General features: G+C 63.0%; 72 protein-coding genes. 43 read left to right on the top strand and 29 right to left on the bottom strand.

Going from position 1 to position 115,343, the window contains the following annotated elements:
• Positions 1–215 precede the first annotated feature (215 nt).
• The 3 genes from EYS42_RS12920 to EYS42_RS17330 all read right to left on the bottom strand — a co-directional run bounded on the left by EYS42_RS12920 (position 216) and on the right by EYS42_RS17330 (position 4,752).
• On the bottom strand, positions 216–2,219 hold the full coding sequence (locus tag EYS42_RS12920; RefSeq protein WP_130968603.1) for a UvrD-helicase domain-containing protein: 2,004 nt from the start codon (positions 2,217–2,219) through the stop codon (positions 216–218).
• 5 nt (positions 2,220–2,224) lie between these two features.
• A complete protein-coding gene (locus EYS42_RS12915) occupies positions 2,225–4,246 on the bottom strand; it encodes an ATP-dependent nuclease (RefSeq protein WP_130968602.1) in 2,022 nt (673 codons plus the stop codon).
• A gap of 302 nt (positions 4,247–4,548) precedes the next feature.
• Positions 4,549–4,752: a hypothetical protein gene (locus tag EYS42_RS17330; RefSeq protein WP_245503648.1), complete on the bottom strand. Its 204-nt coding sequence runs from the start codon at positions 4,750–4,752 to the stop codon at positions 4,549–4,551.
• Positions 4,753–5,323: 571 nt separating this feature from the next.
• On the opposite strand from EYS42_RS17330, the gene yaaA reads away from it, so the two are divergent.
• Positions 5,324–7,054 carry a peroxide stress protein YaaA gene (yaaA, locus tag EYS42_RS12905; RefSeq protein ID WP_165456770.1) on the top strand — a complete coding sequence of 577 codons (1,731 nt, stop codon included), beginning with the start codon at positions 5,324–5,326 and terminating at the stop codon, positions 7,052–7,054.
• On the opposite strand, the gene EYS42_RS12900 is transcribed toward yaaA, so the two are convergent.
• Complete coding sequence (locus EYS42_RS12900) at positions 7,022–8,290, bottom strand: TnsD family Tn7-like transposition protein (RefSeq protein WP_130968600.1); 1,269 nt, start codon at positions 8,288–8,290, stop codon at positions 7,022–7,024. The two genes, yaaA and EYS42_RS12900, sit on opposite strands and share 33 nt — an antisense overlap.
• A gap of 154 nt (positions 8,291–8,444) precedes the next feature.
• The gene (locus tag EYS42_RS12895; protein ID WP_130968599.1) at positions 8,445–8,747 is read right to left on the bottom strand and encodes a helix-turn-helix domain-containing protein; all 303 of its coding nucleotides are present in this window, start codon (positions 8,745–8,747) and stop codon (positions 8,445–8,447) included.
• 1,027 nt (positions 8,748–9,774) lie between these two features.
• Between EYS42_RS12895 and EYS42_RS12890 the strand changes: the two genes are divergently transcribed.
• The 21 genes from EYS42_RS12890 to EYS42_RS12790 all read left to right on the top strand — a co-directional run bounded on the left by EYS42_RS12890 (position 9,775) and on the right by EYS42_RS12790 (position 43,732).
• Positions 9,775–10,197: a hypothetical protein gene (locus tag EYS42_RS12890; RefSeq protein WP_130968598.1), complete on the top strand. Its 423-nt coding sequence runs from the start codon at positions 9,775–9,777 to the stop codon at positions 10,195–10,197.
• A 1,427-nt stretch (positions 10,198–11,624) separates the two neighbouring features.
• Complete coding sequence (locus tag EYS42_RS12885; protein WP_130968597.1) at positions 11,625–12,086, top strand: helix-turn-helix domain-containing protein; 462 nt, start codon at positions 11,625–11,627, stop codon at positions 12,084–12,086.
• Between the two features lie 298 nt (positions 12,087–12,384).
• Positions 12,385–13,410: a PDDEXK family nuclease gene (locus EYS42_RS12880; RefSeq protein ID WP_130968596.1), complete on the top strand. Its 1,026-nt coding sequence runs from the start codon at positions 12,385–12,387 to the stop codon at positions 13,408–13,410.
• On the top strand, positions 13,407–15,692 hold the full coding sequence (locus EYS42_RS12875; RefSeq protein ID WP_130968595.1) for a TnsB C-terminal domain-containing protein: 2,286 nt from the start codon (positions 13,407–13,409) through the stop codon (positions 15,690–15,692). Before EYS42_RS12880 ends, EYS42_RS12875 begins: the two co-directional genes overlap by 4 nt.
• Positions 15,689–17,119 (top strand): ATP-binding protein, encoded by a 1,431-nt coding sequence (locus tag EYS42_RS12870; protein WP_130968594.1) that lies wholly within the window; start codon positions 15,689–15,691, stop codon positions 17,117–17,119. The genes EYS42_RS12875 and EYS42_RS12870 overlap by 4 nt, the downstream gene beginning before the upstream one ends.
• Positions 17,120–17,123: 4 nt before the next feature.
• Positions 17,124–18,449, top strand: coding sequence for a TniQ family protein (locus EYS42_RS17485; protein WP_130968593.1), 1,326 nt, complete (start codon positions 17,124–17,126; stop codon positions 18,447–18,449).
• Positions 18,450–18,760: 311 nt separating this feature from the next.
• A complete protein-coding gene (locus EYS42_RS12860) occupies positions 18,761–19,684 on the top strand; it encodes a hypothetical protein (RefSeq protein ID WP_130968592.1) in 924 nt (307 codons plus the stop codon).
• Positions 19,681–20,808 (top strand): DGQHR domain-containing protein DpdB, encoded by a 1,128-nt coding sequence (dbpB, locus tag EYS42_RS12855; RefSeq protein ID WP_130968591.1) that lies wholly within the window; start codon positions 19,681–19,683, stop codon positions 20,806–20,808. Before EYS42_RS12860 ends, dbpB (EYS42_RS12855) begins: the two co-directional genes overlap by 4 nt.
• Complete coding sequence (gene dpdA, locus EYS42_RS12850; RefSeq protein WP_130968590.1) at positions 20,805–22,103, top strand: tRNA-guanine transglycosylase DpdA; 1,299 nt, start codon at positions 20,805–20,807, stop codon at positions 22,101–22,103. Before dbpB (EYS42_RS12855) ends, dpdA begins: the two co-directional genes overlap by 4 nt.
• Positions 22,100–23,176: a DGQHR domain-containing protein DpdB gene (dbpB, locus tag EYS42_RS12845; RefSeq protein WP_130968589.1), complete on the top strand. Its 1,077-nt coding sequence runs from the start codon at positions 22,100–22,102 to the stop codon at positions 23,174–23,176. Before dpdA ends, dbpB (EYS42_RS12845) begins: the two co-directional genes overlap by 4 nt.
• Positions 23,177–23,188: 12 nt before the next feature.
• Positions 23,189–23,899, top strand: a complete 711-nt coding sequence (queC, locus tag EYS42_RS12840; RefSeq protein ID WP_130968588.1) for a 7-cyano-7-deazaguanine synthase QueC — start codon at positions 23,189–23,191, stop codon at positions 23,897–23,899.
• The gene (locus EYS42_RS12835; protein ID WP_130968587.1) at positions 23,896–24,996 is read left to right on the top strand and encodes a 6-carboxytetrahydropterin synthase; all 1,101 of its coding nucleotides are present in this window, start codon (positions 23,896–23,898) and stop codon (positions 24,994–24,996) included. Before queC ends, EYS42_RS12835 begins: the two co-directional genes overlap by 4 nt.
• A gap of 340 nt (positions 24,997–25,336) precedes the next feature.
• Positions 25,337–28,495 carry a protein DpdE gene (gene dpdE / locus EYS42_RS12830; RefSeq protein WP_280960186.1) on the top strand — a complete coding sequence of 1,053 codons (3,159 nt, stop codon included), beginning with the start codon at positions 25,337–25,339 and terminating at the stop codon, positions 28,493–28,495.
• Positions 28,488–30,980: a protein DpdF gene (dpdF, locus tag EYS42_RS12825; protein WP_130968585.1), complete on the top strand. Its 2,493-nt coding sequence runs from the start codon at positions 28,488–28,490 to the stop codon at positions 30,978–30,980. Before dpdE ends, dpdF begins: the two co-directional genes overlap by 8 nt.
• Entirely contained in the window at positions 30,977–31,876 is a 900-nt protein-coding gene (gene dpdG / locus EYS42_RS12820; RefSeq protein WP_280960183.1) for a protein DpdG, read from the top strand. The genes dpdF and dpdG overlap by 4 nt, the downstream gene beginning before the upstream one ends.
• On the top strand, positions 31,873–34,914 hold the full coding sequence (gene dpdH, locus EYS42_RS12815; RefSeq protein ID WP_342635524.1) for a protein DpdH: 3,042 nt from the start codon (positions 31,873–31,875) through the stop codon (positions 34,912–34,914). The genes dpdG and dpdH overlap by 4 nt, the downstream gene beginning before the upstream one ends.
• A complete protein-coding gene (locus EYS42_RS12810) occupies positions 34,904–35,617 on the top strand; it encodes a hypothetical protein (protein WP_130968582.1) in 714 nt (237 codons plus the stop codon). The genes dpdH and EYS42_RS12810 overlap by 11 nt, the downstream gene beginning before the upstream one ends.
• 4 nt (positions 35,618–35,621) lie before the next feature.
• Positions 35,622–40,154, top strand: coding sequence for a protein DpdJ (dpdJ, locus tag EYS42_RS12805; protein WP_130968581.1), 4,533 nt, complete (start codon positions 35,622–35,624; stop codon positions 40,152–40,154).
• A complete protein-coding gene (gene dpdK / locus EYS42_RS12800) occupies positions 40,154–40,687 on the top strand; it encodes a phospholipase D-like domain-containing protein DpdK (RefSeq protein ID WP_130968580.1) in 534 nt (177 codons plus the stop codon). The genes dpdJ and dpdK overlap by 1 nt, the downstream gene beginning before the upstream one ends.
• The gene (gene dpdD / locus EYS42_RS12795; protein ID WP_130968579.1) at positions 40,684–42,807 is read left to right on the top strand and encodes a protein DpdD; all 2,124 of its coding nucleotides are present in this window, start codon (positions 40,684–40,686) and stop codon (positions 42,805–42,807) included. Before dpdK ends, dpdD begins: the two co-directional genes overlap by 4 nt.
• 292 nt (positions 42,808–43,099) lie before the next feature.
• On the top strand, positions 43,100–43,732 hold the full coding sequence (locus EYS42_RS12790; protein WP_130968578.1) for an MBL fold metallo-hydrolase: 633 nt from the start codon (positions 43,100–43,102) through the stop codon (positions 43,730–43,732).
• 6 nt (positions 43,733–43,738) lie between these two features.
• Here EYS42_RS12790 and EYS42_RS12785 read toward each other — a convergent pair whose 3' ends face one another.
• From EYS42_RS12785 to EYS42_RS12760, 6 genes are all read right to left on the bottom strand, one after another.
• Complete coding sequence (locus EYS42_RS12785) at positions 43,739–44,935, bottom strand: hypothetical protein (protein ID WP_130968577.1); 1,197 nt, start codon at positions 44,933–44,935, stop codon at positions 43,739–43,741.
• A 134-nt stretch (positions 44,936–45,069) separates the two neighbouring features.
• Complete coding sequence (locus tag EYS42_RS12780) at positions 45,070–64,323, bottom strand: leukotoxin LktA family filamentous adhesin (RefSeq protein ID WP_165456768.1); 19,254 nt, start codon at positions 64,321–64,323, stop codon at positions 45,070–45,072.
• Between the two features lie 19 nt (positions 64,324–64,342).
• On the bottom strand, positions 64,343–65,152 hold the full coding sequence (locus EYS42_RS12775; protein ID WP_130968575.1) for a SapC family protein: 810 nt from the start codon (positions 65,150–65,152) through the stop codon (positions 64,343–64,345).
• Between the two features lie 5 nt (positions 65,153–65,157).
• Positions 65,158–66,753, bottom strand: a complete 1,596-nt coding sequence (locus EYS42_RS12770) for a ShlB/FhaC/HecB family hemolysin secretion/activation protein (protein WP_165456767.1) — start codon at positions 66,751–66,753, stop codon at positions 65,158–65,160.
• A gap of 272 nt (positions 66,754–67,025) precedes the next feature.
• Positions 67,026–67,994 (bottom strand): M48 family metallopeptidase, encoded by a 969-nt coding sequence (locus tag EYS42_RS12765; RefSeq protein ID WP_130968573.1) that lies wholly within the window; start codon positions 67,992–67,994, stop codon positions 67,026–67,028.
• Positions 67,995–68,029: 35 nt separating this feature from the next.
• On the bottom strand, positions 68,030–69,592 hold the full coding sequence (locus tag EYS42_RS12760) for an MFS transporter (RefSeq protein WP_130968572.1): 1,563 nt from the start codon (positions 69,590–69,592) through the stop codon (positions 68,030–68,032).
• Between the two features lie 130 nt (positions 69,593–69,722).
• Between EYS42_RS12760 and EYS42_RS12755 the strand changes: the two genes are divergently transcribed.
• The 4 genes from EYS42_RS12755 (at position 69,723) to EYS42_RS12740 (ending at position 73,654) form a co-directional block, all read left to right on the top strand.
• On the top strand, positions 69,723–71,171 hold the full coding sequence (locus EYS42_RS12755; protein WP_130968571.1) for a methyl-accepting chemotaxis protein: 1,449 nt from the start codon (positions 69,723–69,725) through the stop codon (positions 71,169–71,171).
• 38 nt (positions 71,172–71,209) lie between these two features.
• A complete protein-coding gene (gene otnI, locus EYS42_RS12750; RefSeq protein WP_425358904.1) occupies positions 71,210–72,088 on the top strand; it encodes a 2-oxo-tetronate isomerase in 879 nt (292 codons plus the stop codon).
• Positions 72,078–72,971 (top strand): alpha/beta hydrolase, encoded by an 894-nt coding sequence (locus EYS42_RS12745; RefSeq protein WP_245503635.1) that lies wholly within the window; start codon positions 72,078–72,080, stop codon positions 72,969–72,971. The genes otnI and EYS42_RS12745 overlap by 11 nt, the downstream gene beginning before the upstream one ends.
• Positions 72,972–73,096: 125 nt before the next feature.
• On the top strand, positions 73,097–73,654 hold the full coding sequence (locus EYS42_RS12740) for a YaeQ family protein (RefSeq protein WP_130968570.1): 558 nt from the start codon (positions 73,097–73,099) through the stop codon (positions 73,652–73,654).
• A gap of 12 nt (positions 73,655–73,666) precedes the next feature.
• On the opposite strand, the gene EYS42_RS12735 is transcribed toward EYS42_RS12740, so the two are convergent.
• Positions 73,667–75,364 carry a long-chain-fatty-acid--CoA ligase gene (locus tag EYS42_RS12735; protein ID WP_130968569.1) on the bottom strand — a complete coding sequence of 566 codons (1,698 nt, stop codon included), beginning with the start codon at positions 75,362–75,364 and terminating at the stop codon, positions 73,667–73,669.
• A gap of 287 nt (positions 75,365–75,651) precedes the next feature.
• Here EYS42_RS12735 and EYS42_RS12730 point away from each other — a divergent pair, with 287 nt between their 5' ends.
• A complete protein-coding gene (locus tag EYS42_RS12730; RefSeq protein ID WP_165456766.1) occupies positions 75,652–77,226 on the top strand; it encodes a methyl-accepting chemotaxis protein in 1,575 nt (524 codons plus the stop codon).
• A gap of 26 nt (positions 77,227–77,252) precedes the next feature.
• Here the strand turns inward: EYS42_RS12730 and EYS42_RS12725 are convergent, their stop codons facing one another.
• Positions 77,253–78,446: an amino acid aminotransferase gene (locus tag EYS42_RS12725; protein WP_130968567.1), complete on the bottom strand. Its 1,194-nt coding sequence runs from the start codon at positions 78,444–78,446 to the stop codon at positions 77,253–77,255.
• A 165-nt stretch (positions 78,447–78,611) separates the two neighbouring features.
• Here EYS42_RS12725 and EYS42_RS12720 point away from each other — a divergent pair, with 165 nt between their 5' ends.
• Positions 78,612–78,881: a hypothetical protein gene (locus tag EYS42_RS12720; protein ID WP_130968566.1), complete on the top strand. Its 270-nt coding sequence runs from the start codon at positions 78,612–78,614 to the stop codon at positions 78,879–78,881.
• 14 nt (positions 78,882–78,895) lie between these two features.
• Positions 78,896–79,336 carry a nitrogen fixation protein gene (locus tag EYS42_RS12715; RefSeq protein ID WP_130968565.1) on the top strand — a complete coding sequence of 147 codons (441 nt, stop codon included), beginning with the start codon at positions 78,896–78,898 and terminating at the stop codon, positions 79,334–79,336.
• Positions 79,337–79,378: 42 nt separating this feature from the next.
• Here the strand turns inward: EYS42_RS12715 and EYS42_RS12710 are convergent, their stop codons facing one another.
• Complete coding sequence (locus EYS42_RS12710; RefSeq protein WP_130968564.1) at positions 79,379–79,864, bottom strand: glutathione peroxidase; 486 nt, start codon at positions 79,862–79,864, stop codon at positions 79,379–79,381.
• A gap of 83 nt (positions 79,865–79,947) precedes the next feature.
• Between EYS42_RS12710 and EYS42_RS12705 the strand changes: the two genes are divergently transcribed.
• The 3 genes from EYS42_RS12705 (at position 79,948) to EYS42_RS12695 (ending at position 86,779) form a co-directional block, all read left to right on the top strand.
• Positions 79,948–83,025 carry a CheR family methyltransferase gene (locus EYS42_RS12705; RefSeq protein ID WP_165456765.1) on the top strand — a complete coding sequence of 1,026 codons (3,078 nt, stop codon included), beginning with the start codon at positions 79,948–79,950 and terminating at the stop codon, positions 83,023–83,025.
• The gene (locus tag EYS42_RS12700) at positions 83,000–85,093 is read left to right on the top strand and encodes a PAS domain-containing hybrid sensor histidine kinase/response regulator (RefSeq protein ID WP_130968562.1); all 2,094 of its coding nucleotides are present in this window, start codon (positions 83,000–83,002) and stop codon (positions 85,091–85,093) included. The genes EYS42_RS12705 and EYS42_RS12700 overlap by 26 nt, the downstream gene beginning before the upstream one ends.
• Before the next feature lie 87 nt (positions 85,094–85,180).
• Positions 85,181–86,779, top strand: coding sequence for a PAS domain-containing hybrid sensor histidine kinase/response regulator (locus EYS42_RS12695; RefSeq protein WP_165456764.1), 1,599 nt, complete (start codon positions 85,181–85,183; stop codon positions 86,777–86,779).
• A 3-nt stretch (positions 86,780–86,782) separates the two neighbouring features.
• Here EYS42_RS12695 and EYS42_RS12690 read toward each other — a convergent pair whose 3' ends face one another.
• The 4 genes from EYS42_RS12690 to EYS42_RS12675 are packed head-to-tail and all read right to left on the bottom strand — an operon-like array spanning position 86,783 to position 90,997.
• Complete coding sequence (locus EYS42_RS12690; protein WP_130968560.1) at positions 86,783–87,640, bottom strand: M14 family zinc carboxypeptidase; 858 nt, start codon at positions 87,638–87,640, stop codon at positions 86,783–86,785.
• Complete coding sequence (gene ruvA, locus EYS42_RS12685; RefSeq protein ID WP_130968559.1) at positions 87,640–88,212, bottom strand: Holliday junction branch migration protein RuvA; 573 nt, start codon at positions 88,210–88,212, stop codon at positions 87,640–87,642. The genes EYS42_RS12690 and ruvA overlap by 1 nt, the downstream gene beginning before the upstream one ends.
• A complete protein-coding gene (locus tag EYS42_RS12680; protein WP_130968558.1) occupies positions 88,209–88,880 on the bottom strand; it encodes a response regulator in 672 nt (223 codons plus the stop codon). The genes ruvA and EYS42_RS12680 overlap by 4 nt, the downstream gene beginning before the upstream one ends.
• A gap of 17 nt (positions 88,881–88,897) precedes the next feature.
• The gene (locus EYS42_RS12675) at positions 88,898–90,997 is read right to left on the bottom strand and encodes a sensor histidine kinase (RefSeq protein WP_130968557.1); all 2,100 of its coding nucleotides are present in this window, start codon (positions 90,995–90,997) and stop codon (positions 88,898–88,900) included.
• 177 nt (positions 90,998–91,174) lie between these two features.
• Between EYS42_RS12675 and EYS42_RS12670 the strand changes: the two genes are divergently transcribed.
• From EYS42_RS12670 to EYS42_RS12660, 3 genes are all read left to right on the top strand, one after another.
• Positions 91,175–92,230 (top strand): PhoH family protein, encoded by a 1,056-nt coding sequence (locus EYS42_RS12670; protein ID WP_130968556.1) that lies wholly within the window; start codon positions 91,175–91,177, stop codon positions 92,228–92,230.
• Positions 92,231–92,296: 66 nt separating this feature from the next.
• Positions 92,297–92,743, top strand: coding sequence for an rRNA maturation RNase YbeY (gene ybeY, locus EYS42_RS12665; RefSeq protein ID WP_130968555.1), 447 nt, complete (start codon positions 92,297–92,299; stop codon positions 92,741–92,743).
• A 269-nt stretch (positions 92,744–93,012) separates the two neighbouring features.
• Positions 93,013–93,837, top strand: a complete 825-nt coding sequence (locus EYS42_RS12660; RefSeq protein ID WP_130968554.1) for a hypothetical protein — start codon at positions 93,013–93,015, stop codon at positions 93,835–93,837.
• Positions 93,838–93,962: 125 nt separating this feature from the next.
• Here the strand turns inward: EYS42_RS12660 and EYS42_RS12655 are convergent, their stop codons facing one another.
• From EYS42_RS12655 to EYS42_RS12610, 10 genes are all read right to left on the bottom strand, one after another.
• A complete protein-coding gene (locus tag EYS42_RS12655) occupies positions 93,963–94,628 on the bottom strand; it encodes a hypothetical protein (RefSeq protein ID WP_130968553.1) in 666 nt (221 codons plus the stop codon).
• A 97-nt stretch (positions 94,629–94,725) separates the two neighbouring features.
• On the bottom strand, positions 94,726–95,796 hold the full coding sequence (locus EYS42_RS12650; protein ID WP_130968552.1) for a homocysteine S-methyltransferase family protein: 1,071 nt from the start codon (positions 95,794–95,796) through the stop codon (positions 94,726–94,728).
• A complete protein-coding gene (locus EYS42_RS12645; RefSeq protein ID WP_130968551.1) occupies positions 95,793–96,845 on the bottom strand; it encodes an EAL domain-containing protein in 1,053 nt (350 codons plus the stop codon). The genes EYS42_RS12650 and EYS42_RS12645 overlap by 4 nt, the downstream gene beginning before the upstream one ends.
• A 14-nt stretch (positions 96,846–96,859) precedes the next feature.
• Complete coding sequence (locus EYS42_RS12640; RefSeq protein ID WP_130968550.1) at positions 96,860–98,995, bottom strand: putative bifunctional diguanylate cyclase/phosphodiesterase; 2,136 nt, start codon at positions 98,993–98,995, stop codon at positions 96,860–96,862.
• 128 nt (positions 98,996–99,123) lie between these two features.
• Entirely contained in the window at positions 99,124–99,402 is a 279-nt protein-coding gene (locus EYS42_RS12635) for a BTH_I0359 family protein (protein ID WP_130968549.1), read from the bottom strand.
• 474 nt (positions 99,403–99,876) lie between these two features.
• Positions 99,877–101,196: an MFS transporter gene (locus tag EYS42_RS12630; RefSeq protein ID WP_130968548.1), complete on the bottom strand. Its 1,320-nt coding sequence runs from the start codon at positions 101,194–101,196 to the stop codon at positions 99,877–99,879.
• Position 101,197: 1 nt separating this feature from the next.
• Positions 101,198–102,457 carry an SAM-dependent methyltransferase gene (locus tag EYS42_RS12625; RefSeq protein WP_130968547.1) on the bottom strand — a complete coding sequence of 420 codons (1,260 nt, stop codon included), beginning with the start codon at positions 102,455–102,457 and terminating at the stop codon, positions 101,198–101,200.
• Between the two features lie 72 nt (positions 102,458–102,529).
• A complete protein-coding gene (locus EYS42_RS12620) occupies positions 102,530–103,399 on the bottom strand; it encodes a DUF1365 domain-containing protein (protein ID WP_130968546.1) in 870 nt (289 codons plus the stop codon).
• Positions 103,400–103,416: 17 nt separating this feature from the next.
• Positions 103,417–104,868, bottom strand: coding sequence for an NAD(P)/FAD-dependent oxidoreductase (locus EYS42_RS12615; RefSeq protein ID WP_130968545.1), 1,452 nt, complete (start codon positions 104,866–104,868; stop codon positions 103,417–103,419).
• Between the two features lie 180 nt (positions 104,869–105,048).
• Positions 105,049–105,639 (bottom strand): glutathione peroxidase, encoded by a 591-nt coding sequence (locus EYS42_RS12610; protein ID WP_130968544.1) that lies wholly within the window; start codon positions 105,637–105,639, stop codon positions 105,049–105,051.
• A gap of 146 nt (positions 105,640–105,785) precedes the next feature.
• Here EYS42_RS12610 and EYS42_RS12605 point away from each other — a divergent pair, with 146 nt between their 5' ends.
• The 8 genes from EYS42_RS12605 (at position 105,786) to EYS42_RS12570 (ending at position 113,984) form a co-directional block, all read left to right on the top strand.
• Positions 105,786–106,859, top strand: coding sequence for a MerR family transcriptional regulator (locus tag EYS42_RS12605; RefSeq protein ID WP_130968543.1), 1,074 nt, complete (start codon positions 105,786–105,788; stop codon positions 106,857–106,859).
• A 16-nt stretch (positions 106,860–106,875) separates the two neighbouring features.
• The gene (locus EYS42_RS12600; RefSeq protein WP_130968542.1) at positions 106,876–107,064 is read left to right on the top strand and encodes a DUF2256 domain-containing protein; all 189 of its coding nucleotides are present in this window, start codon (positions 106,876–106,878) and stop codon (positions 107,062–107,064) included.
• Positions 107,065–107,106: 42 nt separating this feature from the next.
• Complete coding sequence (locus EYS42_RS12595) at positions 107,107–108,732, top strand: cryptochrome/photolyase family protein (RefSeq protein WP_130968541.1); 1,626 nt, start codon at positions 107,107–107,109, stop codon at positions 108,730–108,732.
• A 71-nt stretch (positions 108,733–108,803) separates the two neighbouring features.
• Entirely contained in the window at positions 108,804–109,667 is an 864-nt protein-coding gene (locus EYS42_RS12590) for a ferritin family protein (RefSeq protein WP_130968750.1), read from the top strand.
• 121 nt (positions 109,668–109,788) lie between these two features.
• Complete coding sequence (locus tag EYS42_RS12585) at positions 109,789–111,090, top strand: tetratricopeptide repeat protein (RefSeq protein WP_130968540.1); 1,302 nt, start codon at positions 109,789–109,791, stop codon at positions 111,088–111,090.
• Between the two features lie 14 nt (positions 111,091–111,104).
• Positions 111,105–112,304: a transferrin-binding protein-like solute binding protein gene (locus EYS42_RS12580; RefSeq protein WP_130968539.1), complete on the top strand. Its 1,200-nt coding sequence runs from the start codon at positions 111,105–111,107 to the stop codon at positions 112,302–112,304.
• A gap of 105 nt (positions 112,305–112,409) precedes the next feature.
• A complete protein-coding gene (locus tag EYS42_RS12575) occupies positions 112,410–113,141 on the top strand; it encodes a 16S rRNA (uracil(1498)-N(3))-methyltransferase (protein WP_130968538.1) in 732 nt (243 codons plus the stop codon).
• A 3-nt stretch (positions 113,142–113,144) separates the two neighbouring features.
• Complete coding sequence (locus EYS42_RS12570; protein ID WP_130968537.1) at positions 113,145–113,984, top strand: DUF4399 domain-containing protein; 840 nt, start codon at positions 113,145–113,147, stop codon at positions 113,982–113,984.
• Positions 113,985–113,995: 11 nt separating this feature from the next.
• On the opposite strand, the gene EYS42_RS12565 is transcribed toward EYS42_RS12570, so the two are convergent.
• Positions 113,996–115,324, bottom strand: coding sequence for a THUMP domain-containing class I SAM-dependent RNA methyltransferase (locus tag EYS42_RS12565; protein WP_207301164.1), 1,329 nt, complete (start codon positions 115,322–115,324; stop codon positions 113,996–113,998).
• Between the last annotated feature and the right edge of the window lie 19 nt (positions 115,325–115,343).

Here is a 115,343-nt window from a genome sequence, read left to right as displayed (position 1 = left end):
TCACCTGTTGCCCACTTTCAAACATGCGGGACAGGCCCCGTGTTGGGTCGAGTTGACCAGCCGATCCGACATCATGACCAGGCACTTTCGACCAATACCTGTCGGCGGCGAACGACGGCTCCCCTGTCGTTCAGTTGTGCTGCTGGGCGAGAACCTACCGTTCCAACAAGTGGCCGCTCGCTGCTTGGAGGTAATTGTCACGAGTGGGCAGCAGGTCAATCAGCATTGCAGTCCACGAGCTGCCATCCTTGGGTCTGCAACTGCTTGAGTTCTGCCGCGATGAAGGCATCACGCCTCATAGCCAGGCAGAGCAGATGCGAGGGCCGAGTCATGGCTACGTAGTGCAACTTGAGCCGTCCGAGCAAGCGAGAACTCTCCAGCTCAGGCTTGCCCTTCGCCTTCTTCTTCATCCCGCCGGCCCGTTCGCCCAGAATCCATGGCTTTAGCTTACTCAGGTGATGCTCGTAGTAATAGCTGTCCAAGACCAGGGTCGCCGTATGGGTCTCGCCTTTGACTGAGTGAATCGACCCCAGACGGATGTGGACCTTCGGCATTTCTGGGGGATGGCTGTAGAAGTTCAGGATGGTTTGCGATGAGCTGGCTTCGGCGGGTGAGCTTTGCAACGCTTCGGGTCCGGTCAAAAAGTCGATAGCAACCTGTGGGAACTTGGTTGCCTGAGCTAGATGTGCCCCGATCTCCGTGACTTGCGGCAATGCCGATTGCCACTCCGCTGCGTCGAACTGTCCTCGCAATGTGATCGTCTTGTCCAGCAGGGAACGGTAGGTCCCCTCCGCGGAGCTACCTTCCAGTGCATCAAGAACGATCCTATGTGCGGACTTCCTTCCACCGAGCCATGCCGGCGTTGCTCCGGCAAGCTCTGCAAACCTCAGCAGGGCAGATGCCAACGCGTTGACGATGCCCTGCGCGTTGCTTGTCTCCAGCGCATCGCGAGAAGACTTGGAGAGGTACTGGCCGAATGTTCGTGGCGTGGACTCCTTCTTAGCGCTTACAGGGTCGTACGTCGGCGCGTAATGCCCCATCGCCCGAGGAATCGAGAGCGCGGCCTTGTCGTCCAACTCGTGAACACCCGCAACCGCCGTGAAGACCCCGGCCGACAATTCCTGGGGGTCGAACATCGAAATCAGGTGATTTCCATAGTGACGCAGGACGTTCAGCACAGATTCGTCGTCGAAAAGGAATAGGACTGGCGGCAGTGCCTCACGCGAAATCCTGCTTCGAGTAGGGCCCGATCCTTTCAGCTCCTGCGGGACGATTCCTAGGCCTTTCGCGACGTTGGCGATTCCTTGCGGGAATCGGTGGCTGCGAGGCAGGTTGTGAGGCGCTCCTGACGGAAAACCATCAGTCGTTGCCCCATCGGCACCGTTATGAGCGTAGATCGCTTGGTTGGAGTCGCCAAACCGTTGCCGAATGGACGGAGCGTCTCCCTCGAGGAAGATGCGATGAAGGATGTTCGACTGGAGCTCGCTGTTGTCCTGAGCTTCGTCGATGAAGACGAGAGGGAACCGCCTGCGAAGGTTCGCGGCAACCTCAGGGTATTGGTCGAGAAGTTCGTTGGCCCAAACGAACATCTCATCGAAGCAGAAATAGCCTTCCTGACTGCCTTCACGAGAAGCTGCCTCCAAGGCGTGGCAGAGCGGCGTATCACGGGCGAGCTTGCCCTTGTTTTCCCCAGAGTAGTCAGACTTGTCGTACTGCAAGGCGTATCGGTCGAGTCCGCGCTGTTCCAGCGCGAATCGCCAGTTATTCGCCAGCTTCGAGAAGCGTCGTTTCAATGCAATGTCTGTGTCGATCAACCGGACTGGATTGCCCTTGGAGCGTAGCCACGGAGTGGCCAGGAACTCGTTGACAAAGCCATGGATCGTGCCGATGAAATGCGGATATCGAACGAGAGACGAGCCGGAGGCAGCAACGCTAACCCGATGGTCAATCTCGTCGCGCGCTGCATTCGTGTGTGACAGGACGCAGATGCCGCTCTGGCGGTATGGCCAGCGTGAAGCGAGGATAGCTAGCTTTGCGACTAGCAGCGTCGTCTTGCCACTGCCAGGACAGGCCTCAAAATCGCAGGTCTGAAGGTTCTTGATCGCCTTGAGCCGGCTATCGTCTCCGTCAATCGCGGCGAAGCCGTTGGGTCCAAGGCCCATCAGCTCCGACGCCCAAGCGATCTCTCTGTCTTCGATGGGAGGGATGGAGAAGGTCATGCCTGCTACTCTGGTGCGGTCGTGGAGGGACCGGCCGCTGTCGGTGTGACGGGAATGGGAGCGGTGACGTAGGCAATTGCTTCGAGGACGTAAGACGGCAACTTTGAACGTAGCTCGTCCACGCCCATGCTTCCGGATTCGATCGCGTGCTCGAGGAGCTCGGCAAGATACTGCGCGCCGATAGCCTTGGAGGCCCCCTCCGTTTCGAAGAGTGCGTAGACGTGCGAAGCTTTCGCCTCCAACTCGAGAGCCCCCAGCCCCAGGAACTCTGCCCCACGCGCCTCGATGGCGTCCTTCTTCGTGACCTTGCCGGCCTGAATATCTTCGTCGGCCAATGCGAGGACGGCAGCCTGCCAGACCTCTTGCGACAGACCGGAATGTGCCAGGTCGTATTCGAGCGTCCATTCGCCGGCGACAAAGGTGCGCACATTTTGGCCCGATGCCTTATCGATACGCGTCTGACGGCGCTCCCTCAACTCTGCTGCTGTAAATTCGCTCTTGACACGCCATTGGCGCTTTGAAGGAGGGCGCGTTGGAATGTCCTCACCCGCCTTAATCTTGCCGACTATTACAGGCGCGCAGTTGGGCATTACGTCAAGGTCGGTGACGCAAGCGACCGGCGTCGAGATCTGACCGTCTGACGCTGGATCAGCTCGCATGAAAATCCGCGCGTAGCGCCCGAGACCTACACCGCCAACGTTGATTACAGAGACCCCGTACTCAGAGAAGTCCCTTTTGAGTAGCCTTGCGAGCACGGGCATCAGGATGTTCTCCGCGTCGCCCTCGACAATCATTACGCCGCGAGCAAAGAACAGGTTCGACTTCGTGGAGTCCAAAAATCGCTCGAGGAAGCTGTAATCCGAGTTGTCGAGCTTGGTCATCCCCTTCCGCAGCGGAAACCCGCGACCACCCTCGACGAGGACGATGTTGTCGAGGTGCAGATCTGACGCGATGCTCGGGCTGTGGGTGGTGACTATGATTTGTATCTGCTGACCATCCGTGCGAACCTTCGCTGCCTGGTCCTGCAGGAACGCCATGAGGCGCAGTTGGCGCTGGGGATGAAGGTGGGCTTCGGGCTCTTCAATCAGGAGCAAGGGAAACCCGTCGCTCTCTGCAGCCAAGAGGAGCAGCTCGCAAGCCATGAACAGAAGGTTGTTCGAGCCGAGACCGCGCGTGTGTGCGCTGTCGTCACCAGCGGAGGCCGCAAGCGTCAAGTCGAGCTTTTCAAGCAACTGTCGCAGTCGAACGGTCTCGTCCCTGCTGCCTGAAACCTCGATTCGGGCGCGTAGCAGATCTTTAGCGAAGGACAGCGGCTTGAGATACTCGTCATTAAGTTTGTCCCCTGCCTTCTTGATGCCTTGGCTCTCCCTGAAAAGGTGATTTGCAAAGTCGCCCAAGCCAAGCACACTTAACGTTTTCGGGTCAGGGGTTGGCACCGTTCTGTGGTCGAAGGCCACCCCTGTCTCTTTGATCTCCTTGGTGTGCTGAAGGATCTGAGACAGACGGGAGCCGCGGCCTGCGCTCATGGCGCGTTCGGCGTCGCGCAGCGGCCGAAGGTAGGTTGCAGTCAAAAGAGACCGCGCTCCAAAATCGAGCAGTGGCCCGTCGGCCTTGGCTCCAGTGCGCCATTCGGGCGAGGCCGCGCGGCGAGAGGCGCCTGCCGCCAAACGCTTGGCTGACCAAGTCAGAACCAATGAAACATTCTTTGCGCCATCGATCTCCTCGAATGTGAGGAATTCAGCGAAGGCACTTCGATCGGTGTTCGTCAAGCCTCGGAAAACGAGCTTGATGGTCATTTGGTCGGCGGGCGTGCCACCTGACGAACGGTGAAAGTCTGCCTCATCGACGCGCAGTTGCTCTTGATCGCGCGTACCCAGGACATATCGCAGAGCGTCTACGACCGCTGTCTTTCCGGCATCGTTCTCGCCCACGAGAGCAGTCAGCCCAGGCGTGAGCGTCAACTTGAACGCTTGATCTCCCACCCCGAACGAGCGGAAGTTCTCGATGAAAAGCTCTGCGATGTACACGTGACTCCCCCTGAATTCTCTTATGACTATGCGCTGTGACACGAACGCTCGGGGGGCGGCAAAACCAACCCGACCTCTTCGCTCCAGTCGGCGATGACGATGCTCGACAGTAGAAGTATCCTAGAGCGAAAATGGCGCTTGCAGAGGCATCGAGCCAGCAAGTGATGTATGGTGTTTGCAGTGAAAAGTGCCTATGCATTGGTGTGCGGATCCGGGAGCTTGCTGGCTCTGTGGGAGCTTTGCCAAACATTTCCCATTCAAGCTGAAACGGATGCCGGCGGCGATACCCGACAGGTAGACCTTCAGCCCTTCGTCGAGACGGAACACCGCAGCCTCCCGAGTGCTTCGATCGCCAAGCCGACGTGCTGAGCGTCGATGCCTGCCTGCTCGATGGCCACGCCGTTGGGCAGCCGGGCCTGCAACTGCACCACGGCCGACGCCGTCTCCTGAGTCGGCACCACCGCAGACGCCATCGGAACGGCGACGAACGTCGCCTGCGTGCTCACCGCACGACTGGTGTCCCCGCGCGGCCGGCGAACTTGCCGATGCTCTCGCAGCCGGCGACAGACCTGGTTGGCGCTAACCCCGCACTCACGCGCCAGGAGCGACACCGACGCGCCGGGCTGCATGCACAGCGCGACCACTGCTCGCCGTAAACGCTGCGCCCATCTGCCTTGTGCCCCACAACCAACCTGCGCCTGAGATCCTACAAATCCTCGTTCATCGCGACGCCCCCACGTCCATCTACGTGGGAACGTAGGCTGTCAGAGCACAGCCGTGCTGAAAAGGGTGGGGTTCAATGACCGCTTACAAACGATGACCCGGTACAACCCAGACATGTTTAACCAGCGCCAATGAACCGATTGGGCGACCGCGACAAGTTGAAGTTGGGTGCATTGATGCTGCTGCAGCGCTAGATCAGCAACAGGACAGCAAATTTTATCGCACAGCGGCGCGGCAATGGGTGTGTTAACGCTATCGTCGCCAATCTCCGCAGTCAGTGGCATTGCGGGCAATGTTTCACATGCCAACACCGCCGCATCGGCGTGATCAAGCTTTCATCAGGAGATGCCCAGGATGTCCCCGGCTACGAAAAGACAAAGGATCGCGATTGACGAAGACTCTTGGGTTAATCAACTTACTCCGTCCGCCCAAAGCGTGATCCTGTTTGTTCATGGGACCTTCGGAGACGCAAAAGAGACATGGAGGGGCACCTCAGAAGCATTGCTAACTAATCCTGGCTTGAGTTCTTTTGACACTGCCTCGTTTGGCTACTCCTCCAAAGTTTTCGAGCGCAACACCCCTGACACATTTACAGAAAAGTTGCGCCTATGGATTAACACTCACCTATCGTCATATACAGACATTTACATCATTGCGCACAGTATGGGTGGACTGCTTGTTCGCGGCTCGATTTGCGCGATGCTCAATGACGCAGGTGAAAACAAGACAGTCAAGAAAATTCGCTTGTGCTTTCTTGTGGCTAGCCCTGTAACGGGCTCTAAGGTTGCCACCTTCCTAACAAAGATAGGGCTCTCCAAGATCCATAAAAGACTCGATTACTTAGACAATCCAAAGTTCAACGGGAAGCCGTTAGGAAAAGCGTATGCGGCGGCAGTAAAAAGGTACTGCGACAATGGCGGCGACACAATTGATGCCCCCCACTTTCACATTTTCACGGCCGAACGAGACATATTCGTTGGAAAGCCCAAAAAAAGCTTCTACACCAAGTTCGATCACGATGAAGGAGTTCTTCCTGGCACTCATGGCTCCGTAAAGCTCGAACTAGATATCAACTCGACCCTAATAACAAGGGTCGCGCAACTAGTGCTGGATTCAATTGGCACTAGCCGAAGACTTCAAAAGTCAAGAATCAATGCAATTCAAGAATCTACGCGAGAGCGCGAGGAAGCCGCGCTTGCATCGCCCGGATGCGGCGCTGCCTTGGCCGGAGGGACCGGAGAGACTGTTGACATCTTGCTAATATCATGCAGCAACACAAAATCTGATGCGTCGGGACACCATTTCGACGGGAATGCATCCCTCTTGAGCCAACTCGATGACCCCGATATTCGTCAGCTCATTTTTGCCACTCGAAATAGAATGTTAACCAGCATTCAAGGCGGGTTAGTCGATGGAATCGAGTTTTCCGAAGGAAATCGAGGCTCCAGGCCTATTAATAAGGAACTGATATTTGGGCCAGACTTTGGCGGCCGAATCAACGAGAGCAAGTTCCTTCCAGCTTATCTTCGGTATAAGGGCCGCTGCTATCAAGCAACCCCTGACGAGTGGGCGAAATTTCTGCAACAACCCAAGAGACCCGTCGTTTTGATCATGTCTGGTCTATATGGCCTCTTGCTTGCCACAGACTCAATCCAGAACTACGACGCTCATTTGACCGATGTCAATTTGGAAGCAGGAGTAAGCATTCAGACATATTGGAAAGATCGCGAACTTATGACGGAGATATTACTATCTCACATCAAGTGGTTGGAGAAAAACGTTGGACCTGTCGGGCGAGTGGTGGACGCACTTTCGGAGTTGTCATACCAAGAGACGATCAACTGGTCCCTTATTCGCCACCGCTGGCCTGTTTTTCATCGTGTTTTCGAAAAAAGAGCAGGAAGAGATGCGCTTGCAAATCTTGGCGTTTGGGTGCGGGATGTACTACGAGACCCCAACCTATTAAAAAGCATTGAATACGATCAATTCTACGAGAACAAATCATTCCTGGATGAGGATCGCATTGCCTTCGAGCGCTTAATTGGCGAAACATCACTCAAGGTGATGCGGCAAATTAAAAACTGATGAATGCCCATCCTTCCGAGTTTTTCTTATGGTAGAGCGTGGGTAGTTTTCATCCAACCAGGCACGATCGTTCTTCAGTAACCAAAGATACACACCCCAGATTTTCTTGGCCAGTTGCGCTCGCGGCACGTTCTGCTTTCGCGCACTGTCCGCGATCTGCCTGAAGTAACTGCGCTTCAAATCATTACTCCAAGTTCTAGGAAATGGAGTCATCCTCAGGTGTGGATATACGTATGCAACCGCACCACCCGCCCTAAATAATAGCTCTTGAGTGATAGCGCGTGAGGCCAACTTGCTTCGCGTAACATCCACTAATTTTTGGCCTTGAGCAAAGGCACGCAGTGCAGCCACGGGATAACCGACTGGAGAGATGCGCTGGAGCAATTCAAAAAGGGTTTGCTGCTCTAAGGTAAGTGTCTCAGCCCCCTGTAATAGTCCCAACTGATCGGATAGCGCATGCGGCCCCTCTGCGTCAATACCAACGACGTCTCTACAATAGGCAATAATCGCAACAACCAAAGGGCGAGGTACTCCGTAGAGGTGCCCACACTTAATTGCCTTTATCAGCAATCGAGAATGAATTTCACATTCGAGGCTCACGGCCAGTTCAGAACAATTGAGCGCGCCCCAAGCGTTGAGCAACCCAAGAACAATACGCTCATCAGAGCCCAAAAGGTGGCGAGCTTGGGAAAGCAATAGTTTTCGACTCCTTGGACGCAAATCAGTAGATAAGCCATCCAAAGCCGAACCGATCAACGAAACATAATTCTGCTGAGACTGTAACTCTGCTGTTGAAGTTGGTGCTCTCCTCGTCCCTCCACAATTTGCGCACGCATCTGAAGGCAATGTCGACATTTGCGGCCCACCGATCCCCGCGCCGCAATCTGCACATTGATCCATCAGTGGCGCGTCGTGTACCTGACAACGACCAACACCTACTATCTGGTGAAGAGTCATCCAATGTCCGACGCCATAGATCAGTTGCTGCGCTCGAACACACTCCACACAATGCTTGAAAGTGCGAGATGTGAGCACCGAACCTTTACCCCCACCGATTACTGGCCGGAAAGCATCTCGATCGCCCTGTTCAATCCGTTGCCAGATTTGCGCCTCCTGCTCCTGCTCTCGAAAGGCCGTCGTCAACGGCAAAATTCCGTGGTGGCGTCTGATTTGATTTGCCGACACATGCCCAGCAAATGCCAACTTGGATAAGTTATCCGCATTGACTGTATACATGTCGTTCGAGATCGTCCGAACGCCAAAGTACCGCCCTGGCGCTTGCTTAAGTGAAATCGCTGGGGCGGTCCGAATGAGCGCCGTCAGCAATGACTGGACAGTCGCGCCTTGGGGAACTGCAGGGATCACAACAGCCCCGCCAACAGACGTTGCATCATGTGCGCACCACCTTCCGCTTGCGCCGTCCGCCGAGTTCTGAGCTCACCAACTCATCGGCCGCTAATGCATCCTCCAACTCAGTGACGAACACGTGCAGAGGAACACCTAGGCCCTGCAGCCACGCTCTTAACTCGAGCAAATCGAGTCGACGTGCACCGCGTTCAACTTTGCTGATGTCACTTTGGCTAAGTCCTATCCGATCAGAGAGCACCTCTTGGGTAACGCCCACGCTCAATCTGGCCTGCCTGAGCAACGCCAGCATGGTCTGAAGTTGATTGGAATGAAGCGACTTCTGCATCGGGTACCTGAAGAACCCGAAGCATCAATTCGAAGTTAGACTATTCGAAATTCGACTATTCGCCTGATGCGATCACTCTGTGTTCCTCTCGGACTACCGCTTTGAACAACACGTTCCTCCCGCGCTGCTCCCACCTGGGACCAAGAGTTGGCGCGTGGTGGAGCTATCACTGCACGTACCTTGGTACATCGCCGCGGTGCGGGAACCCGATGAACAATGCGGCAGGGAGTTGATGCTCGCCTATGAAGCAGACCTCGTCGACTTAGTCGAGACATCTCCCAGATCCATCAGGGCTCTACATCGGGTGGTCCCTCCCAGAGGCAATCAAGTCGCGTGGGTCATTGATCCCGTGACTTCGATTTGGCGACTGACAGACTCACGTGCTCCCGGCCAACGATTCTGGCTATTCGAAGGTGCAAATGGCGGACAGATCCGCTGGCCGCGCATTGCAGGGAAACCTCCCGATGAAGCGACCAAGGAGTTGGTCATGTGTCTACCCGGAGGCTGATTCCGGGGCAAACAAACAGAGAGGTAAAAATGCATATCAGTGCAGCCATCATCATCACCCTGGGTCTAGTTTTGCCACCCTCTGTCCTCGCAGACACCTCAAGCGGAAGACACAAGGTCGTTCAACTCTGTTAAGAAAGTCTTTCAAGCCCTAGTCATGCAGAGAACCACATCGGAGGATTCGTCGATCTACTCCCTGAGTAAAGACACAACGTATGTGGGGAACCCCAGAGACCGCATCCCATTTGTAGAAACGCTCCCCACTTTGGGAGGTTTGATGGTGAAGACGCAACTCCCGATTACGGGCCAACCAGAGCGACCTCAGCGGGACGTCGCGGAGGTCGTCAACCGCGTCAGAGAGGCTTGTGCGAATGGAGGAGGCACGCTGGAGCGGAACGAATCACCTTGGGGTTTTGAGTCAACAAGACTACCCGTCGTAGCGCGCGGCATTAGGGTCTTGGCCAACAGCGGACTGACGGGGCAGTTCTGGTGCAACGGTCCGTCAGGCCTCGCGCAATTCATGATCGAAGTGGTACCGGCAAGCGAGGCATCATCACCGCCATTTTCACTAGGCTGGAACTGGAACATTGCATTTCAACTCGTGTCGCCAAGTGCCTTGCAACAGCATGCTGCGCACCGAGTTGAGTATGAAAAGTCAGTCACCGATCTTCGTAGCCAACTAAAGGTTGGGACACAAGTTCAAATTCAGACTTCCGACTTGCCGGACTCGCTGACCGACGAATGGCGTAAACGACATCGAGATGTTGTCGGCAACATGTGCGGTATGGTGACCGAAATCAAGGGGCCTCTTGCCCAGGTGCAAATTCAAGGCATGCAGTTGGCAATGGAAATGAGAACGCTGTTCCCCCAAGCATCCAAGAGTGCCCTGAGCGATGTGTTGTCAACGAAAATTCGACAACCTCAAACTTGGTGCCTGAAGTGACGCCATAAGAAGCCACACGGCAAGCAATGGCCCCCTCCCAACGCCGGGAGAGTGGCAGTGGCGAGTCGCTCACGCAAGCGACTATTTGAGCTTCATGCGATCAACTATCTGTTGCCGCACCTCATCGCTAAGCCGATGCTTAGCATCGGGTGCGGGCTGATGCTCAATATGTGGGAATTTCCCGACCAGATCTTTACGACGCCACCGTGGCTGCCCTGCGACCAATTGCAGTGACGTGGATTTCTTCGGAGCCATATTGTTCATCCTGGCGTTTACGACCTAGCTCGAGCCATGGTACGCCGAGCCTCCCGCAAGTTCAAGTTGCCATCAATGCATCACCAGGCTCACCCCCAGCACACAAGTCATGAGGTCATATCGGTTGCAAGCCCCTTAGCGACCGCAACCCCCTGGATATGGCCGCACGAGTTTGGCGGGCCTCTTTGGCATGACAGCATTCGCGCTGGCACGAGCATAGATAAATCGGTTGGGCTGTCAGTGCAATATCGATACCAAACCGGCCTTTCAAGGCATCCATGGCCGTTCTTTTTCGTGAGGCATCTGAAACCTGCCAGAAACTTCCGCCGCTCCGAGGTTTGCACCGGCGGATTGCTCTAACGATTTCGTCGAACGCCGTCACCGAGAAGAATGGCCACGTTGTAGTTGATTGGCGTGAAAGCCACTCATTTAGCAATCCGATCAAATCCGCGAAAGGCAATGCGCATCTATCGACTGCGGCGAATACGATGCAAGCTCGAAGCAGTGTGACTTCAGCGTGCTTCGCCGCCGATGCATATCCAAGTTCCAAACTGATTTGTCTCGCCTGGAGCAACATCGCCACGGCATCTAGTGGAGAACAACGAAGTGCGGCATCGATCTTGACGCAGCTTTTAGCCTCATGAAACCGCCCGATGTCACGCCTGTCGACTGCACCTCGCAACGACAACGAACGCCTGGCCTCCCTGCTCGGAGCAAGAAAGCGCCATAGATTGTGGTTAAACGTGGCAGATGAGCCTGGCACAAAGCGATCCACTTGACTCAACGTTGACGTGGACGGCGATCTCAGCCCACGCCCATACATGGACCAATCGGATCGATAGACATGGCTAACCCCCTCGATTCGATACCTCTGGGGTGTGATCACTTTGCCAATGTCGTGCGGAGCATCGAGGCCTAGCGCAGCAGAGACGGTTTGGTACCACCAAAGGCGCCGAACCAAAAGATACCTGGCCTTACGCCCATCCCTTTTGCTGCTGAAAGTCTGCTGAAAACGAGGCACAGAAAATTCATCTTTTCGAATCAAGCACTTACGGCAGATGCTAAGCCAGATCAAGCCAAAATCTTGCGAGGTGACAAGCTTGATTCGGCGCAATAGGATCTAAGCCGTCAAGAGCTTGACTTGAGGCGGTACTTTGAATTTTGCTTCCCCCATGGCCGGCAGCGCCCATGATCCATTGCTCCGCTTTCCTGAGGAGTTGGGGCGTCTACGTCAATCACGAAAGCTGAGCCAAAAGTCTTTGGCTCTCACCATTGACATGGACCCCAGCCAGTTGTCTGGCCTTGAACGGGGCAGCCGGCCACCACCAAATCCCGCCACGATCGCCGACATCGCGAGTGCTTTAACGCTGGACCAAAGCGAGTTGTCGCTCCTCGAATGGTGCGCGCGGCATGATAGATGCGTCCGCTTCATCTTGGAGGTGGCTGCATCCCCCCGCGAAGCGCAACTTGTCTCGCAAGTCCTGAGGGCGTCAGCGCTGCTGGACAACGCACAACAAGAGGGACTTTCCGAATATCTAAAGGGCCTACAACTGGCAGCACAACGGATGGCCTCGCTCTCCATACGGGTCGATGAACTGGATCAACCGAACAGGAGGACAGCCATGTCGAAGTAGAAAGAAAAACGGCGAGCCGAGGCTCGCCGGGAAAAGTCTTGGCCGATACACCAAAACACTAGCTACGCGATTTTTGGCCAATGCTTCCCCGACGTCAAGCCACTCTGAGTCGCGACGCAAGCGCAATTGATTGATAGGGACTGCAGGCCGTCATGAACTTGACCGCCATAAGTCCTCAAAAGCAAGGCCGTGCGACCAGACCTCCCTTCGCACTCGCCGCCCTTCCTATCCGTGCAAGTTGACTCTTAGAGCCAACTTGCCCTGACATTCCAGCGCAAATTGCGCGGAAGGAGCGAACTTGGTCATCGAACATGAATATGGTCGGCCACCCTATCCGCAGGTAGCCGAAGACGAATACTGTGCGCCATATCTTTATCTATTGAATGAGGAGGGTCCTGGCGCTCTCACTCAAACGACTGAATATACAAAGCGAAAACTGACTCAAGTTCAGCGCGCGATCGCGGCCGGACATGGGCTTGGGCGCGGAGACAACTATGTTCCATGGATCCCGATTCGTCGGAATTTCAGCAGCCCGGTCTCCCATCAGCACTTTGAGTCGGTTTCAATTCAAAAGAGAAACCATCATTTTTTAAGCAAGCTAGAGTTTCACACCGCACTCCAAGTGGCCTATCTGGGCCACGAAGAACTTCGCGAGGGTTTGCCTGCATGGCCGATAGAACACCCACACCCAGACAGTTTCCCCTGCAGGGCAGACTCTTGGACGCAGATTAAATTCGTTCCCGGGTTGCTTGACTTGGCGAGAGATGCTGGGATTGACCATGGCCATTTCATTGGCACCTCAGTGCCTTACGTCGCCACAATTGATTTGGTCTTTCGACCAATAGATCAGCGCTCTTGTCCAGGCCTCCTGAGCATCAGTTGTAAGCCTGCCGGTATCTACACCGCCTCCACACGGGCTCGAGAGCGCGTTGCGCTCGATGCGATCTACTGCGCGGCAACGGGCACGAGGCATGTGCTCGAAGACGGTGCCGGCATTGAAAAGGCTCTCGTCCGAAACTTGGAATGGCTACGTCCACTCACCGAGGAAGTGCGCGAGTGGGCGCAATCCGACCTCCTTCAGGATTTCGTCGGAACATTCGAACGGCACGCTGACAACATGAGCATCTCTCAAGCTGCACGGGCATCTGCAAAGCGCCTACGAATCTCAGATGAACTCGGGTATCTGATGTTCAGGACCGGATGCTGGCTTCGTATGGTCGACATCGACCTTAGCCGCCCCATTCAGATGACTCGCACTATCAATCGCGGTCGCGAACAAGTCGTTCGCCGCTTGATGGCACGTTACCTAGGGGCAAGTCAATGACAGTACCATTCATCGGCGGAGCCTTGATTGATCACAGTGACAAGCGCAGCACAACCCCCTATGGCCGCATTGTGTTGATCAAGCGCGAGCTTGACTTAATCGTCATTGCACCGTTCCCGAGGAAAGACAAGAGCGGCTTTCAGCGCAACTACATCCGAACGGCGAAAAGAGAACGGCTCTCGCTGATCGAGCAGTCCATCAACGAGGGGCGCATCTCTGTCGTCAAATTTGAAACGCCTTCGCATTGGCTGCTTACTGTCGAGCAACTAAAGAACAGAGATGCCCATCATGTAGACCCGAGTCACCGGCGCAATCTGAGGAAATGGGTTCGCCGTAGAGCGGTGGCATATGGCCGAATCCGGCCGTTCGTACACGGGCGAAGCATCAGTGAAATTATCCTTGATCCAGACCGCCCTTCATGGCCAACCAAGAGGGCTGCTGAACTTGGCTTAGCGAGCGCATCGCAAGTCCAGCGTGACCTGAATGCCTACATCCTTGGGCTTGGCGAAAGGAACTCACTTCTCCCCTGGTACTCGAATTGTGGTGGGCCCAACAAGTTCAAGTATTCGAAAACCGGTGCGGGCCGTCCTCAGGAATTCACCGCAAAGCAAGCACCGAAGCAACAATCCCTCAACGCAAATAAAGCCGTTCGGATTAAATTGGCGCTTGGATGGCGAAAGCACAAGAAGCGCGGAGTGACTGATGAAACAGCGTTCCACCGGACACTGGAAGAGTTCTTTTCCGAAAGCACGCAATGGGATGGACCTCACTCTTTCAAAGGAACGTTGAAGCCAGAGGCGCATCGCCTCACACTCGGCCAGTTTCGCCGATGGGGCAAGACAGGAGTGGCGGCCCTGATGCACACCGACCGACCACGGCAAAGCACACCAGCCAGTCAAGCCTATCTCAGGCGAATGAGTTCCTTTGCTGCCAAGAACGTCACCGCGAACGGCGAAGGATTGGTCGACAGCACGAGCTGCGATCAAAGTCTTGTATCGGCCGCAAGTAGGCTCACACCCTTGATGTCACCTTGGAGAACCGAGGTCGTCGGATCCAGCGTCGGCTATATCTTTGGAATGCACGTCGGCTTCGAAAGTCCGAGCGCTACCACCGCGTTGATGGCGATCCTCAACGCTGCCGAATCGAAGGTCGCTTTCTGCGCCAAATATGGCGTCACCATCACAGAAGATGAGTGGTTGCCAATGGTCTTTCGCCGGTATTCAATGGACAACGGGGAGGGGAAAAATAAACTGACGATGTCAACTATCGACGAGATGCAATCCGGCGCGGCCTATGGTTCAGCGTACGACGCAATCAACAAATACTTGGTTGAGTCAGACCACAGGCGGTTTCAGGCTCATGTCGACCACCACATGCCAGGGTCCACTCACGGCCGACTTCGTGGACGAGGTGAGCCAAACAGGGCCTTGCTTGGCCAGATGACCTTTGATGAGTACATACCCCATCTCATTAGGAGGGTTCTATATGTAAACAACGAGGAGATCATCACCTTACCTCGCATTGAGATGCGTGCTGTAGGCGCAAATCCGACGCGTCGCGATGTGATCAAGTGGATGATCAGTGAAGGTTACCTGACCTCGACTCCTACCGATTTGACAGCGCTGAGAGTCAAGTGTTTGCCTCGCATCAAGGGCGTGATACATGGCAACGGTCTGCGCCTTTTCGATCCTTCATACACAGGTCAGCGACTGATACCAGAACTGGTCTATAGAAGCGACTGGCTTCTCAGGTCTGGCATTCTTGAGCGGGCGGCACGGCGCACCCAGCAGGTTACGGTGCATATCAATCCGTCCAACCTCTCAGAGCTTTGGGTGAACATTGAAGGCTTAAAGCGCTTGAGCCTTGCGACTGAGGATCCAGCGCTACTCGATGTGACGTTGCTCGACTGGCTACTCATAAGCAAAGATGATCGACTGTCCAAGTTTCTTGGCAAGGTTAAGAAAGTCGAAGCAGCGGTTGATCAAGTTCGCGCCATCAAACAAGACGTAAAGCGTGCAAATGCGGACCGCAAAGTTGAAATTGCAGCGCTCCCAAAGAAACCGTCAAAGACAGAACTCACCCAAAACAAGCGCGAGCACACGGCGGTTGAGCGGTCAGCCATTACCGGCATCCCACGCCAAGCAAAGATGAAGCACTCGCCCATTCCGCAGGTTGATGTCGTTGAATTCCGGCCGTCTCAGCCTACTTCAACAATTGTTGCGCAACCAAATGACTTCGCCTCAGTTATCGCCGAACTGCGGCGCAAGCGAGCGCAATCGTGACATCCGAGCATGTCAACCCACTGCTTGCCGCCCTGGCCGCAGAGGACAGCAACCCATTGCTTGCAGCATTGCCTCCAAAATTAAATGCAATGGAGTTAGCTTCAGCCCTGGAATACACACCGCTCACCAGCGCCAACGTGGCACAAGTTCCACTTGATCGCCGTGCACGCTTATTGGATCAATTCCGCGCGACGTTTGTGCCAACCGTTAGCACCATATCCATTGCTTACGGACTGCAAGACTTGCTCTACGGGGGACTTGCTGCACGAGACCCACGCAGCACCGAAGCCAAACAATTCATTTACAAGTCTGGCCACAGTGTTGGACAGGGCGACTTCGACGTTTGGTGGCCAACGTATGCAAAAGGCATGGTGGTCGAAGGGATCACAGGAATGGGGAAATCTCGGTGCGTAGAGCGATTCTTGGAGTTACTCCCGCATGTGATCAAGCATGGAGAGGAACCAAACTGCGGCTGGAAGTCTCTCGATCAGCTTGTATATCTCAAAGTACACATGCCCGCAGATGGTTCGCGAGGAGGTTTCCTGACCGCCGCCTTTTTGGAACTCGACAAGGCACTTGGCACGGACTATCACAAAGCTTACTCGGGGGGACGCTGGACCATTGAGCGGCAGCTGGTTGCATTTCTTCATCTACTGGCCGTACACCGATGCGGCCTGCTGATCATTGAAGAAGCGCAAGAGAAATCACTGAACTCTGGGGCTTTCAGTTCTGAATTCATGACGCTGTTTCTACGAGTGCTCAATTGGGGTGTGCCCACAGTACTGGTGGGCAATCCCCTAGCCTTCACCAAAATCAAGCGGTTCTCCCAGAACGTGGACAGATTCTCAGAGTCTGGATGGCACACCCTATTTCCCTATCGTGATCACAAGGACAAGGAATGGGCAGAGGACTGGATTCCCTTGATATGGAACCCCACATTGCTACCGTTGCCAGACGCGCCCTACCAACCAACATCAGACCACTTTTTGGATAAAACACTCGCCGGCTTCATTTGGCGCCGCACCGCCGGGGTTCCACGCTATGTTGCTCGACTTCGAATGGCTGCGCAAGAGAGTGCCCTTCGACGCGGCCTCACGCAGATTACCCACAACTTTGTCGATGAGGTATATCGGACCGATACGAGAATTCGGCCCCTGCATGCACGCATTGAAGCGATCACGGCCTCAAATTGGCAGGCCCTCGAGTGTTATGAGGATATCCCGGCCAGCCAGTTCCGAACGTTGGTGGCCACGGGATTAGATGACAAGGCCTCTGCCCCGCATTCTTGTGAAGCCGCCACACCACAGGCCCAAAAACAATCTCGCCCATCCAGTCAGAAGAAGCTCCAGCGTGACACTGTCGAAGAAAAAATCCGTGACTCACTGATGCGGGGCCTCGAGGCAGCGTCTAGCCCACATCGGGAATAGGCTCATGTCCAAGCTGACGATCGTTCCAGATTGGCATAAAGACGAGACGCTCTACTCGTGGGCCGCCGCGTTTCATGCCATATACGGCAACCGGTCTGCCCGCACGACTGGATTGACGCTCTTCGGCGCATCACATGCGTGCAAGGAAAGGGATGCGCCACGCGATTTACATCACTTTGTTCAGGTTACAGGTGATAGCCTAGGGACTATTGAGCAACTGCTAAGGCAGCGTACACGCGCAGGCCAATACCTTCTCTTCGCCAATCCTGAGCGCCAATCATTAGTCCATGCCGCAATCCGCTCGGGGGCAGCGGTGGGGTGGCGAGTGATGTTGGGCATGGCCGCTAGTGGGTTGGATCCACTGAGTCGGCTTCGGTATTGCCCTGTCTGCGCCAAGGAAGATCAGCAAGTCGTAGACCTGCCCAGATGGCGTTGGACGCATCAATTACTTGGCAACTGGATATGCACGGCACACCAGCGACCACTCGTCGAAGTCGACCTTCTCCGGTATGAGTGGGAGTTGCCCGCCGATCAGCACACCACACCTAGCAGCAAGGCCCTCTCATCCAACGACCTTCATGCTTTGACGCACATCAGTCAACTGAGTGTGAACATTGCGTCGTGCGACAGGCTGGACATAGCAGAGGTTCGCCAACTGGCGTTCTCACAGTTACGCGAGAGGGGTGTTACGGGATGGGGGCACCCGCTAAGTCAAGATCGCTTGGCATCGTGGTTTCAAGCGTCGGAACTATCCCGGTGGCTGGCACGTCACGATGGTCCGCCCAGTGGCCTCGCCGACGGCAAATGGATTTATCGGTTGCTGCGAAGTAGATCTGGCGACCACCCTTTAAAGTGGCTACTCTTCTGGAGTTCTCTTGAGCACGATACCCCCGCCGAAGTCGTTGCTCGTCGCATGGTTTCTCCATCAATGGAGCCGCATTGGGACATAGATGGGCAAGGTGCAATCTGGGCAACTACCCCGAACCGCCTCCCTCAAAGCTTTGCACGGCAATTGTCAGACGGGGTAAGCATACGCAGTCTAGTCGAGGGTATGCAGGGCTCTGCGCGATCAGTGCGAACTGCTGCCTCTGAGAATTTTGGGTGCGCGCCAAGAGCGCTCAAGGACAAGCAACGATCCCAGCTACATCTTGAACAGGCTCGTGCTGCGCTGAACACCTTCATTGGTGACCATCCTGGTTGCACGAGGAACGACGTCCTGCAACGCTGCAAGGCGCAAACCGAGTGGTTGCGGCGGAGGCATCCTGATGAGCTTGAGCGATTGCTGCCGCCGCCAGCGAGGACGACATCCAGGCAACGAGTTCTCTTCTAGCATGCAATGCGCCCGCAGGGGCGCGGTGCGTGAGGATGGCCGAGAGGTGCTCGGCGCCACGCCTTTTTGCTGGGCTTGCGAGCCCAACTGACGCCTCTCCCGCAGGCGGCGACACTACGCCAGCACGTTGAACGAATCGATTGGCTTGAGCCACGATGCCAACAGGTGACGCACAGAGCCAACTGAGCAGCGCTCTCAAGCGCCCGCCCCAAAAAGCCACTTTCATACGTAAGTGCAGGCGCTAGAATTAGAGCCTCTGCAGTTATTTCAGGTTTTTAAAAAATATGGTCTCGGAAACTGCAATCCGTAGTGTGGTTTTCACCAACTGCACAGGAAGAAAACTGCAGAAGGCTGATGTCGCTCGCTTGCCTCCGATGCCATTGCCTGCATCGGTTGACGAGTTGTCGGCTCGGTGGCGCGATCAACTGCTGGGTGGCCGAGATGTCCACCCGGTTGAATCGCTCTACGCGGGGCGGGCCTTTCAAGATGCCCGTCGTGCTGCAACGCTCTTGGAGGCTCCGCTGTACATCGCCTCGGCTGGCCTAGGCATGGTCTCCGCCTCGGAAACGGCACCAGCCTATGACCTGACTGTTGCGGACTCTGGCGCAACGATCTTGCCCATCCTTAAACAGATCGGCGCGACCAGGATGGATTGGTGGCGATCACTGAATGCGGCAAGAGGCCATCCCCGGCCGATTGCCAGCGAGATGGCGCATTTGAATGCAGCAACGTGGTACCTAGCCATGCCCGGTACGTACCTCAGCATGTTGTCGGAAGAACTGACTCAGTTGCCCACAGACGCTATTCGTCGGCTGCGTATCTTTACTTCGTCAGCATGGGCGCACTCGGCACCGCAAGTGCTTGCCGATCAAGTGCTCCCGTACGACGAGCGACTTGAGGGGACCGGTTTCTCTGGCACTCGCGGTGATTTCGCCCAACGAGCGCTGCTGCACTTCCTTGAGGATCTGAACGGGCACTCACTAACAATGGACGAAGCTCGGGACAAGGTTGCAAATGCGATGTCCCAAAGCATCAAGCGTGAACTTCCTCGTCGCACCAAGAAATCCGATGAAGAGATTCTCCAGATCTTGCGCGTCAACTGGCATGAATATAGTGGCTCCGGCGGACGACTGTTGCGCTTCTTACGCGATACAGCACTGGTTCAGTGCGAGCAGTCTCGATTCAAGGGCTTGTGGCATTCCCTGCGCGAAGAAATGAACGGGAGCAACTTATGAAAAAACCCGCCGATGCAATCGTCGTTCGCGCGCTGCACACCAATCAGGGTGATGGCTTAGACGTCTACGCCTTCTTTGTGAATGGGTCTGACATCATTCGCGTTGCCGACATCTCGCGACTGGAGCGCGATCAGGGCGACACCCTTAAGGGCTTCCAAAGACCGGAGATAAAAAGCCATGTAAAGGGCATCGTCGAGTATCTTAGCCAGGGCAATGTCCTGTTCCCAAACGCCATCATCTTGGCGCTATCCCCATCTGTGAAGTTTGCGGCCTCAAGAGGGACGAAGCCAACCGGAGATCAAGGAATCGCCCAATCTGGCACGTTAACCATCCCGGTGTTCAAAGAAGGTGAGCGTGTGGCGTGGATCGTGGATGGCCAACAGCGATCGCTTGCCCTGTCTCAACTGAGCGGCAAATCCATCCCCGTCCCGGTAATCGGCTTCGTATCAGACAGCCTGGAGGTTCAGCGTGAGCAGTTCATCTTGGTGAACAAGGCCAAGCCTCTGCCAACTAGGTTGCTCAACGAACTGCTACCCGAAACACGCAGCGTGCTGTTGCCACGCGATTTGAGTGCACGGCGAATCCCTGCGGAGATTTGTGGCCTACTGAATCGCGACAAAGCTTCGCCGTTCTACAAGATGATCAAACGGGCTTCTGACAAGGGCACGAGCGGTGCTGTTGTCATAGATACGGCGGTGATCAACATGATCAAACACAGCATCAGCAACCCGTTGGGTGCGCTGGCCCCATACAAGGCCAGCGCTCGCGACAATGCCGATGTTGAGAGCATGTATCGCATCTTGGTTATCTATTGGGGCGCAGTTCGTGAAGTTTTCAAAGACGCTTGGGGAAAAGATCCCAGGCAAAGTCGCCTGATGCACTCAGCGGGCATTGAGGCCATGGGCGTTTTGATGGACCGCATCTATGCTCGCCTCAACGGCCCCCAAGAAGAACAGAAGGCCGTCAAATCCGAGCTTCTAAAAGTAGCACCACATTGCCACTGGACTAAGGGAGTGTGGGAGCCACTTGGGTTGGCCTGGAATGAAATCCAAAGCACCCCCCGGGATATCAAAAAGCTGCAGGACGCACTTGTGCGCCTGTATGCCGGCAGCACCAAACCATGAAATTTCTCTACTCCGACACTCAGGATTACGTCGATCCCGACTATGACTTCTTGACCGATCGCAGCCAACCTGGTCATGAGCGGTACTGGGACGACCAGTACGCACACGAAATCATGTCGACGTCTCCATACGATGGTCTGCTGGTTTCGATGAGTGCTATCCGCCAAGCTGCTGGAGTGGCCTCATCCAAGGTGCGCTACTCCACGTCTGAAGAGCAGCGCATGCTGCGTGTTGGAGCGCGGAAGTTTCTGCGTTACGACGCCCCGCGCTTCAAGGATTCAATGCTGATGGGCGACTGCGGCGCATTCGCGTACGTGGAGCATGAGACTCCTGCCTACCAGCCAGCAGAGGTTGTAGATTTTTATACGGACGCGGAGTTTACCCACGGCGTTTCTCCCGACCACATCATCTTTGACTTTGACACCAGTAATCCACCAGCAGATGCTGTGAGTGATGCTGTCCGCAAGCGCTACGACATCACACAAGAAAACGCTAGAGAGTTCCTAAAGTTGACTCGCGATGAAGGAATGCCTTTCGAGCCAATGGGCGCAGTACAAGGCTGGTCTCCAAAAAGTATGGCCCAGGCAGCAAAGTCTCTAGAGAAGATGGGCTACCGGTACCTGGCGATTGGAGGCCTCGTTCCACTGAAGGTCGACGCAATCCATCTCGTCTTGCAAGAGTTGCGTGGGGCGATCAAGCCCGAGACCAACATCCACCTGCTGGGATTCGCGAAGGCTGACCACATCCACGAATTCGTTCAATACGACATCACCAGCTTCGACTCCACATCCCCGCTGATTCGTGCTTTCAAGGATGCCAAGCGCAACTACTACTTGGCTGCACCGGGCGGAGGTTTGTCGTATTACTCGGCTATCCGAATCCCGCAGGCGATCGAGAACCCTCGCCTGATGCAAGGCATCAAACGAGGCATCTTCGGCGCGGAGGATCTGCAACGGCGAGAGCAGTTGGCGCTGACTACCCTGCGAGCGCTAGATAGAGGCAAGGCCAGCGTGGCCTCCGCATTGGACGCGGTAATGGACTATCAACGCTTTCTCCTACTTGGCGATGAGAAATTGACCGGCGAAAAGCTCGATCGAGAATTGACCAAGATGCATGAGATGAACCTCCGAACACTACAAGACCGCCCGTGGCAGCAATGCTCCTGTGATATCTGCCAGAAGGCAGGGGTGGACGTCATCATCTTTCGCGCCAGCAACAGGAACAAACGTCGCGGATTCCACAACTTGGGCGTCTACCACCAGCACGTACAAAGAACCCTGATTAACGCAAAATGACCACATACAAGTACAAGGCCGTTCGCGCCTCTCAGGCTCCAGATCACGACATCTTCTGCTTCGCAGCACATCCTCACGAGGTCTTGCAGTTCTCAGAGATTGAGCGCGTCGGTCGCGATGAAAGTGGCGAACTGAAGGGATTTCAGCGCCACCAAGTTGCCGCCCATATCAAAGAGATCCGCGACTACCTAGGACGCAAGGATGCACTGCTGCCCAATGCCGTCATCGTGGCCTTTATCGATGGCGTAAAGATCAAAGATTTGGGCGACGGTGTGATTGAAGTGAGGATCAACACTGCAGATGGCAAGCCCGGCTTCGTCGTTGATGGTCAACAGCGCCTTTCGGCTTTGGCGGGATTGCAAAAGCCGGGCTTCCAAGTCTTCGTTTCGGCCTTGGTCTGCAAAGACTACAACGAACTTCGTCAGCAATTCGTGCTGATCAATAACACTCGACCTCTTCCCAAGACGCTCATCTATGAGTTGCTTCCTCAGGTCGAAGGGCTGCCCGATCGGTTCACAAATCGCAAGTTCTCAGCTCGCGTGGTAGATCGGCTCAACTACTTGCGCGGCGGCGTATTTCACGGCGAGATTCGTCAGCACACCAACCCCAAGGGCGTGCTCAGCGACACAGCAATGCAGAAGCTCGTGATGAACTCAGCCGCTCAAGGGGCGATCCGTGAGTTCATCAACTTAAGCAACTACGAAGACCGAGCCATATCGCTGTTAAACGAGTTCTTTGAAGCAGTGAGAAACGTGTTTGGCACGGAGTGGGTCGGAATGAACCCCAAGACATCTCGCCTGCGTCACGGGGCAGGCCTGGTCGCGATGGGCTTTGTGATGGAGCATCTTTACTCGACATTCGGCGCCACTATGCGCGACGAGTTTGAGCCCGGCCTCCAACTGCTTCGCGACCATGGGCATACCGCTTGGACCAGCGGTCAATGGAAGCTAAGCGATGTCGACATTCGTCCGTGGAACGGCATTCAGAACACACCATCAGATATTGACCTTTTGGCCAATCACCTGGTCCGATCGCTCAAACGTGAACTTCGCCGCGCTCGTCGCGCTGCCTAAGGAGGTCGAGCTATGAACAAGAAGGCATTGGTTCTCTTTTCTGGCGGGCAAGACTCGACAACATGCTTGGCGTGGGCTCTCGACCGCTATGAGCATGTTGAAACCATTGGCTTCAACTACGGACAACGTCACGTTGTGGAGTTGGAGTGCCGTGGTCTTATCCTTGATCGGTTCCGGTCAGACTTTCCAGACTGGGGTGGCCGCTTGGGTCAGGACCATATGCTCGACTTATCTGTTTTGGGGGCAATCAGCGATACAGCCCTAACCAGTGAACGTGCCATAGCTTTCAACCAGAATGGCCTACCCAACACCTTCGTTCCAGGTAGGAATCTCCTCTTCTTCAACTTCGCCGCAGCCGTCGCCTACCGCCGAGGCCTGGAAGTTCTGGTCGGTGGTATGTGCGAGACCGATTACTCGGGCTATCCAGACTGCAGAGACAACACGCTCAAGGCACTCCAAGTGTCCATGAGCCTCGGCATGGACAGCCCTATGGTGGTGGAAACGCCGCTCATGTGGCTGGACAAACGAGCTACATGGTCCTTAGCTGAGACACTTGGTGGATCGGAGCTGGTGGAATTGATCAGGCTTGACACTCACACATGCTACCAAGGTAACCATACGACCCAGCACTCGTGGGGCTACGGTTGCGGAACCTGTCCCGCCTGTGAGTTGCGAGCCAAGGGGTATGAACAGTACCTATCAACGAAAGACAATCCCGCATGAGCACGCCCTCGATCCTCACGGTAGCCTCCTGCCGGTTAGAAGCCGCGCGTAGTGTCGGCGTACTCCCCGAAGGACACCGTTGCCGAAACACTCACGGCCATAGCTTCCTTGTCAGCGTCTTTGCCAAGTTGCCACCTGGTTGGGCTCGCTTCCCTGGCGCGGAAGTCAGCGACCTCACACGAGATCTTGAGCGGTGCGTCTCGGCGCTCAATTACAGCTTGCTCAACGACACTATTGCGCATCCAACGGATGAGAACATTGCGCGTTGGATTCGAGGACGGCTAGATGTACCAGGCATTGATCGCATATCCGTACAAAGCACTCAGAATCAAGGCGTGGACCTCGACGCTGGCGGAGACGCTCACGTATGGCGGCGCTACCGGTTCCAGGCCGCGCACAAACTACCGAACGTACCACTCGGCCACAAGTGCGGTCGCCTGCATGGCCATGGATTTGAGGTGCTCGTCCACGCCAACCAGGACATTGGTGATCGTGACATTAGCATTGACTACGACTACCTTGACGAGATATGGGCGCCCTTCCACTATCGACTCAACTACCAATGCCTGAACGACATTGAGGGTCTTCACAATCCAACTAGCGAAGTTATCTCGGCTTGGCTATGGCGGCAACTGAAGGAACGACTGCCGGAACTGACTTGGGTTACTGTGTTTGAGACTGGTAGTTGTGGCGCAAATTTTGATGGTGCGAACTACCGCATCTGGAAAGAGTTCACGATGGACAGCGCGGTCCGATTGAAGCATGCGCCGGTCGATGCGCAGCAGCGAGGCGTGCATGGCCACACTTTCACGCTAAGGCTCCATCTGTCAGCCCCACTAGACGAGGTCATGGGCTGGACGATCGACTTTGGCGACGTAAAGCAAATGTTCGATCCGATATTTAAGTCCCTGGACCACCACCCCATCCACCTGATGGAGAACGGCCCCGAAGATGGCCATACCGGTGCGATTGCCGAATGGATAAGGGCGAGAGTCATTGACGATCTTCCCCCACTATTACGGGTGGACCTTTACGAAACGGAAGGTTGCGGCTCCATCGCCACAACCGAAGAGATGGCTCCCGCGCTGCCGGTCTGATGTAGTTGGAGTTCGCGCCAACTCGCTATCCAGTCGCTGCTTCCTTCGCGCATAGGAACGCAATACGCCTCGTAGATCTGAGATTTACGCACCGAATTGAGCGCCTGACAAGTTCTGGCCTGGCCGGAGAACAGCAGGGACCAAATTGACAACCTCGTCCGAAAGGGGTGAATGCGGTCGAGGCTCTGCAGTCTTCGTTGACTGTCGCGCGCAATGACGCCTCGCGTCGTCCCTACGAGATCTTGACTTGCTGACAGACTAACGGCTTCTCCAGTCGGTTACGATACGCTACAGAAAGGGGCAACTAAGACAAACAGGGAGCGATGTGTTGATCAAAGGCATGCTGGTGCACCTACCCGACAACAGCGGAGTAGGAAAGTTGGAGGCAGTCGATGGAGTGTCCTGCTATGTCACCATCTTCCGATCGATCATTCGATCAGAGGTGATTCAACTTCCGGTCTCAACCATCTCTAGAGCCTATTTGAGCCCACAGACGCGTGTCTACGTCCGTGACGATACGCGCTTTCGGGTTGGCCGAGTGGCCGACTTCCTGATTAGAGAGAATGGCCTCGTCGACTATGAGGTTCGGTTCCCAAACGGGATACGCGAGGATTTCAGCGAACTCGCCTTGCATCTGCGTCCGTGGAGTGCCCCAGAAGATCCAGCCGAGATGTTACTCAACGGCGGAGCGGAAACTCAGTTCCTGCATGATCGGCGCCAGGCGGCCGTTCTACATCTGACAAAACTCCGGAGCGCTGCTCAAGGCATGACAGCGCTCATCTCAGCTGGCATAGAGTTAGCGTCGCACCAAGTGGCTGCGGTGCGGCGGGTGCTCACGGACCCAGTGCAGCGCTACCTTCTCGCAGACGAGGTCGGCCTGGGGAAAACGATCGAGGCTGGTCTAATTGTTCGACAACACCTGATCGACAATCCAGAGACCAGCGTACTAGTGGCAGTACCAACTCACCTCTGCGCGCAGTGGCAAGAAGAACTTTGGACAAAGCTGAAACTCGATCAGTTCAACACAGTTCAGGTTGTCCCTCACGCCCATCTGGCTAACGTTCAGGTTGCTCCTGACATTCTTGTTCTCGACGAAGCTCATCATCTCGTGGGGATCACCTCCGGTCCACTTGCTCCAGCCGCCGCTAAGCTTCGTACCATCGCTTGCGACGCGCCTGTCCTGCTGCTGCTTTCAGCGACTCCTGCACTTGGTGATGAAGCTCGATTTCTTGCGCTGTTGAATCTGCTCGATCCCGCCACTCACCCATTGGACGATGTCGCAGGATTTCGGGGCAAGCTTGAGCGACGGCGCGAGATTGGTCGACTGCTCCTCGCACTCGACCCTGACGCTCCAAAACTTGTACTGCGACAACGCTGCGCAGCGATGGAGCAAATGTTTCCGGGCGATCCGGTGGTGATGGAGGTCGCCCCCAAGTTAGCTGCTGCAACCCGCGATGCTCCTGAAGACGTGCCTGGACTTTGCACCGCACTGAAGAACCACATCGCGGATAGCTACCGTATCCACCAACGGCTAATTCGCTCGCGTCGCGCAGATGCTCAAGGCTGGGAATTCAGCCCGCGCGGCCCCCAGGCTGAGGGAGTGCCAACGTTTGCACACGTTCGCGTCGAGGTCGCAGGCACCCGCTGGGCCGAATCACTTCTCCCAGTCTTAGAGGAATGGCGGTTCGCCGCGATCGATGCTACAAGCGGCGATGAACGATCCCGTGACGAGGCAGCACGTCGTTATGCCGAATTGTTGACTGCCATAAGTTACGGAAGTACGGCTCTTGCCAATTGGGTCGCCGATAAAAGCTCACGACCCGCATTTGCCGAAGAGACATCGATTCTTGAGCGGCTCAGCGCGCTTACCGATGCAATTGAACCACGCCCCGACTACGCAACAGCTTGCGAAAGCACCCGGCGCCTGGTCCGCAGCATTCGCGGAGAAGGACGTCACGCCAAAATCGTAGCCTTCTCATCGACCACGGCCAACGCAAGCGCATTTCACAAGGCCTTCAGCGAAGGCCTAGATGATTGTGAGGTCCTGCAACTTGGTGAAGAAGACACCTTGCGCGGCAAGGACACCATCGCGACCTTCACCAAGCATCAAGGGTCAGCAGTGTTGATCTGCGATCAGAGTGGCGAGGAAGGACTCAATCTTGCCTTTGCCGATGCAATTGTTCATCTCGATTTGCCGCTAGTGGCTGGTCGCTTGGAACAGCGAATTGGTCGGCTGGATCGGTTTGGGAGGCGGCACGGCGTTATCCGCCACAGGATCATGCTCCCTGTGGACGAAGATGACAGCCCCTGGTCAGGCTGGTCGGACTTTCTCTGCAAGGGGCTTGGTATCTTTCATCGCTCCATCAGCGACGTTCAATTTTTGCTCGAAGACTTTGAGCGGCGCGCCTTTCGGATGCTCCTCGAACGGGGCCCGGATGGCATAAGAGATCTCTCCGCTGAAGTTGGCGAGGCGATACGAGAAGAGCGCAGATCGCAGGATGAGCAGTACGCACTCGATCGGATCGCGCTTGCAGAAGAGCCAATAGAGACTTTCATTCGAAATCTGGAAGAAGCAGAGGAGGACGAAGCCGCATTGGAGGATGGCGTTGACCGATGGCTCGTGAATGCTTTGCTGCTGAAGAAACAGCCATTGTCATGGCCACAGCAGGATCCGTTCAGACTCATAGCGACGAACGAAACGCTTATCCCAAAGCTCCCCTGGCTGAAAGCGTTTGCTCTCGAAAACAAGCAACCACTCACATGGCGGAGACGGATTGCTGCTGCGCAACCATCCTGCTTACTATTGAGGCCCGGAACCCCTTTAGTTGACGTGGCAGAGCGCTTCACTCGATGGGATGATCGCGGCACTGCATTTATAACTTGGCGAACAGTGGCGGAATGGTCGGATGAAGTATGGCTTGGCTTCCGCCTTTGCTTTCTTGTCGAACCGGACATCGCAATTTCCGACTTGTTCGCACCAAGCAGGGGCGAACTGGCGAATGTGCGAAGGGCCCAGCGCTATCTTCCCCCGCAAGCAATCTGCATCCACGTCGACAGCAATGGAGACGTGGTCACAGATGCCTCGCTGCTCTCAATTCTGATGAAGCCCTATCTGCGTGCGGGCGCACGAGGGGAGCAAGGGGAGCGAGGCACCGACGTCAATCTCTCTAGCCGCCCCCAGATCCTGTCTAGCGTTATTGATTCCCTAGCCTTCGGAGATCTGTGTCGATCCGTTCGAGATCGCAGCCGCGCCTTACTGCTTGCCCAGCAAACGTTGCAAGACGCCATCACCGCTGGCGAGCGCCACGCCAAGTCCGAGATTGAGCGCCGCCGAAGCCGCTTGCGTCAGAAAGATGCGATTGGGGACGCTGTCGCCCTACTTGAACTCCAGGCAATTGAGTCGATCCTCCCAGCAATTTCAAGACCACTCATCAAACTAGATTCGATGGGATGCTTTGTGATTTCGCGAGAACCACCAGTGAATCCAGCATATGCGTGAGCTTGTCGGCGCTGAAGCTTTCGATGCCCTGAGACGCCTACTTGCAGGTGAGTCTCAAGACGAATGGCACTCGCCTGCCGAACCATCGATTGAACGGTTGCGTGTGGCACTCGGTAGCCTGCACCCTCGAACCAGTATGCTTGATCTTGCCGTACTTTTGCGCCAAGCACTTCGTCGCGAGGATGCACGTCGCAACTATGAGGTCAGCCCACACGTAATAGTAAAGCACCCACGTCTGAACAGGTTCTCTTCTTGGAGAAGCATTAGCCTCGACAGCGAACCCATTACAGGCGGATGGCGGGTGACAGCAAAGCCATGGCACCCTGAGTGGCTCGAGTCAGGGGCGCGACTCGGTGTCGATGACATCGCTTCAAGTGAAGTGCTAAGACGCTCCTTTGGCGGGCAGGACTGCACCGGAGATCCATTTCTCAAGGCCATCAAGCGCGAACGCTACCGCAGTTCAGGTCAGCGAGCTGCGGTCCGTGCCGCGCTTTCTACCCCCCCAGGGGCCACGCTTGTGGTTGCGTTGCCGACCGGTGAGGGAAAGAGCATGATCTTTCAACTCATTCATGCCGTTGGTTTTGTTGGCGAAACGATGGCGATGAATCGCGGGGTCACACTCGTCGTGGTACCAACAGTCGCACTTGGTGTGAACCACGAGGAAGAAGCCGTAAATGTCTGTGGATTGGCTAGACCACTCACCTTCCAGGGAGGTGCGGAGGTGGCCAATGCGACGCTCAAAGAGCGAATCGCAAACGGCGAACAGGGCCTGTGCTTCGCGTCTCCCGAGGCAGTAACCGGGTCATTGCGCTATGCGCTCCGCCAAGCGGCAGAGGCTGGACTGATCCGGGCATTGATCATCGATGAAGCACATCTTGTCGATCAATGGGGCACAGGGTTCCGAACGGAGTTCCAAGAACTTAGTGGCCTACGACAAGAACTGCTTGCCCTGGCCCCACCTGGTGGGGAGTTGCGTACGGTTCTACTGTCGGCGACCCTCACAGACCAGTCGCGGGAGACACTAAGGACGCTATTCGGCTTGGGTCGAGGCTTTGAGAGCCTGTCTGCAGTGAGATTGCGTCCTGAGCCCGATTACTGGGTTGCCAAGGCAGATGAATCCGTACGAGACGAAAGAGTGATGGAGGCACTACATCACGTTCCTCGACCGGCGGTTCTTTATGTGACTGAGGTCGGGCATGCTGAGGCCTGGAATCGCGCTTTACTGTCGGCAGGCTTCAAGCGTGTTGGCATGTTGCACGGCAAAACTAGTCGCGGGGATCGGGAACGGATCGTCGCTGAGTGGCGAGACGGATCCCTGGATGTTGTGGTTGGCACGTCCGCATTTGGATTAGGTATCGACTACGCCCATGCACGCAGCGTTATCCATGCATGCGTACCCGAAACTCTAGACCGCTTCTACCAAGAGGTCGGTCGTGGAGGGCGCGACGGCAAAGCCGCGCTATCGCTCATTGCACCGACGCCCTCTGACTTCCGAACGGCAGAACGGATTTGCCATCAGAAAGTGATCTCCATTGAGCGAGGGCTTGAGCGCTGGACGGCATTATTCGATGGAAAACGGTCAATGGGTGGAAATCACTTTGCTGTGAGGGTAGACGGAAGCCCCGGTAGCAGCGAAGAGGATATCGATATGACCGGCGATTGGAATGCGGATTGGAATCTGCGCACGCTTGCCCTCATGGCACGATCCGGTATGGTACGTCTGCTCGGCAAACCTCTGTCACTTACATCTGAGCCAGGCGATTGGCTGGAAATCGAACTACTAGACGACGCGCACCTAAAAATCGAAACGTGGAAAAGGCGGATCGAACCTGTCCGTGCACGGGGACAAGCGGCCAACTTTCACAACTTTCAACTCATGCAACGCTTTCTTGCAGGAGAAGACTGCCCTGCTGAGATCTTGGAAGAACTATATGGTCGTGGCCAGATAGCCAAAACCTGCAGTAGTTGCTCTCGCTGCCGCTCTAATCAAGTTGCCCGACCACAAAACACCGTTGCTATTGAACCGCGTGCTCCGTGGTCGCTCCCTCTACCGCGCCTGCTTGAGCGACTATTTGACTCGGACCGACGACTACTGGTCACATATGGCGACGTTACCGGAAAGGCTCAATCCCGGCGGCTTGGCGAAACTATCGAGCGACTCTACCGAATGGGCCTGGCCAAGCTCATCCTACTCGGCGAGGCTCCGTTCGATCTCGACCGTGTATTGCGGTTTGCTGAAATGCGCCCCCTCTTCTTGAGCCGACTCCCATCGCTCGCTCATTCTCGCCTTCCGACTGGGCCAGAAATGGTGCTCGTCGGTCATGGCCACCAACTCGGCGAGGCCACATACTCGGCCCATCCTGATCGAACACGCCTATTTCTCGTGCCCGAAGGATTGAAGGCTCAAAGTGGACATGTGCTGCGCGAAGTCTTCGGGGGGCGCGTTCTCACACTTGATGAATTACACGCAAGGGTTGCTGAATGAGCATCGTGACGAATTTTCAGGCTGTGCCAAACCGCCTGTTTTGCATCTTCGCAGCGGTCGCCGAGTCAGAGAATGGACTGCTACGCGATCAACTCGAGTCTTGGGCTACTCCCCCCTCCTTGTCTAGGCGCGGAGCAAACGACGAGGACGGGGGCACAACTGAACTGTTCTCGAACTCCTTGGCGGAGGCTCGTCGCCTGGGACTGATCGAAGACGACGGTGAGCGTTTGCGCGTGCCACTACGTGCCGATACAAGTGCGAGACGGAAGAGCGACTTGGAAGCCGACTTCCTATCTAGGGTGCGAGAGGTGATTTTCGACCCGCAGCGCGCGGCCGCAGCGGGGCAGGCCGGTGTTCTATATGCATTAGCTTGGTTTCTTACAAAGAATCCACTCCAGCCCGTGAGTTTCTCTGACGCCCCGCAGGAACAACTGCGAAAGGACCTGGGCGAGTTCGCAGCCAAGGCAGATCTGGGCAGCACAAGCAGCTTCCAGAATCTACTTTATTGGGCGCGCTATCTAGGTTTCGCTACGGTAGCCGGAGACGGTGGAACTCGGAGGGCATTTCCTGACCCCACCCGCGCCATTGGGACGGTACTCGATCAGATTCTGGTGATCAACGAATGGATAGAAATCGATGTGTTTCTGTCGCGGTTGGCAGGCATATACCCTGTGCTCGAGGGAGGGGTTGTGCGAGAGGAACTGGAGTCGATGCGCAGCGCGCCCCCTGCAACTGATGATCGATTGTCTATTGCCTCAAGTCTCGCGCTACAAAGGCTCGTTGATCGCGGTTCAATATTGCTGGACACGCTCGCAGACGCAAAAAAGGCGCGCATTCTTGATTTTGGCAGCACCACAAAGCGCGTCAGTCACGTGCAAATCGGAGCAACCAAATGATGCGGAATCACCTCTGCTGGGATCCGGCTGGAGTCCGTCAGGTCATCAATCCATTTGCGGAACACATTCCGGATAGCCTATTCCACGCCGTTCACAGCGACTGGGATCTACAAGTAACCCCCCCTGTCGGCCAACGCTACCAGGATGTCACAAGTGCAGCCTGGACACAGATGACACCATCGGAGTTCCTCTCCGACTTCTTGCGTCAAGATCGACCACATGCACTTGCCGCTGTGCTTGGGGATACAGGGTCTGGCAAGTCACACTTGATTCATTGGATGAGACTACACCTGCGCGACGACGACAAGCGCGTGGTGCTAGTCGTCCGCAAGTCTGGAACTAGCTTGCGTGCGATCGTCCGCGACATCATCGACAAGTTGCCGATCGATCAACAGCAAAGTTTCCTTGAGACGTTCAACGCCGCAGGCGATGGAACAATGACTCCAGAGGGGAGGCGCCGCGAACTGCTCCATCACCTTGGCCAGGCCATACGCGAGGACAAGCCTGCGGCTGACACGGACGAACTCGAGGAAGCGCTAATTGAAGTGCTCCCGAACCTCTTCCAGGACCCGTACATGCAGAAGGAGCATTTTCTGCGTGACGGCAGAGTAGCCGCCGAGATCGTCGACCACATCTTCGAGCAATCGCACGCCAATGATCGGCCTGATCGACGACGCCTGTTTTCCACCGATGATCTAGTTCTGGGCGGACAAGACTATTTGAACGCGACCAAACTAGCACAGCATGCGATTCAATTGGTCGAGGCGGATCCCGCAAACTTGCCCGCAGCAATTACGGTCATTAACCGCAATCTCGACAAAGCGGTTGCACGTACCCTCAGTTTCTCTGGAGATCGAGTCGAGGAGTTGATGGTGCGTCTGCGGCGGCACCTCAGAACGCAAGGTCGCGAACTAGTGATGCTGGTTGAAGAGTTTGCACGCCTTCAAGGCATCGACCGAGCACTTCTCCAGGCAATCACCACACAGGGTGATTCAGGGCAAGGCGAGACAGGCCTCTGTAGGATGCGGACTGCGATAGCGGTGACCCCAGGCTTTTTCGAAAGCGTTGAAGACACAGCCTACCGCAGAACCTCCCACATAGTAGACATGAACCGCTCTGCCGGGCATGCCCACGGCAAGAGCCCCACCTCGGCATCTTTGGCCTCCTTTTCTGCGAGGTATTTGAATGCGGTGCGGCTCGGACGAGAATCAATCGAACGATGGAGCTCTACAGCCGAGCCTGGCCAACTGGCACCTTCACGGTGCTCTCAGTGCTCGTTCGAAATTACTTGCCATGAAACGTTTGGTGCGGTGGATGGGTATGGGTTGTACCCATTCACAGAACGAGCCCTTTGGATCGGCGCCGGCCGTATTGATCGCGCACAAACAGGAAGGCTGAATCCACGGACTGTTCAAAATGATCTGTTGGTTGAAGTCATGGATACGTTCTCGTCCTCAATTGCTGCCGGCGAGTACCCTCCACCCCGCCTCCTCGAAAAGCTCGGAGGCGTCAAGCAGTTGCCTCTCGCTGCGGAAACCGATTTGAAGCGCCTCAGCCCGCACATAGCTGATCGCTGGATGTCATTGCTTGAGCTTTATGACGGCACAGGCAAGGTCGTCAACCTCGCGGAACAACTTTATGAGTCCTTCACGATTCCGAAGATCCCGGACGCGGGTGCGGGTGAGCCAGCTAATTTAGATTTCCCCGCCTCATCCCCGACACCTCAGCAAGAGACTCCTGTCGCGCAGCCTGCTGCAAGCGCTGACGATCTCGCAATCCAGACCTGGATCAGGGGCGGCGGGCTTGACGCCACAGTTGCCCAGAAGCTCCGCGAACTGGTTTACGCAGCAGTCGTGGAAGCGATCGATTGGGACATGTTGGGCCTCTCTCGCACCTTCTTCGCAGGAGGAACTAAGCCCGTGTTTAAACAGGGGATCGGCATCAGCTTCGTCCGCCAGAATACACAGATCTCAAAGTATGCAAAGGTACGCTTGGAGATAGACGCCAACCCGAAAGTTGGCCAGGCGTTGCAAGGATTGCTGCGTGCCTCGAAAAATGGATTCCGCTGGCAGTTCGATGGTGCGGACCGAGCGCTGATAGCCTTTTTAGATTGCGTCGAGCATTGGAGCGAGCAGGTTGCGCAACAAATTCAGTTGCTGATCGCCCCCAGCGCGACTTGGTCCCACGGCAGCGCTGCACTGCATCTATTAGGCGTTGGTGCCGCCATTGGCGGGCGAGTCAAAGGGGATGCGACTACCGCCGATTTGATCGAAGCAGCATTTGGAAACTGGCCTGAAGAGCCTGCGGCTGCTTCGAGCCAACTGCGATCCCTCTACAAGAAACTACAACGCGACAGAGAAGAGTTGATTGAGATCGCTCGAGCTCAAACTTCGAGTCTCAAAGGTGGCCGCCCTGGCGCAATGCTTGATCCACGTCGAGTGCGGGGGCCGATGCGTCAGTTGAGCCGAGAAAAGTGGCATCTCAGCATGACTCCTCCGGAGGGCGACTCGGACATGCTCGCTAAGTTGTACCGCGAGGTCGGGGGTCTGCTCCCCGAGGCCGCTGCCGCCGAGCGCTCGAAGCGCCTTGAGTGGCTAGATGAAATGCTGACAGCCTTCGGGGCAGACGCCACTCGTGCATCAATCGTCGCAACTCTCGGCAACGCGCGGCAAGCGGCTCTAGATGCAGGCATCAGTGCACAGAACAGTTCCCGACAATTACAGGATGCGCTAGAGGCGTTTCAGAGCGTGCTATTTGACGCAACTGTCAATGCCGCACGGACGTTGCTTGAGACTGAAGACGCGGTTGCATCGCTACCCGAGTACGGTCGAGGTCGAGCAAACGCAGTGGCGGCCGGCACAGCGCTACGTGTTGCCGCAGAGAGGTTTCTTGACGCAGTTGAAAGCGACCTACAGGCCTTTGGCACAGACCAAGACGCAAGTACTGGTGGTTTAGCTGGACACCTCGCAAGTATCGATAAATCTCTCGCCAGCATCGTTGACGATTTGGCAGCAATGGAGGCAAGAAATGCTGCTTGAACGCGCCACCGGTCTCGCAACGAAGATCAGTCGATACCAAACGCTGAAAAGTGCGGCGAAGGAGGCCGAAATTGTCCGCACCCGCGCTGATCAACTTGGACAGGTATCGGCCCTCCTCGCGCATGCAAGAGACGCTCTCAGTCGCTTTACTGCTGCGGGGGTGATAGTTGAATTCGCCCCTGCCCAAGCCGATGATTTGTTGGAGAAGGCGAGAAGACTGCGTGTGATCGCTTCAGAAGCCCCAGCTGCGCTGGCCGATCCACCGTTCAACTTTGCGCACGAGTTCACCAACAGGCTAAGGGGCATCGCGACTGGAGCGGATACCGCGATTCAAGAACGATGGAGTCACTTCATTGCCGAAAATTCTCCAGGTGGATCTGACGAAGTGCTTGATGCACTGGGCAAACTGCCGCAACTCCGCGACGGTGTCACTCAGATTCGCCAATGTAGACAGAAGATTAAGTTGCTCGCAGCCACTCCGCCTGCCGACCCCGTGCAGGCAGTGGCGCAATTGAGGGCACTCGTAGCCGAGCATCAAACTGCTTGGTCGACCCTGACCACAGACAACCTCCCACGCGCAGTTATTCTCTTTTTACGTGCATGTGCGGGGGAAGGCGCGCCTGTGACGTCTCTCACCGAGGAGGTCCGCGATTGGCTCGAAGCGCGAAACCTCCTGGGCTCGTTGCGCATCCGGATAGGCTAACCACATGACTGTTTCTGCTGACGCGCTTCTATTGCTCGACCGTATTGAAGCACTCGAGATGCGCTCTCTCGCGTGGGGGTTTACGTCCGGATCGTTAACAGAAGACGAGGTACTCGATCTTCTTGATGGAGGACTCAAGGCGGAAGACGCGTTGGAGGATTTGCTCGATGCACGACTTGTGACTGAGCAGGCCAGCCTAAGTGGTGGCCGTCGCTACCGATCGCGTTTTGCCGAGGCTGTTCGCCTTGTCGCTGCCAATCGCCAACTGTTCGCCAATAAGCCATGGCAGGCGGCCCCCCGACTTGTGGCTGACTTTCGCATTGATCGGCGGCGGCGGCGTTTTCCTAGGCGAGACCGTCCGCCTAGCGAGGTATTGGCGCGCAGCGAAGGAATCATTGCACCCACCCCCCTCCGACATGCGATCTGGGACGCGCTAACTAGCACCAACTTGTTATTGGCGGCCTTCCAAGAGCGAGCGACGGTCCGTCTGGCACAACTTGCCGACGATGGCGGCACCATCGTGACTGCAGGAACAGGTAGTGGCAAGACGATCGCCTTTTACCTCCCTGCGATGCTCGCCATCGGCGAGGCGATCGGCACCGAGCACTGGGTAAAGGCGCTCGCGATCTACCCACGAGTCGAGTTGTTGAAGGATCAGTTCGCAGAGGCGTTCCGAATGGCGCGCACGATGGATACAGCCCTTGCTAAGCATGGCCGGCGACCACTTAGCATAGGCGCGTTGTTCCGAGCCACACCACGAAATGCATCAGCCCAAGAACTTAGGGATCACGAATGGACGTCGCGCGGCCGAGATTGGGTTTGCCCGTGGATGCGCTGTCCATCCTGCGCCGGAGAGATGCTATGGCGAGGAAGTGATTTAGACAATACTCAAGAGCGACTGAGTTGTGGGCGGCCAGGATGTGGCTTGCAGGTAGATGAGCGGCATCTCGTACTGACCCGCCAGAGGATTCAGCAGCAACCGCCGGATCTGCTGTTCACGACCACAGAGATATTGAATCAACGACTCTCAGATCAGTGGATGCGAACCGTATTCGGAATCGGTGTTAGTCGGAAACCGTTTCTCGCCCTTCTAGACGAGGTGCACACCTATGCAGGCACCAGCGGAGCACAAGCAGCACTTACGCTGCGGCGCTGGCGCCATCTGCTCGGTGCGCCCGTGCACTGGGCCGGACTATCAGCAACGCTTGGCGATGCCGCACGCTTTTTCTCAGATCTCACGGGGGCGTCCATCGACCGCGTCGTTGAAATCAGTCCAACGCCAGACGAGTTTGTGGAGTCTGGTGCTGAGTACCAGTTGCTGTTGCGTGGAGATCCCGCCTCACGCGCCTCACTGCTCTCAACAACCATTCAGACAGCGATGCTGGTCGCGCGCGTGCTTGACCCACCTAACGCGCAAGCGACCTCGGGCTCCTTTGGCCGCCGTGCGTTTCTGTTCACCGACGATCTCGACGTAACCAATCGTCTGTTCGATGATCTGCGCGATGCTGAGGCATACACGATCTTTGGCCAACCTGATGGAAATCGTCGGCCGCTGGCCTCACTTCGCGCTGCGGGTGCTGACGATCGGGCCCGCGATTTGGAGGGGCAGCGGTGGCGAATGTGCGAAGACGTCGGTCACACGCTTGGTGAGCGGTTGGTCATCGGCCGCACTACATCCCAAGATGCTGGCGTCACCCCGCATGCGAACATCATTGTCGCCACCGCCGCGTTGGAAGTTGGTTTCAATGATCCGCAAGTGGGTGCCGTCATACAGCACAAGGCGCCACGCGGGATGGCGTCCTTTCTACAGCGGAAGGGACGCGCGGGCCGTGATCGTGCCATGCGTCCACTCACCGTAACGGTCTTATCCGACTATGGCCGTGATCGCGCAACTTATGAATCTTACGAAAGTCTGTTCGATCCACAACTTGAGCCGCAGTTCCTGCCAATTGGAAACCCATATGTTCTGAAGATGCAGGCCACTTTCGCATTCTTCGACTGGCTCGCAGCAGAGACAGCAGGATATGAGAAGGCGTGGGCATGGGACTTCCTCAGTCGGCCCATAGACCAACCCTCAACGCAAGTCTCCGCCGTCGTACAGCGCATAAAAGCCAAACTCGCTCGACTGATTCAAGGAGACGAGACGGTAATCGCAAGTCTTCAGACACACCTGATGGGCGCTCTTCGAGTCGACGAGGACGCCGCCCAAGGGCTACTCTGGGAGGCGCCCCGTTCGATCCTGCTTGAAGTTGCGCCTACCCTCGTTAGGCGACTGTTCCGTCGATGGCAACTGGCTTTTCCGTCTGGCGGCGCATTGCTGGACTTGCATGTGCCATATCACCCGCTCCCGGACTTTGTGCCACGCAATCTGTTTAGCGACCTCAGCCTGCCAGAGGTACGGGTTTTGGTACCGCCCGCGACGGTGAATCACGATTGGAGAACGGACGCTATGCCGGTTCTCCAAGCAATTCGCCAACTCGTGCCGGGTCGAGTGACGAGAAGGTTCGCTTTCGAGCGCGGCGGGTTGTCGCACTGGGTGCCTGTCGATCCAGCACAGCCTGTCCAGGAGCGTCGGATCAGCGAATATGCAGAGGAGCATGAGTTCGTCGGCGAATTCACAGCCACCTTCAACGACAACACCAATGATGGCCCTCTACTCGTCTTTCGGCCATGGACTGTTCGCCTGGAGAAAGTGGCTGGCACCGAAGTTCTGCCTAGCAGCAATGCACAACTGAGTTGGCGAACTGACATCGCCTCTAGGGGCGACCCGGTGAGCGTTCCTGTTGCGCCTCGTTCGCCATGGCGTCCGTTCGTCTCAAAAGTCGATTTCTACCTTCACCGGTTCCGCTCAAGCGTAGCAGTCCGTCGCTTCGCGCCGACAGCGTATGCGAATGTCCGCACACTCAAGGACGAGTTCCCCGTCACACTGCACTTCCGCAGCGACGACAATCGACCAGCCGCGATCGGTTTCGAGCTCGAGGTGGACGGTCTCCGTCTAGATCTAACCCTGCCATCGGCGGAGCAGATCACGGCCAAATCACTCAGCCCAAAGCTCTTCGGCACTTCGAAACTTTCCTACCTGCGCGAACGCTTTCGAGATGACGACTGCTTGCCTGTTGATATCAATGTCTTCCAAAGGGACTGGCTATTCCAGTTGCTGTGCGCACTGATCGCCGCGCAGATAACTTCAGCGAACGACGTCGCAGAAGTAGTGGATGATCTTCTTGCGGATGAACGAATTGCCAGCGCGTTCGATGAGGTGATGAGCGAATACTTCAACGCTGTGCCGATTCAGGTCCCAGACGATTTCGACGAGGATCAGGACGGGTCCGAAGAGGACGACGATGAAGTCCTACGAGGCGCACCTCGAAGGGCGAGATCCGCCGGACGGCTTCAGCAGATACTCGCATCTCAGATTGCGCGCACGGAAGTTCGTGAACGACTTCGAGCCATCGCTCGGGAGATGCTAGAGCCAGATCTGGTCGCTTTTGATCGCTGGCTCCGTCGATTGATCGTAGAAACCTTGGGGGAAGCAATGCTGCAAGCGTGTATTGCTGCGGCGCCAAGGGAAGCGACCATGGATAACCTCTTGGTCGATATCCAGGAGTCACAGGACGGTGGACCTACATCTGTCTGGATTACGGAGACCACGCTTGGCGGTGCGGGCGCATTGCAGTCGTTTGCAGAACGTTTTACTGCGGAACCAAACTCATTCTTCGATGCGGTCGGAGCTGCACTCGCCCCGACAGACTTGGAACTGGTAGACGTTGGTCTACGACGAGTCCTGGCTCTTGCCCGAGACAATGCCGTCATACGAGAAGGCATAAACCGGCTGCGTGGCACGGAATCGCATTCTGCATCCTCAGCTACATGGCGCGAACTGTCCCAAGCGCTGACTCAGCATGGAGGCGTTGACCTGAGCCACGCCCTCGTAGTGGCATTGAACAACCGCTTGGTCAGGCCAGGAGCAGGCCCTGACCTTGACGCTCTACTAACAGAGCTAATCGAGTACTGGGACAGCCTGGAACATCGCCTTGGTATGGCCGTAGGGCTGCGCGAGTTTGCCTACGCTGTAAGTCATTCAAGTGCGTGGCGTAGTCGCGTGCGGACTTACCTCGTAGCCAATCTGCCCGGCGCAGCGGCTGCGAGCGTTTCTGTGTTTGCCGCAGTCTTAAGCATGCTGTGGCCTCGCGAGAACGAAGTACGTCTATCGAGCCTTCGGTCCTACAACCCGTATCGCTCAGGTCGCACCACCGATCCTGCAGTTGTTAGACAGTTGCTTCTGCGACGGACCGTACAGATCGTCGACCTTTCGGCAAGTGACTGGAGTACGAGGCTCTATTCCGCACTCGCAGAGGATGGTGCCTGTCGAGTGAGTGCGAGCGCAGGGCAAACGAGAGCTCTCCGCGAAGCGCTTGTCTTGCTTGGGGTAACGCCAGTAGATGTCGGTGTTCTGCAGTTCTTCCCCGTCGTCGAACGGATAGAGCGCGCTGAGGGCCGCATTCTTGTCGACCTACTATTGCGCGAGCACTCCTGATGCCATACCCCTACCCCTCTCGCGACCTACATGGACCGGCTCAAACACGCGGTGTCCGCGATCTTTTTCAAACTTTATTCGCAGCGGAGTTGATCAGCCCAAGCCGCAAACTCTGGCTTTGCTTCGCCTGGATCTCAGATGTCGAGGTGCTCGACAATGCCGGACGACGCTTTGCCGCGATCGAACCGGATTGGCCTGCCGGGCCGATCAAGCTATCGCAGGTACTCGGTGCACTGCTCGCCCGAGGCACCCATATAAGGCTGGTAATCCGGGATCATGTTCACAACGGCTACTTTGTCGCGCGCCTTCAGGCACTCAAGGAGAGGTTTGGCGATCAGCTGAGATGGATCGTCGAAAAGGACTTCCATGCGAAAGGCCTATTGGGAGACGACTATTTCCTTAGCGGATCAATGAACCTGACTCTGAGTGGCATTTCGGTCAACGGCGAACATCTGGTCCTGAGAACTGATCCAGCCGCGATTGCCGAGCAAGCAGAGCAACTTGAGTTTCAGTGGGAAGGTCGGCTCAAATGATCACAGTCGACCAGGAGACTGCGCGAAGCATCGCGTCGCGACTGCGAACGCGTGCGGAGGCTTTTGCATTTCCCACTGGGACCGACGTACTTTGCAAACAGTTGTTCGATACAGTGGACAGCGCTAGTTTTCCTGGCGCGCTCATTCCAGAATTGAAGGCAGATGGAGAACTTCTCGTACTAGCAATTGCGTCTCCAGCGGACTGGCGACGCCTGAGTCCTGTCCTGCGCGCCTTCGCTGGCCCCACGCTGACATCATTCGACGGCCTGCCGTCCACCAAATCAGCAGGGGATGACCTCAACGCATTGCTCGCTGGATCGGGGCCAGCAATCACTGCTGAGATCAAATTACCGGCCGACGACGCCGGACGTGAGATGGCACTACGAGCGATCGTTCGTGCACGTGACACGCTCCTTAGAGCACCGTCCCGAACGCGCACCGCGCCAGAGCCGACGAGTTGGTTACTTGCCCGCTTCCAAGATTGTCTCAATGTCGGCCGCAGGGATGCGGCATCGGCAGTCCTTGAACAACTTCGCAACGAACTACGGCTCGACGCGTTGAATCTTCGATCACTGCAGGTTCAGTTGCTTGCTGCCTTCGAAGAGTGGAACGAAATAGTCAATCTACCCGGATTCGCGAACCTGACACTGGCAAGGCGAACACCTGCGACCACTGTGTTCTTGCTTGAGGCCCTCTACCAGGCCCGCTTGGCGCCATCCTTCGACGCTGGCGATCAAACCGCAGTTGAGAAACTCTACGCGGAAGAGGTACGGTCATTTGCCGCACCTCTTCTGAAGGCACCTCTTCCTGTATCTCTTCGAACTGGTGGATGGCGGCTCGCTGGTCTTGAGGCACTCACCTCGCTCAATCGCACAGACCTCATCGACTCAGTGGTCTTGCGGTCCGATCAACTCGGCTGGCTTACATCGCGCCTAGCAGCAACCGGCAGTCGCGTGAGCGGACCCACCCCGGGCGCAGTCGAAGATGCGCGTGACCGTCTGCTCGCCGTTGAAACGACAGAAAGCGTCGACGTCATGGCTGCGGCCCTTGAGGCCATGGCTCGCCTCAATGACCAACAGCGAGCAGAACTCGCACGAGCGGAACCTTTCCGTTCGGCCTTACGAGGGCTGGAACACGAGGCGAGTTGCGCCAGCGTGCCTACCTCCTGGCCAATGTGGCTCGCCCAAGCTTCTGACCCGACGTTCACGAATGCCCTTGCCCTCGCACGCTTGGGTGCTGAGGAATGGCAGATCGCAGGAGACGCTACCGACCCCACATCAACAGTCGCATTCCTCGGTGCGCTAAATGCAGCGCAGAGCAATCCACTGGCTGCGGAGCGTACAGCCCAAGCACTTCCCTACCTGGTTGCAGCGCTGCGGCGAGACCCGCTTTTCCCCAACCCGGTCATGACGCCGGTTTACTCCAGCATACTGACATTGCTTGCTCTAGGAAGCTCTCGGGGAAATGAAGTCTTCGATTCAAGCTTGATCCTCGTTGATGCGTTGCTGACTGTTGGAGCCAGTGCAAGTCAATACCGAGAACTTACGGCTGACGTCGACGAGATCGCAGGGGAGGGCTTCGGGGTGAGGATGGTCTATTGGGCGCTGGAGATGGTCGAGATCTTTATGCGCGCGCCGACTCCCGACGCGACCGCTAGAGAGCGCCTAGTTCACTCCGTACTGGCTAGGCTTATTTCAATTCATGCGCGGTTGAGCGGTCTTCAGCAGGCTGCGGTTCATGCCCTATGCGAAGAGTTTGGTTTTGTAGTCAGCGCGCCCCCCGCAACGCAAAGCGCGAGCGACAATCGACTTGCTTCGCGCATGCGGGGAAAAACGATCGCAATCTACTCACTCGTAGAGAGTGCTAGTCGCCAAGCCAAGGCTGCCATACAAGCCATCGAAGGCGACGTTGATGTGCAGTGCAACTCCGATTTGGTTGGCTCCGCCCAACTCCGGAACCTTGCGACCAATAGCGATCTGTTCGTTGTTGTCTGGGCTGCAGCCAAGCATGCGGCCACCGAGTTCATCCGGGCGCATCGAAACGGCCGACCGATCGTATACGCCGAAGGAAAAGGAGTCTCCAGCCTATTGCGGGCCGTGGAGGAGCATTTCAACTCGTGAATCAGTAGATTTTCATTTGGCCGCTGGAGACCGACTTACGACGGCAACCACTCCGTGGTATGTCGGTGCGCGAGAAGCATGCCGGGCACCAAGTGCATGTGCCGGAGATCAGTCGTTCCCAGATCGTTACGTCGCACCCTGCGTTGACCTCAATGCAGTGCTACCCTGCCAAAATTCCATACGAATCAAAGCCTTTTAATACTTTGTCATCACACGTGAATGCTGCGACAGGCAGCATTTTTGAAACTTTGCTGAGAATTTTGAGACTTTGTTATCACGAACCCCTTGACCCATGCTGCACCGCCTCACCCTCCCCTGCACCGCCTTCGAACAGAACTGCTCGCTGCTGTGGTGCAGCGACACGAACGAAGCCGCCCTGATCGACCCGGGCGGTGACATCCCCATGCTGATGGCCGCCGTGCAGCAGCGCGCGCTCACGCTCAAGGCCATCTGGCTGACCCATGCGCACATCGACCATGCCGGCGCCACGGGCACCATCGCGCGCACCGAGGGTGTGCCCATCATCGGGCCGGGCCAGGGTGACGACTACTGGATCCAGGCCTTGCCGCAGCAAAGCCAGATGTTCGGTTTTCCGCAAGCCGAGCACTTCACGCCCACGCAGTGGCTGAACCAGGGCGACACGGTGCAACTGGGTGCGCACACCCTGCAGGTGCTGCACTGCCCGGGGCACACGCCCGGCCATGTGGTGTTCTATTCGCCCGACTTGAAGCATGCCTTCGTCGGCGACGTGCTGTTTGCCGGCAGCATCGGCCGCACCGATTTCCCGGGCGGCAACCACGCCGACCTGATCCACGCCATCAAGCACCGCCTGTTCGCCCTGGGCGACGACGTGACCTTCACGCCGGGCCACGGCCCCGAAAGCACCCTGGGCGAAGAGCGGCTGTACAACCCTTACCTGCGCTGAGGCGCTTCAAGGGCGGGCGTTGAACCGCACCCAGGTCACCGAATCGGGCCAGAGGGTGCGGTAGGTGTAGGCCAGGATGGTGCCCTGATCATTGATGGCCAGAGGGCAGCCCAATCGGGTGCCACTGGGCAACTTGACGCCTTTGGATGCCAGCTCCTGGGTGAGATCTTGCAGCACGCCCTGTCGCCACAGGAAGGCGGAGTTGTCGGCTCGACGCGGCATGGTGGCTGGCGCCTGCGTGCAACCGACGACCGTGCCACGCTGGTTCATGGCGGTGGCATATACCTTCCTGCCCGCCGACTGGATGGGCTGCCAGCCGCCGTTGAACCAGACCCCAGCCTGCCCATTCGGCGCCGGGGCTTGCAACAGCACCTGCCGCGCATCGTTCAGAGCCACCGGCTCGAAGCCTGCAGGCACGTCCAGGATCTGCAACTGGCCGGCTTGCCACAACGCGGGCAGCCACGGGGCCTGCGCCCCTGTGGCCACTTGGCCCACTGTGTCACCAACCGCATTGGCACGCAGGAATCGGCCTGTGATGTACGGCGCTGGCAGGGCCTGCCGGGTGGTGATTGACACGCCATCAGGCACCACCGTCCTCAGGGCGGGCAACAGGGTCTCGGGCAGGCCATCCGGCGGGTCGTAGTAACCCAATGTCGAACCACCGAGCAAGGTGTTGTCGGGCAGGATGGCCCCCGCCTGGAAGGGAGCGATGGTGGTGCGCTTGCCGTCGATCAGCACGCTGGGTAAGCCGCGGCCCACACCCAGGCTCGAGGGCAAGAGGGCCTGTGGCGTGACAGGCACCTTCAGATCCAGCTTGCGCACTTCGCGCGACACTGTGAAGCCCAGCAGGCTGCCCCGCGCATTCACCTGTGTCGGCGCGAAGTAGGTCGAGCCCAGCTGTGGCGAAACAGAGGCGGCTGTCTCGGGCCCCCAGGACAACACCTGCGTGGTGTAGGCGGCGCAGCCGAAAGGGCAATCCACAAGCGTGCCGAAATCACCGGGGGCCGCGTAGACCGTGCCCTGGCGAACCTGCTGAAAGCCCACCACCATGCCCGAGGCCTGCATGGCCGTGGCCATGACCCCCAATTGGCCGCTTGGCACATTCAAGGTGGTCATGGTGTAGCTGGACTGGGCTTGGGCAGAACCAGCCGCCATCACCAGCCCAAACAGCCAGCCCAGACGCTCCGACGCCGTTCGATGCATGACCGATCCTCCTCGCCACCCTGGCGTGCACAAAACAATGCGCCCGATTGTGGTGACAAGCGGGCGCATTGGATGGTGGCTGCAGGCCAAGGCAGATTCATTTTCTGCCAGCCGGCCTTGAGTCCACAGGAGGATCAGGGCTTGGCCATGCTCACCACCTCGATCAGGGGCTCGTCCTCTTCGGATTCTTCGGTCTGCACCGCTGGACCGGCCGCCGTGGGCTGGCTCAGGGCCTTCTCCAGGGCCACATCAAACCGATCGTCCACGCGCAGGTTGTCGGCCAGCTGAACCTGCCTCGAGAAGCCCAGATCGGCCGGGTAGGTCGGCAACAGGGTGTTGACGGTGATGACCGTGGTACCGCTGGCGTTCAGCTTCACCGGATCGCGCTCGAAGGTGTAGTTGCCGATGAACACCGGCAGCAGCACGCGACCGGCCACCGCGTAAGCCGTGGTGTACATGCCCGTGGGTTGCTGCATCAGCATGAAGCGGCGTGTCGGCTCGTACAAGGTCAGGTCGATGCCTTCGATGGGCAACCTCGGGGTGAGGTTGTCGATGAGGGTGCGCAGGCCCTGGCTGTACACGTTGACCACCTCACCCACCTTCATGCCCTCGAATCGGAACGAGGGCACGTTGAAGCGGAAGGTGCCGTTGGTGATGTCGAACTCGGGCACCCGCAGGGGCTGGGCGCTGTCCAGCGTGATGGTGGCCAGGTCGATCACCGGGTTGTTGCCGTAACCGCCGATGCGGAAATCCAGCGGGGCATCATCACGGGTGTGCTGAACCGTGGCTGTCATGCGCGGCGAGCTCATCGACAGGCCCGAGCCGATGCGACCCTGCTTGAGCAGCAGCTCCGTGGCGCTGAGCAGCTCGGCTCGGTCGGCACGCAGCACGTCGAGGGTCATGGCGCCGATGCTTTCCAGACGCACACGCGGGGCTTCCAGCTCGACCACCGACAAGGTACCTCCAGCAAACATGTCCACATAACCAGCCGAACGGATGTCCTGGCCGGCGATGTTGCGGCCCGCACGGGCACGCAGACCGTTGTCGGCACCGTTGACACGGACCACACCCAGGGTGAGGTCACGCCGGGCCTCGAGCACGATGTCACCGTCGTCGGCGGTCAAGGTACCGAATCGACCATCGGTCATGCTGGCGGTCAGCCCCTGCCCCACCTGCCAGGTGTTGCCGTTCATGTCACCACCGGCCTGGGCGTCCACCCGGCCCGCCACCTGCAGACCCTCGATCGACAGATCGGCCCCAGCCGCCAGCGAGGCATTGCCACCTGCTTGCAGCGTGGTCAGGCTCAGGTTGCGACCTGCTGTGACCGACACGTCTTGCGCCGTCTTCAGCGTGGTGCCCGTCAGGTCCACGCCGGCTTGCAGCGAAGCCGAGCCTGCGGTGGACTCGACCGCGTTGAACGTGACGTTCTTGGACGCCACCACCGTGGTGTTGCCCACGCTGGTGCTCTGGCCCAGGGCCACATTGCCTTCGGTCGATTGCACATCCAGCGTCGTGCCTGCGGACAAGGTGTCACCCTTGACCAGGCCCACGCCCTGGAGCGACAGGCTCTGGCCCGTCTGGCCGTTGCCCACGCTCAAGGCGCCACCGGCCACCAGCGCAGCCTTGCCGCCCGCTTGCAGCGTGGTCAGGCTGAGGTCGCGACCGGCCGTGACCGATGCGTCTTGCGCCGTCTTCAGCGTGGTGCCCGTCAGGTCCACGCCGGCTTGCAGCGAGGCCGAGCCAGCGGTGGACTCCACCGCGTTGAACGTGACGTTCTTGGACGCAGTCACCGTGGTGTTGCCCACGCTGGTGCTCTGGCCCAGGGCCACGTTGCCTTCGGTCGATTGCATGTCCAGCGTCGTGCCCGCGGCCAGGGTGTCACCCTTGACCAGACCCACGCCCTGGAGCGACAGGCTCTGGCCCGTCTGGCCGTTACCCACGCTCAAGGCGCCACCGGCCACCAGTGCAGCCTTGCGGCCCGCTTGCAGCGTGGTCAGGCTGAGATCGCGACCGGCCGTGACCGATGCGTCTTGCGCCGTCTTCAGCGTGGTGCCCGTCAGGTCCACGCCGGCTTGCAGCGAGGCCGAGCCAGCGGTGGACTCCACCGCGTTGAACGTGACGTTCTTGGACGCAGTCACCGTGGTGTTGCCCACGCTGGTGCTCTGGCCCAGGGCCACGTTGCCTTCGGTCGATTGCACGTCCAGGGTCGTGCCTGCGGACAGGGTGTCACCCTTGACCAAGCCCACGCCCTGGAGCGACAGGCTCTGGCCAGACTGGCCGTTGCCCACCGTCAAGGCACCACCGGCCACCAGCGCAGCCTTGCGGCCCGCTTGCAGCGTGGTCAGACTGAGGTCGCGACCGGCCGTGACCGATGCGTCTTGCGACGTCTTCAGTGTGGTGCCCGTCAGGTCCACACCGGCTTGCAGCGAAGCCGAGCCTGCGGTGGACTCGACCGCGTTGAACGTGACGTTCTTGGAAGCAGTCACCGTGGTGTTGCCCACGCTGGTGCTCTGGCCCAGGGCCACGTTGCCTTCGGTCGATTGCACGTCCAGCGTCGTGCCTGCGGCCAGGGTGTCACCCTTGACCAGGCCCACGCCCTTGAGCGACAGGCTCTGGCCGGTCTGGGCGTTGCCCACGCTCAAGGCGCCACCGGCCACCAGCGAGGCGTTGCCACCGGCCTGGAGCGCGGTCACGGACACATCGCCGTTGGTCGACGTGATGGTGGCCTCGGTGCCTGCTTGCAGCAGGCCGCTGACATTCACGCCTTGTGTGCCCTCCACACGCACCGTGCCGTTGTCGTGCAGCACGCGGTCCGCCACCACACGCCCGGCCTTGAGGAACAGGTCGCCCTCGGCCAGGGTCGAGCGGACGCTGTAGCCCGTGCTGTCCAGCAACCCGGCGGCTTGCAGCTGGATGCTGCGGGCCAGCACATCGGTGCGCACCAGCAGGTCCTTCGATGCGGTCACGTCCAGCACACCACCCGGCGCGCTCAGGCGTTGCGCCGTGACCTGGTCACCCAGCAGGCGCAGGTACACATTGCCAGCCGCGGAGCTGGCGGCCACCGTGGGCGCAGCCACGGTAAGCGGCTTGGCCACCGACTCGCCGATGCCCTGACCAGCGCCGCCACCGTTGAGGTCCACCAGGCGGGTGGCCGTCAGGCGGTTGGTGTCAGCTTGTGCAGCCACGATGCGGCCCACGGGCGCATCGAGTGCAATGTCTTGCGCGGACACATTACCGATCTGGATGTCGCCTTCCGACGCCCGCACGCGAACGGCCTGGGCCGCCTGCAACTCGGCCGCGGCGGTTCCTGCGCTGCTGTACTGCCCCACGTCCAGGCGCACCTGGCCCGTGGTGCTCTGCAGTCGGCCACTGGCCACCACCCAGCGGCTGTCGCCCTGCACCACCGCATCCTGGGTGGTGATGACCTCGCCGGCCAGACGCACTTGCGGGCCCGTGGTCAGCGGCGTGGTGCCCGCGTCCAGCAAGAACGCTGCGGCCTGACTGGCCACCGAGGCGCCGCCCTGATTGAAGCCCACCAGGGAGACGCCCTTGTTGGGCGCCAGGGACACGCGCACATCGTCACGCACCTGGAAGCCGAACAGCCCCGGCAGGGTGCCATCGGCATCCGATGCGTTGAGCTGCAGCACGGCCTTGCCCGTGTCCGCCACAGCACCGAATCGACCGGCTGGCAGCTTGACCATCAGCTCGCTGGCAACGATGCCCACGGCGCTGTCGCGCGCCAGCAGGTCACCACCGGCCACCGAAATGTGGGCACGCTGTGCCGCCGTGATTTCGTCGAACTGCACATCGCCGGCGTCAGCACGCTCGATGCGGATCTCGCCGTTGGCCGCACGCACCTGCTCCAGCACGATGTCTGCATTGGGGCGTGTGCTGCTGATCAGCACAGCCCGGTTGCCCTGCGCAGGGTCGAAGGTGCCGATGCTGCCTCGGCCCGCGTTCAGGATCATGCCGCCCGAACCCGACGAGAACGTGGCGCCTGAACCCACACGCAAGATGCCGTCTTCCGCCGTGAAGCGCACCTGCCCGGTGTTGGCCGTGACCGAATCGACCTTGGCCTGGCCGCGTGCACTGACGATGGCGTCGATGCCGGCCGTGACCTTCAGTGCCTCGGTGGCCGAGACGATCACCGGACGGTTCTGACGCGCCACGAACGAGATCGGCTTGCCATTGGCGTCCTTGACCACCGTGAGGTCGTTGGGCGAGGTGGCCTGCAACAAGGCCTGCAGTTCCACTGCACTGAGCTTGCGGCTGCTGCCGTCGGCGTTGTACAGCGGGATCGCCAGGTCCTGCACGTAACGCCCCACCGAAGTGCCAGTGCCCGTGCTCAGCGTGACCTTGCGGCCGCTCACGTTGGTGTACGACGGCAGCGGGGTCTCCGTGGCTGTGCGTGCCAGCGCCGCCGAACGGATCTGGTTGGTCAACAGGTCGGTGCCCCAGTAGGCACCGCGCACCAGCTGGTCGCGCAGGGCCTGGTTAGAGACCGCCATGTCGTAGGCGAAATCACGGTTGTAGGACTGGAAGGCTCCTTGTTGCTTCCAGCCCTGACCACCATAGGCTTCATCGAAGCGGCTGCTCAGGCTGGCGTACAGCCCGCTGACATAGCCCTGCACCTCGGCCGCGCTGAGCGAGGCATTGCTGTCCAGGCCCTGTGCGCTGCGGGCGCGGGTGCGCCAGGTGTCGACGATGAAGTCACGCACCTGCTGGTCAGTGGGTGCTGCGGCCAGGTTCAGGGCCTGCTGGGTGCGGGTGCGCCACTCGTTGGTGACCTTGCCCACCGTGAACTGCCCGGAAGCGTCCACCGAGCCCGCATCCATCAGAGCCCACCAGGTGTCGTAGTCGGTGCGCACACGCTGCTGATACGGCGTGATGGTGTGCTTTTGGGCATCGGCCAGGGCGCCGGCCTGATCGGTCATCTGCAGGCGATCGTTCCACAAGGCCTGGATCTCGTCTTCCGAACGGAATTCGGTGGAAACCTCCTCGCGGGCATCGCGCATGCCGCTGGCCGACGTCAGGGCCACTTCGCCTTCGGCCGACGCAACTTCGTTGATGCGCAGCACATCGCCCTGGTTGTCGATGCGGATGTCGCCACGTGCCTTGGCCGACAGGATGCCGCCACGGTAGTTCACACCCTGGTTGACGTTGTCACCCGTGATGGAGCCGTTGGTCGACACCAGATCGACCATCTGGCCGAACACCGGCCCGCCGTTGGCGGTCGAGATGCTGCCCGCCGCATGCAGCCAGGTCGTGCCTTGCGAAGACAGGCGCTCGACGCGCACCGGGCCCACGGCATCGAGGAACAGCGAGCCGTTGGTCACCTCGGCCCGCAGCGTGCCCAGGGGGTTGCCTTGGGCATCGGTGGTCATGTCGATCCGCACGGGCTTGCGCAGACCGCTCTGATCGGGCGCAGCGCCCACATCGCGCGTGCTGGAAATGTTGAGCTGACGTGCGGCAATGATCGGATCGACTTCGGTGCCTTGGCGGATGCCGGTGCCCCGATCGGTCAGATCGGTCCTGCCGGTGCGGTTGGTCAGCGAGCCTTCCAGGGTGATGCCGCCCAACGACAGCACGTTGATCAGGCCCTCCGAGGCGCCGGCCGCGCGGATCGGGATCGGCGTGTCGGCCTTGACCGACACGGATTGCACCGCATGGATGGAGGTCGGCAGGTTGAAGTAACGCTCGGCTGGGCCGTTGTAGCTGTAGCCCACGCCCGTGCTGAAACGGTTCCACTCGGTGGTGTCCATGCTCAGGCGGATCGTGGTGTCACGGTCACCCGGGTTCACCGACACGGAATAGTTGCCGTTGTTCGACCAGCCGCTGGTGTACTGCCATTCCGTGGCGCGCCAATCCCACCAGGCGTTGCTGTTGGCCACCGGGTTGTACACGGTGCGGCCAATGGTGGCCGATCGCGTCCAGTTCAGGCGAGCGCCATCGACCGGGTTGTAGGCCAGCGTGTTGGACTGCCCCAGGTAGTTGCCCGACAGGTTGGCATACCCCTCGCGCAGGTTCGCGCCGTAGGCCTGGTACTGGGTGAAGCCCTGGCGGCCGCCCGCGGCGGGGTCGTACACGTACCAGGTGGTCAGCGCACGGCCCTGGCCGTCACGGCGCAGCTTGTCGGTGATGCGCAGCTCGCTCTTGCCCAGGTCACCCGTGTTGATGCTGCCCAGGGACAGGTTGAAGCCCGTCAGGTTCTGGATGTCGAATTGCGGCGCGCCGCTGTTGAGCTGAATCAGCGCGTTGGTGCGGCCCGTACCGTCGAGTCGGCTGGAGTTGATGATCTGGCCGGACAGCAGGATGCGGCCACCGTTGCCACCCGTCATGGAACGGGTGACCAGCTGGCGGCTGGCCGTGTCGAACCAGATGGGCACGGCGCGGTCGCCAGACTTGACCGAGGTCACGCCATTGGTCATGGTGTCCAGGCGGTACATGCCCGTGACCGGGTCGCGGTAGTCGGACAAGCCATTGCGGGCCACGCAGGTGGGGTCCAGCAAGCAGTCCAGCACCGAGATCTTGACCTCGCCCACCGGAATGACCGGGGTGTTGCGCACCGTGACCGAGTTGCTGCCCGAGACGCCGGAGCTGATCTTGCCGTTCAGGTCTAGGATCGAAGCGTTGATCTGCAGCAGCTGCCCCCCGTTGATGCCTGTGGGCACCGTCGGGTTGTTGGCGTTGTCACCGGCAAACAGCGTGGTGCTGGAGGCCGTGGGCGACAACAGGGCGTGCTCGGTGAACAGGTAGCGGTTCTTGTACCAACGCAGGTAGGCGGCGGGCGAATCGTCCCCGAACTTGCCAGCGATCTGACCGAAGTTCACGCCGTTGTTGACATACGACCAGACCTGCTGGTCGTTGTTGATGCTGTAGCCCAGCTTGGGGTCGTACTGGTTCGGGTCGCCGTTCGACGCCAGCACGCGCGACAGTTCTTCGGTGGAGTTGGGCTCACGGCCCACCAGCTCGATGAACTTTTCCCGGGCGGCCATCAAGGCGATCTGCGACGGGAAGATTTCGCCAAAATTGAAGAACCACGAAGAAGCCGGGTTCGACAGCCGGCTCACGGCCGCTTGCCAGGCATAGGCCGGGTCACCACCCGTGAAGAACGGCGTATTCGGTGTGCCTTGCGATACGGCGCCCTGAGGCGCGTCCTGCAGGATCTCGGCCGCGCTCACGGCCGAGGTGATGGCGATGTCGCCATAGTCGGTCTGCACCGCCAGGCGGCCTTGCAGGTTCGACACCTGGCTGGTCTGCCCGTTGAGCATGCGCCCGGGCACGAAGAAGATCGTGCCGCTCTTGCCACCCTGCGGGTTGACGTAGTTGGAGCGGATGTTGATCAGGGGTTGGCGATCGGTGGCGTACTCCTGCACGGACAGCGCCAGCTTGTCGCGCAGCTGACCCCGCACGAAGTCCACATGGCCACCCGACTCGGCATCGGGGATCAGCAGGTTGTTGATGAACAGGTGGTTGTTGCCCGCATTCTGGATGTCGATGGTGGCACCGCCGGAGGCGCGCAACACACCGCGCCCGTTGATGGTGTCGGCGTCCACCTTGATGCTGCCGCCATAGGCGCGCAGGTCCGGCAACACGAAAGTGTCCAGCGTGTTGGGGTTGACCAGCGCCGCCAGGTTGCCCAGGCGCTCGGCCTCCTCGTTGTCCGAGGTGGCGTTCATCAGGCTGAGCAGGTAGTCCTTGGCGTTGAGCGTGGTCTTGACGAACACACGGTTGGGCGCATTGCCGCCCAGTGCGTTGATCGAACCCACCGTGACCATGCCGCCTTCGGCCAGCAGCGGGTCGATGGACACCTGCGAATCGCCGCTGCCATCTTCAACCCGGTAGGTCAGGTTGTTGGTGTTGCTGACATTGACCTTCACCGTGCTGCGCACGCCGGCCAGCACCTGGCCGTCCACGGTCAGGCCGTGCTCGTACTTCACCAGCTCCTTGCCAGGCTCGTTGATGACCTCGTGCGTGCTTTCGCTGTAGGGGTTGTGGCCTGCGGCCACGGTCTTGGCGTCGGACAAGCCGCGGCGAGAGCCGATGCGCACATCGCGCACCGAGCGCACACGGGCGCCGTTGGACACGGTCACGTTGGCGCGGTCCACGGCCGAGGCTTCGGCGTCCAGCTCGGGCGTGATCGGGATGATCGCGTAGTTGTAGACGTCGGTGATCGAGCGGGCACCCAGCAGGTTGATGGCTGCGCCTTGCGCGTCCATGCCCGAGCCGATGCTGACGTTGTCCCATGCAAAGACGTCCGAGCCCGAGCCGATGCCGACGGTCTCGTTGGCGATCAGCTCAGTGACCGAACGGCCACCGGCAATGCCGATGGCGCCGTAGGTCTTGGTGACCGCCTCGCTGAGCACCTTGTGGTCCACGCTGGTGGTCAGGCCCACACTGCCCGAACTGCGCACCAGCACGTTCTGGCCCAGGGTCGCGGTGACCTGCGTGTTCAGGAAAGTCTCGGACTTGGTGAAGGGTGCCTGGATGGCCCCGCCCGTGTTGAGCTTGACGTGCATGGCCGCATCCGTGGTGGTGCGGGCGTGCACGGCGATGTTGCCCTTGCGCAGGTAGGGGTCGCCACTGGTGACCAGGCTGGCGTTGTCGCCAATACGCGTGGCCGCCTCATGGTTGAGCGTCTGCTTGGCGATCACGGCCGCGCCGCTGATGAGGCCACCGCCTGCACCCGTGGCCACGTACATGGCGTCGCCATCGGTGGGCGATTCGGTGCCCGGCACACGCTGCACGTGGCTGGCAGCGGTCAGGCTGATGCCATCAAGGGCCTCGACCTCGCCGTAGCGGCCCACATCGATGGTGGCGCCCGACTTGCGGCCGTTGGCATTGTTCGTGTAGATGGCTTCGGTACCGCTGGCGCCCACCACGCTGGCATTGACCGCGTTGGCGTGCATGCCGTAGCTGGACATGTAGTCGGCCACCACCTCGACGGTGTGGCCGGCCAGGGTGGCGTGTGCATTGGTGGCCGAGCCCGAGCCATCGGCCAGCGTGACGCTGGCGCGGCCGGTGTCGTCGATGGCCGACGAAGCCGCTGCGCCCGAGACGATGCCGCCCGAACCCGCCAGGGTGCGAGAGATCAGGTTCGATTGCCCCTTGGCGCTCAGGCTGGCGCGTGCGCCCACCACCTCGTTGCCATTGACCTGTTCAAACCGGGTGCCCAGGCCGTAGGCCAGGGTGGTGTCGGTCTGGGCATGGGTGCGCGAGATGGCAGCCCCCACCGACAGCAAGCCACCCACGCTGATGCCGGTGGCCACTGAACTGCCCGAGACGTTGGAGTTGGCACTCAGCGACAGCAGTCCGGAGCCCAGGGTCACCTGGTCGCCCAGGCGGGTGTGCGTGCGCGCCTTCTGGGTGGTGTCGGCTACTGCGGCGTTGGCGCCGACCAGCAACGCGCCCGTGCCTGCCACCGCCTTGCTGCTGGCCGACGAAGTGTCCACCGCTTCGACCGACAACTGGTTCTCGTCGGTGGTCCCGGTGTTGGGGTTGGACGTGGTCCGCGCCAGCACCTGGGCCCCATCGTCGATTTCGGCCGTGGTCTGCGAATTGATGACGGCGGTCGATGCCGACACACCCAGTGCGCCCCAGGATGCCACCGCCACACCGAGCGAATCGGCGGTCAGGGCGGCATCGTGGCGTGCACTCAGGGCGATGTTGCCGCTGGCACTGCTGACCAGGGCGTTGTTGCCAATGCGGGCGGTGGTGGAAATGTTGTCGGTCAGGCCGGTGCCAGCGCCAGTGGCGCCTGCTGCCCCTGCGGCCAGGCCGATGGCGCGTGCGCGCATCACACCGCCCGAATGGGCCGTGACCGAGACCAGTTCGCTGGCCTGCACACGAGCGCCCCTCAGACCGGCAGCTGTGCCAGCGGCCGAGAAGGACTCGCCAGCACCGTTGCGATCGGGGTTGATCTGTGCGGTCACCGCGCCGTCACGCACGGCGGTGGCCGACGATGCACCCACGGCCACGGCGCCCACCGAGGCGCCCAGCGTGAACACATCGACCTTGCTGTTGTCCTCCGATGTCAAGGCGAGCGAGCCCACGGTGAGGTCACCGTCGACATGGGTCGAGACCTGGTTGTTCAGGCCCACATGGGCCACCGCGGCACCGAAGCCCACCAGGCCACCGGCACCACCGGCCACGGAGACGGCACACACGGTGGTGTCCTTGCCGCAATCGATCTGGGTGCTCCCGTCCTTGACCGAATGGCTGCTGCCGCGGCTGAGGTTGTCGGCCACCGCACTGACCGTCACGGTGGGGCGTGCGCCACCATCGCGGGCCATCACAAGGCTGCGGCTCAGGCCGGCCTCGACGGCGTTGTTCACGAAGGTCAGGCCAATGCTGCCGCCCACGCCCACGGCACCGGCGGCGCCCAGGGCGCCCGGTGCATTGATGATGGACGTTTCGGTCTGGGCCACCACGTTGGCGCGGTCGGTGCGCAGCACCGAGTTGCTGACCAGGGCCTTGGCCTCGTTGGCACGGCCGCTGCTGAGCAGACTGCCCATGTCGGTGCTGGTGCTGGATGCGCCCTGCAGTTGCGCCAGTTCGCTCGAGGTGAGCGCGCTTTCGCTGCGGCCGCTCTTGCCAGGCGAGCTTTGGTCCACACTGAACACACCGTTCAGGCCCGACGTGGCACCGGAGGCCGCATCGATGGACGAGCCGCCCTTGCTGTTGCCGGTGAAGGCGCCGAAGGCTGCCGGCTGCTGCTGCGAAGCAGGCGCCGTGCCCAGCATGACCAGCGACAGCGTGCCGCCCACGCCCGCACCACCACCGACCCCGAGGCCGATGGCGTAGTTGTCGAGTTGCTTGCGGTTCAAGGCCTCGACCGTGACCACGGGTGCATCCACCACCGAATCGGTGACCGTGGCCTGCGCCGAGCTGCGACCGATCATCAGCGACACCGCGCCGCTGGCGCCGGCCGAGCCGAACGAGATGCCCGCTGCGCCTGCAGCGCGCAGGATGTTGCCCTTGTCTTCGGCCTTCACGCGCACGCCACGGGTGGTGTCTCCCGAGCGGCCCGACGCCTCCAGGTTGGCGTCGCGCACGCGGGCTTGCGTGGTGCTGTTGTGCACCGTCACGTCGATCACACCGGCCACGCCCACATCGGAGCCCCCAGCCAGTGCCACGACCACATTGCCGTTGCGCACGTCGTTGACGGCATCGACCGTGATCTGGCCATCGGCCGGATGGTCGATGCCCTTCGATTCGGCGCGAACCGTGCGACGGGCCTGCCCCGCACGACTGCCCGTGCGCGACTGGTCGATCTCGGCGGTGGTGGTCTGCTCGCTGACCGCGACCAGCACCGAGCCGGCGCCGGCGTAGCCGCCCGCGATGGCGCCCGAACCGACCACGAACTTGTTGCCACTGAGGTTGCGCGCGTTCACGGCCACACCGGCCGCGTGCACTTCGCTGTCGTACACGCCTGCGCGGGTGGTGCCCTTGCTCACCCCCACTTCCACGGTGCCTGCGCCCGCCAGGCCGCCTGCACCGGCCACCGAGGCGACGGAGCCGGCCATGCCACCCGTGCTCGAGGCCTGCACGCCCACCACACCGCCAGCATCGACTTCGCTGTTGCGCAGCTCGGCCACGGTGGTGGCCACGTTCACATCGACCGACACGGCACCCGAAGCCGCCACGATGCCAGAGCCCGAGCCCGCGAAAGCGAAGTTGGCGCTGTACTGGTGGCTGGCCGCCAGGATGTCCACGTTCTGGGCCGTGCCCGTTTCACCCAGGTGCAGCACCTGGTCGGCTTCGTCCACCCCCGGGATGGCCTGGCGGTTGAAGTTCAGGCGCGAATTGGTGATGCGTGCGGTGGTGTCACCACCGGCCACCTGCGCCCCGATGTTGCCCGCGAAGCCGCCGCCCAGGCTGGCGGCCAGGCCCACGGTCAGGCCCATGGCCTTGACATGGCGCACCGAGGAGGCGTTGACTGCCACGCCGGTGACATTCTTGGTGGCCTGGGTCAGCGTGGGCGCTGCGTAGTTTTCGGCCTTGGTGAAGCCGTCGTAGGTGACCTGTTCGGTCAGGTCGCCATTGGCCACTTCCAGCGTGTCCGTGCGGTCTTGCGCACGGGCATTGACCACCGTGGTGGCCTCGCCGTCGTTGCCGATGGACGCACGGGTGCTGTTCTGGATGACGTTGGCCGAGGCGGAGGCCCCCAAGGCCGCCGAGAAGGAACTGGCCGACACGGCCACACCACCGGCCAGTGCCGAGATGTCGCCCTTGTCGGTGGCCCGCACCAGCACGTTGTTGTCGGCATCGACCTTGGCACCCTGGTCGATCTCGGCCACGATGCGGTTGGTCATCACGTTGACGCCGATCGAACCGCCCACCGCACCGGTGGATGCCCCACCAATGCCCACGGCCAGCACGCCCACGGTGCCGTCGCTGTCGGCCGTCACCTTCACATTGCGGGCCTGCACCTTGGCGTTCGCGTCGGTGGTGTCACCGTGCAGCGAAGCGCGGGTCTGGGTGCCCATGTGGTTGACCGTGATCGCCGCACCGCCGGCGCCACCGCCGGTGCTGGCGGCCAGCCCCAGGCTCAGCGTGCGCGAGGCCGAATCGTCTTCGGCCGCCAGGGTGTAGTTGCCATCGGTGTCGAGGTTGACACCGGTGCTTTCGGCCAGGGTCACGTTCTCGATGGCCGAGTTGGCGCTCGCGCCGTTGAAAGCGAAGTTGTCGCCCACACCGACCGACACGGCGGCGGCCCAGATTTCGGCGTTGCTGCGCGCACGCTGCAGGATGCCGCCCGAACCGATGCTGAAGGTCGAATCCGACATGAGCGCCTGGTTGCTCATGCGGATGATGTTGATGTTGATGCCCGCACCGATGGCGGTACCGCCCTTGGCGCCCGTGCCCGCCAGCGAGAAGATGCGCGACGATTCGTTGCCACTGGCCGAGGTGTCACCGGCCAGGATGCTCAGGCTGGAGCCCGAGATGTCGCTGCCATCACGCACTTCGGCCTTGGTCACCGAGGCGATGTCGTCGTAAGTGACCGAGCCATTGAGGGCCACGCCGGCGGCATAACCCCCGCTGATGGCCAGGGTGAAGAAGTCGGAATCGCTCGAGGCCGTGACGCGGTTGCCACCGGTGTTGACCACCTTGGCGCGTTCCACGATGGCTTCGGTGCGCGCGGTGCTTTCGCTCACGCCCAGGGCCAGGCCAATGGCTGCGCCGCTTTGCATGTTCACGGCCACGTTGCCGGCCACCGTCCAGTTCTGGGTGTCGTCTTCGGCGCGCACCTGCAGGGCGTCATCGGCCTTGCTGCGCAGCGTGACGTTGGTGGTGGTGCCGCTCTTGCCCAGTCGGGCCTCGGTGACATTGCCATTCGAGGTGGCCGCCGCCGAGCCCACGCCGCTGAAGTTGCTGGTGTCGGTGGACACGGCCGCGCCCACGGCCACGTCCACGGCCAGGGTGGACGCCTTGGCCGCGATGTCGAGCTTGTTGGCGGTCAGGTCGGCGTCGTACGCACGGGCGATGTGCGATTTCTCAGACACCGACACAGACACGCCCACGCCAGCACCATTGCCCTGGCCGACGCCCGTGCCTGTCACGGCGATCATCAGCGAACCAGCGCGCGCGGTGTCCCAGGTCACGGCCGGGTTGTTGGAGTCGGTCTCGCCCTCGGGCACCTCACGCTGGGCCGAGATGCTGGACTTGCCATCGCTGGTCTTGTTGGCCAGGAAGCCGGCGCCAAAATCGGAACGGTCTTCTCCCACGTCGGCATCGGCCTCGCCACGCGGCGCACCGGCGGCATGGGCCGCATAGGCCGCGTCGAAAGCGGTCTTGGCCTGGGTGGTGACCTGGTCGCTCGCGACCACCGACACGTCACCATCGGCGGTGATGCTGCTGCGCACCTTGGGCTTCAGGCCCGAGGCCGGTGCATCGGTGATCTCGGCCACCGTGGTGGTGTTGACGAAGTTGACCGCGGCGGAACCTGCGATCGACACACCAGCCGACGACGACTGGCCGGACGACACGGTCACGGCCACCGCGGCCGAGGCCATGGTGGTGGGATCGAACGCACCCACGCGCACGTTGTTGACCTGGGTGACCTGGCTGCCGCGGATGGCGGCCGTGGTGTCGCTCTTGATGAGGCCCACGGCCACCGTGGCACCCACGCCCTTGCTGCCGCCAATGCTCAAGGCACCGCCACCCACGCCAGTGGTGGTGCTGTCACGGGCCAGCACCTGCAGGTCGGCCGTGGCCGGGTCGGTCGGCTTGGCGCCCTGACGGCCCGTCAGGGTCGAGCGCTCGACGACCGAGGTGAGCTGACTGTCCACATCGGTCACCGAGGCCGACACCGCGGCCTGCAGCGACTGTGCATCTTGCTGGGCAGAGCCTGAGCTGGCCGCCAGGCCGAGGCCCACCGTCACGTTTTCACCGCGGCGGTCGGCCAGCACGTTCATGCTGGAGAAGTCCTGGATGGTGCTACCACGCACCGAAGCCTCGGTGGTGTTGCGCACGATGTTCAGGGCCAGAGCGCCCGAACCACCGGCCTTGGTGGTGACGGCCGGGTCCTTGCCGCGCGACAAGGCACCTGCGCCCGACGCGGCCGCGATGTTGGCCTGCTCGAGCGCATTGACCGTGACCTTGACGTTGTCTGCCGCCGGGTTGCGGGCCTTGACCGTGACGTCGTCGAGGCCGGCCTTGGTGACCATCTCGACGTTGTTGACCGCGGCGTTGGCGGTCAGGGCCAGGTTGAACGCGCTGGGGGAGCCCTTGGGCGGCTCCTTCTGCTTGGGCCGGACGGTCTTGTCCAGCGTGTTGCCCACCTTGGGCACGGTCTTGAGCTTCTCGGCCAGGGCCGTGCGGGTGCTGCTGATCTTGTCGGTGGCCTTTTGCTTGAGGGCCGCCGCGGCGCTCGGTTTCTTGGCCGGGCCTTCGTAGGTGTTGGGGTCGTCGTTGCTGGTGTCCGAGGCCATCACGCCCAACGACACGATCATGGCCTGGGTCTGCGCATCGACCGTCAGGGTGTCGCTGATGCGGATGCCCTGATCGGCCACCGCCAACGCGGCAAACGGCGTCACCGCCACGCCGGCAGGGCGCAACCAGCTCTCGCTGGTGCCCACGCCCAGCCCCACGCGGGCCTGGGTGTCGGTGTAGACATCGGCCAGGCTGAGGCCCACGCCCACAGAGACTGCACCGCCGCTGGTCAGGGCGGCGGCCACGTTGACCGCGGTGAGGCCCTGGCGGGCGTCCAGGATCACGTTGCGAGCGGCCAGCTGGGCGGTCGAATCGACCAGGGCTCGCACCTTGTTGTCGGTCAGGATGACCGCACCCAGCAGGGACACGCCGGTGTCTTCGGCCTTGCCACCGGAAGGGGTCAGGGCCACCAGGGTGTCGTCGGCACTGGCCTGCACCGACACCGTGGCATTGGCTTTCAGGGTGGCCGAGGCATCGACCAGCGCCGACACGCGGTGGTCGGTGCTCAGCACGTTCACCGAGGCACCTGCCGAGTTCTCGCCCTTGGCGCCAGGCTGAGGGATCAGGCCCGCGGCCGAGCCGGCCAGGGTGATGGCCATGGTCTCGCTGGTGGCGTCCACGCTCAGGCTGCGATCGAAAGCCACCGAGGTGGCTGGCGTGATGCCCAGCACCGGCGGCGGCACGTCGGCCGGGAACACGCCGTACATCACCACCTTGTCGGGCGGCAGGGTCGCATCCTGACGGCACTGCTGGGGATTGGCCTCGAAGGCGCACAGCAGCGATTTGGTGGCCTCGATCTGGCCGGCGGGTGGCACCACCAGGTTGTCGTTGTCCAGCGGGTCCACGAAGGCCGGCGGCGGCTCGGGGATCTTCCAGCTCATGGTCCAGGGCGTGTCGCTGGCGGCCTTGGCTTCCAGTGTGGCCTTGGGCGCGATCCATGCACGCGCCGAGTTGCTGAAGCTGGTGTAGTTGACCGAGCCGGTGATGGCGGCGCCCCCTTCCACCGTCTGCGAGGCCTTGGCGCTGGCGTAGCTGGTCAGCACGTAGTCGGCCAGGCCAAAGTTCGGCGGGGTGATCGCCTTGAGGATCTTGGCGGGCTTGTTGCGGATGTCGAACTGGTCTTCCCAGGTCACGTCCAGCGGCTGCTCGGTCTCGGCGAGCACGCCGATGTTCTGCGCCTTGATGGTGACGTTCTGGCCGATGGTGGTGTCGGCGTTCTGCTCGTACAGGCCCACGGCCACGGCGGCCGACAGCGCAAAGCCCACGTCGTCCTTGGCCTTGGCACCGGCCTGGGAGATGTTGTGGGTGGAGTGGTTCTCGGTGCGGCCCACCACGGCCACATTGCCGGTGGAGTCGATGGTGACGTTGGGCGCAATGACCGCGTTCGCGTTCAGCTCGCTGTCCACGAAGGCCACGGTGCCGCTGGCCTGGAAAGGCAGGTCGAACTGGCCGCGGGTGTTCTGGCGCTTGAGCGCGGCATCGACCTGGCCGGCCACGTACTGCATGACCGGGTTGCCGGCCACCAGACCGGTCTTGCCCTTCTTGGCCAGCACCTTCTGGACGATGGCGGGCAGCTTGCCGTCCTTGGCGGCCACCTTGTTGTAGTTCTGCCAGGTGACGGTGTTGGCCAGCACGTTCACATCGCCCACCCCGATCAGGTTGGCACCCAGCTTGGCTTCCGAACTGAACTTGGTCTGCGACACGGCCGCGGCGACGGACACGCCGTCCGAGTCACCATCGGCCGAAATCTTCTTGATGGCCACGGCGTTGTAGGTGTCGCCCACCTGCAAGGCCTGGATGTCGACCTTGGCGGCCTTGATGGTGCCGCCCTGCACATCGGCCGTGGCCTTGTTGTCGGTCTTGACCATCGAGAACGCCGCGTTCATGGGCGCGCCGGCCAGGCTGATCGACGACACCTTCGAACGTGCCGTGGCGTTGTTCAGGGCCAGCACATTGAGCGCACCACCGGCGGTGATGCTGCCACCCTCGATGACCGTCTTGGCCTCGCCGCCGGTTTCGGCGTACGCGGCACTGAGCGTGACCGCGCTTTGCAAGGTGCCCGCGTTGATGGCCTTGATCTTGTTCAGCGCGCTGGTGGTGGTCTGCGCGTTGAGGTTGAGGTCGCCATCGGCCTGCAGCACAGCGGTGGATTTGACCGTGGTGGTGGCATTGGCCTTGGCGATCTCGACGCCCGCCGACACACCGCCCAGGAAGGCCAGGGCCTGCATGGCGAACTTCTCTTCGGTGCCCGCTGCAGCGGCGTAGGCCATGCTGGTCGCGTTGATGGTGCCGGCACGCACGGTGCCGCCCAAGGTGAGGCTGCTGTTCGCGTTGGAAACCACCAGGTAATGGTTGGCGGCCGAATAGGTGGACAGCTCCACGGTGCCGCCCTGGCGCACGCCATCACCTTGCGCGTAGATGCCGCTGCCGGCCTGCAAGTCGATGTTCTCGCCGCGCAGGATCACGTCGCCGGCCTTGCCTTGCAAGGTGGCAGCGGTGGTGGCGTCCTGACCGGTGGCCACCGGGCGCGTGATGATGCGCGAGCCGCTCTTCATCGTCACGTTGCCACCGAAGCTGCCGCCCAGGTAGTTGAACGAGACCGGGTTGACGATCTGCTGCTGCGTGGCGATCGGGGTGCCCTCAAACAAGGGAATGGTGGACGTGAGCGAGCCCAGGCCGCTGAGAATGACCCGCCCGCCGCGCGTCTGGATGGTCGAATCGGCCTGCAAGGTGATGTCCTGCGACTGCAGACGCAGCACCTTTTCGCTGCCGAGCCCCATCTGCGACCGCAAGTCGAGGTTGACACCCTCGGCCAACGCCAGCGTGGAGGTGCCCAGGGGGTTGGAGGCCACCAGGGTGAGGTTGGCCGTGCCCATCAAGGACTGGATGGTGCCGATCGTGATGTCGCAGGTGGTCAGGCACCCCACGCCCGCGCTGGCCGCGCCGTCGACGATGCGGATGTTGTAAGCGCCCAGGGTCAGGGTGCCCAAGGCTGCGCCAGAGCCCGCCGAGAGGTCGGTCACGGCTGAGGCCCGCCAGCCGGTGGCACCGAGGCCCTCATAGCCCACTGAGCCACCTTGGCCACCCGCACCCGTCCCGCGTGCCGATGTGCGGCCCGCAATGGAGGTGCCCTCGCCCGGTTGCGGCGGATTGGACGTCTCACTGACGTAGTCGACGCGTCCGCCGTCACCTTGCGTCAAGGCATCGGCCAGCACCTGGCCTGTCGACGCCAGCGTGGTGCTGCGTGTCACCACCGCCTTGGCCCGCGTGGCCTGGTAGGCGCTGGCCGGGCCGCTGTAGCTGCCGTCCACGTTCAAGGTGGAGGTTTCGGTGGCTTCCAGGCTCTCATCGAAACTCGCGTCGGCCAGCTTGGCCAACTCGAACTCACCCTGGCCCGCCAAGCGGCTGGTGTCGCGCTGACCGATCTGCACCGTCCCGCCACGGCGCTGCCCGCTCGCGTCGACCGAGCCGGCCACCGTGACGGTGCGACCCACCAGTTTGACGTTGCCACCACGCCCTGCACCTTGCGCGGCTTCGTCGGCGGTGACAGGGTCCAGCCTTTGAGCGGCCGACACCTGGGCCGTGTTGGCCACCACCACATCGGCTTCGGACACAATTTCGATATCCCCCCCCACCTTCACCAGGGCAGGCAGGGTCAGGCCACTGCCCGACGCATTGACCGCGGCAGTGAGTGTGGCGGCCTGGCGGGCGTCGGACCCCGCACGGATCACGGCCCCGGCCTCGACGGTCACATTGCCGCCAGCGTCCAGCGTCACGCCGTCCAGGGCATTGATCTGGCCCAGCACACGGATGAAGCCGGTGGCGTTGCGACCGATCTCACCCCGCATGAGCTGCGCCGTCAGGCTGTCGCCAGTGGCTGAGCCGATGGCGCCCGTCAGGGCATCGAAGTCGGTACGGTTGGGTGTGAACACGCTCAGGCGCGCGGTGTTGACGACGCCCGACGCCCCCACCACCATGCCGTCGGGGCTGGCGAACACGAGGTGCCCCCCGAGGGTGCCGTTGCGCACCGAGTTCAGCGTGCCATTGATGGAGATCGGGTTGCTGACCAGATTCACCAGCGTGTTGACCGCAGTGGGCACGACCAGATTGACCGTGTTGCCTGCCGCCACATCAAAACGCGAGAACGCGTTGAAGGCCGCATTGCCACTGATGGTGGTCGTGGTGATGTTCGTGCGGTTGCCATTGACCTGCACCTGCGTGCCCGTGACGTTGGCCCCACCCTTTTGCATCACCGTGATGGTGTTGTCAGCCGCCAGAGCCGACTGAGCCAAGCCCATCGCGGACGCCACGGCCAGCGCCATGGGCAGTGGCTTCGGCACGGCGCCAGCCGCATCAACCTTGCCCCATGCAGGACGACGGATCGGCTGCGGCATGGCGGCCTTGCGTGTTGCGGCGCGAACAGTCAGGGTACGGCGTTGGCGGGGCTTGGTCATGGCAGCAACCTTCAGGCAATCAAACAGCAGGCGAGGGGTCGGTGGCCTGGGAGGCCTCCGCAGCCGGCTCAGCCGGCAACTGGGTCGCAGAGGCAGGCTGGGCGAGATCGACCAGCTTCTGGCGAGCAGCCAGGGTGCGCGCATGACCAAGGGACAGCAGGTGGGCCCAGGCCACGGCCATCTGCCCTGTGCTCATCCAGCGCTGCGTCACCTCGGTCGGCAAGGCGCGCAAGCGTTCTTCGTCGATGGCCAGAAAGCCCGACAGCTCCTGCGACTCGCCTCGGTGGTCGGTCCAGGTGAGCGCGCGCGGGGTCAGCAGACCCAGTTCGGCCACTTCCTTGCACCAGGCGTTGCTGCGAACGAATGCCTGATGCAGGTTCAGCAAGAAGGTACGCACTTCGGCCAGCAAGGGGCCTTCGGCGGCATCGTCCAGGAACAGGGGCTGGCCCTCGGTATCACCCAGGCCCGCACAGGCTTCGTCCAGACAGATCAGGAAGTTGTCAGGGGTCGGCGTTTCAGCCAGGGCAAACGGGTAACGGCGCACGTGCGCTGGCACATAGGTGTCAGCCAGCCACTGCTTGTCAGCGCCCACGAACAGGTTCTGCTGGGCGCGCAAACCCAGCAAGGCGGTCATGGCGTGAGTGCCTTCGCGCTCGATGAACACACAGGGGTAAAACAGCGCGGCATCGGGCACCTCCTCCATGGCCAGTGGCACTGAATTCGTGTGCTGGGCGAAGCTGTGGTCTACGCGGGCAGGGTCCAGACGGAGGCGGCGGTGGCGCTCACGGTGCAAGTTCACCAGGCGCTCGAAAATCATCATGGTTTTCATGGCGTTCACTCAAATTGCCAGGTCAAGCGAACCAGCGCGCGCAGCGATGACTGCCCCGGTACGGTGTCCTTGAGGGGGTGGGCCAGGCTGCCCGACAGGCTCCACTGGCGCCCCCAGGCCTTGGTCAGTCCCAGGCCCAGGCTGCTCAGGTTTTGCCTCGGCACCCCCGCGGTGGTGGTGGTGCCGTTGTCCAGGAAGCCGAACACGTCGAGGTTGTTCGCGAATCGGCGATGCGCTTCCAGCGACACAAACAAACCACGGTCGCCGAACACCACCGAGGCCGGGTAGCCACGCACATCGGTGGGGTTGCCCAATGAGAACTTCACGGTGGCGGGCACGTCGGTGTCAGACGTGAGCTGCAAGCCGGCACGGGTGTTCAGCCACCATTGGTCATTGAGCACCCAAGCCCACGAGCCGTTGCTGTTGAAGGTGCTCAGGCGGCGGCTTTCACGGAAAGGCGGTTCGTAGGTCCCACTGTTGATCGCGGTGTACACACTGACCAGGTGCCCTGGGCTGCGGTACACGCTCTGCACCCCGAGCGAGTACAGGCTGGTGCGGGCATCGCCAAGCGACACCCCGTCAACCTTGGTGTTCGACTGGATGCGCTGCGCGTTCAGCGACAGGTCCACCTCCCAGTTGCGCCAGGCGGGCAGGGGCTGGGTCAGGCTCAGGCCCAAGACGTTGGAACGGCCCTCCACCTTCAACTGCCCCAGCCCGGAATCGGTGGTGCTGGTCGAGCCGGACGACGCCGACGCGCCGAAGCGCAAGCCCGACCAGTGCACCGGCACCGAGTACAGCACCAGGGCGTTGAGCGAGCCTTCGGTGTTCTGCACGATGGCACCCAGCCGGTCGGCGGGGGACAACAGGCGCCTCACATAGCCTGACACGTCCAGCTGATTGCGGCCCAGGCTGTCGGTCGCTTCGTTGTGGAGTGCGACGGCCAGGTCGTACTTGGGGGCCAGCTCCACCTGTGCCACCACCTCGGTGGTGCCTGGCTGGCTGCCGGGCAACAGCGCTGCAAAAAAGCGTGTGTCCGAACCACGGTTGAATCGTGCCAGTCGCGACTGCACGGCGGGACCCACGAAAAGCTCGCCGGCTGCCAGCCCCAGCACATCGTCGGCCAGACTGACCACGCGGGGGTCTTCTGATTCAACCTTCACCTTTTCGACCGTGCCCTCGACCAGGTTGATCTTGAGCACACCGTCGGCGATTTTCTGGGCGGGCAGGCTGGCCAGCGCGGCGTAATGCCCGGCATCCCAGTAGATCTGATTGATGCGGGCAACGATGGCGCGGATGTCCTGGATCGTTACCTCTTGTCCCACCTGACCAGCCCAGGCCTGAGCCAAAGTGGCCTCAGGCAGCAGCCTGGACGGGGTCAGTTCGATCCGGTTCAACACAAACCGCACGACCTTGGGCGCGGCTTCACCGGTTGGCGCCTTGGGCGGTGGCGTGAGCGTGGGCCGAGCCGGCTCGGAGGTCGATGGGGCGACAGGCTCACGAGGAGGCTGGTTGCCTTGCCGCAGGATCAAGGAGGGATCAGACGACGGAGACACCGAGGGCTGCGTTGGCACCTGCGCCATCGACAGGGACGAACAGCCCATCAAAGCACTGCAGACCCAGGCAAGCTGGCGGGTCCGATGCATGCTTGGCGAAGCCCCCTTCGCCAGGCCCTGGCGCACACTGAAATTCATGGGTACTCCCGAAAACCAACTGTGGCGGCGCACATGCGCCCCCTCTGTCAGTCGCGGAGTTTATGAACTGCAGTCATTCCCCGACAGGCATCGAACGAACTTCAAAGGGCTTTCGGACCCATTACCCCTTAGATGGAGGGGGGAAACGAGGCTCGCAACCCACTCAAGGGGGTTGCGCCCCCTCAATGAGCGTGCCCATGAAAAGCCCCCATCTCTTGTCGCTCGGCCAGAGGGGACTGCACCGCACGCCCCCAATAGGCCAGCACTTCGCCCCCCTGCAGGCCCCCCGTGCGGCTGGGCGCATCCCAGCGCTGAGCAGGCTTGGGCGCACGCTCGAACAGCGGCTGCACCTTGCCCAGGTTGGCCTGGATCTCCTGGATGCGGGTGCTGCTTGAAGGGTGGGTGGACAGGAACTGCGGGGGCGCGCCCTTGGAGGCTGCGGCCATCTTGTTCCACAGCGACACCCCGGCACGCGGGTCATAGCCGGTGCGGGCGGCCAGCTCCATGCCCACCAGATCGGCCTCGGATTCGTCTTCGCGGCTGAACTTCAGGGTCAGCAGCTGCCCCCCCATGTTCAGCACGGTGTCGCCCACACTGCCCAGGCCCAGCAGGCCCGACAGCAGGTTGGCCCCGATGCGGGTGGCCGCGGTCTTGCCCATGCGCTCGCGGGCGTGTTCACGCAGGGCGTGGGCCATCTCGTGGCCCATGATCATGGCCACCTCGTCGTCGGTCAGCTTGAGCTGCTCCAGGATGCCTGTGTAGAACACGATCTTGCCGCCGGGCATGCAGAAGGCGTTCAGCTCCTTGGACTGCACCACGCTCACTTCCCAACGCCATTGGGGCGCGCGCTTGTTCCACTCCAGCGCGAAAGGGATCATGCGCTGGGCAATGGCACGCAAGCGCACCGACTGCGGGTGGTTGGCCGGCAGCAGCACGCCCTGCTGCGAGGCCTGTGTGGTCATCTGGGTGTACTGGGCCGCGGCGGCCTGCTCGACCTGATCGGCCGACACCAGGCGCGTGAAGCCAGACTGCTTGCCCACTTCCACCCCCTCGCGGGCCCAGGCCCCTGGCGTGGCGCCGGCCAGGGCGGCTGCCACGGCCAGCGTGGCCACGGCGGGCTTGAAACACAAAGCGAATCGGTTCGGGTTCATGGTGTGAAAACGCAAAAAAGTGGGCCACTGAAGGCTTAACGCACGCCCTGCGAAGAAAGCATACGCCGCACTTGAGGCAGGAGGCCATAGGCCGGGAAAGACAGCAGGAAGGTCAGGGCAAAGAAGGTGGCGTAGCCCATGTGCTCGACGCCCAGACCGCCCGCCCAGCCGGCCACCGCACGCGAAAACGCGAAGATGGACGACAAGATGGCGTACTCGGTGGTGGCGCGTCGCTTGTCGGTGATGCCCATCAGGAAGGCCATGAAAGCCCCTGTGCCCAGCCCCCCGGTGAAGCTTTCCAGCGCACTGGCACCGTACACGAAGGCCTGGAACTCGATTGGCACAGCGCCTCCCACGTTCGCCGTTCCCGCCAGCGCATGCGGCACCACATGGGCGGCCGCGGCGTAACCCAGGTTGGACAGGGCCTGGGCCAGCCCCAGCACCCACAAGCCCTTGAACACGCCCACACGGTCCACGTACCAGCCACCGACCAGCCCCCCGGCGATCGACAGGCCCAGGCCCACATTCACCGACACCAGGCCGATCTGGGCCGGCGTGAAGCCGGCATCGACCCAGAAGGGTTTGACCATGAAGCCCATGGCCGCATCGCCCAGCTTGAACAGCAGGATGAACAGCAGCACCGGCGCCATGCCGGCGCGCCCCAGCAGGCTGACCCAGGCGCCGAACATGGGGCCATCGGCCATCACCTGGGCACCGGGGCGCCGTGCGGCCTGCACCATCAGCACGCTGCCCAGCAGCATCAGGCCCACGGGCAGTGCGCCCTTGAACCACCAGGTGCCGCCGAAGGTGGCCACCCAGCCCCAGCCCAGGGCCTTGCCCACCGGGTTCAGCACCGGCCACAGCAGGCCGGCCAGCACCAGGCCCAGCGCGGCCAGCCAGAGCGGCTGCTGGCGCAGCAGGCGCCATTCTTCGGCCAGCCCGCCGGGGGGCGAACCGTCGGCGGCCAGGGGCCGTGGCGCCTGGGGCGGCTGCGGTGGCGCCAGCAGGGCCAGCAGGCCATTGGTGATCAGCAAAGCCGCGCCCAGGCCATAGGCGGCCGCCCAGTTGGGGCTGCCGGAGGTGCCGGCCCAGCCCGCCACCACCAGCAAACCGCCCGCTGCCAGCATGCCCACGCGGTACATGCCGATGCGCAGGCCGTTGGCCACGCCGAACTGCCCCGAGTTGAGCTGCTCGATGGTGTAGCCGTCGGTGGCGATGTCGTTGGTGGCCGACAGCAGCGTGAAGCCGGCCAGCAGCACCCAGGGCCAGGTGGCGCCACTGCCCAGAGCGGCCGGGTCCATGGCCAGGGTGGCCAGCACGGCCGCCATGCCGAAGTTGGCTGCGGCCATCCAGCGGCGGTGGGCCCGCCAGGCGTCCACCAGCGGGGCCCACAGGAACTTCACCGTCCAGGCCAGGCCCAGCAGGCTGAGCAGACCGATCTCGGAGGGGCTGGCGCCCGCCTGGCGCAAATGCACCGGGAACAGATCAAAAAAGATCCCCAGGGGCAGGCCCTCGGAGAAATACAGCAGGCCCACCCAGAACAGGAACTGGCGATGCAGAGGGCGCGCCTCGGCGGGCGCAGCGGTGGTGGCGGTCATGCCGGGCATTCTAGAGACAGGGTGCTCGCACCCGGCTGTTTGAACGATCGGCCATTCAAGCCCCGGTGCAGCATGCCGATAAGAGCGACGTAGCGCCGTTGGCGCCCATTGCGAAAGTGGAGCCCTCCCCATGAACCTGAAATCACGCATCTGGATGCTGCCCATCAGCACGGCCGTGTTGCTGGTGATCGGCCTGGCCGTGGTGCTGGTGCTGGCCGGCCAGACCACCGAGGCCTTCGACAAGCTCGGAGCCCTGTCACAGGGAAGCACCGAACAGAAAGCCGCCTACCAGGCCGCCCACGAGGCCGTGCACGGCCAGATCAGCCAGCTCGTGTGGGCCAGCGTGCTGATCGGCGGCGTCATCCTGGCCAGCATCGGCTTCCTGTCGATGCGCCTGGGCCGTGCCCTGTGGCGCGACCTGGGCGAAGAGCCCGGCACCCTGCGCGACTGGCTGCAGCGTGTGGCCGAAGGCGACCTCGAACTGCAGGCTGGCCGCGCCGAGCCCGGCGACACCTCGCTCAAAGGCGCCCTGCTGCTGACCGCCGACCGCCTGCGCGACACCATCGGCACCATCCGCAGCGCGACCGACTCGATCACCACGGCCTCCAGCGAGATCGCCAGCGGCAACCAGGACCTGTCGCACCGCACCGAGAACACCGCCTCGAACCTGCAGCAGGCCGCCAGCGCCATGGAGCAACTGACCGGCACCGTGCGCCAGAGCGCCGACTCGGCCACGCAGGCCAACCAGATGGCCTCCAGCGCGGCCACGGCGGCCCAGCGCGGCGAAAGCATCGTCTCGCAGGTGGTGGCCAACATGGCCGAGATCGACGGTGCCAGCCGCAAGATCAACGAAATCATCACCGTGATCGACGGCATCGCCTTCCAGACCAACATCCTGGCGCTGAACGCCGCGGTGGAAGCCGCGCGCGCCGGTGAACAGGGCCGCGGCTTCGCCGTGGTGGCCGGCGAGGTGCGATCGCTGGCCCAGCGCAGCGCCAACGCCGCCAAGGAGATCAAGACCCTGATCAGCGCCTCGTCTGAAAAGGTGGAATCGGGCTCGCGCCTGGTGAAGGACGCCGGCAGCTCGATGCAGGAGATCCTGACCAGCGTGCAGCGCGTGTCCGACATCATTGGCGAGATCAGCGCCGCCGCTTCGGAACAGAGCGATGGCATTGCCTCGGTGAACCGCTCGGTGAACGAACTCGACCAGATGACGCAGCAAAACGCCGCCCTGGTGGAAGAATCGGCCGCCGCCGCCGAAAGCCTGAAAGACCAGGCCGGTCGCCTGGCGCAGGCGGTGTCCTCCTTCCGAGTGGGTGGCAGCAACGGCCTGGGCCACAGCGCTCGCCTGCACACGGCCTCGGTGATCCAGCAGGCCCAGACCAGTGCACGTCAGGTCACTCCAGTGGTCACGGCGCCGCCCGCCAGCGCCCCCGCGCTGAAGGCGGCAGACAAGCCCACGGTCAAAGCCCTGCCCAAGCCGGGTGGCACGCCAACTGCCACGACAGCCCCCGCCGCACGGTCCGCCCCGCCGGCCGCCACCAGTGCACCGGCCGACGACGACTGGGAAACCTTCTGAACTGAACCGCCCAGCGGTTTCGGGTAGGCTTCGGGGGCATGAAAGTGCCCCCGAATGCATTGGTGCTGAACCTGGCCGCGAACCTGTCGTGGCTGTACACCGACCTGCCCTTCCTTGACCGCTTCGAGGCCGCGGCCCGAGACGGCTTTGCCGGCGTGGAATGCCTGTTCCCGCACGAACACGACGAGGCCGAAGTGGCAGCGCGCTTGCGCGACACCGGCCTGCAGCTGGTGCTGTTCAATGCCCGTCCGGGTGACTGGGCCCAGGGCGACCGGGGCCTGGCGTGCCTGCCCGGACGCGAAGCCGACTTCCGGCGCAGCATCGACGAGGCCCTGGCACGCGCACAGCGCCTCATGTGCCCTCGGGTGCATGTGATGGCCGGCCTGTGCGTGGCCCCCACCCTGGAAGAGCGCCAGCACGCGCGCGCCCTGTACCTTCAGCAACTGGGCTGGGCGGCCGAGCAGGCCGAGCAGGCCGGCGTGACCCTGATGATCGAGCCGATCAACCCGCGCGACATGCCCGGTTACCTGCTGCAGCTGCAGGCCGAGGCCCATGCCGTTGTGCAGACCATCGGCTCACCCGCCCTTCAGGTGCAGATGGACCTGTACCACTGCCAGATCGTCGAAGGCGATGTGACCATGAAGCTGCGGCAGTACCTGCCCACAGGGCGCGTGGGGCATCTGCAGATCGCAGCGGTGCCGGATCGGGGCGAGCCCGGCCAAGGCGAGCTCTCCTATGTTCATGTGCTTGAAGAAGTGCAAAGGCTGGGCTATGGTGGTTGGATCGGGCTGGAATACCGGCCCCGCAAGATCCAACCTGGCGGCACATCCTCGGGACTGACCTGGTTGGACACATTGCCAGGGTCACTACAAAAGCCACCGGGGATGTCCGACTCAGGATCCATCGATGCCCTTTGACATGCTGGCCTGCACACCGCAGGTCCCTGCCTCCGTGAAAGCCCGTGACGGCCTGGCGCTGGCCTTGACCCACTGGTCCACACCTGTGCCCGCCAGGGGTGTGGTCACGCTGGTGCACGGCCTGGGCGAGCACGCCGGCCGCTACGCCCATGTGGCCCGCCATCTGAACCAGCAAGGCTGGGCCGTGGTGGGCTACGACCACCGGGGCCATGGCCGCACCCCAGGCCCGCGCGGCGGCCTGCGCGCCGACGACGACCTGCTGCACGACCTCGCCACGGTCGTCGACACCGCACGCGCCGCCTACCCCGGCCTGCCGCTGGCGGTGCTGGGCCACAGCATGGGCGGGCTGGTCACGGCGCGCTTCGTGGCGGCCCTGGCCGAGCCCGAAGAAACCACCGCACTGTGGCGCCGCCCGATCGACCTGTGCGTGCTGTCCTCGCCCGCCCTCGACCTGGGCATGAGCGGCGTGCAGAAGGCCCTGCTGGCCAGCGTGGGGCGCCTGACACCCGATGTCGCCGTGGGCAACGGCCTCAAGCCCGAGTGGGTGTGCTCCGACGCCTCGGTGGTCAAAGACTATGTCGATGACGCCCTGGTGCACGACCGCATCACCGGCCGCCTGACCCGCTTCATGGTCGAGGCCGTCGAAGTGGTCCAGGCCCGCGCGGCCCACTGGCGTGTGCCGACCCTGCTGCTGTATGCCGGTTCAGACCGCTGCGTGCGCCCCGCAGGTGCTGCCCGGTTCGCCGCCAGTGCAGCGTCCACAGGCCGTGTCCACACCGTGCCGTTCCCCGACATGGCCCATGAAATCTTCAACGAGCCTGACAAGGCCCGTGTGCTGGGCGAACTGCAAAGCTGGCTGATCCAGCAAGGCCCACGCCCCTGATCCGCTCATGAAGCGCCCCGCACCTGCGGCCTGGGGGTCACGGGGGGGCTCAATTTGCGGGATGATCGCGTCTTTGCGCGCGACACCGGTCGCGCTGCGCCTGCACCCACGCCCCGGAATACCCCATGGCCCTGAAAGCCACCATCTACAAAGCCGCCCTGCAACTGTCGGACATGGACCGCCATGTGTACGACGCCCCCAGCGTGACCATCGCGCGCCACCCGTCGGAGGCCGACGAGCGGATGATGATCCGTGTGCTGGCCCTGGCCATGGGCTGGCCGGCCGACACCAGCGAAGGCACGCTGGAGCTGGCCAAGGACATGTGGGAGCCCGACGAACCCGCCCTGTGGCACCAGAACTTCTCCAACGAGATCGTGCATTGGGTGGAGGTGGGTCAACCCGACGACAAACGCCTGCTCAAGGCCTGTGGCCGCGCCCAGCGCGTCACGGTGTGGGCCTTCCAGAGCAGCACGCCCATCTGGTTCGACGGCATCGTCAACAAGGTCAGCCGCACCGACAAGCTCACGGTGTGGCAGGTGCCCTCCGAGCAGAGCCAGGCCCTGGCCGCCCTGGCCCAGCGCAGCATGCAGCTGACCGTCACGGTGCAGGACGGCACCGTGTGGGTCAGCGAGGGCGATCAGTCGGTCGAGATCACGCCCATCAAGCTGATGGGCCCCGACTGATCAGGCGCCGTCTCAGGCCGGGGTCTTGTCGCGCGTCGTGTCACGCAGTTCGCGCCGCAAGATCTTGCCCACAGGCGTCTTGGGCAGCTCGGTGCGGAACTCGACCACCTTGGGGCGCTTGTAGCCCGTCAGGTGCTGGGCGCAGTAGTCGCGCACCTGCTGCTCGGTCAGTGCGGGGTTGTCTTTCACGACCACCAGCTTGACCGCCTCGCCACTGTGCTCGTCCTTCACGCCCACGGCGGCGCACTCGAGCACGCCATTCATCTGGGTCACCACGTCTTCGACCTCGTTGGGGTACACGTTGAACCCCGAGACCAGGATCATGTCCTTCTTGCGGTCGACGATGCGAAAGAAGCCCTTGTCATCGACCGTGGCGATGTCGCCCGTGCGGAAGTAGCCCTCGGCCGTCATGACCTTGGCCGTCTCTTCGGGGCGCTGCCAGTAGCCGACCATCACCTGCGGGCCCTTGACCGCCAGCTCGCCAGGCGTGCCCACAGGCACTTCGCGCCCATCGTCGTCGAGGATGCGCACATCGGTCGAAGGCAGGGGCATGCCGATCGAGCCGGAGTAGGCCGTGGTGTTCACGGGCGTGCACGTGACCGACGGCGAGGTTTCAGACAGGCCATAGCCTTCGGCCACGGCGCAGCCGGTCTTGTCGCGCCACAGCTTGGCCGTGGCCTGCTGCACCGCCATGCCACCGCCCACCGACAAGCGCAGGTGGCTCCAGTCGACCGTGCCGAACTCAGGGTGGTGTGCCATGGCATTGAACAGCGTGTTGACGGCCGGGAAGCTGTGGAAGCGGGTCTTGCGCAGCGCCTTGAACATGGCCGGCAAGTCACGCGGGTTGGGGATCAGGATGTTGCAGGCCCCCAGGCGCAGGCCCAGCATCATGTTCACGGTGAAACCGAAGATGTGATACAGCGGCAGGGCCGCCACCATGCAAGGCTGCTCGCCTGAGGGCACCTGCGCCCACATGGGCTTGTTCCAGGCTTCGGACTGCAACAGGTTGGCGATGATGTTGCGGTGCACGAGGGTGGCCCCTTTGCTCACGCCCGTGGTGCCCCCGGTGTACTGCAGCACGGCCACGTCTTCATGGCCTGGCCTCGCCGGCTGCAGCTGGCGTTGACGCCCTTGGGCCAGCACCTGACGGTAGCGCACGGCCTGCGGCAGGTGGAAGGGCGGCACCATCTTGCGCACCTTGCGCACCACATGGTTGACGATGGCACCCTTGAGCAGACCCAGACAATCGCCCATGGCCGCCAGCATGATGTGCTTGACGGGCGTGCGGGCCAGCACCTGCTCCAGCGTGGTGGCGAAATTCTCCAGGATCAGGATGGCCTTGGCACCCGAGTCCTTGAGCTGGTGTTCGAGTTCGCGCGGGGTGTACAGCGGGTTGACGTTCACCACCACATAGCCCGCCCGCAGGATGCCCATGACCGCAGCCGGGTACTGGGGCACATTGGGCAGCATGATGGCCACCCGGTCGCCGGGCTGGAGCCCCAGGCCTTGAAGCCAGGCCCCGAAAGCGCGTGAGTCGTGGTCGATCTCGGCAAAGCTGAACCGCTTGCCCATGAACACATAGGCTGTTTTGTCGGCGTGCGTGCGCAGTCCTTCGTCGATCAGCTCCACCAGGGAGCCATAGGCCTTGGGGTCGATCTCGTGGGGAACACCAGGGGGGTAGTGCTTCAGCCAGGGCTGGGAGTCTTGCATGGTCGGCCTCGCGCAAGAGGTGGTGGGCAACTCGGGTACACCCGCATCTTGGCGCGAGCCTTGCCCCCCTTGTCTAAGGGGTTCCCTGCATGGACGCGTGACGGCTTTCACGGGAACTGCCCAGGAAAGTGGCTGCTGTTTTCTGGATGCACCGAACATCAGAAAAGCCACCATCGGTGCACTGGCTGAACAGGCCAGCCACCGCCCCGGGGACGTGCTTTCCAGCCCGTCACACCGCCAGGCGGACAGCCCGGGGCCTGAACCCATGCAGTTGCAGGACCCTCCCCATGTGGAATGTTTTCAGACACCTGAGTGTGGCCACCCGCTTGAAGGCGCTGGTGGCTTTGTCCGTGGCCGCGGTGGTCGGTGTGGCCAGCTCCTTGCTGATCACCATGCTGAACCAGCAGATGGACGACCGCCACCACGCTGTGCGGCAAACGGTTGAAGTGGCCCACGGGCTGCTGACACACTTCGGCCGCCTGGCCGATCAGGGACAGCTGTCCAGAGCCGACGCACAGAAACAGGCCCTGGCCGCCCTGAGCGGGCTGCGCTACAGCAAGACCGAGTATTTCTGGGTGAACGACCTGAACGCCCGCATGGTGCACCACCCGATCAAGCCACAACTGGACGGCAAGGACGTGCGGGACATGAAGGATCCCAACGGAGTCTTCCTGTTCCAGGAGTTTGTGCGCACGGCCCAGGACAAGGGCGAGGGCTTCGTTCACTACCAGTGGCCCAAGCCTGGCGAAGAGGCGCCAGTGGACAAAGTCTCCTTCGTGAAGGCCTACGCGCCCTGGGGCTGGGTGGTGGGTTCGGGCGTGTACACCGACGACATCCTCAAGGCCTTTGCCCGAGAAGCCAGCCTGATCGCTGCGGGCACCCTGGTGTGCGCCTTCGTGATCGGCTGGCTCACCCTGCGAACGGCCAGCCGACTGAGCCGTGGCGTGGCCGCGGCGGTGCAGGTGGCCGAGTCGATCGCCCAGGGCGACATCCGGCCGCCCCCGCGAACCAACGCCTGGCACGACTGGCACGATGGCCGCGACGAGCTGGCCCGCCTGTTGCAAGCCATGAACCGCATGACCCACGGCCTGCGGGACACCGTCAGCAGCGTGCAGCAGACGGTGGACAGCGTGGCCCTCGCCAGCCAGCAGATCGCGGCAGGTAACCAGGACCTCTCGCAACGCACCGAACAGGCGGCCACCTCGCTGCAGAACACGGCCTCTTCCATGGAAGAGCTGGGCCACACCGTGGCGCGCAACTCGCGGTCGTCGGAAGATGCGCACCACATGGCCCACGAGGCCTTCGAGCAGACCCGCCAGGGCGCGGCCATGGTGTCGGGGGTGGTGCAGAAGATGGATGCCATCCACGAAAGCGCACGCCGCATCAGCGACATCATCACCGTGATCGATGGCATCGCCTTCCAGACCAACATCCTGGCGCTGAACGCCGCGGTGGAGGCCGCACGGGCCGGTGAGCAAGGGCGCGGCTTTGCCGTGGTGGCCTCGGAGGTGCGTTCGCTGGCCCAACGCAGCGCCAATGCGGCCAAGGAGATCAAGAGCCTGATCGCGGCCTCGACCGAACAGGTCGAAGGCGGCAACGCGCTGGTGCATGAAGCCGGAGAGACCATGCAGCGCATCGAGGCCTCGGTGGCCCGGGTGACGCAGCTGGTGGAAGACATTGCCCGCGCCTCGCGCGAGCAGAACCAGGGCATGGGCACCGTGCACGATGCCGTGGGCTCGCTCGACCAGATGACCCAGCAGAACGCAGCGCTGGTGGAGCAAAGCGCTGCAGCCGCGGCCAGCCTGCGCGATCAGGCGCAGTCGCTGGCCGAGGTGCTGCGGCGATTCCGCGTGGCGGGCTGAGCCGCCACGGCCTCAGTGACGCAGGTTCAGCGCAGCACGGCCGCGAAGGCCTCGGCCACGCGGTCGACGTTGTTGGCGTTCAGGCCCGCGGCGCACATGCGGCCCGAGAGCAGCACGTACACCCCGTGCTGCTCGCGCAGGGCCTCGGCCTGCTCGGGGCTCACGCCCGTGTAGCTGAACATGCCGCGCTGGTCGATGAAGTAGCGCACATCGCGGCCCGGCAACTGGGCCACCACGCCGTCGTACAGGCGCTGGCGCATCTGCTTGATGCGCTCGCGCATGGCGGCCAGTTCATCGGCCCACAGCTGGCGCAGGGCTGGGGTCTGCAGCACCTGGGCCACGATCTGGCTGCCGTGGGTGGGCGGGCTGGAGTAGTTGCGGCGCACCGCCGACATCAGCTGACCGATCACCAGCTGAGCTTGTGCCTTGTCCGGGCAGACGACGCTGAGGCCGCCCACGCGTTCGCCATACAAGGAGAAGCTCTTGGAAAACGAATTGGCCACGAAGAAGCTCACGCCGGCCGAAGCCAGTGCGCGCAGCGCGAAGGCGTCTTCGTCGATGCCGTCGCCAAAGCCCTGGTAGGCAATGTCGAGGTAAGGCAGCAGCTGGCGTGCCTTGAGCACCTCGATCAGTTGCGTCCACTGCGCTTCGTTCAGGTCCACGCCGGTGGGGTTGTGGCAGCAGGCGTGCAGCAGCACGATGCTCTGCGCCGGCAAGGCGTCGATGGCCGCCAGCATGGCGTCAAAGCGCAGGCCCTTGGTGGCCGGGTCGTAATAGGGGTAGGTGTTCACCTGGAAGCCCGCGCCTTCGAACATGGCGCGGTGGTTGTCCCAGGTGGGGTCGCTCACCCACACCTGCGAGGCGGGGAAGTAGCGCTTGAGGAAATCGGCCCCGACCTTCAGGCCGCCCGAGCCACCCAGCGTCTGGATGGTGGCGATGCGGCCGCTGGTCACGGCTTCGTGGTCGGCACCGAACAGCAGCTCCTGCACGGCCTGGCGGTAGGCCGGGTTGCCCGTCATGGGCAGGTAGGGCTTGGGGCCGATGCGCTGCAGCAGGCTGCCTTCGGCCTCGCGCACGGCCTGCATCACGGGCAGGCGGCCTTCGTTGTCGAAGTAGATGCCGATGCTCAGGTTGATCTTGCCCGTGCGCGGGTCTTTCTGGAAATCCTCATTGAGGGTGAGGATGGGGTCGCCAGGGTAGGCGTCAACGTGCTGGAACATGGGGCTCTCCTTCGTGCGAGCCGAGATGATAAGGGGCCCCCAGCTTGAACTAGGGGGGGCCCTAGTTCGCAGGATGTGGCGCAGCGGGCGTGTTCCTAGAGTTCATCGGGTCGACACCGGAGGTCGGTGCCGACACCTTCCAACCCATTTCTCAAAGGACACACCATGACCCAGAACCTCCGCGCCGCTCAGGCCTGCCACACCGACATCGCCGCACTGGCCGCCGCTGGTGCCACCCGCGCCCTGCAAGCCCGTGAACTGCCGGCCGATGCTGCACAGCAGGTCAGCGGCGGCGCCCTCGCCTACAACGAGGCGCTGCGCTACAAGATCGACCCCAACTACTTCCCCTGGGGCAAGATCAACCCGAACGTGCTGGGCGGCCTGCAGCAGCAGATCAACCCCGCAGTGCTGATCAACACGGGCATCGCCCGCTGACCGGGAGCGCCGCCATGACGCCCACCCTGTGCCCCAGCGCACCGGCCAATGCGGCCGACGCGCAGGTGTTTGCCGTCATTGGCGGCAGCCCCGCCATGCCCGAAGTGCAGTACCTGGACCAGGCCGTGCCCCTGAGCGCCGAGCTGGTGGCTTCGGTGGCCCCGGCCTTGCCCACCGAGGTGTTCCGGCTGTCAGGAGCCTGTGCACAAGGCCCTGACTGCTGGCATTTCGACGAGGCCCGCTCGGCCTGCCGGCTGGCCATCCGCACCGTGCGTCTGGCTCCGGTGGCGGTTCACAAGCCCCCGCGCTGCGCCATCCGGGCGCAGTGCCAGTGGTGGGCGCAGGAGGGCGTGTCAGGCTGCCTGCGATGTCCGCAGGTGGTCACGAACGACCTGGCCGCCAGCGCGCTGTACCGGCGCGTGGCCGATCCGTTCAACCATGACGATGCGGCATGACACCTGCCACACCCGAGGCTGTGGACACACGCCCGGGCAGGCTCAAGCCGCCAGGGCCTTTTCGATGTCGGCCGCCAGCCCCTTGGGCGAGTCGACCGGGGCGTAGCGGCCCAGCACACGCCCGTCTTTCGCGATCAGGAACTTGGTGAAGTTCCACTTGATGGCCTTGGTGCCCAGCAGGCCTGGCGCCTCCTGCACCAGGTGCTGGTACAGCGGGTGGGCCTGCGGGCCGTTCACGTCGATCTTCGCCATCATGGGGAAGCTGACACCATAGTTCAGCTGACAGAACGAGGCGATCTCGCTGTTGGCCCCCGGGTCCTGGCCACCGAACTGGTTGCAGGGAAAACCCAGCACCACCAGGCCACGGTCCTTGTAGGCCTGCCACAGTTTTTCCAGGCCCTCGAACTGCGGCGTGAAACCGCACTTGCTGGCCGTGTTGACAATCAGGATCACCTTGCCGCGGTGCTCGGCAAGCTTCACAGGCTGCCCGGTGATGGTCTGGGCTTCGAATTCGTAGACAGATGGCATGGTCGATGGCAAGGGTCAGGCTCGATGGCGCCTTCCCTCGGGAAGGCCTACACTTCGCGCACATCCTAAATGAAGGGGGAACAGTGGAGCAGGACTGCGCTGTATCGACCATACGCAAACTGGTGGTGCTCGGGGCATCGGCTGGCGGGCTGGAGGCCTTGTGCCTGGTGCTCGACCACTGCCCGCCCGACCGCCATGCCGCGTACGTGGTGATCCAGCACCTGTCGCCCGATCACCCCACCCTGATGGACCGGCTGCTCGCGCGCCACACGACCATGGCCGTGCGCCTGGTCGAAGACGCCATGCCGCTGGCGCCCGACACGCTGTTCCTGATCCCGCCGGGCAAGCACCTGGGTCTGCAGGGCGAGGTGCTGACGCTGCGCCCCAAACCCGCGCGCGGCCTGGCCCTGCCCATCGACGACTTCTTGGCCGAAGCAGCCCCGCAGTGGGGCCCACGCCTGCAGGCCGTGATTCTGTCGGGCACAGGGGCCGATGGCAGCCGCGGCTTGCCTCATGTGAGCCAGGAGGGCGGCCAGATCGTGGTGCAGAGCCCCGAGTCAGCCGCATTCGACGGCATGCCCCGCAATGCACTGGCCACTGGCCTGGTCGACGCCACCCTCGCCCCCGAAAACATCGGCACCTGGCTGGCCCGACACGAGGTGGTTCAACGTGTGCACCCAGTGGACGAAGACCGGACCGAAGACACGGCCGAGCACACCACTGCCAGAACCATTGAGATCGGGATGCTGCCCACCGGCACCCATGCCCCCGCCTCCGAAGACCTGGAACACCCCGAATGGATCCGGGCGCTGGCCGACATCGCCGACCGCGTGCAGCAGCAGGCAGGCCTTCCTCTGAACCAGTACAAGCCCGACATGCTGTGGCGGCGCATCCGCCGCCGCATGCAGGTGCTCGGCCTGGACCACATCTCTGCCTACGCGCAGTTTCTGGCCCAGCAACCGGCCGAAGCCAGCCGCCTGCGCAAGGAGGTGCTGATCCCGGTGACGCACTTCTTCCGTGACAGCGAAGCCTTCGAAGCCCTGGCCCACCAGGCCGTGCCCGAACTGCTGGAACACCTGCCCCCCGAACAACCCTTGCGGGCCTGGGTGGCGGCCACCGCCACGGGCGAAGAAGCCTACTCCCTGGCCATGCAGCTGCAGGAGTGCTGCGACACGGCGCACAAGTGGCCGTCCATCAAGGTGTATGCCACCGACATCGAGCCAACCTATCTGGCACGGGCGGCCGCGGGCCGTTACCCAGCCTCGATCGTCCATGAACTGACCCCTCAGCGACTGGAACGGTTTTTCACCCAGCAGGGCGACGACTATGTGGTGCGGCCCGAATTGCGAGCCATGGTGGTGTTTGCGCGTCATGACCTGCTGAACGACCCGCCGTTCACGCAGATGCACCTGGTGATGTGCCGCAACATGCTGATCTACCTGCAACCCAGCGCCCAGCAGCAAGCCCTGCGACGCCTTCACTACGCGCTGGTGCCCGGTGGCTACATGGCCCTGGGACGCAGCGAAACCCCCGCCTGCCTGCAAGACCAGCTCATCACACTGGACAGCAAGGCCCGGCTGTTCCAGAGCCCGCACCGGGCCCGTGCCGACAACCTGCGGCAAATGCACCTGTCACCCGCCGCGGCGGCCGTGCGCACCCCGCTGGTGCCAGCTCCAACCCCGAGCGCGGGCCCCATGGTCGAGGCACTGCAGCTGCTGTGCCGCCGACATGCGCCGCCCGCCCTGGTGCTCGATGCCCAGGGCCACGTTGTGCAGCTCATCGGCGAATTCGGCGCCTTGCTGCAATTGCGCGCAGGCCACCCCAGCCTGCAAGTGCAAGACCTGCTGCCTGCAGAGCTGGCCCCCGTGATGCGCCAACTGATGGTCGTGGTCGCCGGCCAGCCCGGTCCTGTCCGCAGCCCAGCACTCAGCCTGCCAGGGCTGAAGACCCTGTGGCCCCACGAGCAACTCACGCTGGTGGCCCAGCGGCTGGACACCTCGGGCACGGCCGCACAGGTGCTGGTGTCGTTCGAAACCGAACAAGAGGTCCGACGCACCGAGGTGGCTGCGGTCGAGCTGACTCTGGGCGACACCACCCGTGAGCAGGTCGAACACCTGGCACGTGAGCTCGACATGACCCGCGCACATCTGCAAAGCAGCATCGAGGCCCTGCAGGGCAGCAACGAAGAACTGCAGGCCAACAACGAAGAGCTCATGAGCACGAACGAAGAGCTGCAGAGCACCAACGAAGAACTGCAGTCGGTCAACGAAGAGCTGTACACCGTCAACGGCGAGTACCAGCAGCAACTGGAGCAGCTGCGTGATCTGCACGCCGACCTCGATGGCATGCAGCGAGCCTCCGCCCTGCCCAGCATCTTCGTCGACGAGCACCTGCGCCTGCAGCGCTTCAGCCGCGAAGCCACGCTGCTGTTCAACCTGCGCGAGACCGACCTGGGCCGCAGCATCACCGATTTTTCGCACCGACTGGAGTTCCCCGGTCTGGCGCAAGAGCTGCAACGCGCCATGCACACCGGCCAGACCGTCGAGCGCGAAGTGCGCAGCGAGCTGGGCCGCTGGTACCTCGCTCGCATCGTCCCCTTCGGCACCTTGAACACCACGGGCACCACGGGTGCAACCAGCACGATGAGCCCAACGTGTGCCACCGACACGACCCTGCCCGTGATGCGTCGGGCCGTGCTGCTGTTGGTGGACCTGTCCTCGGTCCGCAATGTCAACCGCCTGCAGGCCATCATCGACGCCCTGCCCCTGAACCTGGCCGTGCTCGACTTCACGGGGCGCATCGTGTCGGTGAACCAGCCCTGGATGCAGTTCGCTCAAGACAACGGGGACACCGAGTTGCGCAGCACTGGCCCGGGGCAGAATTACCTGCACACCGTGCGCCAGGCGCAGACTGGCAACGCCGCCCACGACGAAGATCTGCGACTGATCGAATTCGGCCTGTCGGCCGTGCTACGCGGTGAACGCCAGCACTTTGAACACGTCTACCCTTGCCACGCCCCTCACCAGCCACGCTGGTTCGCCCTGCATGCCATGCACCTGCGGGCCGATGGCGGAGGGGCCGTGATTGCGCACTACAACGTGACCCGTTGGAAGTGCGCCCGAAAGGAGCCTTCCGATGCCATTGTCCAGCCGACGCCCTGACGACGCGCCGAGCCACAACGCACCCGCCCTGCCACCCGAGTCAGACGCTCAGCGCCTGCTGGAAGAGCTGCGCATTCACCAGGTCGAACTGCAGCTGCAGTCAGACGCCCTGCAGGCCAGCCAGCAGGAGGCCCTGGCCCAGGCCGAACGCTACCGGCACCTGCTGCGGGCCGCCCCCGTGCCCCTGTGCCAGCTCGACGAACGTGGTGCCATCCGCGCTCCCAACGACGCGCTGTGCCAGTTGCTGGGTCAGCCTGCCCACACCCTTCAAGACCAGCTGCTGTACCGCCTGGGCCATGACGAGCTGCAACGGGTGCGGGCCCTGCAGGCCGTGCAGCAGTCCACCCACCAGAAAAGCCACGAGGTGCGGGGCGTGTGGCTGAGGGGAGCCGAAGCGCCACTGCTGGTCGACCTGCATTTCTCTGAAGTGCCAACCCCCCAGGGCGGACAGCACCGCTGGCTGGTGGCGCTGGTGGATCAGACCGCGCGACACCGCGAGCACGAGGCCCTGCAGGAAGCCAACGAAGCGCTGCACAAGGCCCTGGCAGTCAACCAGGAGTTGGCCCTGCTGGCCGATCGCTCACCCAATGCCGTCATGATCTGTGACGCCGACCAGCGCATCCGCTGGGTCAACCCCAGCTTCATCCAGGCCACCGGCTACAGCCTGCAAGAAGCACGAGGCATGCGCCCCGACGACCTGCTGGGCCCGGGGCAGGATGACGCCACCGTGCGCCTCATGCAGCAGCGCGTGATGCGTGGGGAAGCGGTTGACCGCATCCGCGTGCCTCGCCAGACGCGCCTGGGCACCCAGTACTGGGCCGAAGTGTCGGTGCTGCCGGTGCACAACGAGGCCGGCCTGATCAGCCGCCACATCGTGATCGAGCGGGACATCTCCGACCGCCTGCAGGCCGAATCCGAGCGCGAGGCGCTCATGAAGGCCGAGGCCAACCACGCGGTCAAGACCGAATTCCTTTCGCGCATGAGTCACAACATGCGCACGCCACTGAACGCGGTGATGGGCTTTGCCCACCTGCTGCTGCAGGGCCCTGAGGCGGTGCCCTTGCCCGGCCAGCGCAAGAAGCTGGAGATCATTCACCAGGCCGGCCAGCAACTGCTGGGCCTCGTGAACCAGGCGCTGCAACTGGCCCAACTGGAACACGCCCTGGAAGACTACGCACCGGAAGCCATCAACTTGCAGCCACTGGCCTCCGACTGCGCCACCCTGATGGCTGCGCAGGCGCACGCTCAGGGCCTGCAGATCGTGTGCGACGTGCCCATCATCTATGCCATGGGCGACGCCCAGCGGGTGCGCGAGATCCTGGACAACCTGCTGAGCAATGCGGTGAAGTACTCCATGCGCCCCGGCGTGATCGAGGTGCGCGGTCAGCTCGACCCGGTCACCCACCTGGTGCAACTCACGGTGCGGGATCCCGGTGTGGGCATCGCGCCGCAGGATCAGGCACGCATCTTCCAGCCCTTCACGCGACTGGACGAAACCGCCGGCATGGCCCCAGGACATGGCATTGGTCTGGCCATCTGCAAACGACTGGCCGAGCTGATGCTGGGCGACCTGACCGTCCACAGCACGGTGGGCCAGGGCAGCACCTTCACACTGACCCTGCCTGCGGCCGATCACCTGATGGCTCACCCCACACCCGTGACAACGGGCGATACCGACGAGCCCCCCCTGGAACTGCCCGCCATGCGCCTGCTGTGCGTGGAAGACAACGCCATGAACCGCGTGCTGATCGAAGCGGTGTTCAGCACCCAGCCCCAAGTGCAGGTGGCCATGGCCTGTACGCTGAACGAGGGCCTGCAGTGTGTGCGCGGTGCACCACCCGATGTGGTGCTGCTGGACATCAACCTGCCCGATGGCCACGGCCTGACCCTGGCGCACGAAGTGGCCCAGTGGCCCGCCGAGCGACGCCCCCTGGTGATCGCCCTGAGTGCCGATGCGCTGCCAGAGAGCATCGCGGTGGCCACTGACACCGGTGTGGATCACTACCTGGTGAAACCGTTACAGATCAACCGCCTGCTGAACATCCTGCACGCCCACTTTCGGGTGTAGATTTCCTCCAATGCGCCACGATGCGCCAGCCAGCCCCGGCTGACACAAAAAATGGGGCTCACGCCTCACCCAACTCAGGAGCCCGTCATGCTGGACACCCCCCGTCAAGCCATGGCATTGCCCGATGCACAAGCGTCGGCACGCGAACTGGCCGTGCTGGCCGATCGCATCGCCGACGCCGTGATCGTCTGCGACGCCCAACGCAACATCCTGTGGGCCAATCCGGCCTTCACCCGACTGACCGGCTACACGTTGGAAGACGCTCACGGTCGACAGCTCGATGAACTGATCAGCGGCCCCCAGACGGATGCGGAAGCCATCACACGGCTGTGCCAGACCCTGGCCCGAGGCGAAGGCGTAGAGCAGCAACCCATGTGCGCCCACCACCGCAACGGCGAGGCGCTTTGGGTCGCCCGCACTGCGCACCCGCTGGTGGCCGAGAGCGGACGCATCGACCGCTACATCGAGGTGCTGACCGACCTGCGCTCACAGCGCTGGGCCGAAACCGAGCACAACCGCCGCCTGGAGGCCGAAGTGGCCCTGGCGCGGCGCTCGACCTTCCTGGGGCAGCTCAGCCACGGCATGCGGGGCCCGCTCAACACCATCGTGGGCTTTTCGCAGCTGCTGGAGATGGAGGTCGATGCCTCGGTCGACGCGCGGCGCCACCTGGCCAACATCCAGCAAGCCGCTCGCCAGTTGCTGCACCTGCTGGACAAGGCCGTCACCCTGGCGAATGCGGAAGACCGCGTGCTGGCCATGCACGCCCAACGCGTGAACTTGCACACGGTGGTGAAGGAGGCCTGCCACCAGCACGAAGGTCTGGCCCGTCAGGCCCGCATCACGCAGGTCATCGAAGGCGAATGCGGCCCGGCCTGGGCCGACCCCATCCACGTCAAGACGATCCTGCAGGCACTGGTCCGGTTCGCGATCGGACACTGCCCTCGCGAGGGCACCGTGTGGATCTCGCTGAAACAGCACCCCGAGCAGCCCCGCGTGCTGGTGCAGGTCAGCCACCCTGGCGATGGCCTGCCACCCGTGGACAACGGACGGCTGTTCCAGCCCTTCAGCCCTGTGCCCGCGCTGCAGCGCCACCAGGGCCAGAGCACGCTGGTGGACGACGCCGACCAGGGCATGGGTCTGGCCATTGCGCACCGCCTGGCAGAACTCATGAGCGGCAGTCTGACCGTGACCAGCGCGCTGGGCAAGGAGTGCACCTTCACCCTGAACCTGCCGCTGGCCGACAAACTGCAGGCCAAGGACGAGCCCTCGGCCTCCTTGCCCATGCAGCGCCCGCGCCTGCCAGCACTGCGCATCATCCACGTGGAAGACAACGCCCTGAACCGCAACCTGGTCGAGTCGCTGTTCCACGCCCACCCCGAAGTGCAACTGAGCTCCTTCCCGACCTCGCGGCAAGGGCTGCAGGCCATCCAGACCGAGCTGCCCGATGTGGCCCTGATCGACATCAACCTGCCCGATGGCAGCGGTCTGGAGATGTGCCGAACGCTGAGGGCGCATGCCAGCACCAAACGCATGCCCCTGATCGCCCTGAGTGCCGACGCGCTGCCCGATCACATCGCGCAAGCGCTGCAGACGGGCTTCAACCACTACCTGGTCAAGCCGATCCAGATCCAGCGGCTGCTGGCCATCCTGTCGACCGTCAAGCCGCGCGGGCCGGACGGTCATTGAGCCTCACTCGGCGCCCAGGCGGTCGCCCATCCAGCGCAGCAGGTCGAGCCACATCTGGCGCATCTCGGCTTCTTGCGGGGTGCGGATGGCGCTGGGCAGCTCGATGGTGACCACGGGCACCTTCTTGTGCACGCCGCCATAGTTGCCCAGGCTGCCTGGGAAGATGCCGACCTGGTCGAGGTAGAGGCGGCCCAGGCGCTGGGGCGGCACGGCCGGCCCGTCGAAGTCGAGCACGCCATACGGCGCGTGCACCGACACGATCAGGTGGGGCTTCCAGCGCTCCATTTCCTCGTACAACCACCGGCTTTCAGGCTCGGACAAGGGCTTGGGGCCGGGGTAGCGCCGCGGGTCGTTGCGGGTCTTGTCTTTCCAGTACAGCGGCGCTTCCTTGTCCCAGTTGGGCGTGGGGAAGTTGCGGTTCAGGTCGACCCCGCGGGAGTTGGTGCGGGTGGGCACGTCGAGCAACATGCCGTCGGGGTTGAGCAGCGGCACGAAGCGCCAGTGCACGTTCGAAGGGGTGTCGATGGCATGGCCGATCCAGTGCAAGCTCAAGGCCGTGGCCGACAGCTCGTCACCATGGATGCCGCCCACCACCAGCACCTTCAGGCGGGCCTTGGGCGAGATCACGTCGCGCTGAAACAGCACCCGGTTCTGCACCGAGCGGCCGCCATTGGGCACCAGCTGGGAGCGGGCGCACAGCGCAGGCGTGACATTGGGCAGCTTGCGCACGAGGTCGGCGCAAAACTGCTGCACAGGCGTGGGTGCGGTCTTGGCGGGCACCACGGGCTTGCCGGCCGCACTGGCCAGCAGCGGCAGGCAGACGGCGAGCAGCACGCCCAGAGATCGGAAGGTCGGCAGCATCAGCGAGACAGGGCCTTGAGCGCGAGTTTGATGCCGTCCGACACCGACACGTCAGCCGGCAGGGCCTTGAGCGCCAGCTGTGCCTCCTTGTCGGAATAGCCCAGGGCCAGCAGGGCCTGCTGGATGTCGCCGTGGGTGTCGCCGGCCAGGGCGGTGGGCTGGGCCAGCACAGGCGCCAGCTTGCCCTTGAGTTCGAGCAGCAGGCGCTCGGCGGTTTTCTTGCCGATGCCCGGCACCTTGATCAGGCGGGCGGTTTCCTGCCCCGCGACGGCCTGCGCCAGTTCGTTGGCGTTCAGGCCCGAGAGCACGGCCAGCGCGATGCGCGGGCCCACGCCGCTGATCTTGATCAGCTCGCGGAAGCTCTCGCGCTCGGTGGCCGTCAGGAAGCCATACAGCAGCTGGGCGTCTTCGCGGACGATGAACTGGGTCAGCAACGTGACCTTCTCGCCCAGCCCGGGCAGGTTGTAGAAGGTGCTCATGGGCACCTGGACCTCGTAGCCGACACCACCGACGTCCACGAGGACCGAGGGTGGGGCCTTCTCGGCCAGCACCCCCGAGAGGCGAGCGATCATCGGCGGAACAGCCCCAGTCGTTGCGCTTCCAGAGCCGCTTCGGCGCGCGAGGACACGTTCAGCTTGCGGTAGATCTGCTTGACGTAGTCGGCGATGGTGTGGCGCGACAGGTTCAGCTGCTGGCCGATCTCGGGCAGGGTGAAGCCCTTGGCCACGCGCAGCAGCACTTCGTTTTCACGGTCGGTGAGCTGCACATGCGGCGTGACGGTGTCGATGTCCTGGCCGAAGTTCTGCGGCTGCAGGCGGGCCTGGGCCGTGAAGTACTGGATCACACGGCGGGCGATCGAGGGCGACAGCGGCGGCTCGCCCTGGGCGATGCGCTGCAGCTGTTCGGCCAGTTGCTCGCGCGACTGCTCTTTCAGCAGGTAGCCGAAGGCGCCCGCCTGCAGGGCCGGGAAGAGGTGGTCGTCGTCGTCGTGGATGGTGACCACCACCGACTGCACGTCGGGCTGCTTTTCGCGCAGGGCCTGGACCACTTCCACACCAGAGCCGTCGGGCAGGCCCAGGTCGAGCATGGCCACGTCAAAGCGCATGGCGCCCACCAGCTGCAAGGCGTCATGCACACGGGCGCATTCGCTGATCTGGCAGCCAGGGAAGACTTGCTGCGCCAGCGTCTTGAGCCAGGCACGAATCTCGGGCAAGTCTTCGAGCAGGAGAATTTGCTTCATGGCTGGAACCTCGGGAATCAATGGGGGAGAGCGGGATCGCTCCGCCGCTGGGGTGAAATGCTAGCACCGGGGGTGAGCGCCGATGCGACAGTTTCGGTCTCCAGTGGCAAAGTGAGACGAATGACCGTGCCAAAACCAGGGCCGGACTCGACCAGACACTGCCCGTTGAGCTGTTTGGCGCGGTGTTTCATGCTGGTCATGCCGTGGCCGCGGTCGAGACGACCGTCGAGTTCGAGCGGGATGCCCTTGCCGTTGTCCTGGATGACGACCTGGAAATCAGTCTCACCCACCTCGGCCGAAATGACCACGTGGGAGGCCTGGCTGTGCTTGATGATGTTGCTGACGGCCTCTCGGATGATGCGCGTGGTCTGCACATAGGTGCGGGCCGACAGGGGCTCGTCGAACACGTCCATCGGGTGGCGCCATTCCACCTCGATGCCGGCCTGCCCCAGGCGCGAGACCACCTCCGAACGCCAGTCGGCCAGCGCATCGGGCAGGCGCATGGCGCGGCCGGTCAGGCCCCGCACCGACAGGCGCATCTCGTCGAGGGCCTCGCGCGCCAGGGTCGAGATGCGATCGTTGTCGCTGGTGTGCACGATGGTCAGCAACTTGGCGCCAAGGTCGTCGTGCAGGTCGGAGGCGATGCGCTTGCGCTCTTTCTCGGCGATCTGCTCGACGCGCAGTTCGGCGATCTGGGTGAAGTTGCGCTCGATCTCGGCGCTGATCTCCTGCACACGGCGCTCCAGTTGCGCGCGGGCGCCTTCGGCCGTCTGCAGGGCCTTGGCGTACACCTGGATCAGGCGGAAGCTGACCACCGCGAACAAGATGGGCATGACGAAGTAGGTGATGTTCCAGCCCCAGGACTGCATCAGGCGGAACTGGAAGAACAGCTCGGTGCCCAGCAAGGCCGCAGCCACGCCCAGGGTGCCGCTCATGACCAGAAACTCGGCGCGGCGCGTGCGACCGGCGTGCCAGATGAAGTACCCCACCGAGGCCAGAACCTCCAGGGCCAGCACCACATACCAGCCCCGGGCCACGTCGAACAGCCAGTGGCTGTCGCGGGTGAGCCCCAGGCTCAAGGGCAGCAGAAGCAACTGGCCCACCAGCGCACGGTTCACCCACACCACTTCACGCTGCTCACTTTCGTGGTGCAGCCCATGACCGGCGTAGCCCAGGAGGAACTTGACGGCAAAGGCCGCCATGAGGGCAAACACGGTGGCAATCAGGACCTCGGCCCACGACCCCGACAGGGGCAGGTAAGAGAACCACAGGCGACTGGTGAGCGCGGCCCAGGTGAGCGTGAGCAGCCCGAAATGCCACAGATACGGCAAGCGACGCACCCAGGCCAGGCCCACGGCAAAGCCACCCAGCACCACCAGCACCCCGCCGATGATCTGAGAGATGGTGACAGCCCAGAACGACTGGCCGTCGGCCAGGCGGCGCAGAGCGTCCCAGTCACCGATGTGCACCGTGCCCATGCCGCCGGCGCGCTGGCGCGCCGTGACCTGTTCCAGCGGACGGCCCGTCAGGCGGATGTCGAGCTGGTTGTCGCCCGGGCGCAGCAGGAAGCTGGGCAGGCTGATCAGGTGAGGCTCATAGCACTGGCGCGACAGCAATTCGTCGGCGCCACCGGCGCGGTACAGCACCTGACCATTGAGTTGCACCTCGACGGCGGAGCAGGCACGTTCGAGGTAAGCGCCCAAGAGGGCCTTGCGGCCTTTCTGGCTGGCGTCGAAGTGGATGCGGTACCAGACGCTGCCGTTGTAGCCTGGTCGGGTGCGGGCCCATTCGTCGGGCAGAGGCACCACGCTGGACGTGTTCTGGATGGGAAAGGTGCTGGCCCCTCCCGTGGCCACCCAGGCAGCGCGTGCCACTTGCACGCCTTCCGCACGGGTGCTGTGGTCGCCAATGCTGTTGGCGCGGTTGAGCGCCACCACGCTCCAGCCCAGCACCCAGGCAATCAGCAGTCCCAACAGGATGCGGCCCAGGGCATTGAGCCGCAAGGTGGGCTCGTCTGACGCGGTGCGGCGCCCTCCTTCGGTCGATGGCGACGCGCTCAAGACCTTCAGGGGGGCCTGCAAGGTGGCCAACCAACGTTGCCAAGACGGCTGGTTCATGGGGAATGCTGCAATGCGCCAAGGTAGAAAAGCTATTTTCGCGCGAGATTTCGCACACCGAAGCACCGGGCAGGTGACAATTCGCAGGCCATCTTCATTCTTTTGGCGCCCATCTGACGCCTGAGCGGCACGATCCCTTCGGAATTGCCCTCAACCTGCGCCGCCCGCCCTGACACGATGCCCCTGCGACACGCCTTCACGCCGCCCGACAACACACGCCTGGCCCACCTGTGCGGCCCCATGGACGAGCACCTGCGCACCATCGAGGCCGCTTTCCACGTGACGCTGGCCCGTCGGGGTGAGCGCTTCCGCATCGAAGGGCCCCAGACCGCCGCTGAACAGGCCCTCGCGGTCCTGGAGTCGCTGTACGCCCGGGCACAGCGTGACGTACCCGCCGAAATGGTGCAGCTTGCGGTGGCGCAACAACTCAGCATGGCCGCCACCGCCAAAGCCGCGCGCGGCACACGCAAGGGCCTGGGACATGGTCTGACAGACCCCACACCCACGCCAGACGAGCCCGAAGGGCCCGTCCTGAACACGCGGCGCACCGACCTGCAAGGCCGCACGCCCAACCAGATCAAGTACCTGCAGAACATCCTGAGCCACGACCTGACCTTCGGCGTGGGTCCGGCCGGCACGGGCAAGACCTTCCTGGCCGTGGCCTGTGCGGTCGATGCGCTGGAGCGCAGCGCCGTGCAGCGCATCATCCTGACCCGCCCGGCCGTGGAAGCCGGCGAGCGCCTGGGCTTCCTGCCCGGCGACCTGTCGCAGAAGGTCGATCCCTACCTGCGCCCGCTGTACGACGCGCTGTACGACCTCATGGGCTTTGACCGCGTGGCCAAGGCCTTTGAAAAAGGCCTGATCGAGATCGCCCCGCTGGGCTTCATGCGCGGGCGCACGCTCAACCACGCCTTCGTCATCCTCGACGAAGCGCAGAACACCACGCCCGAGCAGATGAAGATGTTCCTGACACGCATCGGCTTTGGCACGCGCTGCGTGGTCACGGGCGATGTCAGCCAGATCGACCTGCCACGCGGCACACGCAGCGGCCTGATCGAGGCCCGCCACGTGCTCAAGCGCGTCAAGGGCGTGGGCTTCAGCCACTTCACCAGCACCGACGTGGTCCGCCACCCGCTGGTGGCACGCATCGTGGAGGCCTACGACCGCGCCCAGGCCCCGGTGCGCGACGACGCGCCGCGCCCGCCCGACACACCTGCCGAGCCGCTGGCCTGACCGGCCTGGGCCACGGCCCGCACCGCACGCCCCTTCGCTTCACGAGCATTTCAAGAATCCCACCGCATGAGCGCCCGCCCCACCCTGTCCCTGAGCCTGCAATTTGCCGACAAGCGCCACAAAGAGGCCCTGCCCCGCCACAAGGTGGCGCGCTGGCTGAGGGCGGCGCTGGACACCGACGCCGAGATCGCCGTGCGCCTGGTCGATGCCGAGGAGGGCCAGGCCCTGAACCGCGACTACCGCCAGAAGGACTACGCCACCAATGTGCTGACCTTCGACTACGCCAGCGAACCGGTGGTGATGGCCGACCTGATCCTGTGCAGCCCCGTGATCGAACGCGAAGCGCAAGAGCAAGGCAAGGACCTCGTGGCGCACTACGCCCACATGCTGGTGCACGGCGCCCTGCATGCCCAGGGCTGGGACCACGAAGACCCGGAAGAGGCCGAAGCCATGGAAGCGCGCGAGCGCGAGGTGCTGGCGGCGCTGGGGTTTGGTGACCCCTACGCCGACTGACAGGCACAGGGCGCCTGTGACCGGTTTCACACCCTGGCGTCATGCGACAAAAATGCGCGCGCATCAAAACATGCGTAACACGCCGAACAAGCGTTTGAAAATCCCCCTTCCCGCGTGAAAATCAAGGGGCACTTCGAAAATCGTGAATAGTTCACGCTCCCAAAGCCCCGCAAACAAGGGGCCCCGGGGAGCGACCCTGTGAAGGTTTCTGAGCCGGCTTGAAACAATTGAGCCCAAGCCAGACAGTTTTCTTCACAGAGGTCGCCCCGATGTCACAACGCAAGCACCCGATCTACACGCAGTACCACGCCCTGCAGGACATCACCGTCAAGGACGTTCGCGACATGTTCCGCGTGTTTTCGCGGTATTACGAATACACCTCGATGGAGCAGTTCGTCAGCGATCTGAGCCGCAAGACGGGCGCCTTCATCGTGCGCCGCAAGACCGACCATGCCATCGTGGGCTTTTCGACCCTGGGCATCTATGACCTGGACGTGGACGGCAAGAAGGTCAAAGGGTTTTTCAGTGGCGACACCATCATCGAATCTGAATACTGGGGCAGCCGCGCCATCAATTTCGAATTCGTCAAGCGCGTGGTGATCGAGGCTTTCAAACACCCCTTCACTCGCCAATACTGGTTCCTGATTTCCAAGGGCTACAAAACCTTCCTGCTGCTGACCCGCAATTTCCCGAACTATTACCCTCATCCGGAACATGAAAACCCCGAGATGAAGCGCATCACGGAAACCTACTGCGACACGCTGTTTCCGGGTTTCCTGAACCGCGACAAAATGGTGCTGGATTTCGGTGACGGCTACAACTGCCTGAAATCGGACGCCACGCCGATCACGCCCGAGCTGCGTCGTCAGGCCGACATCGCCTTTTTCGAACAGATGAACCCCGAGTGGGAGCGCGGCTGCGAGCTGCCCTGCCTGGCCGAAGTGGGCCTGGCCAGCATGTTCCGCGTGATCCTGCCCCAGGTGGCCAAGCTGGTGCTCAAGCCGGCCATGAAGCCGCTGGGTGGCATGGCCCGCCGCCTGCTGCGCCGTGGCAAGAACACCGAGCCCCTGCAGGCCCCGGTGGCCCACGGCTGAGCGCGGGCACGCCTGAAGGAGGAGGGTTGAACGGTTGCTGTGGAGAAGACGGAGACGGGCAGAGAAAAGACAAGGGGGGCCACTGGCCCCCCTTGCGCATGCAGGGCCCCGAAGGGCGCCATGCATCAATAGGTGTAGGTGAGCGCCACGCTCAGCTGCGGCAGGAACTTCATCTTGCCCACGCCATCGCGGATCTCGGCGGTTTCGGCGTCGATGTCGGCCTGGGAAATGGCGCCGCTGCTGAGATTCTGCACGTTGGTGTCCACCTTGACCTTGGCCTTGCCAATGGAGGCGCCGAGGTCAAAGGCGAAGCCCAGACCCTTTTCTTTGGCCTTGTGACCAAAGCCCACGCCCACGAAGGGCGTGACTTCGGGGAATTTCACCTGCACGTTGAAGAATTCGCTGCCGTTGGCCACGCGGCTGGCGTTGCCCACGGTGTAGGTCTGCCCGGCGATCAGCGAGGAGTTCAGGTCCACCTTGACCTGGTTGAAGGTGACACCGCCGGTCAGGCGAAAGCCGCTGCCCATGGGGAAGTAGTCACCGAACAGGCCAGCACGGCCGATCTTGACCTTGCCCTGGTAGTTGATGCCCTCTTCGGTGCCGTCCTTGCTGCGGCTGCCCAGGGTGGCGTAGTCGGCCCGCACCGTGACGTTGTCGTGCACGCTCAGGGCATACCCGGCGAACACGCCGGGGAAGCCCACGCCCACATAACCCTCACCGGCGGCCTGGGCACCGGTCACTCCCACGGCCAGCAGCAGGCCCAGGGCCGCCGCGTTCAGTTGCTTGTTCATGCAATCTCCTGAGTTGAGCGCCGGCAGCCCTTGCCACCGGTGAACAGCGATTGCAGCAAAGCGCCCGCGGCGCGTCAACGTGTCAAAGGGCGAAAAATCAGGCCAATTCCGTGAAAAAGCCGCGGGCACCTTCGTGCAGGCAACGAGGGCGGTAGCCGCCCACACGCCGAGCGATTTCGGCAATGTGCTCGGGCGTGGTGCCGCAGCAGCCACCCGCGATGTTCAGGAAACCCGCCTGCGCGAACTCTTCGACCAGGCCCCCGGTGACCGGCGGGGTTTCATCGAAACCGGTGTCGCTCATGGGGTTGGGCAGGCCGGCGTTGGGGTAGCAGCTGATGAAGGTGTCGCCCGCGATCTTGGACAGCTCTTCGATGTAGGGACGCATCAGGGTGGCGCCCAGCGCGCAGTTCAGGCCGATGGCCAGCGGGTGGGCGTGGCGCACCGAGTGCCAGAAGGCACTGACGGTCTGGCCCGACAGGATGCGGCCGGAGGCGTCGGTCACGGTGCCTGAGATGATGATGGGGAGGCGCTCGCCGGTGTCTTCGAACAGCTGGTCGATGGCGAAGATGGCGGCCTTGGCGTTCAAGGTGTCGAAGATGGTCTCGACCAGGAAGAGGTCGCAGCCGCCGTCCATCAGGGCCTGGGCCTGCTCGTAGTAGGCCTGGCGCAGGGTGTCGAAATCGACGTTGCGGGCCCCGGGGTCGTTCACGTCAGGGCTGATGCTGGCAGTCTTGGGCGTGGGGCCGATGGCGCCGGCGGCAAAGCGGGGCTTGTCGGGAGTGCTGTACTTGTCGCAGGCTTCGCGGGCCATGCGCGCGGCCACCTGGTTCATCTCGATGGCCAGCTCGGGCAGCTCGTAGTCGTCTTGCGCCACGGTGGTGGCGCCGAAGGTGTTGGTTTCGATGATGTCGGCACCGGCGGCCAGGTACTGCTCGTGGATCTCGCGGATCACTTCGGGCTTGGTCAGCTGCAGCAGCTCGTTGTTGCCCTTGAGGTCTTTGCCATGCTCGGCAAAGCGGGTGCCCCGGTAGTCGGCCTCGCCCAGCTTGTAGCGCTGGATCATGGTGCCCATGGCGCCGTCGAGCACCACGATGCGCTCACGCAGGATGTCGGGCAGCTGGGCGGCGCGGGTGTAGGGGCGGCGTTGGATGGGCAAAGGGGCAGTCATCCCGTGATTGTAGGAAAACTGCGAGACTGCGTGGCCGATCGGGTGATGGGGTGGGGCTCAAGGGCCGTGAGGCTCTGGGGAGACAGGCGCCGGGCGTCGGCGCTCAGGCCCTCGCGCAACCACATGGCCAGGTGACGGCCCGGCATGGCCTTGGCAAACAGATAACCCTGCAGTTCATCACAACCCATCTGGCGCAGGCGCTCGGCAAGGGCAGGGTCTTCCACGCCCACGGCCACGACGCGCAAGCCTGCGGCATGGGCCAAGCTGATGTCGGCCAGACGCGCAGGGTCGGGCGGTTCGCCGGCCAGCAACCGGCCGTCCATCTTGATTTCGTGCGCCACGCCGCTCCCCAGCCCCTGCAGCCAACCCACGGGCGACTGCCCGTCGTCCAGACTCAGGCGCACCCCGTCTTGGGCCAGGGCCTTGAGTCGCTGGGCCAGGCCCTGCTGCCATACGGTCGGGGCGTGCAGGTGGACCGCATCATTGAGCTCGAGTGTGAGCAGCTCGGAGCGCACGTGGTGCTGGGCCAGGGCCTGGGCCACCCGAAGGGGCAGGTCGGGATCGGCCACCTGCTGACGCGACAGGTTCACTGCCACCCCCACACGCCAGCCCTGGGTGTGCCATTCGGCCATCTGGCGACAGGCCTCGTGCAACACCCATTGCCCCAGGCGCGGCATGAGGTGATGACGCTCAGCCACAGCCAAAAAGGTGCCCGGGTCGACCCGGCCGATCACGGGGTGCTGCCAGCGCAGCAAGGCCTCAGCCCCGGTGAAGTGACCCTGTGCTGCCATCTTGGGCTGGTACAGCAGCGACAGACCCGCCCCGCCCCGGGTCAGGCACTGGGCCAGGTCATCGGCCAGGGCCAGGTCTTGCGCCAGCATCTGGCTGTCGGTGCCCAGGGCAGTGGGCGGCATCAGGGTGTCGCACGCATCGACTGTGGACGGTTGCCAGCGACGCTGGATCCAGCCATGCAAAGCGATCACGCCCCACATGCCGGCCACAGCGGCCAGCAGGGCCAGTGCGGGGTACCACCAGACGGGAGAGGTCATGTTGCACCTGACGATCAGACTGGGGTGAGGTCACCGAAACGCGATGAACGCCCCACGGCTTCTCGGATCCCCGCATCGGCGCTGCGCGCCTGGCGCTCGGTCTGCCAAGCCACCAGAGCCTCGGGCGGCATGGGTCGGGCAAACAAAAAGCCCTGGAGTTCGTCACAGCCCAGCTGGCGCAGGTGCGTGGCCTGCGTTTCCGTTTCGACGCCTTCGGCCACGACGCGCAGTTGCAGGGCATGGGCCATGTGCACCACGGCCTGCACGATGGCGCGGGAGCCTTCGGTACCGTCGTCCAGGTCTCGCACAAAGGATCGGTCGATCTTGAGCTGGGTGGCGGGCAGGCGGCGCAGGTAGGCCAGGCTGGAGTACCCCGTGCCGAAGTCATCGATCGACAGGTGCACCCCCAGACTGGCCAGCATGTCGAACATGCGCAATGAGGTGTCAAGGTTTTCCATGGCCACCGATTCAGTGATCTCAAGGGTGAGCAGTCGCGCCGGCACGTGGTGATGGGCGAGCGAACGCTGCACACGCTCGGCCAGGTCGGCTTGGCGGAGCTGATGCACGGAGACGTTGACGGCCACTGGGATTTCCTGGCCTGTGTCCATCCAGGCGCGCATCTGACGACAGGCTTCATCCAGCACCCATTGGCCCAGCTCGCCAATCAGCCCAAAGCGTTCAGCCACGGGGATGAATTCGGCCGGGCTCACAAAGCCCCGGGTGGGGTGCAGCCAACGCAGCAAGGCTTCGACGCCTCCCAGCTGCCCCGAATCGGCCACCAGCTTGGGCTGGTACTGCAGGCGCAGCTCGCCGCGCTCGACCGCGTGGCGCAGATCACGCTGCATGGCCACCTGGCCCTCGACCACCCGATCGATGCCCGGCTCATACAGGCACTGTGCCGCACCGCCGCCCGATCGGGCCACCTGGAGGGCCTCGCCAGCGTGCTGCACAAGCCGCTCGGGCTGGGGCTCGTCGGGGAACAGGGCCACCCCGATGGATGCACTGAGGACCAGGTCACCTGCATCGAGCACCAGCGGCTGGCGCACCAGGTCACCCAGACGCTGAGCCAACTGCGCCACGGCTGGACGGTCGCCCAGGTTGTGGACCAGCAGCAGGAAGTCTTCCCCCTCCACCCGGGCCACCAAGTCTTCGGTGCGCAACATGCCGCGCAGACGCGCGCCCACCTGCCGCAGCATGGATTCGGCCGCATCGTGCCCGTACAGGTCCAGCAGGGAGCGGAAGCCGTCCAGGCTGAGCAGCATCACCGCCAGGCGGTGCCCGCCTTGCTGCACGGCCTGCTGCAAGGCAACGTCAAATCCCGTGCGATTGGGCAGGCCTGTCAGTGAGTCGGTCAGGCTGCCCTGGGCAATGGTGCTGTGCGCCCGGGCCAGAGAATCCGTGAGCTGGCGTTCACGCGAACGCCAGCGCTGTTCCAGGATCACGGCCAACTGCAGCACGGCCATCATGATGAGCGCGCTGCCAGCGACCAGGGGCTGCACGGCTTCGGGTGGCAGGCTGTGATCACCCATGGACTGGCCGTCTGAGGGCCACTGCACCGACATCAGCAAGGCCCACTGCGCCGCACGGAACAAGGCGGACGCGCCCAGCGCTCCGGCCAGCCACCACCACCAGGGCACATCGGCATCGACCAGAGACTGTCGCCATACCCACACCGCGGCACAGGCCAGGGCCATCAAGACCCCGCAAACCGCCATGCTGGGCCAGACCCAAGCCACACCCGGACGCCAGACCGTGGAGGCGACCAACAGATAAGGCCCCATCAGCAAACCGCCCACAGCCAGCACCACGCACCCGATCTGCCCCAGCAGGTTGAGGCGGGGTTGGCTGCCCATCCACAGGGACACGCCCACGGCGCCCACGGCGGGCACCCACGCGGCACCGACCAGGGCCAGCAGGTGCCGGGTGCGGCCCTCAGGGGCCACAGCCAGCACCGTCAGCAAGGCTTCGGCCCACACCGCAGTGCCCAGCACCAGCGTACCCGCCAGCCACCAGCCCATGCCGGTGTCGCGGTCGGATGTGCGAATGCGCGCCGTCAAACGCGTGTGCAGGAACAGGGCGGCAGCCGCCATCAGCCAGGTCAGCCAGAAAGCAGACCGAGCCATCATCGGGGCCAGATCAAAATCGGACATTCAAGCTCCCGCAGCGCGCGACCCCTGCAGGCCACGCTCGCCTCACAGCGAACAAACGTCTTTCATGGCACATCGACGTCGGTGCGGAGTTCTTGATGTCTCACCCCCTCCGCAGGGGCGCTCGATGCTCAATGCATCACAACTGGATGGTGCGCCAAACCGGCATACATTTCCAGGTAGGCATCGAATTCCTCCACGCTGGGTGAACTTTCGATGAGGGCATCGACGCCTTCCTTGAACTGTTCGGCCAGTGCGCCTTCGATGAACAGTTCCTTGCGCGCGAACTTGTCGACGATCTCGTAGCCACCGCGAGTGAGCGACGACTCGTCACGACCGAGTGCCGCCTGCTCGGCCACCACGTCGATCTGGACCACCGCGTAGTTGTCTGAGTTGTAGAGCATGTGCATGGAAACGGTACTCCAAATCCGTGATCTGGTGGGTGACATGGGGGCGGCACCCCAAGCTTCAATCCATCATTGACATGGGTGTCGGCGGCGTCATCCCCCGACTTGAGTGCTGGCCCCACCGCCTCGGCACTGTTCGTGCCGGAATGCACGCCGCTGTCGTCCCACTTGCTGGGGGCTTCCCCCCTTGAGAGGGATGCGGGCGGGGGGGTGGTCGCTTTACATTGAGTACCGTTGCTGTCACCACGGGAACAGGGAGGATCGGAGGAAGACAAGCGGTGTGCCTCAGGCCTCTGCCAGCCGTCACAGAGCGCGGCGCAGAACCACCAAGAACAATCAGGCCACACACCGAACAAGCTCTGTGAACACGCGCTCCTCAGGGTCGAGCGCCATGCAAAGGTTCTTTGGCAAGGTTCTTTGCGCCCCCCGCTTCGGCGGGGTTTTTTTTGCCCGCTCCGCCCTTTCACATGGCGGCATTCACTCCAGCCCGGCCCGGGCCCACCAGCGCCACCAGGCCAGACCGGCCAGCAGTTTCAGGGCGCAGGGCAATGCGCCATACACCAGCGTGAGGTGCCACAAGGCTTCGGGTGACTGGGTGCCTGGCGTGTACCCCCACGCCTGCAAGGCGGGCAAGGCCAGGCCCGCGGCCAGCGCCAGGTTGAGCTTGGTGGCCAGCTGCCACCAGCCGGTGTAGATGCCCTCCTGGGGCACCGATGGCTGCGATGCGCCGGGCGCCCCCCGAGTCGCCAGCGACTGACGCTGCACCACCCCGGCCAGCAAGGTGGACGGCAAGGTCAGGTCAGCGCCGAGCATCAGGCCACTGGCCAGGCAGATCAAGGTGTAAGCCGTGGCGTCACCGGCCTCCAGGGTGATCACCGGGCCGAAACACAGCACATAACCGGCCATGCCCAGCACCCAGGCCCGCGACGGCCCGAACCGCTTCACGGCACGCAACCACAGCGGCACGCTGATGGCACCGGTCAGGAAATAGGCCCCCAGGAACACCGGCAGGGCCTCGGCCTGGTGCAGAACGTCCTGCACATAGAACATGACCAGGGTGGCGGGCACCGCATTGGCAATCCCGTTGAGCAGGAAAATGCCCAGCAGGCGGCGGAATTCGGGATTGTGCAGGGGGCTGAGCCAGTCGGCCCAGGTGAAGCCGGGGGTCGGGGCGCTTTCCGGCTGGCAGGGCGGGCGGGGGGCGCGCCGCAGCAGGGCCAGCGCCACCACCAGGCTCACACTCAGGGTGGCCGCCATCACGGCAGGCCCCAGGGTGGTGGCGATGCCGTTGGCCGTGAGCACCCCGGCCAAGGCCAGCCCCTCGCGCCAGGCCACCCAGCGGGCGCGGGCTGGCGCGTCACCGCCCATGCGGGCGCCCCAGGCCTGGTGGGCGATGGCACAGGCGCTGTACGCCCAGTACGTGAGCGTGAGGGTGAGTGCGCACCACACCAGGCGAGGCCCGGTGCCTTCGACCGGCGGGAAGAACACGGCCCACACCCCGGCGGCCAGCACCACCGCGGCCACGGCCATGCCGGCCCAGGGGCCACTGGCACGGGCCAGGCGGCTGTCGGCCCACAGGCCCAGCAAGGGGTCGGCCAGGGCGTCCAGCAAGCGACTGGCCAGCAGCACGAAGCCCAGGGCGGCCAGCGGCACACCCAGCGTGTCGCCATAGTGCGCCGGCAGGATCACGTACAGCGGCAGGGCCACGAAGGCCAGCGGATAGCCAAGGGCCCCGTAGCGCAGATGGCCCCGCCAGCCGGTCAGCTGCCCCGACTGTGGGCCCGACGACGCCTCCATGTCAGGCGCGTTCCAGCGTGTACTGCACGACGCTGGTGTTGCCCATGTCGAAGGCGGCCTCGCAATAGCAGAGGTAGAAATCCCAGATGCGGCCAAATCGCTCGTCGAAGCCCAGTTTCTGGATGCGCGGCTGGTGCTGGTGGTAGGCCACACGCCAACGGCGCAGGGTCTCGGCGTAATCGGGGCCGAAGGCCGCGGCATTGACCACCTTCAGGCCGGCGCGCTCGGCGTGCGCACGGAACTGGGCATCACTGGGCAGCATGCCGCCCGGGAAGATGTACTGCTGGATGAAGTCGGTCGAGCGGCTGTAGCGCTCGAACAGGTCATCGCGGATGGTGATGGTCTGGATGCAGGCCTTGCCGCCCGGCTTGAGCAGGCGCGACACGGTCTCGAAGTAGCCTGGCCAGTACGACTGGCCCACGGCCTCGAACATTTCGATGGACAGCACGGCGTCAAACGGTGCGTCGGAGATGTCGCGGTAATCCTGCAGGCGCAGGTCGGCGCGGTCGGCCACGCCATGGCCAGCCAGGCGTTCGCGGGCCCAGGCCAGCTGCTCGGTCGACAGGGTCACACCCGTGACCTGTGCGCCGCCTTCCAGCACGGCCTTTTCGGCCAGGGCGCCCCAGCCGCAACCGATCTCCAGCACGCGCTGGCCCGCCGGGCCACCGATCACGCCGGCCTCGGTCAGCGCGCGGCGCACCTTGGCGTGCTGGGCATCGGGCAGAGGCTTGTTGAGGTCTCCGTCGAACCAGGCACTCGAATAGTTCATGGTGCCGTCGAGCCACAGCCGATAGAACTCGTTGCCCAGGTCGTAGTGGGCGTGGATGTTCTTGCGGCTGTTGGCCTTGGAGTTGTGGTTCAGCAGGTGCTTGAGGCGGTACACCAGGCGCCCCAGCCAGCTGCCGTACACCACCTGCTCGATGGCCTCGCGGTTGGCGATCAGCACCTTCATCAGGGCGGTGAGGTCGGGGGTGCTCCAGTGACCGTCGATGTAGCTTTCGGCAAAACCGATGTCGCCCGACTTGAGCGCCGCGCCACACACATGCCAGTCGTGCAGGCGCAGGCCCGCGCGGGGCAGGTGGGAGGGCGGTTCGGCCTGACCAAATCGGGCCGTGCTGCCGTCAGGCCACTGCACATCGAGCGAACCGATCTGCATGCGTTGCAGCACCTGGATGACCACACGGGCGGCGGCCGGAGCCCGGGCCGGCAGGGCACGGGAGGCGACGTTCGAAACCGATTGATCGAGAGAGGTGGGGTTCATGGTCGGTAGGGGTGATCGGGCCAAAGGGGTTGACAGGGTGCAGCCCGCCACAAGGCGGTGGGGCCGACGAACTCAGGATGCATCACTTCGGGTGACAAAAGCGGCGGGCGGCTCGGGCTTTCGGTGAAAAGGCGTTCCTTTGAGCCATACGTGCAACGCCTGCCAGTGGATGCGCCAGACCACGGCCAGGGTCATGAGGGGCCAGCGCCAGAAGGCCTGACGGGCGCTGCGTTCGGTGAGAAGGGCCAGAGTGCCCGCCTGGCTGGTCTGCACCAGCGGGCCTTGCGCATCGTCGTGGTCCACACGCACCACCAGGCGCTCAGGCTGGTCGGCGCTGCCGCCCGTGCCCCAGGGGCCGGTGCGCATGAAGCGAAACCGGTAGCGGCCGCGCGCTTCGCAAAAGGGCGAAACATGGAACACCTTGGCCGCCCCCACCTCGGCGCCCAGCTTGAGGGCCGGGCCGTGCAGCAGGTAGGCGTGGCGCTCCCCGAAGGTGTTGTTCACCTCGACCACCACGGCGGCCAGGGAACGGTCGGCGCGGTGCACCCACCAGAAACTCACGGGTTTGAAGGTGAAGCCCAGCACCCGGGGAAAGGTCTGCAACCACACCTCGCCCCCCAGGCGGTCGGCCTCGGGCAGACCCGCTTCGAGCAACAGGGCGTCGAGCCAGGCGAGCGCGTCGCGCCCGCCGTGGCCGTGGTCGGTGTCATGGAAGCTCAGCAGGCCCCAGCGGTTGCGCCGCACAGCGGCCACGGGGTGACCGGCCAGCCTGCGCATGGGCAGCATCCAGAAGTAGTGGCTGTACTGGAAGGTGTGCGCGCGTGGGCGTGTGCGCGCATGGCGCACCGGGCCCGTGCCGATCAAGGGCTGTGGCAATGCGTGGGTTGGCAACGGGCTTTGCGCGCCGGTGTGCGCCGGGGTGCTGGGATGGGCCGGGTGCATCACCGCTCCTGCCGCCTTCACACGGTTTCCTGACGGGGCGCGGCACGACCTGCGTCGGCTGCCCCGACGGCGCGGGCCGGAGAATCTTCCACCAGGTAGCGATCGGCCAGGCGTTGCGCATCTTGCAGGGTGGTGCGGCCCAGGCGAGCCAGCAGGCCGCCTGCGGCTTCACGCCCTGATTTCAGACCGTCTTCGTGAAAGCCATAACCCGTCCAGGCACCACAGAACCACACGTGGTGTCGGCCCTGGATGCGCGGCAGCTGTTTCTGGGCCTGCACCGCGGCCAGGTCGAACACCGGGTGAGCGTAGTCAAACGAGGCCAGCACGGTGGCAGGGTCGGGCGCGCGCAGCGGGTTCAGCGACACCACCACGGGCTGCTCGAAGGGCAAGGGCTGCAGCACGTTGAGCAGGTAGTGCAGGCACACATGGTGCTGGTCATCGGCGTCGGGGGCCGCACGCTCGTAGTTCCAGGCCGCCCAGGCCTTGCGCTGCGAGGGCAGCAGCGAGGCGTCGGTGTGCAGCACGGCCACGTTGTCGTGGTACCGGATGGCACCCAGCACCGCACGCTCGTCGGCGGTGGCGCCTTCTCCCAGCAGGGCCAGGGCCTGGTCGCTGTGGCAGGCCATCACGACTTCGTCGAACACCTCGGGACCGTCGTCGGTGTGCACCAGCACGCCACCGTCGCCCCCCTCGCCCAGCCGCACCACGCGGCGGATGGGGGTGCGCAGGCGCACATCGGTCAGGCGCCGGGTCAGGCGCTGCACGTACTCGCGCGAGCCACCGGCCACAGTGAACCATTGCGGCCGGTTGTTCACCTGCAAGAGGCCATGGTTGTGGCAGAACCGGATGAGGGTGCCGATGGGGAACTGCAGCATCTGCTCGGTGGGGCACGACCAGATGCAGGCCACCATGGGCAGCAGGTAAGCATCGCGGAACTCGGGGCCGAAACGGTGCTCGGCCAGAAAATCGGCAATCGGCTGGGCCATGCGGCGGTCATTGCCCTGCACCGCCATGGCCGTGGTGACCTTGTTGAAGCGCAGCAGGTCGGACAGCATGCGCCAGAAGCGGGGCGACACCAGATTGCGCCGTTGGGCGAACACGGTGTCCAGGCTGGAGCCACACCACTGCAGGCCCGACAGCCAGCCGGCCACGCCCGACAGGCGTTGCTGCGCCTCGGGCACCTGCACTGAAAACGACATGTCAGATTTCGCCGTGGGCACTTCCAGCTCGGCGAACATCTCGATCAAATTGGGGTAGGTGCGCTCGTTGAACACCAGAAAACCGGTGTCCACCCCGTGGGTGACGGGGCGCCCCTCGGGCCCGGGCAGGGTGACATCGACCGTGTGGGCATGCCCGCCCAACCAGGTGCCCGCCTCGAACAGGGTGACCCGCGTGCCTCCGGCCTGTGTGAGCGCCAGGGCGGCGCCCATGCCGGCAATGCCGGACCCGACCACTGCGATGCGTTTCATCGAACCACCCTTTGCGTCATCCCTGCGAATAAAACACCGAAGAGCGCCCGGGGCGTCACACGGGGGGAGGAGGATCTGTCCACCCCGAGTTGTCCAGGTCAACGTTGTTCGCTGGACAGCTCTTCGGCACAAAACTGAGGACCACCCACGAACGAGCAGTCACAAATCATACGCAAGAGTTCACCCCTTGGATGCCAGGGCCTTCTCAATGTCCTTGATCAGGTCACGGTCATCCGGCTCTGTCAAGCTGGAATAGGACTTCACCGACTGACCGCTGCGGTCGATCAGGTACTTGTAGAAGTTCCACTTGGGCGTGGTGCCGCTGGCCTTGATCAACTCGGCGTAGAGCGGGTTGACCTGGTCGCCGCGCACGCTGCTCTTGGCGAACATGGGGAATTTCACGCCGTAGGTGTTCTCGCAGAACTCGGCGATCTGTTTGGCGCTGCCCGGCTCCTGGCTGCCGAAATCATTCGACGGGAAGCCCAGCACCACCAGGCCCTTGTCCTTGTACTTGCTGTGCAGGGCTTCCAGGCCCTTGTACTGCTTGGTGAAGCCGCAGTAGCTGGCGGTGTTGACCACCAGCACCACCTTGCCGCTGTACTGGCAAAGGTCTTGCGGCTTTTCGTCCTGCAGCCGCAGGAACGTTTTGTTCAGGATGCCTGAACAAGCACCCGACGTGGGCTCGGCAGCCTGGGCTGCACCGCCCCCCAGAACCGCTGCACCGATCAGGAAAGCCGGCAAGGCCGTGCGAAAAAACCTCGTTGCGCTCATGTGAACCTCGTTTGTCTTGGTCAAACAGGATGGTTTTGCGTATATTAGCCATGAAAGCGGTTTTGGACAAACCGTTTGTCCTGGGCGAATGCGGCGTATTCCCGGTCCAGACCGATGTTATTCCAAGTCTTGACGAACCCTTGACCATGGACACCACACTCAACCAACGCCCCCTGATGATGTCGATCGCCGCCGTCGAACGCGACACCGGCCTGAGCAAAGACACGCTGCGTGTGTGGGAAAGGCGTTACGCCTTCCCGCAGCCGGTGCGCGACGCCCAGGGCGAACGCTGCTACCCGCTCGACCAGATCGAAAAACTGCGCCTGATCAAGCGCCTGCTGGACGTGGGGCACCGTCCCAGCCGCCTGGTGGGCCTGCCCATGGACGATCTGCAGGCGCTGTCCGAGCGCAGCGCCGACGCCCAGGGGCTGTCGGGCCCCACGCGTCGCCGGGGGCCAGGACGCACGGAGGCCGACACCGACTACACCGAGGCCGTGCCCCGCAACGGGCGCGCGCACTTGCTGTCGTGTGACTCGGCGCCCACCTGGAACGAACGCAGCCAGGCCGACCAGCCACACCCCTGGGTGGACCTGTGCCTGGCGCATGTCGACAAGCACGACCCGCTGGCCCTGCGCACCGACTTGGCCCGTGGCCTGAGCCACCTGGGCCTGGCCCGCTTCATTGCCGAGCTGGCCTCGCCCCTGCTGGTGGCCATCGGCAACGGCTGGCTGCGCGGGCGCTTCCAGATCTACCAGGAACACTGGGTGAGCCACTACGTGCAGCAAACCCTGCACGCGGCCATCCAAGCCTTCCCCCTGCCCCGGGCGGCGGTCACCCCGCGCGTGCTGTTGTCCACCCTGCCGGGTGAACACCACAGCCTGGGCCTGCTGATGGTGGAGAGCTGGCTGTGCCTGGAAGAAGCCCAGCCCATCAACCTGGGCCCGCAAACCCCCATGTGGGACCTGGTGCACGCCGTGCAGACCTGCCAGGCCGACGTGGTGGCGCTGAGCTTTTCGCCGCATGCCCCGCCCCAGATGATCCAGGACGGCCTGTCCGACCTGCGCAGCAAGCTGCCCAGCAAGGTCGAGCTGTGGGTGGGCGGCTCGCACCCCATGCTGCAGCGCAAACCACCCGAAGGCGTGCAGGTCATCCATGACATGAGCGGCCTGAGCTCGGCCATCGCGCTGTGGCGGGCCCGTCATGGGCAACCGCGGCCCTGAGCGATGATGGCGGCCCATGCCTGACGCCCGACGCCCCGCCGTGCGGGGCCTGAAAGCCCACCTGCCGCACAAGCTGTGTCAGCACTGCCAGCGCCCCATGGCCTGGCGCAAGGCCTGGGCGCGGTGCTGGGACGAGGTGCGCCACTGCAGCGAACGCTGCAAGCGCGAGGCGCGCGCCACGTCCAGCCCACCCCGAGCCCCCTGAACCCTCGGTGCGCGCCCACGGGCGCCACCTGCCCACTTCCCCATGCGACACCTGCTGCTCATCCTGGGCGACCAGCTCGCGACAGACCACCCGTTGCTGCGCGAGCACGACCCGGCACTCGACCACGCCCTGCTGATCGAAGCCCCGGGCGAGGCCACCCACGTGTGGAGCCACCCGGCCCGCATCGCCGTGTTCATCGCGGCCATGCGGCAGTTCAGCGCGGCCCTGGCCGGCACGCCCTGGGCCCAGGCCAACACCCATGTGCGGCTGGGCGATGCGCACCTCGCGCACCTGCCCGGCCTGATCGATCGCCTGCGTGCACTGATCGAGGGCTGGCGCGCGCAGGGCGAAGGCCCCGCCAGCCTGACCGTGCTGGAACCCGGCGAATGGCGGCTGGCGCAAGGCCTGAAAGCCCTGTGCACCGAGCTGAACCTGCCCCTGCGCCTGATCGACGACCTGCATTTCCTGTGCAGCCGTGCCGAATTCGCCCAATGGGCGCGCGGCAAGCATCAGCTGCGCATGGAGTTTTTCTACCGCTGGATGCGCCAGCGCACCGGCGTGCTGATGGAGCCCGCCGGACAAGGCTCAGGCGAGGGCAAGGGCCAGCCCCAACCGGTCGGCGGCGCCTGGAACTTCGACGCCGACAACCGCCAGCCCTTCCCGAAAGGCGGCCCGGGGCTGGAACTGTCCGCTGCACCGCCTGCGCGCTTCGAGCCCGACGCCCTGACCCGGCAGGTGCTGCAGGAGGTGCGCGAGCGCTTTCCTGACCACCCGGGCGGCCTCGACAGCTTCGCCTGGCCCGTCACACGGGCGCAGGCCCTGCACGCCCTGCACACCTTCGTCAGCACCCGACTGGCGCAGTTCGGCCCGTATCAAGACGCCCAGTGGGCCGGCGAGCCCTTCGGCTGGCACTCGCTGCTGTCGGTGGCCCTGAACCTGCACCTGCTCGACCCGCGCGAGGTGATCGCCGCCGCCGAGCAGGCCTGGCGGCGCGGCGAGGTGCCCTTGGCCAGCGCCGAAGGCTTCATCCGCCAGATCCTGGGTTGGCGCGAGTTCATCCGGGGCATGTACTGGCTGGACATGCCCGGCCTGGCCCAGGCCAACCACCTGCAGGCCCACAACCCCTTGCCTGCCTGGTTCTGGACGGGCGACACCGACATGGCCTGCCTGCGCGACGCCATCGGCCAGACCCTGCAACATGGCTACGCGCACCACATCCAGCGCCTGATGGTGACCGGCCTGTACACCCTGCTGGCCGGCACCTCGCCGCAGCAGGTGGCCGACTGGTACCTGGCCGTGTACGTGGACGCCATCGAGTGGGTCGAGCTGCCCAATGTGGCCGGCATGGCGCTGTACGCCAACGGCGGGCGCTTCACCAGCAAGCCCTACGCGGCCTCGGGGGCTTACATCCACCGCATGAGCAACCACTGCCAGGGCTGCCGCTACAAGCCCACCGAGCGCACGGGGCCACGCGCCTGCCCCATCACCACCTTGTACTGGGCCTTCCTCGACCGCCACGAAAGCGAACTGGCAGGGAACCCGCGCACCGCCCTGATGGTCAAACACCTGTCCCGCATGGCCCCGGCCGAGCGAGAGGCCGTGCGCGAGGCCGCCCGTGTGCATTTGGCGGCACAGGCCCCGCATCTGCCCCCATCCGATTTGTCATGAACCACGTATAAGCTGGTGGTCGCCCGCAGTGAGGGGGCGCCCCGCTTCAACACGGAGAGACCGACATGGCCATGCTGTACCCCGAACTGTTCAAGCAACTGGAAGCCGTGCGCTGGAACATGGACACCGACATCCCCTGGGACCGGTTCGATGCCGGCCTGCTGACCGACGAGCAGGCGCACACCATCAAGATGAACGCCATCACCGAGTGGGCGGCCTTGCCCGCCACCGAGATGTTCCTGCGCGACAACCGCGACGACAGCGACTTCTCGGCCTTCATGAGCGTGTGGTTCTTCGAAGAACAGAAGCACTCGCTGGTGCTGATGGAATACCTGCGCCGCTTCCGCCCCGACCTGGTGCCCACCGAGGCCGAACTGCACGAGGTGCGCTTCGAGTTCGACCCGGCGCCCACGCTCGAAACCCTGATGCTGCACTTCTGTGGCGAGATCCGCCTGAACCACTGGTACCGCCGTGCGGCCGAGTGGCACACCGAGCCGGTCATCCGCCACATCTACGAAACCCTGGCCAAAGACGAAGCCCGCCATGGCGGCGCCTACCTGCGCTACATGAAGCGCGCCCTGAACCGCTTCGGTGACGACGCCCGCGCCGCCTTCGCCAAGGTGGGCGTGCTGATGGCCAGCGCCCGGCGCACGGCCCAGGCCTTGCACCCCACCAACCTGCACGTGTCGCAAAAGCTTTTCCCGCGCGACACCGTGCAGTCGCGCCTGCCTGACCCGCAGTGGCTGGAAGCCTGGCTCGATCGCCAGATCCAGTTCGACGCCCAGTGGGAGCAGAAGGTGGTCGACCGCATCCTGCACAACCTGAGCCTGCTGATGGAGCGCAGCTTCACCTCGGTGCAGGAGCTCAACCGCTTCCGCAAGGAGCTCGGCCAGCAAAAAGCCGAGTCCCCAGTCCTGGGGACACACGCGGCCTGAGCACCGTCCATCCCCCCTAGAGTCAGGGGGAGAGCCCCTGCTCCGGGCCCCTCAAGGCATCGACAGGAAGGCCGCACTTGCGCACACTCCGCGTAAATTTTACGTTTGGAGACAGTTGCCCATGCGGTTCCCCCATGCACTCTCACGTTCCACCCTCCTGTGCCTGCTGGCCGCCGCGGGCACGCTGGCACAGGCCAGTGAATCGGCATCGGTGACGTCGGAGATCGAAACCCGTTACCGCCAGGGCCTGTACCAGCGCGAAACAGGTCAACCGTTCCAGGCCATCGACACGCTGGAATCCCTGCTCAATGCCCATCCGACCTTGAACCGCGCGCGGCTGGAACTGGCTGTGGCGTACTACCGCACCCTGAACTTCGACCGCGCCCTGCAAGAAGCCCAAAGGGTGCTGGCCGATCCCGCCACCCCCGAGATCGTCCGGCTGTCGGTGAGCAGCTTCGTCAAGCAACTGGAACTCGAGCAGCGCATGGCCGACGGCCAGCGGAGCACCGTGAGCTATTCACTGACCGCCGGTCTGTCGCATGACGACAACGTCAATGCGGGCCCCTCCAGCGACCTGCTGGGGTCCACCTCGCTGGGCACCCTCACCCTGAACCCCGCGTTCCGCCCTCGCTCGGACTGGTCTCAGTTTGTGCAAGGGGGGGTGACACACCAATGGCAACGCGCCACCCCGTTCCGCCTGGGTCAGCAAGCCGGGCGACTGGGCTGGCAAACCAGCCTGAATGGGTACGGCAAGTTGCACCACCGCGAAAACGAACAGGATGTTGCCGTGCTGTCGGCCGCCACGGGCCCGACCTGGATGGTCTCCGGGCAATGGCGCGCCAACACCAGCTTGCAGCTCGACCAGATCTGGCTGGGCGGCAACGACCTGGGCCTGTACAGCTCGATCAGCCCCTCCATCACGTGGAACCTGGGGCGTGAAACCGAGTTCGGACTGGACGCGCAATTCCTCAAGCGTGACTTCCGACGCAGTGTGGACCTGGGTCGCGACAGCGACGTGCGCAACGTCGGGGTGACCTTGGGCCGCCTGCTGCAAGGCGGACGCTGGGCCCTGCAGGGCGGCCTGAAAGCTTTTGATGAACAGGCCTCCGACAGCCGTTACTCCAACGCTGGCCAGGAAGGCTTTGCCGCCGTCAGCTGGCAAGCCTGGCCAGGGGGTGAAGTCTTGGCCCGCTGGGACTGGCGCCAATCGCGCTTTGAAGGCACCGAAGCCGTGTTTGGCGTGTCGCGCCGAGAAATCGAGCGCCGCTGGGAACTGGGCTTCAGCCACCGGTTCACAGGCGACCACGCGTTCAAGGGCTGGAGCGTGAACACCACCCTCGCCCACGTCGACAACACCGCCAATCTGGCCCTTTACCAGTTCCAGCGCAACCTGCTGCTGGTCTCCTTCGGCCGCAGTTTCTGAGTCAGGAGTTCATCATGAAGTCAAACGTCTCGCCCCGTCACGTGTTGAGCCTGGTCGCTCTGGCGGCCGCCATCAGCGCGCAAGCCAACCCCACGGAAGAGCAACTCAAGAGCGTGGTCCTGTACGGGAACACCACCATCGCAGAAGACTCGGTGAACCGCTGGGGCTTCTGGGAACAGTTCGAACCCACGGCATCGGGCAACACGCCTCGCCTGTCCGAATTGCCCGCACAGACCAACTGGTACCGCACGCTGGCCACTGCCCAGACGACCAGCCCCCCCGCGCCGACCGCACCCGCACTGCCCACGCTCGACCTGCCCTGTGAATCGGGCGGCCTGTGCGGCTTTGGCACCTTCACGGTGCCCGAGCCCAGCCAGTTCGAAATCGGCATTGCCCTCCCGTTCGAGAAAGCCGCAGCTCTGATGGCGAAACGGCCCAGCAGCAGCTTCCACCCCTATGCTTTTTCGGCCACAGAGGCAGAAGGCCCGAACGAGGCCACCGACCCTTTCCCGGCCAGCATCACGCTGACGGCCACGGCGCTGGCCAGCGAAGCCGTGCCCCGTACAGGCCCCTCCACACTGTCGATCACGGGCTCATGCTGTGGGTACGCAGGTGACTCCATGTCCCTGATTCCGCTCGAATGGGACCACAACCTGTTGGATGTGCAAGTGGCTTGGTACACCGGCAACATCATGGCCCGCACCGAGGGAGAGTCCTCCTCGACCGTGGTCGGGGTGGCTGGACGGCTGACGTCCGCCGCCGACATGACGGCCCTGAACCAGGGACAGGTCATTGCCAACTACAGCGGCCGCTTGTTCAGCGAGCGCACGGCCGAGGTGCCAGACAACGTGCAACTGACGGTCAACTTCGGCCAGCGGACCTTCACGGGGGTGGTCAACGGTGGCGCCGACACCGCCGGCCTGCGCTACCAGCAACTGGCCAACGGGCAGACCCAACTGGTGCGCGGCGTGGGCTTCAACATCGACAACGGCACCATCGACGGCTCGCGCTTCCAGTCGCAAAGCTTCAGCGCCACCGACGGCAGCGTGACCGGCAAGGTCAGCGGTGGCTTCTTTGGCCCGAACGCCAACGCTGCAGGCGGCGTGATCGACATCCAGAAGACCCGCACCGACGCCAGCGACACCTACACCACAGGCCGCTTGGTGCAACCCTTCCTGACCGTGCGCACCGACCTGAACCGAGGAGACAAGTGAATCAGAACGCTCAGCCTTGAGGCACACTCCGGGCTGACGTGCCCACGTCACTTCCCGCGCGCCCTGCTGGCTTTGGCCGCGGGGCGTTTTGCTTTGTTGCTCACCATGCCGCGCCTTTACGTTCCTGACCTGTCCCCCGTGCCCGACACCGAATTCGACCTGCCCGAGTCGGCCGCTCGCCATGTGCAGGTGCTGCGCCTGCAGCCTGGCGACACCGTCACGCTGTTCAGCGGGCAGGGCGGCGAGTGGCAGGCCCAGGTGAGCGCCATGGGCCGCAAGCAAGTGGCGGTGCGGCTCGAGGCCCACACCGCCGTCGAACGCGAACTCGACCGCCACGTGGTGCTGGCCGTGGTCATGCCCGCCAACGACCGCATGGACACGGTGGTCGAGAAGGCCACCGAACTGGGCGCCACCGTCATCCAGCCCCTGATGGCCAGCCGGTCGGTGCTGCGCCTGGACGGCGACCGGGCCACACGCAAGGTGGCGCATTGGCAGGGCGTGGCCGTGGCCGCCAGCGAGCAAAGCGGTCGCACCCGCGTGCCCGAAATTCACCCTGTGAAAAACCTCCGCCAATGGTTGCCAACCGTGCCCACCGACTGGGCTCGGGCGGTGCTCAGCTTTGCCCCTCAGACAGGGGCATTGCCCTGGATTCAAGCCCAACGCCCCGGGCAGACCCTGTGCTTCCTCAATGGCCCGGAAGGCGGCCTGAGCCCCGAAGAGGTGCAACAATGCCTTCAAACCGGATGGACGCCGGTCGGACTGGGAGGTCGGGTGCTGCGCGCCGACACCGCGCCTTTGATGGCGCTGTCCCTGGCCGCCGGTCTCAGCAGTACTTGATCGATGAACACCCACACGACACGCGGCCTGTCGCTTCTGGCCGCACTGCTCAGTCTGACCACCGCACCCAGCGCCCAGACCTCAGTCCCTTCCAGCCACGCCGACTCGGCTCCGGCCGGCCATGGTGTGGCCACCGACGCCCACCCCTGGGTGGTGGTGCCCATGCAGGCCCGTGACCCGGTCAACTACATCACCAACCTGCGTGACGGGCAAAAGCTCGAATCACCCTTCGTGCTCAAGTTCGGGCTCACCCGCCAGGGTCTGGCCAGCATCAGCGAAGAAGTACAAGGTGCCGGTCACCACCACCTGCTGATCAACCGAGATCTGCCGCTGGACTTCACCAAGCCACTGCCGTTCAACGACCAGTACCTGCACTTCGGCAAAGGCCAGATGGAGGCCGTGCTGAACCTCAAGCCAGGCACCTACCGCCTGCGCATGCTGCTGGCCAACCACAAGCACATCCCCTACTTCATCTACAGCCCGGCCATCACGGTACAGGTCACGCAACAGCGGGCGAGCGTGAAACCCGAGTCGCTGTTGCGCAAAGGGGTGAGTCTGCTGACGCCCCAGCCCGGCGATGTGGTCAAGCGACCGTTCCGCGTGCAGATGCATGCCTCTGGTCTGAACATCAGCCACACCCAGATCCGCGACAAGGCGTCAGGCCACTTTCAGCTGCTGATGAAGGGCCCCAATGGCGCCGAAACGCTGGATTTCAACCACGGACACACCGAGGCCTGGGTGAAGCCACCCGCAGGCACTTACCAGCTGCGCCTGCAGTACGTGAACAACGCCACACTGCAAGTCAGCCACGAAACACCGTGGCAGACCCTGACGGTGCAGTGAGCCACCAAGGCTCAGCCCTGCGCCTCTGAGCCAGCACTGGCATCCGGGCGGGCCGCAGGCGGGACCTCGCGCAGCGAGCCCTTGACCAGGTCAAAGCGGAACAGACGGCATTCGATCGGACCGTTGAACATCACCACCCGGCGGCTTTCCTTCAGGCGCATGGCCGAAGGCAGCTTCATGTCGGGCGACAGCACCCAGGCGGTCCAGCCGCTGTACTGCTTTTTCCAGTGGCTCGACAGGCGCTGGAAAAAGTCGCTGGCGTCGCGGTCGATGAAGTCTTCGCGTGGCGCGCGCTCGGCCTGCGGCGCCTGGCGGCCGCCCGCGCCCGTGCCCTTGGGGTCGATGCGCTCGCCATACGGCGGGTTGAACATCATCACGCCGGTCTCGTCGGGGGCGGGGCGTTGCAAGGCATCGGCCGTCTTGAACTCGATGGCGTGCAGCACGCCGGCGCGCTCGGCGTTGCGGGTGGCGAAGTCGGTCATGCGGAACGACACGTCGCCCGTGACGATGCGCACGCGCGGTGGGTGCTGCTGGGCCCGCGCCTGCTGGCGCAACTGCTGCCAGCGCGCCTGGTGCGGCTGGAAGGGCAGCAGCTTTTCAAAGGCAAAGCGGCGCTGCAGGCCGGACGCGATGCCGCAGGCAATCTGCGCGGCCTCGATGGCGATGGTGCCCGAGCCGCAGCAGGGGTCGAGCAAGGTGCCGTCTTCCGGGCGGCCCTTCCAGCCGGCCGCTGCCAGCATGGCCGCTGCCAGCGTTTCCTTCAGCGGGGCCTCGCCCTTGTCTTCGCGCCAGCCGCGCTTGAACAGGGCCTCGCCCGAGGTGTCGACGTACAGGTGGGCGGCCTGGCCGTCGAGGTGCAGGTGCAGGGCCAGGTCGGGGTGGCGGGTGTCCACGTCGGGGCGCTCGCCCAGCTCTTCGCGCAGGCTGTCGCACACCGCGTCCTTGATGCGCAAGGCCGCGAAGTTCAGGCTCTTGAGCGGGCTGTGGCGCGCGGTCACGTCCACGCGCAGGGTCTGGTCCACGCGCATCCACTCGGGCCAGATCACGCAGCGCCCCAGCATGTACAGCTGGTCTTCGGTCTGGTAGGGGCCAAAGGCCACGCGCCACAGCACCCGCTGGGCCAGGCGGCTGTGCAGGTTGATCAGGGCGCAGGCTTCGATCAGGGTGGTGGCCTGGGGGCTGCTCAGGTCGAACGCCAGGTCGATGGGCGCACGGCCATCGGCCTGGCCCGAGCGCACCAGCACGCCGCCCTTTTCTTCAATGACCAGCAGGTTCAGCGAGGCCAGCAAGGGCGTGAGTTCTTCGGCCAGCAGTGGCTCCACGCCCATGGCGCAGGGCATGAACAGCACGGGCCGCAGG

The organism is Aquabacterium lacunae, assembly GCF_004310865.1.
In the GTDB taxonomy this organism is placed as follows: Bacteria; Pseudomonadota; Gammaproteobacteria; order Burkholderiales; family Burkholderiaceae_C; genus Aquabacterium; species Aquabacterium lacunae.
The sequence above is the reverse complement of the archived record's forward strand: the minus strand, read 5'-3'. Positions and strand labels throughout refer to the sequence as shown.

Bases quoted from the DNA above. Each gene is read 5' to 3' on its own strand.
- EYS42_RS12920 (WP_130968603.1), bottom strand. From the start codon at position 2,219: ATGACCTTCTCCATCCCTCCCATCGAAGACAGAGAGATCGCTTGGGCG.
- dpdG (WP_280960183.1), top strand. From the start codon at position 30,977: ATGAGCATCGTGACGAATTTTCAGGCTGTGCCAAACCGCCTGTTTTGC.
- EYS42_RS12640 (WP_130968550.1), bottom strand. From the start codon at position 98,995: ATGTCCGATTTTGATCTGGCCCCGATGATGGCTCGGTCTGCTTTCTGG.
- EYS42_RS12875 (WP_130968595.1), top strand. From the start codon at position 13,407: ATGACAGTACCATTCATCGGCGGAGCCTTGATTGATCACAGTGACAAG.
- EYS42_RS12765 (WP_130968573.1), bottom strand. From the start codon at position 67,994: ATGAACCCGAACCGATTCGCTTTGTGTTTCAAGCCCGCCGTGGCCACG.
- EYS42_RS12710 (WP_130968564.1), bottom strand. From the start codon at position 79,864: ATGCCATCTGTCTACGAATTCGAAGCCCAGACCATCACCGGGCAGCCT.
- EYS42_RS12680 (WP_130968558.1), bottom strand. From the start codon at position 88,880: ATGAAGCAAATTCTCCTGCTCGAAGACTTGCCCGAGATTCGTGCCTGG.
- EYS42_RS12895 (WP_130968599.1), bottom strand. From the start codon at position 8,747: ATGCAGAAGTCGCTTCATTCCAATCAACTTCAGACCATGCTGGCGTTG.
- EYS42_RS12790 (WP_130968578.1), top strand. From the start codon at position 43,100: ATGCTGCACCGCCTCACCCTCCCCTGCACCGCCTTCGAACAGAACTGC.
- dpdH (WP_342635524.1), top strand. From the start codon at position 31,873: ATGATGCGGAATCACCTCTGCTGGGATCCGGCTGGAGTCCGTCAGGTC.
- EYS42_RS12600 (WP_130968542.1), top strand. From the start codon at position 106,876: ATGCCTGACGCCCGACGCCCCGCCGTGCGGGGCCTGAAAGCCCACCTG.
- EYS42_RS12780 (WP_165456768.1), bottom strand. From the start codon at position 64,323: ATGACCAAGCCCCGCCAACGCCGTACCCTGACTGTTCGCGCCGCAACA.
- EYS42_RS12730 (WP_165456766.1), top strand. From the start codon at position 75,652: ATGTGGAATGTTTTCAGACACCTGAGTGTGGCCACCCGCTTGAAGGCG.
- EYS42_RS12590 (WP_130968750.1), top strand. From the start codon at position 108,804: ATGCTGTACCCCGAACTGTTCAAGCAACTGGAAGCCGTGCGCTGGAAC.
- dpdK (WP_130968580.1), top strand. From the start codon at position 40,154: ATGCCATACCCCTACCCCTCTCGCGACCTACATGGACCGGCTCAAACA.
- EYS42_RS12810 (WP_130968582.1), top strand. From the start codon at position 34,904: ATGCTGCTTGAACGCGCCACCGGTCTCGCAACGAAGATCAGTCGATAC.
- EYS42_RS12745 (WP_245503635.1), top strand. From the start codon at position 72,078: ATGCCCTTTGACATGCTGGCCTGCACACCGCAGGTCCCTGCCTCCGTG.
- dpdF (WP_130968585.1), top strand. From the start codon at position 28,488: ATGCGTGAGCTTGTCGGCGCTGAAGCTTTCGATGCCCTGAGACGCCTA.
- EYS42_RS12660 (WP_130968554.1), top strand. From the start codon at position 93,013: ATGTCACAACGCAAGCACCCGATCTACACGCAGTACCACGCCCTGCAG.
- EYS42_RS12625 (WP_130968547.1), bottom strand. From the start codon at position 102,457: ATGAACCCCACCTCTCTCGATCAATCGGTTTCGAACGTCGCCTCCCGT.
- EYS42_RS12760 (WP_130968572.1), bottom strand. From the start codon at position 69,592: ATGACCGCCACCACCGCTGCGCCCGCCGAGGCGCGCCCTCTGCATCGC.
- EYS42_RS12770 (WP_165456767.1), bottom strand. From the start codon at position 66,753: ATGGGCTGTTCGTCCCTGTCGATGGCGCAGGTGCCAACGCAGCCCTCG.
- EYS42_RS12755 (WP_130968571.1), top strand. From the start codon at position 69,723: ATGAACCTGAAATCACGCATCTGGATGCTGCCCATCAGCACGGCCGTG.
- EYS42_RS12595 (WP_130968541.1), top strand. From the start codon at position 107,107: ATGCGACACCTGCTGCTCATCCTGGGCGACCAGCTCGCGACAGACCAC.
- dpdE (WP_280960186.1), top strand. From the start codon at position 25,337: ATGCTGGTGCACCTACCCGACAACAGCGGAGTAGGAAAGTTGGAGGCA.
- EYS42_RS12695 (WP_165456764.1), top strand. From the start codon at position 85,181: ATGCTGGACACCCCCCGTCAAGCCATGGCATTGCCCGATGCACAAGCG.
- EYS42_RS12835 (WP_130968587.1), top strand. From the start codon at position 23,896: ATGAGCACGCCCTCGATCCTCACGGTAGCCTCCTGCCGGTTAGAAGCC.
- EYS42_RS12630 (WP_130968548.1), bottom strand. From the start codon at position 101,196: ATGGAGGCGTCGTCGGGCCCACAGTCGGGGCAGCTGACCGGCTGGCGG.
- EYS42_RS12885 (WP_130968597.1), top strand. From the start codon at position 11,625: ATGGCCGGCAGCGCCCATGATCCATTGCTCCGCTTTCCTGAGGAGTTG.
- ruvA (WP_130968559.1), bottom strand. From the start codon at position 88,212: ATGATCGCTCGCCTCTCGGGGGTGCTGGCCGAGAAGGCCCCACCCTCG.
- dpdD (WP_130968579.1), top strand. From the start codon at position 40,684: ATGATCACAGTCGACCAGGAGACTGCGCGAAGCATCGCGTCGCGACTG.
- EYS42_RS12650 (WP_130968552.1), bottom strand. From the start codon at position 95,796: ATGACTGCCCCTTTGCCCATCCAACGCCGCCCCTACACCCGCGCCGCC.
- EYS42_RS12585 (WP_130968540.1), top strand. From the start codon at position 109,789: ATGCGGTTCCCCCATGCACTCTCACGTTCCACCCTCCTGTGCCTGCTG.
- EYS42_RS12700 (WP_130968562.1), top strand. From the start codon at position 83,000: ATGCCATTGTCCAGCCGACGCCCTGACGACGCGCCGAGCCACAACGCA.
- EYS42_RS12775 (WP_130968575.1), bottom strand. From the start codon at position 65,152: ATGAAAACCATGATGATTTTCGAGCGCCTGGTGAACTTGCACCGTGAG.
- EYS42_RS12675 (WP_130968557.1), bottom strand. From the start codon at position 90,997: ATGAACCAGCCGTCTTGGCAACGTTGGTTGGCCACCTTGCAGGCCCCC.
- EYS42_RS12715 (WP_130968565.1), top strand. From the start codon at position 78,896: ATGACGCCCACCCTGTGCCCCAGCGCACCGGCCAATGCGGCCGACGCG.
- EYS42_RS12570 (WP_130968537.1), top strand. From the start codon at position 113,145: ATGAACACCCACACGACACGCGGCCTGTCGCTTCTGGCCGCACTGCTC.
- EYS42_RS12740 (WP_130968570.1), top strand. From the start codon at position 73,097: ATGGCCCTGAAAGCCACCATCTACAAAGCCGCCCTGCAACTGTCGGAC.
- EYS42_RS12635 (WP_130968549.1), bottom strand. From the start codon at position 99,402: ATGCACATGCTCTACAACTCAGACAACTACGCGGTGGTCCAGATCGAC.
- EYS42_RS12580 (WP_130968539.1), top strand. From the start codon at position 111,105: ATGAAGTCAAACGTCTCGCCCCGTCACGTGTTGAGCCTGGTCGCTCTG.
- EYS42_RS12670 (WP_130968556.1), top strand. From the start codon at position 91,175: ATGCCCCTGCGACACGCCTTCACGCCGCCCGACAACACACGCCTGGCC.
- EYS42_RS17485 (WP_130968593.1), top strand. From the start codon at position 17,124: ATGTCCAAGCTGACGATCGTTCCAGATTGGCATAAAGACGAGACGCTC.
- ybeY (WP_130968555.1), top strand. From the start codon at position 92,297: ATGAGCGCCCGCCCCACCCTGTCCCTGAGCCTGCAATTTGCCGACAAG.
- EYS42_RS12575 (WP_130968538.1), top strand. From the start codon at position 112,410: ATGCCGCGCCTTTACGTTCCTGACCTGTCCCCCGTGCCCGACACCGAA.
- EYS42_RS12655 (WP_130968553.1), bottom strand. From the start codon at position 94,628: ATGAACAAGCAACTGAACGCGGCGGCCCTGGGCCTGCTGCTGGCCGTG.
- otnI (WP_425358904.1), top strand. From the start codon at position 71,210: ATGAAAGTGCCCCCGAATGCATTGGTGCTGAACCTGGCCGCGAACCTG.
- EYS42_RS12890 (WP_130968598.1), top strand. From the start codon at position 9,775: ATGATCGAAGTGGTACCGGCAAGCGAGGCATCATCACCGCCATTTTCA.
- dpdA (WP_130968590.1), top strand. From the start codon at position 20,805: ATGAAATTTCTCTACTCCGACACTCAGGATTACGTCGATCCCGACTAT.
- EYS42_RS12735 (WP_130968569.1), bottom strand. From the start codon at position 75,364: ATGCAAGACTCCCAGCCCTGGCTGAAGCACTACCCCCCTGGTGTTCCC.
- queC (WP_130968588.1), top strand. From the start codon at position 23,189: ATGAACAAGAAGGCATTGGTTCTCTTTTCTGGCGGGCAAGACTCGACA.
- dbpB (WP_130968589.1), top strand. From the start codon at position 22,100: ATGACCACATACAAGTACAAGGCCGTTCGCGCCTCTCAGGCTCCAGAT.
- EYS42_RS12900 (WP_130968600.1), bottom strand. From the start codon at position 8,290: ATGTATACAGTCAATGCGGATAACTTATCCAAGTTGGCATTTGCTGGG.
- EYS42_RS12725 (WP_130968567.1), bottom strand. From the start codon at position 78,446: ATGTTCCAGCACGTTGACGCCTACCCTGGCGACCCCATCCTCACCCTC.
- EYS42_RS12605 (WP_130968543.1), top strand. From the start codon at position 105,786: ATGGACACCACACTCAACCAACGCCCCCTGATGATGTCGATCGCCGCC.
- EYS42_RS12720 (WP_130968566.1), top strand. From the start codon at position 78,612: ATGACCCAGAACCTCCGCGCCGCTCAGGCCTGCCACACCGACATCGCC.
- dpdJ (WP_130968581.1), top strand. From the start codon at position 35,622: ATGACTGTTTCTGCTGACGCGCTTCTATTGCTCGACCGTATTGAAGCA.
- EYS42_RS12610 (WP_130968544.1), bottom strand. From the start codon at position 105,639: ATGAGCGCAACGAGGTTTTTTCGCACGGCCTTGCCGGCTTTCCTGATC.
- EYS42_RS12615 (WP_130968545.1), bottom strand. From the start codon at position 104,868: ATGAAACGCATCGCAGTGGTCGGGTCCGGCATTGCCGGCATGGGCGCC.
- EYS42_RS12620 (WP_130968546.1), bottom strand. From the start codon at position 103,399: ATGCACCCGGCCCATCCCAGCACCCCGGCGCACACCGGCGCGCAAAGC.
- dbpB (WP_130968591.1), top strand. From the start codon at position 19,681: ATGAAAAAACCCGCCGATGCAATCGTCGTTCGCGCGCTGCACACCAAT.
- EYS42_RS12690 (WP_130968560.1), bottom strand. From the start codon at position 87,640: ATGCTGCCGACCTTCCGATCTCTGGGCGTGCTGCTCGCCGTCTGCCTG.
- EYS42_RS12645 (WP_130968551.1), bottom strand. From the start codon at position 96,845: ATGACCTCTCCCGTCTGGTGGTACCCCGCACTGGCCCTGCTGGCCGCT.
- EYS42_RS12785 (WP_130968577.1), bottom strand. From the start codon at position 44,935: ATGCATCGAACGGCGTCGGAGCGTCTGGGCTGGCTGTTTGGGCTGGTG.
- EYS42_RS12565 (WP_207301164.1), bottom strand. From the start codon at position 115,324: ATGCCCTGCGCCATGGGCGTGGAGCCACTGCTGGCCGAAGAACTCACG.
- yaaA (WP_165456770.1), top strand. From the start codon at position 5,324: ATGTCCCCGGCTACGAAAAGACAAAGGATCGCGATTGACGAAGACTCT.